The sequence below is a fragment of the Pauljensenia sp. UMB0895 genome, assembly GCF_030218905.1.
GTDB lineage: Bacteria > Actinomycetota > Actinomycetes > Actinomycetales > Actinomycetaceae > Pauljensenia > Pauljensenia turicensis_A.
This window is the reverse complement of the sequence record NZ_JASOQR010000004.1, coordinates 57,672-168,324: the sequence shown is the minus strand read 5'-3', so window position 1 is coordinate 168,324 and position 110,653 is coordinate 57,672. Positions and strand designations below refer to the sequence as shown.

Genomic DNA, 110,653 nt, shown 5'->3' with positions numbered 1-110,653 from the left:
GTCGCGGATCGCGACGCACCCCAAAGTGAGTGAATGATCAGGAAATACGCGTGACGCGGTAGCGCCAGTTTTCCGGGCCCGCTTCGATGGTCTCGACACGGTAGTGAGACTCGGAGCCCTGCAGGTGAGCAAACAGCGGGTCAGGCTGATGCGGAGCGCAGATCTGGATGTTTTCGCCTACCGGCAGAGAATCCATTGCCGCGAACAAGGCTGCGCGACGAACGACCTTCGGGATCGAGTGAAGAACGAGTTCTTCAACGCCCGCACCATGGCCACAGTGTCCGTGACCGTGATGGCCGTGTCCATGACCTCCGCGGCCATGTCCCTTACCACCGCAACCACAACCGCCTTCCGGCTTTGCCTCTTCAGCCTTATGACCGTGTCCACCACAGCCACAACCGGACGCGGTTTCTTCAACGGGGACCTCGTGGCCACGACCCTTGCCACCGCATCCTCCACCGTTTCCGTGGCCGCCACAGCCACAGCCGCCTTCGGACTTCACGTCTTCGGTGCCGGTTCGCGCGTCAACGAGCTTGAATGTCTGATGGTTCTGCGAGGGCGCTACCTCGGGTAGGGCGTCGGCCATTTTTCCTCCAAAAGCTTGAGTCATTAACTCGAAATATACCCTATGGGGGTACCCGCTCAATATAGGATTTCCGCGCCATTTCAGCGCGAGCAGATCAGTCTTCGCGGAGCGCGAATTCTGCTTCGACCTCGACGGATACGTTCAACGGCAGGGCCGCAACACCGAATGCAGAACGCGCGTGTGCGGTGCCGAAGATTTCAGCGAATAGTTCAGACGCACCATTGATGACGCCGGCCTGGCCGTAGAAGTCAGGACGCGACGACACGAAGCCAACAACCTTGACGACACCTGCGAGGTTGTCGACGCCACCCGCCAACGTCGCGGCTGCCGCGATCGCATTGAGCGCGCAGACGCGTGCGGCATCCTTGGCATCTTCGGGGTCAGTTGCATCCTCACCGACTGCACCGATGCAAACGGGTTCACCGTCAACAACAGGGAGCTGACCCGAGGTGCGGATAACACCGCGGTCAAGGACGGCTGGCACGTATGCGGCAACAGGAGTTGCGACGGGCGGAAGTTCCAGGCCAAGTTCGGCAAGTTTTTCAGATGGCAGGCTCATGACTGTCCTTTCAGTTTTCGCTGATCATATTCGTCGCAGGCGTCTGCCCGCTCCTTAGTGTCGAGCAACGCCGATTCCCTTCCAGGTTAGGCGCCTTTGCCATCGTCCGCGACCGCGCGAGGACGATCGTCACTGCGAGGACACCAATGTTCACTCCAAGGAATGTGGCGACAAGGTCGGCACGCTGTGGAGAACATAGGGTTCACATAGGCATTAGGGCCAATTGATGTGATGTGGCACCACTCATCATTTTACGACACTTCGGTTGCACGTTTTTATGTCGCCCGTCACTAACAATCTCACCTTTCGACACGTATAAACAGCGCTATTACGCGACTTTTTCAGGGCTCACACAAATTGTTGACAATCAACCTACGGTCGAAGACATGGTTGAAGTGAGAATCCACGGTCGAGGAGGACAGGGAGTCGTCACGGCATCCGACCTGTTAGCAATGGCTGCTTTTACAGACGGACACCACACGCAAGCTTTCCCGTCCTTCGGTTCAGAACGTACCGGCGCACCCGTTGTATCCTTCTGCAGGATCACCGACAAGGAGATCCGTACGCGCGAGCCGGTGCTCGAGCCTGACGTCATCGTCGTTCAGGATCCGACGCTGTTGTCGGTGATGGACGTGTTCGCCGGCTTGAAGCCTGAAGGCTACGTGCTTTTAAACTCGACAAAATCATTTGAAGAGCTCGGTCTGATGGACCTCGTGAATTCTTTGCCCAAGGGGCATGCGATCACGATCCCCGCATTCGACATTGCCCGCGAACACGTGGGCAGGCCACTTCCGAACGCGGTCATGCTCGGCGGAGTCGCGGCACTGACCGGCTTGATTGCCCTGGATTCCGTCACCGACGCAATCCGCAAGCGATTCCCCGGCAAGGTTGGCGAAGCAAACGTTAACGCCGCGACCGCCGCATACGACCAGGTGAACGCTGAGCGCGCAAACATGAAGGAGGGCGCTGATGCGTGAACAAATCGAAGGATCGCAGGCAATCGCAAAGGCTGTCGCAGCTTGCTCGCCCGAAGTGATCGCTGCCTACCCGATCAGTCCACAAACGCACATCGTCGAGGCCCTCTCCGCGCTGGTGAAGAAGGGCAACCTGACGGGATGCGAGTACCTGAACGTTGAGTCCGAGTTCGGCGCAATGAGCGCCTGCATCGGTGCTTCCGCCGTTGGCGCACGCACCTACACGGCAACCGCATCGCAGGGCCTGCTGTTCATGGTCGAAGCGGTGTACAACGCTGCCGGCCTTGGCCTGCCAATCGTCATGACCGTCGCAAACCGCGCAATCGGCGCTCCGATCAACATTTGGAACGACCACACGGACGCGATGAGCCAACGCGATTCCGGTTGGCTACAGCTCTATGCCGAGACGAACCAAGAGGCTGCTGACCTGCACATTCAGGCGTTCCGTATCGCCGAAGAGCTCTCCATCCCGGTCATGGTCTGCATGGATGGCTTCATCTTGACCCACGCGATGGAGATCGTGGACGTTCCCGAAGCAGAGCAGGTCAAGAGGTTCCTGCCCGACTATGAACCGCGTCAGGTCCTCGATCCGGCACATCCGGTATCGATCGGTGCAATGGTCGGTCCCGAGGCCTACACCGAGGTGCGCTACCTCGCTCACCATCGCCAGATGCAGGCGCTGGAACTCATCCCGCAGGTCCAAAAGGAATTCGCCGAAATCTTCGGACGTGATTCGGGCGGTCTGGTTCGCCCCTACCGTTTGGATGAGGCCGAGACGATCATCGTGTCAATGGGCTCCGTGCTGGGCACCATCAAGGATGTCGTCGATGAACGCCGCGAGCGCGGCGAAAAGATCGGCGTTCTGGGCATCACGAGTTTCCGCCCATTCCCGATCGACGCGGTGCGCGAGGCCCTGAAGAACGCCAAGCGTTTCGTGAACATCGAGAAAGCCTTCTCCGTTGGTATCGGTGGCATAGTGTCGTCGCACTGCCGTTCAGCCGTGCGCGGGATGGGCATCGACAACTACGAGGTCATCGCTGGCCTGGGTGGTCGCCCGATCACGAAGGCATCACTCCACTCGATGCTGAACGACTTGGAAGCGGGCACGCTACCCGCGCAGACGTTCTTGGATCTGGATCACGAGCTGGTGGACGCCGAGCTCGCACGCGAAAACGCCACGCGCCGAAGCGGCCCGACCGCAGAGAACATCATGCGTGATTCGAAGGCCCGCACCGACGCGGCTCTAGGGAATTGAGAGGGATAACTGATGGCTGTTGAACTTGGTATTCCCGGTGTTGGCGCGACGCAGATCCCTGCTCGCGAGCACGTGAAGTTTTATCAGGTTGGCTCCTACGCGGTGGGCAACCGACTTGCTGATGAGGACTACCGTTCGGTTCAGTCCGATCCGAACCGTCTCAATACGCTGACGTCTGGCCACCGCGCCTGTCAGGGGTGTGGCGAGGCACTGGGTGCTCGCTACGCGCTTGATACGGCGGCGGTTGCAGCTCACGGTGACCTTGTCACGGTGAACGCAACCGGGTGCCTCGAGGTTTTCTCAACCCCCTACCCCGAGTCGGCCTGGACCCTGCCGTGGCTGCACTCCCTGTTCGGTAATGCTCCTGCCGTTGCGGCAGGCGCTGCCGCTGGCCTGCGAGCCAAGGGCAAGCAGACTCGAGTCATCGCTCAGGGCGGTGACGGTGGCACGGTCGATATCGGCATGGGTTGCCTGTCGGGCATGTTCGAACGTAACGACGACGTCCTCTACATCTGCTACGACAACGAGGCGTACATGAACACGGGCGTTCAGCGTTCCGGCGCGACCCCGCCGACCGCCCGCACGGCCACGACCCAGCCGGTCGGCAAGCACCCCGGCAACCGTTTCGGTCAGGGCAAAGACATGGCTCGCATCGCCATGGCACACGAGATTCCCTACGTTGCCACGGCCACGGTCGCTGACCTTCGCGACCTGGAATACAAAGTCAACAAGGCGATGAGCTACCACGGTGCCCGCTACATTCATGTCCTCGTCCCCTGCCCACTCGGCTGGGGCGCGGCCTCGAATATCACCGTGAAACTCGCACGACTGGCAACGCAAACGGGACTCTTCCCCGTCTTCGAAGCAGAGGGTGGCGAAATCACGTCGGTGACAAAAATCCGCCGTCCCGCTCCCGTCGAAGAGTACCTGCGCCCGCAACGTCGCTTCGCCCACCTGTTCAAGGGCGGGGGCGATCCTGAAACTCTTGCACGCCTGCAGGCGATTGCTGACCGAAATATCCGTCGCTACGGCTTGATCGACGCAGATCAACTGGACGAAGACGTTCTCGACCGCGTCCTGCGCGCACCCGAAGATCCCGAGGGTCGCTTCGCAGACGACGAGACCGCCGAGTAAGGAAGAGGACCACACAATGACGATGGAAACTCAGCCCTTCGCGATCACACTGAATGTGGGGTCGTCGCTGGCAAACGAAACCGGTTCATGGCGCACTGAACGCCCCGTGTACGTTAACCTTCTTCCTCCGTGTAACGTCGCATGCCCCGCTGGCGAGAACATTCAGCAGTGGCTCTACCACGCTGAAGAAGGCGACTACGAGGGCGCATGGCGTGAAATCATGGTCAACAACCCGCTACCGGCAACGATGGGTCGCGTCTGCTACCACCCGTGCCAGACCGCATGCAACCGTGTGCAGATTGACGAGGCCGTTGGTATTAACGCGATCGAGCGCTTCCTTGGCGACAAGGCAATCGCTGAAGGGTGGACGGTTCCGGTGACCGCTCCCGATTCGGGGAAGTCCGTGCTGATCGTTGGTGCCGGCCCCTCCGGTTTGTCGGCTGCCTACCATCTGCGCATGGCTGGCCACCGCGTGCATATCAAGGAAGCGGGCCCGATGGCCGGTGGCATGATGCGTTTCGGGATCCCGTCCTACCGGTTGCCTCGTCACATCCTCGAAGCAGAAATCAAGCGCATCGAAGACATGGGCGTCACTTTCGAGTTCAATGCGAAGGTGGAGAACATTGACGACGAGGTCGGCAATTGGGACGCGATCTTCTTGGCTGTCGGCGCTCACATCGGTAAGCGCGCCTACATTCCCGCCGGTGAATCGGCGAAGATCATGGATGCCGTCTCGGTTCTTGAAGACGTCGAAACCGGTGAGAAGCCGATGCTCGGCCGTCGAGTCGTCGTCTACGGTGGCGGCAACACGGCTGTCGACGTTGCCCGCACGGCGAAGCGCCTGGGTGCCAGCGAGGCAATCATCGTCTACCGCCGTACCCGCGACCGCATGCCCGCTCACGACATGGAAGTTGCCGAGGCCGAGGAAGAGGGCATCATGATGCGCTGGCTCTCGACCGTGAAGCATGTTGACGGCGAGAAGCTGACGATCGAGAAGATGGAGCTGGACGAAAGTGGCTTCCCGAAGCCGACCGGCGAGTTCGAGGAACTCGGCGCCGATTCGCTGATCATGGCTCTGGGCCAGGAGGCGGATCTGTCGCTGATTGAAAATGTGGCCGACATCGAAATCAAAGATGGTGTCGTCACCGTTAACGATCAGATGATGACCGGCATCCAGGGCGTTTTCGCTGGTGGCGACATGGTTCCTTCCGAACGCACGGTCACGGTCGCGATCGGCCACGGCAAGAAGGCATCGCGCTACATTGACGCCTATCTACGAGGCGCCACATACACGCCGACCAAAAAGCCCGGCGATGCATCGTTGAGCCGCATGACCACTTGGTATTACTCGGACGCACCACACCAGGTGCGCGAAAAGCTTGAAGGGCCTCGTCGCGCCTCCACGTTCGACGAGGTCGTTCAGGGTCTGGATGAAGAATCAGCTGTCTTCGAGGCACGTCGTTGCATGTCGTGTGGCAACTGCTTCGGATGCGACAACTGCTTCGGCGTCTGCCCGGACAATGCGATCACGAAAATCAAGCCCGGCACGTACGAGTTCAAGTACGACTACTGCAAGGGTTGCGGTGTGTGTGCTGAAGAATGCCCATGTGGCGCGATCTCAATGGTGCCTGAGCAGGTATAACACTGCGATCCATACCGTTTGGTCACCGCTTGTCATCGGCTAACAGTCATTGTTTTCCACTCCCCTTCCAATAGTTGCCACTTCTTTCCAAGAGGAGAATTCAAGGGGGGAAAATGCCTGACACAACACTGGGGGCGCGCCTATGGCGCGCCCCCAGTGCATGGAGAACAACCACTCATGAAAGGAGCCTTCAATGACGCCACCCGTTTCCCGTGGGCGATCTACCTCTTGAAAGGAGCGATTGAGAAGATACCCCCCCCATCGCCCTAAAAACGGATGAAACCATTTTCGAGATCGGCGATGATCACCGATATAAAAATTCTGAACCCAACCATGTAGAAACCAAATTGCAATCACCCCCTAGCCATGAAACCGGGCGAAAACAACGCGTGGCTACCCCATTCTTTCCCGGAAGTATGCGCAGGTCAGCTGATTTAGCGTGTTCATTCATGCAAGATAGGGATATGACTTCAAGCGCTCATCACGGGAAGAACGCTCATCTTTCCGAAGCTGAACTCCGCACGCTGGTTGAGAACACGCCAGCATCCGGTAAACCGCGCAAAATCGCGCTACTGGCGACAATCGCCACTTTTGGATCCCTACTCTTCGGCTACGACACCGGCGTCATCGCCGGCGCCTTGCCCTACATGTATATGCCCACCGACGCGGGTGGCCTTACAATCAACGAGTTCGAAGAAGGCCTAGTCGGCGCATTCCTTGCAATCGGTGCAGCCTTCGGCGCAATCATCGGCGGTCGTCTCTCTGACCGCTACGGACGCCGCCACAACATTCTGATCCTCGCCGCCATCTTCGTGATCGGCACACTCGGTTGCACTCTGTCACCGAACGTTTGGATACTGTATTTCTTCCGCTTCATCCTCGGCTGGGCGGTCGGCGGGGCCTCGGCAACCGTCCCGATTTACCTGTCCGAATCTGCGCCCACGCGCGTACGGGGTCAGCTGGTCGCGCTTGACCAGTTCATGATCGTCTTTGGTCAACTGCTCGCCTACTCGATGAACGCAATGCTCTCGCGCGCCCACGGTGGCCCGCAGGTGCAGGTCGCGTCGGATGCAACAGGCACGCTCAATGCCGGCTCCTGGTACTCGTGGGATCAGGCATCTCAGGTCGCGAACCTCGCCGTTTCGGACGGCAACGGTTCAGCCTGGCGGTGGATGCTTGTCCTGGCTACGATCCCGGCGATCGCCCTCTGGATCGGTATGCGCATGATGCCCGAATCTGGACGCTGGTACGCCGCGAACCTCCACTACGCCGAAGCCATCGGCTCACTGAAGCGCATCCGTAACCCCGAACACGATGACGTCGCCTCTGAAGTTCGCCAGATGATCGATCTTCACCAAAAAATCGATGAAGAAGGTCACTGGTCATTGCATCGCACCTTCAAGGTGAAGTGGACACGTCGCTTGGTGTTCATCGGTATCGGGCTGGCGTGTTTCGACCAGCTGACCGGCATCAACACGGCAATGTACTACCTGCCGAAGATCCTGCATGCCGCCGGTTTCTCGTCCGCCGATGCCATCACGATCAACGTCATTACGGGCGCGGTCGCCACGATCGGCGCCGCTTTTGGCCTCTGGCTGGTCGCACGCCTGAAGCGTCGTACCGTCGGTATTTACCAGGAGAGCGGCGTGACGTTCTTCCTGTTCTCTCTGGCTATCGTATTCGCCGTCGGCATCACCCCGTACACGCGCCTTGATGGCACCATCGATTCGACGATCCCTGTCTTCCTGCCCTGGCTGGTCGTCATTCTGGTGTCCCTGTTCGTGTTTGCGAAGCAGTCGGGCACGGTCAACTGGGTTCTCGTATCCGAGATCTTCCCCGCCCGCATCCGTGGCGTCGCCCAAGGCTTCGCGGTCGGGTGTGGCTGGCTGATGAACGCGGTTGTTACCTGGGTATTCCCGGTGATGATCGCCCATTTGGGAGCTGCGAAAACCTACGCGGTCTTCGGTGCCATCAACGTGATTTCCCTGCTCTTCTACATTTACATCGTGCCCGAAACAAAGGGCGTTTCATTGGAAGACTTCGAGGAAGAATTCGCGCTCGAACACGGCTACTGAGCTCCCACCAGTACTTTCAACCTCGTCACTCGGGCCAGATCCGAGGTGAAAGATGGCAGAAGATCCCGGCCTCGTACCTATTCACGAGGCCGGGATCTCTACTTAGTCGTACTCCTTACGAAGCCCGAATTACTCAGCGTTCAACGCACTCGCAACCGCGGCGCGCAGGTTCTTTTGACCGTTCTTCAGTGCTTCTTCGAGCGACTCAGCCGGATCGCCGACCTTCACGATCTTGGAAACGCCGTGCTCAAGAAGGATTTCAGCACCTTCTTTAATTCGGCCAGCGAAGACCATGACGGGGACACCGGCGGCGCGCGCGATGGCTGTGACGCCAGCGGGGGTCTTGCCGTTGATCGTCTGAGAGTCGACCGAGCCTTCGCCTGTGAACACCCAGTCGGCTCCCTGCACTGCATCGGCTAATCCGACCGCGTCGGCGACAAGGTCAATTCCAGGCGTCAACTCCGCATGGAGGAAGGCACGTAGCGCAAACCCAAGGCCACCCGCAGCGCCCGAGCCCGGCAGAAGCGCGTCGTCTCCGTGACCACTGGCGGTGGCGAAATGCAGATGGAGGGAGTCGAAGAATTCGACCTGTTCGGGCTGGACTCCCTTTTGCGGGCCAAAGACTGCAGTGGCGCCTTCAGGCCCGTTCAGCGGGTTGGTCACGTCGCAAGCGACCTTGACGCTCACTCCGTCCAGCAACGCACCCAAGGCAGACGTGTCAACGCTCGCTACTTGGGCGAGGTTTTCTAGCTTCGGGGCAAGCTCTGCACCATTCGCATCGAGAAGACGAGCACCGAGCTCAACAAGCATTCCAATGCCAGCGTCATTTGTGGCGGACCCACCGATTCCGATCAACAGTTCGTGTGCGCCACGCGATAGGGCGTCGCGAATGATCATGCCGAGGCCAGCAGTATTGGATTCGACGACATTACGTTCGTGGGGAGCGACCAGTTCAATTCCCGCACACGACGCAACATCAAGGACGGCCCGACCGTCCGCGAGCGCGTATTCGGATTGAATCGGTCTGCCCAGGGCATCCACGCTGTCGGCCGTGATTCGGCGAGCTCCCCACGCGGTTGCAACGGCTTCAATGAAGCCTTCACCGCCGTCGGACATGGGGACGCGCACGCAATCGGCATCGGGGTACACGTCATGGATTCCCTTTTCCATTGCCGTTACTGCTTCCAATGCAGTCATGTTCTCTTTGAAAGAGTCGGGTGCGAGGATAAATTTCACGGCGTTTCCTTGGGTGAGCAGGTGCCAGCACTGGGGTAGTACGGACAAACAGCATCATTACTGTTAACAACTAACAATAACGCGTATTGCCTGTTTTGAGAGCGGAATTGACTAGGCTAAGAACAGGAACTGCCCTAAAGAAAACTGACAAAGGAGTCCAGATGAGCGTTTCGATCGGCACCGGTAAGGTTCGCGCAACTATCCAAATTCAGGGCGCGATGACGACCGCACTTTTCGAGGCAGGAACGGATAAAGAGTTCACTCCCTCATACGTTGCCACGTGGGAAGGTTTCCCCGAGGCCCCAATTTTGGACAAGCTTCGTGGCGACTTCCTCTGCGTCCCTTTCGGCGCCGCACCCGAAACTGCCGAAGAACTGCCCGAGGGATGGCGTAACGGTCACAACGGTGCCAGCCCCTGGATTCACGGCCCCTCCGCAAACCTGCGTTGGAATGTCGAGGCGCTGGAAGCCGACTCTGCCCTACTCAGCCTGAACTACGCCGACGACGACCCGGTAAAGCGCGTGGAACGTCGCGTGACCTGCGTTGAAGGTGCTGTTGAATTCGAAGACTCAATCATCATGCGCACCGATGCTCGTCTGCCACTTGGTCTACATCCCATCTTCCGTCTTCCTAAGAACACCGGAGATGCTCACATCGAGCTCGGCGAAGCCGATGGGTTCTGGGCTTTCCCAGCCGACTCGGGAACGACGGTTCTTGAACGTGGTGCGCGTTTCAGCGACCTTGCCAAGGCACCTCGAGCCGACGGTGGCACGATCGATCTGACTCGCCTTCCCCTCACCGAAGAGGTTGACGAAATCGTTCTGACCGCGGGTCCCAAGGACGGGCGAGTCACCTTGGTCAACGATGCTGAAGGATACAAGGCCACCCTTGAATGGGATCGCACCCTGTTGAATAACGTCATGTTCTGGATCTCCAACCATGGTCGTAAGGGTGCTCCGTGGGGAGGAACCAACCTCTGTCTAGGCGTCGAACCGATTACCTCGGCATTCGACTTCGGTGAAGGCGTTTCAGCAGCGACCAGCCCTCTGACGGAAGCCGGATATGCCACCGCGATCGATTTAAAGGCAGGTCAGACCTACACGATTACTCACCGCATCAGTGCCGAGCGCATCTGAGGCCTAGTAATACGTTTGAGAAACAGCGCAAAGGCTGACAGACGCACGTGACCCCGAAGGAATTCCTTCGGGGTCACGTTATTCAAGCCAGGTGTTTAAACCACCCTCTGCGATTAAGGCATATCAAGCACGCGCTTGTTCAACCTCAGTTCTTCTTCGAGGAGATCAGGTCAACAGCGACTGCGAGAATCACAACGAGACCCTTGATGGACTGCTGCCATGCGGAGTCGACTGCCAGAATCGACAGGCCCATGTTCAGAACGCCCATGATGAGTGCACCGATGATGGCACCGGAGATCTTACCGATACCACCGGAGACCGCAGTACCACCGATGAAGGCTGCTGCGATAGCGTCGAGTTCGTAGTTGTTACCTGCGGTTGCGACTGCAGCACCTGCGCGAGAGGTCGTGATGATGCCGGCGAGTGCGGCAAGGAAGCCCATGTTCACGAAGACCAGGAAGTCAGTGCGCTTGGTGTTGATACCGGACAGCTGGGCTGCGCGGAGGTTGCCACCAACGGCGTAGATGTGACGACCGAACTTCGTCTTCGCCATGACGAACGAGTAGATGACCGCCAGGACGCCGATGATGATGAGAACGATCGGGGTCCCACCGGAGGACAGGGAGAGCAGGTAGGTCACGAAGGCGATTGCCAGGGCTATCAGGACCTGACCGGTGACGAACAATCCGAACGGGATGACCGCTGCACCTGCCTTGATATCCTTTGCGCGACGGCGGAAAGAGGAGAAGAGCGCGACTGCGATCGTTGCGATACCGATAACCAGAGTGACGACGTCAAGCATGCCCGCGTAGCCGAGGAACGGGGGCAGGGATCCGGCTGCGATGGCCACGAAGCCCGACGGCAGACCGGAAACGGTTGCTTCTACGAGGACGATCGCGAGGCCACGGAAGATGAGCATGCCACCCAGGGTGACGATGAACGCGGGGATGCCAACGTAGGCAACCCAGAAGCCCTGCCAGCAGCCAATCAAGATACCGAGAAGCAGACCGATGACCACTGCAAGTGGCCACGCAACGTGCATCTGGTACATGAGCAGTGCGACCACGCCACCGACGAAGGCGACGACAGAGCCGACAGCGAGGTCGATGTGGCGGGCGATGATGACCATGGTCATGCCGATGGTCAGGACCATCACGTACGCGTTCTGCTGAATCAGCGAGGCGATATTGTTCGGGGCCAAAAGGCGGCCACCGGTAAGAATGTTGAACAGGATGACAATGACGACGAGCGCACCGAGAATCCCGTACTGCTGGAGGCTGCCCTGCAGCCGTTTGGTCGACTCTTTCATCGTGCTTCCTTCACTCGTTCCTTGGTCATGAGCTTCATGAGAGATTCCTGTGTTGCTTCGGCCGCGGGAACGACACCCGTGATCATGCCTTGGCTCATTGTGTAGATGCGATCGCAGATGCCCAGAAGCTCGGGCAACTCCGACGAGATGACGAGGACAGCGTGACCCTCATCGGCTAGTTGCTGAATGATTTGGTAGATCTCGTACTTGGCACCGACGTCGATGCCTCGTGTCGGCTCGTCAAGGATGAGGATCTCGGGATCGGTGTTGATCCACTTGGCTAGGACAACCTTCTGCTGGTTGCCACCGGACAGGGACGACGCGAGTGCGTCGATCGACGAGGTCTTGATGCGAAGCTTCTGTCGGAAGTCTTCGACCAGCGCATCCTCGTCATGGGACTGGATGACGTGCCCCTTGATGATCTTGTCGATGGCTGCAATGGTGACGTTCTTGCGAATGTCTTGGATCAGGTTCAGCCCCATCGTCTTGCGGTCTTCGGGGACATATGCCAGGCGGTGGCTGATCGCCTTGGTCACGGTGGAGGTGTCGATGACCTCGCCGTTCTTGCGAACTTCACCGCTGATCGAGGTGCCGTACTGGTGACCGAAGATGCTCATGGCAAGCTCGGTACGTCCCGCACCCATCAGACCGGCCAGGCCGGTGATCTCTCCACGGCGCAGTTCGAAGCTCGCGTCGTCGACGACCTTTCGGCCAGTGTCGATCGGGTGGTGAACGGTCCAGTTGGAAACTTCGAGGATTGTGTCGCCGATGGTCGGCGTGTGCTCCGGGAAGCGGTTGGACAGTTCGCGACCGACCATCTTGGCGATGATTTCGTCTTCGGTTACGCCTTCGGGGCGGTGCATGTCGATGTAGCCGACGGTCTTGCCGTCACGGATGATCGACGTGGAGTCGGCGATCTCGCGGATTTCTCCCAGCTTGTGGGAGATGATGATCATGGTGATGCCCTCTTCGCGGAGCTGACGCATCAGCTCAAGCAGGTGCTCAGAGTCATCGTCGTTGAGTGCTGCGGTCGGCTCGTCCAGGATCAGGAGCTTGACGTCCTTGGACAATGCCTTTGCGATTTCAACGAGCTGTTGCTGGCCAACGCCCAGGTCGACGACGCGCGCGTCAGGGTTGACGTCCAAACCGACCTTGTCGAGCAGTTCCTTCGCCAGAATCTTGGTTTCGTGCCAATCAACGAATCCGGCGCGTCCCCGTTCGTTGCCAAGGAAAATGTTTTCCGCAACGGACAGGAACGGGGACAGCGCCAGTTCCTGGTGAATGATGACGATGCCGACGTCCTCTGATTCACGGATGGACTTGAAGCGACATTCGTTACCAACGTATTCGATGCTGCCTTCGTAGGAACCGTAGGGGTAGACACCCGACAGGACCTTCATGAGGGTCGACTTGCCGGCACCGTTCTCACCGCAGATTGCGTGGACTTCCCCTCGGCGGACCTCCATCGTCACGTCATCGAGGGCTCTGACTCCAGAGAATTCCTTGACGATATGTGACATTCGCAGGACCAGTTCATCGGTCTGCATCATTCACCTCAGTTTCTAGGAGAGTTACTTACGTCCGAGGATCAGAGACCGAGGTCTGCTGCCGTGTAGAAGCCCGAGTCAACGAGCTTCTCTTGGACGTTGTCCTTCGTGATGACGACCGGATCAAGCAGGAACGAAGGAACAACCTTCTTGCCGTTGTCGTAGGACTCGGTGTCGTTGACCTCGACCTCAATGCCCTTGACGATCTGGTCGACCATCTTGGCGACGCGATCACCGAGAGCGCGGGTGTCCTTCCAGACGGTCATGGATTGCTTGCCAGCGATGATGTTCTGGACGTTTGCCTGGTCGGCGTCCTGACCGGTCAGGACCGGCCACGCATCGGCGGTGTAGCCGTCCGAGTCGAGCGCCTGGGAGATGCCGAGTGCTAGGGAGTCGTTCGGGGAGAGGATGGCTTCAACCTTCTTGTCGGAATAGAAGGAATTGAGGCGGGTTTCCATTTCTGACTGTGCGGTGGTGGACATCCATGCCTGGATGCCGATGGACTGCCAATCGTCAACGGATGACGGTGCCTTGCCGGACGGAACGGTCAGCATGCCGGATTCAACGTAGGGCGAGAGGACGTCCCATGCGCCGGAGAAAAAGAACTTGGCGTTGTTGTCATCGGGGGAGCCGGAGAAGGGTTCGAAGTTGAACGGGCCCTTGCCGTCCTTGAGGCCGAGGGATTCTTCGATGTACTGGCCCTGCAGCTGGCCGACCTTGTAGTTGTCGAAGGTCGCGTAGTAGTCGACTGCTTCGGTGTCGCGGATCAGGCGGTCGTATGCGATGACCGGGATGCCTGCGGACTTGGCCTGTTCTAGAACGGGAGCCAGTGCGGAGCCGTCAATGGAGGCGACAACGAGGACCTTGGGGCCTGCGTTGATCATGTTCTGGATCTGGGTGATCTGCTGTTCAACCTTGTTGTCTGCGTACTGCAGGGAGACGTCGTAGCCTTCGTCCTTCAGCAGTTCTTCGAGGTGCGAACCGTCACGGTTCCAGCGCTCGAGGGACTTACTCGGCATTGAAACACCGATGAGGCCACCTTCACCGCCAGCTGCTGCGCCAGATTCGGACGAGCCACCGCGTTCTGCGGAGCAAGCGGCCATGCCAAAGGCCATGGATGACGCTGCAAGTGCAACGAGCGTCTTCTTTGCAATTCCTCGCATTGTTTGGCTCCTTCGCCATCGTGCGGTGTCGCTTCAGCACGACCCGCGGGTCTGTGATTCAAAATGGGATGTTCGCGAATCTGGGGAGTATGCGTTGCTCCCCTTCACGCAGGGGGTACGAGGCCACCTGCGCATTCGGTCTTCAATTCTGGAGAACCGTGGAGGCTGGGGTGGTTTCTTCCTATAGCCACCGCTAGCCGGCTAGTAGGGAGGGTAAACCCCGATTCCCTTTTGTTCCCAAACAAAACATAAACGGTGGCACACGTCTCGTCAAGACAAAAACAAACTGTCGCCCGTTTTCACACGGTTTTCGGGGAACATTTACCCCTATCTTGGACTTTTACGGACTCTGAAAAACTAGCCCTGAACTGCGATTTTTCCTGATTTAAGCACCGAAGTCGCTATTTTCGATTGTTATGCAACAATTTCATAACAACACCTGCGTTTCACACTCTACAACTCAGTCGACAAGGCCCAAGAAGTCTTTCACCCACAACACCTGACGGTGCCACTGATACAGGCCACCACCCTCATGCTCGTTGAATGCGTGGGCATCAATCTGGGCACTCGGTCGCTGTCCGCCAGCCTCAACCACCTTTTCACCCCACCAGTTTTTCGCTGCATACACCGTCGACGGCGGGCAACAGATATCCATGAGCCCGGTCGAGAACAACGCGGGAATCGTCGCGCGCTTCCCCAGCGACACAATGTCAAAGTAGGCGAGGGTCTCAAACACCATCTCGTCACGGCCACGGAACACGGACAGGTAGCGGACGACTTCCTGATAGGGCGTGTGTTCGCTTAATCCGACCGCACGGCGGAAGTCGGCCATCCACGCAACGTCGGGCATCGTAGCCAAAACGCGCGGGTTCAGAACGCCGGCCACAACGGACAGCGTGCCACCCTGACTTTGCCCGGTGACAATGATCCGCTTCTCGTCGCAGTGCGGAAGGTGCGCAGTAGCCTCAACCGCGTGGTGCGCGTCGATATAGATCCGACGGAAGTAGTAGTCGTGAGGGTCTTCGATTCCACGTGTCATGAGTCCGAACTGACCAACGCCCAGGGGATGCGGATCGATGGTGTCCGCCCCTGTCCCCCAGTTTCCGCCTTGGCCACGGTTGTCCATAACCAGGTGCGCAAAGCCCGCACCCGCCCAGCCGAGGTGCTCGTACGGGAGGCCTCGTCCACCGCCGTATCCGCGGAACTCGACAATGGTGGGCAATTCTTCGCCGGGCTGAGCCGTTGCAGGAATTGTCAGCCACGCCTTGATCGGATCGCCCGCGTACCCGCCGAAGGTCACGTCGAAGACTCGGTGAGTCTTCACCACCAGATCGGTGACCTCTTCGATCTGCACAGACCTCGGGTCGAAAGGATTCTCTTCAAGAGTCGTCGCCCAAAATTCATCGAAGTCTGCGGGCTCGAAACTATCGGGGCGATAAGTTTCCAGTTGGTCCCGATCAAGGTCGAAGAAGGTCGACATGCGTACTCCTGCGTGTGCAATCCCCCCGTAGCGTGCCATCTTTGGCAAACGCCGGCAATGGGGTAAAACGATTCCTCATACCTGTTTAGCAGATATCCGACCTGCATTTGATCCAACACAAGCAAAAGCGCGAGGCTTCAAGCAACCACTTGAAGCCTCGCACTATATAGACAATCGAGGGAGTTACACCTCGCGCTCTGTCAGCCCTTGGTTGCACCACCCGCAAGACCCGCAACGATGTAGCGTTGCAACAGAATGAACAGAATCAGAACAGGTAAAGCAATGATTGTGGCTACTGCCATCAAATCATTCCAGTTCGTACCATATTGACCAATGATTCGATTCAACGCAACCGTTAACGGCTGAATCTCCTGCTTCGTCGAGAGTGTCAAGGCAAATGTGAATTCACCCCACGCCATAAGGAAAGCAAAAGACGAAATCATGATGATGCCCGGTCGAATCGTAGGAATGATAATCCGGACGATCGTCTGGATAGTGCTCAGACCATCAAGCTTGGCTGCCTCCTCAACCTCATACGGGAACTGCTTAAAGTAAGGGCGCAACAAGATCACTGCAAACGGTAGCGTCACAGAAATATCAGCAAGCACAATCGAGTAAAACGTGTTATTCAGTTCAACCTGACGGAACATCACGAACATCGGAATCGAGATTGCAATAGCAGGAAGCAACTGAACCACCGTCAGCATGACCATCATCGAGGTTGTAATCACACCGCGCATTCGAGCCACTGCGTAAGAAAGAGGAACTGCAATCAGCAACGTCAGAGCCAACACAGACACTGAAATTATCAGTGAGTTAACAAACGCTGTTCCGATGCCGTACTGACCAGAAAACACGGACTGAAACGAACCAAGATACAGATTGTGGGGATACATCGTCGGCGGATTCTGGAACATCTCTTGTCCAGTCTTCAATGCTGTATTGATCATCCAATACACCGGGAAAAGATAGACAATTGCAATCAGCCAACCGCATACTGACTTCAAGACTTGGGCGCGACGAAACCTCTTATTCACAAAACTCACTTGAGATCCTCCTCATTCAAGCTCTTCACATAGAACCAGGACAGAGCCAGTGGAAGAAGCAACGTCAACGCAGAAGCAGCCGCACCGTTTCCGAATTCAAAGATCTTAAATGTCTCGAGGTAAGAGTAGATCGGCAACGTCGTCGTTGAATCAACAGGACCGCCCTTTGTCATGGTGTAGATAAGGTCAAAGACCTTGTATGTGTTAATCACACCAAGCAACAAAACAGAGATTGAAACTGGTTGCATCAAGGGGAAGGTAATTGAAACAAACTGACGCCACTTGCTGGCACCATCCACCGCAGCAGCTTCGTACAGACCATCGTCAATCGTATGCAATCCCGAAAGAAGCAGAAGCATATTGAACGGGATGCCGATCCATAGGTTGGCAACAACGACAGCGAACATCGCAGTTGACCCGACAGTCAACCATTTCACTGGTTCATCGATGATCCCCATGGATAATAAGAAGTAGTTGAGAACACCGTAATCCGAGTCAAAGATCCACTTGAAAATGGTGCCTGTAACAACAGGGGGCAGAATCCATCCCACAAGCAGAAGAGCACGGATAATTCCATTGCCCGGGAACGGACGGCGGAAGAACAACGCCAAAGCGAAACCGATCGTGTACTGGAAGAAGAGACACGACACCGTGAAGATGACGGACAGTTTCAGCGCATTCCAAAAAGCCGGGTCATTGATAACGGCAGAGTAATTCTCAAAACTGTTAAATGAGAACGTCTGAGAAATCAGGTTCGCCCCGTTGGCGTCCGTAACACTCAAAAACAAGTTATAGAGCAGTGGAAACGCGAGGAAAACCAGTACATAAACGATTGCAGGAGCAGCCAAGAGAAGACCGAGACGGCGAGTGCGAATCTCGTTCTGAGAACGCTTGCGTCGCCTCGGCTTCTCATGCCGCTCAGCATCAGTGCTGAGCGTTGTTGTCATGATTTCACTCAGTCGGCAACAGTGGCTGGATCGTAGTGAATGCATCCTTTGCCGCAGCATCCGGGGTCTTAGCGCCCGTCAAAGCTTCCTGAATGGACAGCTGGATTGCCTCAGAGATTTTTGCATACTCAGCACCGTAGGCACGCGCGTGGGTGATCTCCATCTGCTTCTCGAAGACCTGCATCTTCGGATCGGATGAAAGCTTGAGCTTTCCAGCAAGGTCGGGGCGCGGAGAAAGCTGACCCGAAACGTCACAGAAGGTCTGAACACCATCATGAGAAGCCATGAACTCGACGAACTTCAGACCAGCTTCAGCGTTCTTTGCTTCTTGGAATAGGACGATGTTTTCACCGCCCATACCGGTTGCTGCTTCCTTACCAACCGGCAGAGGAGCAACACCCCACTCGAAGTCAACATCAGCAAGGTTGGATATTTCCCACGGACCATTCACCATCATTGCAGTTTGGCTGGTAGTGAATTGGGTACGTGCATCTTCCTGCGTGTAGTTAGCAACAGCCGAGCTCACTGCACCAGAGTCAATGAGACCCTTCAGATAAGTCAACGCCTCGGCACCAGCAACGTCATAGTTCTCAACGTCGCCACCGGTCTGCCAAACGAATGGAAGAACTTGGAAGGTTCCTTGTTCGTTCTTCACAGCAGAAAGTGCAAGGCCAGCCTTGCCGTCGGTAGCCAGAGCCTTAGCCGTGGTCGCCAGTTCATCCCAGGTGGTCGGAGCAGCAGTGATTCCTGCAGCTTCAAACATCGTCTTGTTGTAGAAGAGAGCAAGGTTATTCGAATTCATCGGCAGACCATAAGTCTTGCCATCAAGCTGAGTAGAGTTCCAAGGACCTTCAAAGAATTCGTCCTTCATATCTGCAGTGGCATCAGTGATGTCCGCAAGCAGACCAAGGGAAGCAAAATTCTGATTGTCAACGGTATCGATAATCGCGACATCTGGGACCTCGCCACCAACGCCACCTTGGACAATTGACTTTGACAGGTCACCAAATGCGAACGAGGTGCGATTGACCTTAATGCCCGGATTTGCTGCTTCGAATGCTGCAACTGCAGCGTTCATTGCGTCATTGGATACGCCCTGACCTTCGTAGTCCCAGACTTCAATCGTAACCTGGTCACCGCTAGCATCGCTCGAACCACTTGTGGCAGAATCTCCCGAACCTGTTGAACATGCTGCGAGTGCTCCCGCCAGAGTCAGCGCGCTGACGACGGCTACATTCTTTCGCATGTGACGTGACATCGACATGTCGTCTCTCCTTTGAAATCTCATCTCTCTGTGTTGTGGTTTCTGATCAATTCACTTCGTCGCGATAAACGAATAGGTGAACTCAACAGCGTTCGCATCGGCGATGATGCGTTCTCCCGACGCAAGGTCAGGGAAAAGCATGGGTTCCTGAGAGCCGGTTGCGATCTCAATGTTCTTGAGTGGCGCAACTACCTGAACGGACCAAGGAAAAGCGGAATCAGAAGTAATAGTGACCTTCGATTCTGTAACAGTGACGTTGAACGTAACATCGCTCTCTGACGATGGAACAGTTACCGTTTGTTCGCCTGGAACCAGCCCGAACAAATACAGACATACGTTGTCTGCCCAGTTGTAGACGGTCTGTTCTGAGTGCTCACCCAGCGGAAGCACCGTCCCGTCGGGAATCATGATCGGAAGCGAATCCAAGGCGTGTGTTTCTGAGTACCATCCGGCACGCTCACGACGTGAACCGTCGAGAAGGTTCGTCCAACCATCCGTCGGCAGATAGTATTCAACCTCGTCTGATTCAGAGAAAACGGGCGCAACAATCATCTTGGATCCGAAATAGTATTGGGTATCAACATGGGCTGATGTGCGATCCTTCGGATGTTCGAGAATCATGTGCCTCATGACAGGAATTCCGTCAGAAGTAACTTCACGAGCAACCTGAAGCACATAAGGCATCAAGCGATTCTTTAGAGCAACGAAACGTTGCGCCGTTCTAACTGCTTCATCGCCGTAGATCCACGGTGTCCGGTACGAATCTGAACCGTGCAATCGTGAATGCGAAGAGAACATTCCAAACGGGAACCATCGGATGAAGACTTTCGGATTCGGCTTGCCTTCGAAACCGCCCATATCGTGACTCCAGTATCCGAAACCAGACATCCCGAGAGACAAGCCACCTCTCAGAGTTTCACCCATCGACACAAATGTCGGCTCGGAATCGCCACCCCAATGAACTGGGAATGACTGCGATCCCGCGGTTCCACTCCGGGCAAAAACGATTGCCTCTTCTTCGCCACGTTCTTCAGCAATTGCTTCATACACTGCCTGGTTGTATAGGTACGTGTAGTAATTGTGCATCCGTTGCGGATCGGAGCCGTCAAACCAGATGACGTCAGTAGGTACCCGTTCACCGAAATCCGTCTTAAAGCAATCAACGCCCTGACGCAGTAGCTTCTTCAGCTCATTCTTGTACCACATGGTCGCTTCAGGGTTTGTAAAGTCAACCCATCCCATTCCAGATTGCCAGTGGTCCCACTGTCTTACAGAACCATCAAGTGCATGAAGAAGATAGCCTTGTTCTTTCCCCTCTTCAAAGAGGTGAGACTGCTGTGCGATGTATGGGTTGATCCAAACGCAAATTTTGATACCACGGTTGTGGTAACGCGCAAGCATCTCTTCAGGATGAGTGAAAAGTTCAGGATCCCAGACGAAATCACACCAATGACTGGGGCGCATCCAGTAGCAGTCAAAGTGAAGAACGCTCATTGGTATTCCACGTTCTTCCATCTGATCCAGTAAACCGTTAACTGTTTCTTCCGAATAGTCTGTCTTGAAGGACGTCGAAAGCCAAAGTCCGTAGCTCCATGCAGGGACCTGTGGAGCACGTCCCGTCATCAATGTGTATCGTCGAAGAACATCCTTCGGCGTCGGTCCAGCAATAACAAAGTACTCAAGCACGTTACCTGGGACAGAAAACTGAACACGCGTGTTAACTTCGGATCCAATTTCGTAAGAGACCTTTTCGGGGTGGTTAACAAAAACACCATAGCCACGATCGGAAAAATAGAAAGGTACATTCTTATAGGCCTGTTCAGAAGCGGTTCCACCGTCCGCATTCCACATATCAATAACCTGCCCATTTTTTACGACAGGCCCAAAATGTTCACCAAGACCAAAAATTGATTCGCCTGGTTGGATGACTAACTGTTCATGAATGAACTTCTCACCCTCAGGGGATATAGCAATTCCCATCGATTTCAGTATCGATGACGTAATCTCACGATCTCCATCATAGAAACGGAGCTCGAAATGGTCTTCACCGCCAATTTCTGCCCGCAGTAAGCCAGACGAAACAACAGCACTCTTCTTCGCTGAATCAATGGCAACGGTTCCGTTACCTTCGAGAGGAGCAAGGACAAAATTGGGAGCCAACTCACAATAACCACGGAAGTGCTCTAAACGGACGCGAAGAATTCCCTCACCCGCTGGCTCAAGAGTAATTGTCAACTGACTTCCGTCTAGTTCCGCACCTTTAAATGCAATATGACGCGTCGGCGCGAAGACACGAATTCCATTACCGACAGGGACGATGCTTTGGATCTCACGAGGATGCTGAACGTTCCATCCATCCTTCTTCAGCCAGTATCCGTTGGTGAACTTCACTGTCTCCCCCGTTCTCAATTCCACGTTGCTTCACGTCAGATCGCGAATCGTCGCTTCTTTGCGACCTTGGGCTAGCGCATTTCGTGATCAAGGATCACAAAGCAGTTATTTTGTTACAAAAGAAAACATACTTGGATAAAGAGACATTCGCAACACCCTGCAAACATTTTCAAGCTACAACTTGATAACAAAAAACTGCGCCATCAGGAAAAATGGTTTTTGACCAATCCTTTACTTATGTAAAATTAGGTCTAATATCCCACTCTTGAAGCACTTGACAGTTTGTAAGTAATCAATAATGAAAGCTGGCACAGTCCGCCATCGCACTGCATCCCAGCTCTTCCCAATTGACGAGGCCGGCCACACTTCAAAGCCCCCAGCCTACTGAAAGGCCAGGGGCAAAGAAGTACCAGCTGATATCAGGCGCGGGAAGCCAGAACCTTCGCAGCCTGCTTCGCTGCACCGAGAGCAACGTATTCGCCGGGCTCGGGTAGTTCCACAACGGCATCTAGCATGTCTGCTGCCAGGGCCTGGACGGCTGTCGACTTCACGCCACCACCGACAATGAGCACCTTGTTCAACGGGACACCAAGCGCGCGCATGGCATCGAGCGCGTAGCGCATGAGGTTGAGCAGACCTTCAACCGTGGCGCGAGCAACGTGCGCACGGTCGGAGTTAGCCAACGTCATGCCGCGGAGCTCCGCCGTCGCATCGGGCAGGTTCGGGGTGCGTTCGCCTTCGAAGTAGGGGATCAGCTCGAGGCCTCCGGCATCCGGGACAGACAGGGCGTATTCGTCGAACTCTTTATAGTTCAGGCCGGTCACCTTCATCATCGCGTCGATAATGCGCGACGCATTGAGGGTGCACGCCAACGGTAGCCAGTTGCCCGACGCATCGGAGAATCCCGTCACCAGACCGGACGGATCAGCAACGGATGTTGCCGACACTGCTGCGACCACACCAGAGGTTCCGAGAGACAGCAGGGCACTGCCCGGCTCCAGGTCGACGCCCAGCGCAGAAGCAGCGTTATCGCCAGCGCCAGGGCCAAGGACAATGTCTCCCCAGCCACGCTCAGGGTCACCGTGACCGACCACGTCCCACGGACCAGCAATGGTCGGAAGAATGATAGAGGCAGCCGTGGCCTCGTCGATACGAAGCGCAGAGGCGAGAATATCGCGACGGTACGTCGGGATCTCGCGTGCCATGTAGCCGGTGCCCGACGCGTCGGAGCGGTCGGTTGCCAGCTGGTCCAACGCGGGCTTGCCCATGATGCGCCAGGTCAGATAATCGTGCGGAAGGCAGATTGCGGCGATCTTGGCGACATTCTCGGGCTCGTTATCGGCGAGCCAACGCAACTTGGTGACGGTCAACGATGCGACGGGAACGGAACCCGTGGCCTCGGCCCACCAGCTCGCGCCCTCAGAGCTGGCATCGTCGCGGTCATCGGTGCCACGTTCGCGAATAAGGTCGCGCGCAGCACCAGCCGAACGCGTGTCGTTCCACAGCAGGGCGGGACGGATGACGTTGCCGTCCTTATCCAGGCAGACCATGCCGTGCTGCTGACCGCCGACGGACAGGGCAGCCACATCGTCCAAACCGCCGGCACGTTCAAGGGCCTCCTCGAAGGCATCCCACCATTTTTCGGGATCAACTTCGGTGCCATCCGGGTGCGAGGCCTTGCCCTGGCGGACGATGGTGGACGTAGCGGGGTCGTAGATGACGACCTTGCAGGACTGGGTCGACGTATCAACACCGGCAACGTAGGGGCGAAGAGTGCTCATATATGCTCCAAAAGTAAGGGCTTTTCGAAGTGGCACCGATGCCACTTTTCCAAGCGAAGGAAGCGAAAGTACCCAAACGGGCGGTCACCAAAAGCTGGCGACCGCCCGTAAGGATAGTGTCGATCAGGCGCGGCCCAAAGTATCGACGATGTAGTTGTTAATCGTAGCCTTCACAGACTCGAGATGGTCCGACTTTGTGGCTGCAACCAGGTCAGCCTGCGGAATGTCGAGTGAGTGTGCTTCCAGCGAGGCGAGGGAGGCTGTGCCATCTTCGACCGTCGCACCGATGCCCGAATCGAAGGACGAGTAGCGCTCGGAGACGAGGTCTTCGATAAGTCCTTCTTCGTGCATGCGGGCTGCGACCAACAGGCCGGCTGCGTAGGAGTCCATGCCAACAACGTGGGCGCGGAACAGGTCCTCAGCGGTGAACGAGGTACGGCGCGGCTTGGCGTCAAAGTTCAGGCCACCGTGCGGGCCGATCTGGCCTTCTGCGAGGACCTCCCACATGACTGCGGTGGTCTCGTAGAGGTCTGACGGGAATTCGTCGATGTCCCAACCGATGAGCTTGTCGCCCTGGTTGGCATCGAGAGAACCGAGCATGCCAGCTTCGCGTGCCACGCGGATTTCGTGCTGGTAGGTGTGTCCAGCAAGGTTGGCGTGGTTGCCTTCGAGGTTCAGCTTGAAGTGATCTTGCAGGCCGTAGGTCTGGAGGAAGGCGATGGTGGTTGCTGCGTCGAAATCGTACTGGTGGCTCGTCGGCTCCTTCGGCTTCGGCTCGAGCATGAACTGAGCGTCGAGACCGATTTCCTTGGCGTAGTCAACGCACATCTGGAACATTGCTGCGATGTGGTCCTGCTCGCGCTTGAGGTCAGTGTTCCACAGGTTCTCGTACCCTTCGCGACCGCCCCAGAACACGTAGTTCTCTGCGCCCAGGCGCTTGGCGATTTCCAGGGAATGCTTCAGCTGTGCGCCGGCGTAGGAGTAGATCTCGGCGAACGGCGAGGTTGCTGCGCCGGAAACGAAGCGGCGGTTGGTGAACAGCGAAGAGGTGTTCCACAGGAGCTTGACGCCGGTTTCCTTCTGCTTTGCTTCGATCGCGTCGACAACCTTGTCGAGGTTTGCGTTGGTTTCGCGCAGGGTGTCGCCTTCGGGAGCGATGTCGCGGTCATGGAAGCAGAAGTAGTCAACGCCCAGCGCCTTGTAGAAGTCAAAGGCGTAGTCGACCTTGGCGAGTGCCAGATCGAGTGGCTTGGAGTACTTGCCATCGAAGGGGCGCTGCGCTGTGCCCTCACCGAAGGGATCGACGAGTTCGGCCTGGAAGGAGTGCCAGTAGGCAACACCGAAGCGCAGCCATTCGCGCATGGTCTTGCCGGCGACCACTCGCTCGGCGTCATAGTAGCGGAAACCAAGACCCTGACGGAGCGACGATGTTCCGACGAAGGGGATCTTGTCGATGTTCCAGAGATTCTCAGACATGGTTGCCTCTCAGAGATTCAGAGATCGATACGATCGCTTTTGTTACATAACAAAACATACTGTGTGAAATGTACTAGAGTCAAGAGCATGGCAGCAGCAATTCGTCGACACACGTCGGTTTCCCAGCGAGCACCCCAGCGCCCATCGGAGCGCGCAATGGCGGGCGTGAAGGCTGAAAGCCTGCGTGCAATGAACCTCTCCCTCGCCCTGCGACACATCCTTGCCGCACCCGGAGAGATCTCCCGATCAGGCATTTCTCAAGCAACAGGCATTACGCGAGCTACCATCTCGCGCCTCGTCGATGAACTCATCAACGCGGGCCTCGTTCTCGAACTTGAACCATCCATCGGCGGACGAGGCCGCCCAGCCAATCGACTCACACCAGCCCCAGGAAGGGCGGTCGCGCTGGGGCTCGAAGTCAATATTTCCGCCCTTGACGCTGTCATCATCGATCTCGGAGGCAACGAAATTGCACGAAATCGCATCGAAGGCGACTTTGCGAACTCCGATCACGTCGAAGTGATGACCTCACTGGCCGACATGGCACACGCTCTCGTCGAGGAACATCTTCCCGATGGAGCAATTTTCCTCGGCAGTGGATTGGCTCTTCCAGGCCTCGTATCCCCCGACCGACTGGCACTCGCACCCAACTTGGGATGGCGCGACATTCCCCTAGAGAAGCTGCTCGCTCCCCTATCGGACCTCTACCCCGCGATCGTTGCCAACGAAGCCGACCTGGCCGCCTTCGCTGTCGCACACCCACTTCCCGGCGTTCCCTCGGGGCCCGCGTCATTCGTCTACATATCGGGCGAAGTTGGCATCGGCGCCGGCATCATTGTCGACCATCGTCCGTTCAGCGGAGCACACGGGTGGTCCGGCGAAATCGGCCACATCTGCGCAGACCCTTCCGGTCCCCTCTGCTCGTGCGGGACTACCGGTTGCCTCGAGGCATACCTCGGTCTGCGCGCCCTCGCTGAGCGCTCCGGACTTGATCGCCACGCAACCGTTGAAGACATTCGCAAGGCGGCAGAAAACGGTTCGAAGCAAGCACGTGAAGCCCTCGAAGAAGGCGGAGCAGCCCTTGGTCGAGCGCTTTCAGCCGTCATCAACTCTGCGGACATCCCGCTGGTTCTGCTCGGCGGAATTGTCGCTGAACTGAGCGAATGGCTTGTGCCCGCAGCTGAAAAGGAAATCGAAACCCGCGTTCTTCAATACGCCTGGTCTCAGCCGAAACTCGAAGTAATCCGAGATTCCCAAGGTCTTGACTCGCGCGGAGCGGCATATCGAATTCTGCAGCGCTTGGTCGATGACCCCATGGCATGGACAGCATGACAAACTCCGCAGAACATCACGGTTTTCTTTCAGGGTGTCGCAATTTCACTCAATGTGCGGGTTAATCTGTATCCATGATCGGAGATGAGAAACCCCGCCCACGCCTTGTTGACGTCGCTCAAGTGGCAGGCGTTTCAGTTTCCACAGCTTCACGCGCTCTAGGACGAGGTTCCGAGCTCATCGGTGCGCAAACGCGCGACCACGTTCGAGAGGTCGCACGCAAACTAGGCTACCGAGTGAACCCCGTCGCCAGATCTCTTCGCCTAGCCAAAACGAAGCAGATCGGCATGCTCGTCCCTTCGATCTCCAACCCGTTCTACACGGACCTCATTGTTCAAGTCGAGCACCACTTATCCCAGCGCGGCCTTTCCCTGCTCATTTCCGATGCGGAAATGTCTGTCACTACGGAAGACTTGAAGCTTCGCTCATTCGAAGGGGGTTCAGTAGACGGTCTGATCATCGTGCCCTGTCACGAATCTTTCTCAACGCCCTCCCTAGAGCGCGCGGCAGCCTTGGTGCCAACCGTCCAGCTCGACAGAGCCGTCTCTTTGCCTCACATCCCATTCGTTGGTGTTGACGACGCGCACGGCGTTCGCGAGGTTCTAGGACACCTGAAGGAACGCGGAGCACGTCGCATCGCGATGCTGTCGAATACGGGCTCTGATCTATCATCCGTTAAGCGTGTGACCGAAGCGCGCCGGGCTGCTCCCGAGTTCGGGATGGAACTTGCGGACAGCGATGTCCTTGAATGCAACCATTCCGTCGAATCGGCACGTAGCGCAGTTTCAACATTAATCAACGGGGGAAATCACTGGGACGCGATCGTGTGTCTGAACGATCTTCTTGCCATCGGCGCAATTACAGAGCTTCGTCATCGTGGCTTCGGTATTCCCGAGGACATCATGGTCACCGGCTTTGACGATATTCAGTTCGCCGAACTGATGCGCCCATCAGTGACTACGCTACGCCAACCTCTTCCGGAAATTGCACGCCAGGGTGTAGAGCTTCTCCTTGACGAGTCGGACTCTGAGTTGCCCAAGCGTATCTTGGTTAAAGGTGAGCTGGTCATCCGACAGTCGACGATCCCAGAATTTTAAACGGTCCGCAGCTGTACACAATCCCGAGGTTGAACAGGCCCAAGGGTTAAAAAGCCCAGAGTTTTAGAACACCACTTTCTGAGCACAGTCGTCCGCGACCTTATCGGCATACTCGTACCGGCCTCGCGGCACCGTAGCACCTTGACCTATACAGCAATCGGCGGGCCCACCACTGTCATGATGGACCCGCCGATTTCAGTTCAGACGATGTTCAAACCGTCAGGATCTACGTATCTGAGGCTCAGTACGCAAGACCCTTCGGTTCGTCTGCCAGCACTGCCGACTGCGGGTTAACAACCTCGAAACCGTTTGCCTTATAGGCCTCGTAGTCGAAGTTCTCGCACTCGTCAAAGCCAATGCGGTGGTAGGCGTAGAAGCCTTCCCAATCTTCGTAACCGCTGCCAAGCTCCGACTCGAGGAATGCATCCGCCATGGCCATACCCTTACGTTCAGCGATGTAGAAAGCGCCCATGGCCAGCAGGTTTGCGCTGTTTGCGGCAGCTGCGCGACGAGCTGACGCAACGGATTCGCAGACGGCTGCGTGAACGTGAGGAACCTTTGAGGCTGCGATGTGGATACCCATGCCGGTGCCACAGAATGCCAGTGCTCGCTCGAATTCACCTTCGGCGATCTTCGCACCCAGAGCAAAACCGACTCTGTGATACATGGGAGTCTTATCAAGGTCCGGCGTAATGTCGGTGACGGTCCACCCACGATCCTGAAGGTGCTTCTTCACGGCCTCCTTCAGAGGGAAACCAGCGAAGTCGGCGCCGACGACAACGTGCTTGCTTCGTACGGTCTTCATTACTTCTTCCTTCCCGCAAGGAGGCCCTTGAAGGGGTTCTTGCCGTTGAATTCATTCATGCTGATAACGAACAGCAGGACGCCGCCCCAGATGAGGGGTCGGTAGAAATTGGAGATATTCGGGAACATGTTGAGGCCCGAAGACAGGACCTGCAGCACGAGGATCGCCATGACGACGCCGGCAATTCGACCACGGCCACCGTTGGGGTTCACGCCACCGAGGACGACGATCAGAACGGTCAGCAGTGTGTAGCTTGCGCCGTAGTCGGCCTTCGCGGAGTTGTAGTTCGCCAGCATGACAATGCCTGCGACGGCTGCCATGATGCCCGACAGGATGTAGGTGCGCATCAGCAAGCTGGTGATCTTCAGACCGGCAAAACGTGCCGCGGTTTCGTTCGTGCCGATCATCAGGATCTTGGTGCCAAAGCCGGTCAGGGTAAGGATCAGGCCGACGATGACGCAGCAGATGATGAAGATGACAAGCGGCATGGGGACAAGACCGCCCAGATGGGCTGCGAATACCGAACCGAATGCGTCGGGCACGCCTGAAACGGGCTTACCTTCAGTCAGGATGATGGCGACACCACCGAAGAGTTCGAGTGTGCCCAGTGTTGCGAGGATTGGTGGAATCTTCAGCATGGAGACGAGCATGCCGTTGATGGCACCGCAAATTGTGCCAACAAGCAGTGCGATAACCAGTGCGATCACGACGGCGAGACCTGCTTGGCCACCACCATCGCCGGTGAGCATTGCTCGCAGGACAAGGGCTGCGCTAATCGATGTCACGTTTGCGATTGCCACGACCGAGAGGTCGATGCCTGCGGTGAACATGGTCAGCATGACGCCCAGAGCCATCAGACCGAATTCAGGGAACTGGATTGCCATCGACTGCCAGGTACGCAGGGCGAAGAAGGGGCCCGGGCGAATCACGGCGAAGAAGATGAGGAGCAGAGCGAAGACGATGACGAGCCTCGTCATGTAGGCATCCTTCGTCATGAAGGACGGGAGTGCGAAAGAACGCTTCTTTACGGATTCAGTAGTCATTTCGCGCTCTCCTTTCACAGAATCGAGGCTCGTTGCTTGCGGCTACGAGCAACCTGGATTGCTGAAACGCCGGTACCAACGATGATCAGCAGGCCGAGCGCGAAGCCCTGCCAGAAGGTGGGAATACCGGTCAGAATCATGGAGTTCTGAACGATGACGATCAGCAGGGTGCCAAGCACGACACCGGTCAGGGAGCCGGTACCACCGGTAATGGCGGTTCCACCAAGGACGACGGCCGCGATGACCATCATTTCCATACCAAGCAGGTTGGTCGGGTGCATCTGACCCATGGAGGTCGTACGAACCATGCCCGCGAGTGCGGCGATGACACCAACGATGACGTAGAGCCAGAACTTGGTGCGACGGACCTTGAAGCCTGCTCGTTCTGCTGCGGATTCATCGCCACCGATGGCGAAGATGCCACGACCGAACATCGTGTATCGGGTGATGAAGTAGGCAATGGCCAGGACAACCACGAAGATGAGGAAGCTGGTCGGCATCGCGGACTGGAGTCCGGATTGCGTGTTCGTCACCGTAAACAGTGAGCTAGCGCCGAAGGTCTTCATGGATTCGGGAATGTTCGGGATCTGCACCGAGTTCAGTGCGCCCTGCATGACACCGGAGAAGACGTTCGAGGTGCCGAGCGTGATGATCAGCGTGGGAACGGTCAGCCACGAGGTGAAGATACCGTTGAAGGCACCAAGCAGTGCACCAAGGAGCATTGCCATCAGGAAGGGGACGATGACCGGTCCGTTGAATCCCTGATCGACAAGGAAACGCGTAGTTGCGTAAACGGCAAGCGATGCGAGGGCCGGGAAGGACACGTCGATGCCACCAGAAACCAGAACAAGGTGGGCGGCGACGGCGAAGAGTCCGGGGACGACCATTGCGTTTGCCAGGTCAACAAGGTTGTTTGCCGTGAAGAACTGACCGCTTCGTGCCTGGATGACGAGTGCGAGGGCAACGATAACCAGGAAAACCCAGAATTCGTTGGCTCGCAGGATCTTTGTTTTAAGAGACGTCATGTTCATCACGCTCCTTGAGTAGCAACGTCACGCGACATCAGTTCGCCGAGTTCGGCTTCGGATGTCTGGGCGGGGTCGATCGATTCACGGATTCGGCCAGCACGCATGATGAGGACCTTCGAGCAGTTCGTCAGAACTTCCGCGATGTCGTCAGAGATGATGACGATGGCCATACCTTCGCGTGCGAGGCGCTGAAGGATGGAGTGAATCGTGTACTTGGAACCGATATCAACGCCGACCGTCGGACCGTTGAGGATCAGGACATCCGGTTTCGTTGCAAGCCACTTGGCAAGAACGACCTTCTGCTGATTACCACCGGAGAGAGTGGAGACCGCGTTGTCAGGATCGGGGGTCGCGACCTCGAGGTCTTTGACCCAACGCTTCTCTTCTTCGGCGATGCGCTTCTTATCGAGAACACCGAGTGCGCCAGCGAATTCGTCCATTTCTGAGATGACAATGTTTTCGCCGATGGAGCGTGACAGGAAGAGACCTTCTGTCAGTCGGTCTTCGGGGACCAGTGCGATACCGGCATCAATCGCGTCTTGGATGGACTTCAGGGTGACGGTCTTGCCGTTGATGGCGATCGATCCGGCATTCGTGGGCAGGGCTCCGAACAGCGCAAGAGCGAGTTCGGTACGGCCAGAGCCGAGCAGACCCGTAATACCCAGGATTTCGCCACCATGGAGCGAGAAGTTCACGCCTTCGAAAGCCCCTTCTGAGCCCAGATCCTTGACCTCAAGGACGGGGTTTTCGGTCAAGGTTGATGCTTCGAAGCGAGTTTCGTCGAATTCCTTGCCCGTCATGTACTTAGCGAACTTGTGACGGTCAAGTTCGGATGAGTCGCAGGTGATGACCTTTTCGCCGGAGCGCAGGATCGTGAAACGTTCGGAGATTTCGAAAACTTCTTCGAGCTTGTGCGAAACGAAGAGGATCGCAATACCGCGTGCTTTCAGATCGGAGATGATCTTGAAGAGGGCGTTGACCTCGTTCTTCGTCAGTGCCGTTGTGGGCTCGTCCATGATGATGAGCTTGGCGTCTGACATGAGTGCACGGCAGATCGCGACCAGCTGCTTGTCAGCAACCGAAAGGTCGCCGACGCGCGCATCAAGGTCGACATTGAAACCGATCTTGGCAACTGCTTCTTCAGCGATCTTCCTCAATCGCTTCCAATTAACGAGCTTTCGTCCGGCTGCGACCTCCGTCGTCATAGCAAGGTTTTCCATAACCGACAGGTTCGGGAAGACGGAGAAGTCCTGATAGATAACCTGGACGCCCGCGTCGATCGCTTCGAGCGGCGTCATCTTGGTCCAAGATTTTCCGTTAATTTCGATGGTTCCCGAGTCGGGCTCGTGGACACCAGAAATCACTTTAATAAGCGTTGATTTTCCGCAGCCATTCTCGCCGGCAAGACAGTGGATTTCACCGGGAGCGATGTCAAGATTGATGTCGTGAAGAGCGTGCACACCAGCAAAAGACTTGTTGATGTTCTTCACTGAAATAAGCGGCGTTGTCATAAATCGATTCCTTCCAGCCCGCATTTAGCGCATAGAGATACGCGATCGCGATTTCAGTGCTTCAACAGCATCGGTGCTGAGCAAAGAAGCTCAGCACCGATGCCGAGGAGCTATCAGAAGCCGAAGCTATCGACGTTGTCCTTGGTGATCTGGATCCAGCCGTTGCCTTCCAGAACCTTGTCGGAACCCTCGGAGAAGTGCATCTCTTCATAGCCCTTGACGCCTAGGTTGACACCGTCAGTGATCTTTTCACCGTTCAGGATCTTGGTGGCGAGTGCTGCCATTGCGTAGCCAGCATCTGCCGGATCCCACAGGGTCAGTGCTGCAACGAGGCCCTTATCGAGGATTTCCTTGTTGGCTGCCGGCATGCCGGTACCTGCGGTGAAGACCTTGTCCTTCAGGCCAAGTTCGTCAATTGCACGTGCAACGCCGGGAGCGTCGAACGAGGAGGTGCCCAGGATGCCCTTAATCTCGGGGTACTTCTTGAGAACTTCCTTGGCGACCTGGTAGGCGGTTTCGCCGTTGTCTTGAGACTCAACACGAGGTTCTGCCTCGAGCAGGGTCATGTTCGGGTAGGCCTCCTTCTGACGTGCAACTGCACCGTCAGCCCATTCGTTGTGGGAAGCGTTCGTCACGTGGCCGACCATCGTGGTGTAGGTGCCTTCTTCGCCCATGGCTTGCGCAAGGTTGTCCATGATGAATGCGCCGTACTTGGCGTTGTTGAAGGCTTCGATGTCATACATCGTGTTTTCCTGCGACGCACCTTCGTGTGTCACAACAACGATGCCTGCATCCCTTGCTTCCTTGAGGGCGGGCTCAATTGCGCCCGGATCAACCGGAACGACGCCGATTGCGTCAACGCCCTGCGCAATGAGGTCCTGGATGACCTGCGCCTGCATGGTGGCGTCAGTTTCCGATGGGCCCTTCTGGAACACGTTCATGCCTGTGTCGGCTGCGTACTTCTGAACGCCGGTCTCCATACGGACGAACCACGGGTTGGTGGCGTCCTTAGGAACGATGGCGATCGTGTAGTCGCCGTCACCCGATCCGCTTGCTGCGCCGGAGGCTGCAGTATCACCCGCACCACCGGAGCACGCTGCAAGTGCAAGTGCTGAAGTGAGAACGATTGCACTAGCGGCTACAATACGAGACTTCATGTTGACTCCTTGAGATTCACATCCACATTGATGAGGATCGTTGCACACGAGGTGCGTGGATCATTTCGTTGCATCACACCGCCATCATTAGCGGTATGTCATGCGCGAATGATCGACCAAATAGACAGCTATCCATCTGATCGTTCGTACGAACATGCTCGATGGTATATTGCACAGCACACACGAAGCAACCTTCTTCGCATGATGTTGTGCAATCGTTATCAAAGCCCAAATACCCGCGATGTTGCTAGGTTAGATCCGACCTCGGAAAGCCAGGCAGAGAACTCTTGCGCATCACGGTAGGATTTCTGAGTACCGCGACCCGTCACCGACAGTGCCGCGTATGCGTTTGCCAGTTCCAGAGCTTCGGCTTCGTTGAGCCCCTCAGACAAACAGTGCGAGAAACACCCAATGAAGGCATCGCCCGCGCCGGTTGTGTCAATCGCCTTCGCCGGGAATTGCTCCAAGCGAACGTCTCCCCCGTCAGCGGAGAGCCACCAGACTCCTCGAGACCCGAGCGTGACGATGACGTTTGTGCATCCGGCATCCAAAAGGACTTGCGCTGCAACACGAACCTCATCGTCGGTGGACGTCGGCAGTCCGGTCAGTAGCTCGAGCTCTGTCTCGTTGGGCATGACGTACTGGCACTTCGCCGCGAGCGCCAAGTCGAGTTCCTTCGTTGCGGGCGCGGGGTTAAGAAGAACCGGAATACCAAGACGGTTACCCAGAGCGATTGCAGCCTTCACGGTTTCGAACGCGATTTCCAGCTGAAGAACAATCAGTGAGCATTCACTGATCGCGTCGGCGGCCTCTTCAAGGTCCTCCGGGGTCAGACCTTTGTTCGCACCCTTGACGATGATGATGGAGTTATGTGATTCCTGGTCAACGAAGATCGGGGCAACGCCGGATGTTCCGTGAACCTGCTTCACAAACGAGGTGTCGATGTCGTTGTTTCGGTAGTTCTGCAGGTAGGTCTCACCGAACGCATCGTCACCAACGCAGGTCACCATCGTGACTTTGGTGCCGAGTTTTGCGGCTGCGATTGCTTGGTTTGATCCTTTTCCGCCGAACCCGATCTCGAAGTCGAGGGCTTCGATGGTTTCGCCTTCGACGGGCATGCGGGTGATGTACGTGATCAGATCAGTGTTGTTCGAACCGATGACTGCGATGCTCATGGAACCACCTTGGTAAAGAGGTTGAGGGGTTAAGAGCGTATTTATGGGCGACGATGCCCACGTTTAACGCTGGATGAAATGATCCTAGCGCAAACGTTTGCGTTCTGTCATCCACTTGTCGTGTTGTTCTTCGTCGGAATCATTTCGTTATGAAATCCGCTTCGTCGTGCTCACCTTCAGCAGAAAAGAAGAACGAGGCTGCCCGCGCCTGCTGAAGCTGTGCGCCTCATTGGTGGACGCGGCCTCGTACCCCTCATCCTTGATGATTACCCTTGGTACTCGTGGCGCTTAGCTTCTAAGCGACGCTTCACTCCCCCGTTTGTCCATAACCGCCCGCCCTATTCACTATGGGCACTCAATAGTGGCAGACTAAGAACCAGTGTTGCCTCGGTCACGACCATACAACGCTGGCTCACCGCATCCACGCGATGAGCAACCAAACCAAGAGAAGGAAGGTCCAGTGAGCACGCAAGCGCAGAATCCGGACAGCAATCAGCAGGGAAACCGACTCGACCCGTGGTTTAACGCCTACGCAGAGCGAGCTCACAACCTGCGAGCTTCCGAGATTCGCGCACTGTTCTCCGTCGTCTCACGACCCGAAGTTGTCTCCCTTGCCGGTGGCATGCCGAACCTGAAGGACCTCCCCCTCGACCAGCTCGCTGAATCAGCGAAGCGCCTGATCTCAGCGCACGGTGCCCAGGCCATGCAGTACGGCTCGGGTCAAGGCTGGGAAGTTCTGCGCGAGCGCATCACCGAAGTCATGAGCTACGACGGAATCGTCGGCGCTGATCCCGACGACGTTGTCATCACCACCGGGTCGCAACAGGCTCTCGACCTGATGACTGAACTCTTCATCGATCCGGGCGACGTCATTCTGTGTGAAGCACCATCGTACGTTGGTGCACTTGGCGTGTTCCGTGCCCGTCAGGCCGATATCGCGCACGTCCCCATGGACGACAAGGGCATCATCCCGACCGAACTAGAACGCGTCATCCGCGAGGTCCGCGCATCAGGTCGCACCATCAAGATGCTCTACACCATCCCGAACTTCCACAACCCGATGGGTGTCACCCTGTCGCTGGAACGTCGCCCGCAAATCACCGAGATCTGCATGCGCGAAGGCGTCCTCATCATGGAAGACAACCCCTACGGTCTGCTCGGCTTCCACTCCGACCCCATGCCGGCACTGAAGAGCTTCTCCCCCGAAGGCGTCGTCTACCTCGGCTCCTTCTCGAAGATGTTCGCCCCGGGCTTCCGCATCGGCTGGGCCTACGCACCACACGCCATCCGCGACAAGCTGGTTCTCGCATCCGAATCCGCGATCCTCTCCCCCTCGATGATCGGCCAGATGGCTATCGCCGACTACCTGTCCAGCTACGACTGGTATTCACAGGTCAAGACGTTCCGCGCCATGTACGCCGAACGTTGCCAGGCCATGATGGACGCCCTCGAGGAATTCATGCCAGACTGCGAGTGGACCCATCCCGACGGCGGCTTCTACACATGGGTCACACTCCCCGAGGGCCTCGACGCTAAGTCCATGCTCCCTCGCGCAGTTCGCGCCCAGGTTGCCTACGTGTCCGGCACCGCGTTCTACTACAACGGCGAAGGCGCCGACCACATGCGCCTCTCCTTCTGCTACCCGACTCCCGAGCGTATTCGCGAGGGCGTCAGGCGACTTGCCACCGTCGTGAACGCAGAGAAGGAACTGGTCGACATGTTCGGTGCCGGCTTCCACCGTCGGAACATCGATGACGTTGGCCCAGGTGTAGCACCCGCACCAAACACACTCTGACCTGCATAAATACTTCGGCGCATCGTCGCGCATCCACACATCGGCATACCACTATTACTAAGGAGTAATCCCGTGGCATTAAAGGTCCTCATCATTGCTGGCGGCCTCACACATGAGCGCGACGTCTCGGTTCGCTCTGGACGCCGAGTCGCAAACATCCTTACCCAGGCCGGCTATACCGTGCACGTTGCCGACGTTGATCACCAGCTGACCAGCGTCATTGACGAGTTCGCACCCGACGTCATCTGGCCCGTCGTCCACGGCTCCATCGGCGAAGACGGTTCTTTACAGACTTTGCTCGAGGCAATCGGCATCCCCTTCGTCGGCTCCTCATCCGTGCAGGCGATGCTCGCGTCGAATAAGCCGACAGCTAAGTCCTTGCTCGGTTCGGCTGGCTTGGTAACACCCGGCTGGGTTTCACTTCCCCAGATCCTCTTCCGCCAAATCGGCACCTCCCAGGTTCTCGATGCTATCGAGTCACAGACTCAGTTCCCCGTCATCATCAAGCCGACCGACGGCGGTTCTGCTCTTGGCCTCTCCGCAGTTCATGACCCTGGCGAACTCCGTAGCGCGATGGTCGATGCCTTCGCCTACGGTGAGCACATCATGGTCGAGGAACTCATCAAGGGCCGTGACATCGCAGTTTCCGTTGTCGATCTGGAAAACGGTCCGGTGGCTCTCCCTCCGGTTGAGATTTCGACCGATGGTGGTCGCTACGACTACGCAGCGCGTTACACAACGGACGAAACCGAGTACTTTGTGCCCGCCCGCTTCACCGAGGAACAGCTCGATGTTCTACGCCAAGCAGCCGTCGAGGCACACACGATCCTCGGTCTACGCGACCTGTCACGTATCGACTTCGTTGTCGATGATGAAGGCACCTGCTGGTTCATCGATGCTAATGTCACGCCGGGTATGACGGATACGTCGCTACTCCCCCAGGCCGCCAACGCTGACGGTTCCTTCGCTGAACTGTGCACGCGCATCGTTGAGTTCGTTGCCACTGGCCGTCATGTTCGGATCATCGAAGACAAGGTCGACCCTTCCGCTTCCTATGACGACGAGGCCGGCCAGACCGAATAGGGTTTCACTTAAAACAGTGGCCGGATTGCGCATCGCAATGTGCGGTCCGGTCACTGGAGTATGTGATGATGTTTCACGTGAAACAATGACGTGCTCATCAACAGAAATGCTCGTGAAGAATTGGGAAAAGTTCGATTCAACCGACGCTAAGCATTGGAATTTCGCAACAAATTGAAGATTACTTCAGCATCCCCAGAGCATGAAGATCCGCACGCGCCTGGGATGCATTTTCCCAGAGCAGGCCCTTCATTCCCAGAAGCTCCGCGGCACGAACGTTCTTCTTGCGGTCGTCGATGAAAACAGCATCTTCAGCGTCCACGTCAAAACGTTCGATAGCTTCACGGTAGATCGAGCGATGAGGCTTCGCGGAACCAACCTCGCAAGAGAATACGAAGTCATCAAAGTGCTGTGCCCATGCAGTGACGCGGATTTCTTCAGCAATAGCGAAAGGCGCGTTTGAAAGAATGCCTAGGACGATGCCGTTTTCTTCCAGTTCACGAATAATCTGAACGGCCGGTTCGACGGCGTCGTGCATTCGAATCGAATCGTACGCAACCAACTGAGCAATCTGATCATCGGTGATCCGTGGTGCACCGCAGTCGCCTGCTACGCGATCCCAGAATTCACGATCCGAACACCCCTCGTCATAGCTGGCACGGTGTGCCCACATTGCTTGGTCAACAAGGGAAACGAAAGCATCGTCGGTCTGTCCGAGGATCTCGGCCACACGCTGAGGCTCGGGATGAGATTCAACCAGTACTCCACCAACGTCAAATAGGGCGACATGTGGTGTCTGCTGTTGCGACATGCGACCCCCTAGTGCTCGTGATGGTGTCTCTATTGTTTCCGATTGACTTCCGATTAACCACTTTCGTGTCGAAAGACACGCCACATAGTGAACACCCGTCAGAAACCGCGCAATTGAACCGAAAGCACGGCTCATTACAGGGTTTGAGAGGAGGCGATTATGCATACTTTACGGAATGGTGTGCACTACCGATCCAGGCAACGACGACCCGAAGAGAGCGTATTCCAAGCAGGACAACGCCAGAAACGTTACCGCTTCTGTTCCGCGATCAGGTCCGCGATACGTTGGAGATCTTCTTCTCCAGCAAACTCAATCACGATCTTGCCTTTACGAGCGCCTTCCGTGATCGTTACCCGAGTCTCATAGACATCTGACAAAGAGCTAATCACCGCCTGCCCAAGAGCAGACACAATCTTTTCGCGCCTGCGTGTAGGACCCGTCTGAGCTTTTACCCGTCCCAAGCGAATCAATTCTTCAGTTGTGCGCACCGAAAGGCCCTCAGCAATAATACGTTGAGCAAGAGATTCCATCTCTTCAGGGCTATTCAATGCGAGCAATGCACGCGCATGACCAGCAGAAATAGTCTGCGCGGCAACCTTGCTTTGAACCGATGGGGGTAGTTTCAACAGTCGCATTGTGTTCGCAATTTGCGGGCGAGACCGTGCGATTCTCTTCGAAAGCTCTTCCTGAGTTGTGCCGAAGTCGGCCATCAGCTGCTGGTATGCAGATGCTTCTTCCAGCGGGTTCAACTGCGCACGATGAAGGTTTTCCAAGAGCGCATCGCGCAGAAGATCGGAGTCTTCCGTCTGGCGAATAATTGCCGGAACTGCCTCAAGACCAGCTAGCTCGGACGCACGAAGACGCCTTTCACCCATGATGAGTTCGAAACGAGCATTCGGCTTCTCTGCAAGAAACTCCTGCATTCGCTCAGTCATCGGAGCGTCAAAGTTAATCGGACGCACAACGATCGGCTGAAGAACACCGACCTCACGAATCGAGTCGCGAAGTTCGGCAAGATCATCTTCATCGAAAACTTCACGAGGTTGCCTGGTATTCGGAACGATTAGATCGTGCGGAATTTCGGCGAATGTTGCACCTGGAACCGGAACGAGGTTATCCAATGTTTCACGTGAAACATTCGCTTCATCAGACGACAAATCATGCTGATCCAGCTGCTGATTCGATTCCTGAGCACTGTGTTTATCGAAAGCATCGGCAATGGGGGACAGTCTACGCGGCTCCGATTTCGACTGAGTTGAACGCGCTTTCGTGGCACTCGAACGCGTTTTTACGTTTTCCTCAAGGCTTTCTGCTGGCGAAACAGACGTGGACGCCTCAACCTTTTTAATCCGTGAAGACGCTTTTTTCGTCGTCTTTGAAGCGGACTTTGTTGTCTTCGGATTCAGAAGAGACGCTGCTGAACCTCCGCGTTTACGTGACGCTGAAGGAGCTTGACCAGCCGGACGGGCGGGGAAGAACACATCGAGAGGATTTGATGGAACACTGGGGGATGACGACTCGGTCGATTGAGTATCAATCTGATTTGGAATCAAAGCACCGAGCCCCTTACCCAATGCTGAGTGACGGCCACCTGTGGTCGACTTCTTATCTGCCATCATTAACCTCCGTGACGAGTTTATGTTTCATTGTTTCACGTGAAACATCGATGCGCATATCTCGCAGCACGGGGTTGTGGAAAGCTTCAGTGAGTATTTGTTAGCTATGAATAGCGTTCTTCGTACACGCAGAGAACAGGTAATCATCGTCAATGTTTCACGTGAAACATTGGAAGCAGAGGCATCCAGAAGTGCACAACGATGCACATTGCAACGTGATTGTTTCGCGTGAAACAACCTCTAAGGCCAACATCCGGCACACATAGAACAACTATTATTATCGCAGGTCAAAGGCTATTTGACCACGTCGAAATGGGGCAGGTAAACAAAAAACTACCCCAAAAACCCCCGGTTAGCTCTGCTGAGCAAGACGCAAACTGAGCTCCAAAGCGGCCTTGCGATACGCAAGTGCACCGGTGTTACGCGGGTCGTAGGTAACGACGGTCTGACCGTATGAAGGAGCCTCGGAAATACGAACGGAGCGGGGGATAACCGTCTGCAACGTCAAAGCGGGGAAGTGGGTACGAACCTCAGCTTCAACCTCTTCGCTGAGTCGCGTTCGCTTATCCATCATTGTCAGAAGCATCGTGGAAACGTGGAGCTTCGGATTCAGGTCAGAGGCAATGCGGTCGATGGTGGTCCAGAGTTGTGAGAGTCCTTCAAGAGCGTAATACTCGGTCTGAATCGGAATCATGACCTCGTGGGCGGCAACCATGACATTCAGGGTGACAAGACCGAGCGACGGGGGACAGTCGATCAAGACGACATCAACATCGCGCGACGTTGCAAGGAAATGCTTAACCGCGTCGGCTAGGCGAAATTCGCGGGACGGTAAATCAACCAGTTCGATCTCTGCACCTGACAAATCAATCGTCGCCGGGCACACTAAAAGCCCTTCAATATCAGGGCACGGCTGAAGGACCTCGGCCAGGGGAGTGCCACCAATCAGAACGTCGTACGTAGACGGTGTTCCTGCGGGGTGTTCAATGCCGAGCGCACTTGATGCATTGCCCTGAGCATCGGCATCGATGACGACAACCGACAGGCCACCCAATGCAAGACTGGCAGCAATGTTAACGGCAGATGTTGTCTTTCCAACGCCACCCTTTTGATTAGCGACAGCGATGACGCGAGTCTTCGAGGGGCGACCGAAGGTAGCAGCATCCAGGATCTTACGATCGTGCATATTCTGTTCGATCTGAGAAAGCAGGGGAGTATCACTCCGCTTACCTGAACTCATCTGAGATCCTCTCTTGAAACTGCTATCAACGGATGCGTGCCCTAGAACGAGTTCTAGGCGAACACCCTATGAAAGTCTACGGGCGACCATAGGTAAATTGAACGACAGACGCTAGGCGCCACAGCCCACGTGTCGAGAGCCAAAGCCTCACAGCGTTAACGACGGTGCCACACCCAGAGCCTACTTCTGACGCTTGCAGACAACCACGTATGTAGATTCTTCTTCCATGATGGAAGGAACCTCGTGGATTTGAGCGCGCAGATGATGGCTCTTCAATTCCTTGGCTGCCTCATCAATTTCGATGGGTGCACGGCGCCCCTTCAAAGCGACCAGTGATCCACCCGGAGCAATGAGCTTCGTTGTCATGCGGATCAGTTTCGACATATTGGCGACCGCGCGTGCGGTGATCACGTCAGCCTGGCCTTTGCCACGCAGTTCTTCGGCACGCACCTGGTGCAGAGTGACATTGTCCAATGCTAGGTGGTCAATGACATCGCTCAACCACTCGCAACGACGTTGCATGGGTTCAGCAAGGTGGACATCCAATTCAGGACGGCAGATCGCGATGATGATACCGGGAAGTCCCGCGCCCGAACCGATGTCGAGAATCTGCCCCGAGCGGGGAAGGAAGTCGAGAACAGCTGCTGCATTGACAGCGTGGCGCGACCAGAGTCGAGGCATCTCACGCGGACCGACAAGTCCTCGAATTTCGCCTTCTTCTTCGAGCATGTGGACGTATTCTTCGACGTCAGAAAAAGCCGGTCCGAAGAATTCGCGTACCTCATCGGTGGGCTGTTCCGGGATAAATGGATCGCCAACCTTGCGCTTCAGCGGGTCATGAAACTCGCCCTGATCAGCTGAAATGTCGAGTTCGCTCACTCGGCGTCGCTCTCTTCAATCTGGTCGGATTCATCGGCGGGAAGGATGACAACACAACGGTGGGGTTCGGAACCCTCGGACTCGGAACGCAGGCCCTCGGTGGCGACAACGTCGTGGCAGACCTTGCGCTCGAAGGGGTTCATCGGGTCAAGCTTCTGAGCGACGCCGGTGGCGCGCAGACGTGCGATTGCTTCCATCGCGATATCCTGCAGTTCGGCCTTGCGGTCGGCGCGGAAGCCAGCAATGTCGAGCATCAGGCGCGAACGTTCACCGGTTTCGGTCTGAACTGCCAGACGGGTCAGTTCCTGAAGTGCGTCGAGGACCTCGCCGTCTTCACCAACCAGGCGTTCGAGTGTAGCGGACTCTTCGGAGATGATCTCGACGCTTGCGCGATCATTCTCAACGTCGATCTCAATGTCGCCATCAAGGTCAGCGATATCCAGCAGCTCTTCCAGGTAGTCGGCTGCGAGTTCGCCCTCTTCTTCGAGGCGCTCAATCGTAGACTTGGTCTTCTCACTCATGTGGTTCTCCCTTAATTTTTCAGCTTGGGTGCGATGCGCTATTCACGAGGTCGGCCACCCGGACAAAACTGGGTATCTGTAAACGGGCCGGGCCTCGTATCCCTTAGCGCTTCTTCTTATTGGACTGGCGGCGGGCCTTGCGACGCTCTTGACGACGGCGCTCGAGCTCATCGGCTGACAGGCCGGAAGTGTCGGAGACAGCGGCTTTGCGCTCTTCGCGAGCACGATTGCGTTCAGACTGTGCCTTGCGCTGTTCGCGGGACATCTTCTTAGCCTGCTCGCGCTTTTCCTGCTGGGCGCGACGTTCATTGGCCTTAGAGGCTGCATCCTTGACACTACGCATCCACATTTCGTCGGGGAGCGTGGTCCATTCCTGCATGGACAGGTTGCGCAGGACAGAGACCTTTTCGCCGGCGCTCATGGTTTCGGGGAAGTCGGTGGCGACCTTCTGAGCCTTGGCCTTCGAAGCTGCTTCAGCGAAGGTCTTCTCATTCAGAGCGATAACCTCGGCGTTGTCAGCTGTTGCGGGCAGGGCAGAGCGTGCTTCGTCGTAGGAAGCGAAGAAGGGCTTTGCCCATTCGGCGTAGCGTGCTTCGCGGTGTGCGACGAGCTCCTTGTAGGCCGGTGAGCCGGGGGTCGGCATGACCTTGATCGTCCAGAAGGACTGACCGAGTGCCCAGAAGGAACCGGTCAGCATGTAGACCAGAACGCCCATTTGGAAGAAGGCGCCAGAGAACACGAACATCAGTGGCATGACGTAGAGCATGGACTTCTGCGACTGAACCATCGGGTTGTTCGGATCCATTGCCGGCGGCATGTTGCGAACCATGGACATGCGCATGGAGTAGAACTGCAGGCCAACCATCACGATGATCGCGATGACGAAGACGGCGACGGCAACAGTGCCATCACCGGAAGTAATGGTGTGCGACAGCGGGACACCGAAAACGGTCGATCCGTTGATGTCGGATGCGACTGCCTGGGTGATCGGACCGAGGTGGTCGGTTTCGATGTTGGCGTACTTGTAGGTGCCGGCTGCTAGGTCCTTGACCGCGTAGATGGCGCGGTACATGGCGAACAGGATCGGCATCTGGACCAGCAGTGGCAGACAGGAAGCAAAGGGGCTGACCTTGTACTTCTTGTAGAGAGCCTGGGTTTCTTCGGCCTGCTTCTGACGTGACAGCTGGTCGGTCTTGCCCTTGTACTTGGCTTGGATGCGCTGCATTTCAGGCTGGACAGCCTGCATGGCGCGCGAGCTCTTAATCTGCTTGAGGAACAGCGGCACGATCAGGATACGAACGATCAGGGTCAGCAGGACGATTGAAATCACCCAGGCTGCACCCGAACCGGATGAGAATCCGATCAGCTCAAGGAAATCGTGGATCTTCACCCATACCCACGCCACCGCTATGGCGAAGGGGTGAAGGATCTTGTCAAACATGCGCGCTCCTTCAAGAAGTGCGGACGCTGAAAGCGTCCTTCGGTCGTCCGGCGGATGCCGGGAAATTCTGGGGGGTGGTGAACGAAGCGTATTCGTCGCTCATACCCATGGGGGCGGGTCGCACGATGTCGGTTGCGTTACCGGCCCAATCTTCTGGTGGTACCCATGGCTCTGGTTTCCAGCGTCCAACTTCGGGGACGTAGTCGACTCCGCCGTGGCTCCAAGGGTTGCATCGAAGGAGTCGCCAGGTGCCAAGGATGATGCCTTTGACAACTCCGTGGATTTCGATGGCTTGGAGCGCATATGCCGAGCAGGTGGGTGTATATCGGCATCGTGGTGCGATTCTGAGCGAAATATACCGCTGGTAGAAACGAATCGGGTAGGTGAAGATTCGCCTTACTAGTTCACGAGGCCGCGCACTCATCGAGCGTCCCACTTCTTCCAGGCGCGGTGAAGAGCCGAGTCTAAGTGTGTAGCGAGCTCGTCTGATGTACAGCCGAGGGCCTGGGAGCTTGCTCGAACGACGATGCGTGAACCGTCGGGCAGAGTGTCGAGCCGATCGCGCATGAGGTGCCGGAGCTGTCGTTTCACACGGTTGCGTCCCGTGGCCAGTTTGATTTCCTTTTTGGGTACGACGAAACCGACGAGGGAGTTCAACTGACCCTCGTCGGTTCGAGCGTGGACAATCAGGACTCGATCTCCGGCCCGTTTACCCTGTCGAAAGGTTGAGCGGAAATCGCCTGGATCGACCATCCGGTGTGCGCGAGGCAACACCAGTGCAGTCTCAGGCAGACAGCTTTGCGCGACCCTTGCGGCGACGCGATGCCAGAATGGCGCGGCCGGCGCGGGTGCTCATGCGCAGACGGAAACCGTGCGTCTTGGCACGACGGCGGTTATTGGGCTGGAAAGTCCGCTTGGTGGTCACAGCTGTTCTCCTTGGCGGCGAGCACCAGCACCGCTGGCACTCAACTTGTCGGTTGTATTGGTTCAGGTTCCACCGCACTCGTTGTGCGCAGGAACCTCTTGCGCGCCCTTTTGCGTGGGCACAGACAGATATCCAGGTTAGAAGTTCAGGTTTTATCAGTCAATGTGATAGCGCCGTCTGTGACGAAGTCCCCGTATCCACAACTGTGGAATACCTTGGGGATAACTTTTCCACAAATGAAAATCACATGAATTTCTTTTCGTTAGCGTGAACGTCGATTCTTTGGCGGAACTACGCGCTGACACTTTTGTAACTACAAATATGTGATTTAAAGATTCTTATCCACAACTTCATCCACAGGCTGTGAATTATTCACAAGACAAGTAGAGTAGCGACGTCACCACTGCTCAATGAGGGGCATAATTCGGTGATAGACCTCACGCAACTTCGCACTATTTAAAGGATCGATTGTGGAAACTCCATCGTTGAATGCTGCTTGGACACAAGCATTGGAGTTACTTGCTCAGACAGGTCTTGGTCCCGCAGGCATGGGATTTCTTCAATCCACACGTCCTTTGGGCAATATCGAAGGCACAATTCTTCTGTCCGTTCCCAATGACTTCACGAAGAACTGGATTGAACGCTCATCGTCAAGCGTGACGGATGCTCTGTCCCAGACCTTTGGAAAACGCACCAGGATCGCCATTACCGTTGACCCGGACATGGAACTGCCAGAAACCGCCGACGAAAAAGAGCATCAGGCGAAGAACGTAGAGGTGGCCTCGTCAACCGAAGATAATCAACCAACTACCAATGAGGTACCCAGCGCGGGGCACCACCAGACCGGCGATACACCCACCTATGCACAGAGCTTTTCGTACCCGTCGGCAGAAGAACGACTTCGACAGCTCGACGGCGTTGAAGCCATCAATGACTTCCCAGATTCTTCGTTTGAAGAGCACGATCCCAAGCGATTCTCATACGTTGCGCCTCAATCAACCGATCGCGCACTCGATACCTCGTCAACCAGGCTGAATCCAAAACACACATTCGATACCTTCGTTATTGGTCCGTCGAACCGCTTCGCTCACGCGGCAGCTGTCGCCGTTTCGGAATCTCCGGGAACTGACTTCAACCCGCTGTTTATCTACGGCGAATCCGGACTGGGCAAAACACACCTTCTGCAAGCAATCGGCCACTACACGCTGTCGCTCTACCCAAACCAGAAGGTCCGCTACGTATCATCCGAGGAATTCACCAACGAATTCATCAATGCAATTCGTGTCAACAACCCCAATAACTCGGCCGTTGAAGAATTCCACCGTCGATACCGTGAACTCGACCTGCTATTAATCGACGACATTCAGTTCCTTTCTAAGAAGGAGCAGACGATGGAAGGTTTCTTCCATACGTTTAATGCTCTCTATCAGGCCAATAAGCAGATCGTCATTACCTCGGACGTTCAGCCCAAGCACCTCGAAGGCATTGAGGAACGTTTGAGGTCACGCTTCGGATCGGGTCTGCTGGTTGATGTTCAGCCACCAGATCTGGAAACGCGTATTGCGATCTTGCAGAAGAAGACCGCAGACGAAAATCTGGATATTGACCCTGAAATCTTCACGTATATTGCTGAACGTATTTCGTCGAATATTCGTGAGCTCGAAGGTGCCATCCTTCGCGTAGTCGCGTATGCGAACCTTTACCACGAGAAGATTGACCTGGCGTTGGCAGAGATGACCTTGAAGGACTACATCTCTGACCCCGACGACACTGAAATTACTATTCCGCTGATCATGGGTCAGTGTGCAAAGTATTTCAACGTCACTATCGACCAGCTGTGTTCAACTGATCGCAGTCGCGCGATTGTCGAGGCACGTCAGATCGCTATGTATCTCTGTCGCGAGCTCACCGAATTGTCTTTGCCAAAGATCGGTCAATCATTCGACCGTGACCATTCGACGGTCATGCATGCAAATAAGAAGATCCTGGAACAAATGAAACAGCGTCGCGAGGTCTATAACGACGTCACTGAATTGACGAACCGTATTAAGAAGGTAGCGCGAGGCGGAAACTGACGACTCGACCTATCGCGGTCACCCTATTCGAAGTCTGTATCCCTTCAAGGATGTCGAAGGGCGGAGCTATACCTGCCTGCCGTCACTGCACATCACATATCAGAGCTTTCCTCGGTGTGAATGACACAGTGGAAAACGTGTCATTTGCTGATGATGGAGTGGGCTTACGTGTGAATGACAAAAACCAGTCATTTTTCATCCACAACTGCTCCTGTGTCATTCACACGATCGTACTCAGCTCTATCCACGATCAGTGTGGCTATATTCCAACGAAAAACATAGTTCTCCACTGTGTACACAACACTGATGATGAAGGTTCCTTTTAAAAAACGCGTAGCGAAAAAATCAACCGAACAGATGTGAGCGTGCCACCTTGTGGATTCACGTTGAACGAGTCAATTGGAATCTATTGCGTTGAACGCGGTGAATTATGGGTAATCAAACAACGATAAAAAGTGTCAGACGATAGTTATTCACAACAAAATATTTTCTAGGTGAATAGTTGTAGTGCATACAGGTAGAATGGCGAGGCATGTGTCGTACGTACGTTGACCGAGTTTTTAATTGGAGGCCGGCATGAAGTTCACCGTCGCAAGAGACGTTCTTTCTGAGGCAGTGTCTTGGACTGCTCGCGCCCTGCCTGTTCGCCCAGCTAGCCCCATCCTTGCCGGTGTGCGTATTCATGCAGACAATGAGGAACTGACCCTTTCATCATTCGATTACGAAGTCTCCGCTAATTCGCGTATTCCGGCCAATGTGGAAGAAAAAGGCGAAGTTCTGGTTTCAGGTCGCCTGCTGGCAGACATTTCCAAATCGTTGCCGAATAAGCCAGTCACCATTGAACTTGATGGTCAGAAGGTGAATATGCGATGTGGTTCTTCGCACTTCACGCTTGCTGTCATGCCTTTGGATGAATATCCGTTGCTTCCACTTCAGCCACCGCTTGCGGGAACCGTTGACTCCGAGGTTCTGACACAGGCTATTTCCCAGGTTTCTATTGCCGCATCGCGCGATGACACTCTGCCGATTCTGACCGGTGTTCGAATGGAAATCGACGGCGAACACATGACCTTGCTTGCCACTGATCGTTATCGTTTGGCAATGCGTGAACTTGATTGGGAGCCTGCCGATACTTCGATCGAACAGGTTGCCCTCGTGAAGGCTCGCATTCTTCAGGATGTTTCGAAGTCAATGACGTCGGGTGCCAAGGTCGAAATTGGTCTGTCTAATGAAATGGTTGCGGGCGGAGCCTCATTGATTGGCTTCGCATCGTCGAACCGTCGGACCACGTCGACCATGATGGACGGCGATTACCCGCCGGTTCGCGGCCTGTTCCCTGAATCTACGCCGATCACCGCAGTGTGCGACCGCCACGAACTGCTTGAAGCTGTGAAGCGTATGTCGCTGGTTGCAGAGCGCAAGACCTCGGTTCGCCTGTCTTTCTCGGATGGTCAGCTGGTTCTCGAAGCCGGTCAGGGAGATAACGCTCAGGCATCCGAAGCAATTGAAGCTCACCTGAATGGTGAAGATATTGCGACCGCGTTCAATCCGCAGTTCCTGCTTGATGGCCTGGGCGTTCTCGACACGGATTTTGTTCGTTTCGGTTTCACTCACCCGACCAAGCCCGCCGTGATGACCGGCCAGTCGAAGGTGGATGAAGGCGAAGTGACGCAGTTCCGCTACCTGTTGATGCCGATTCGCTTCGGTGCCTGATCTTCATGCGCGTCTCGCACGTCGCGCTTGATGATTTTCGATCATGGTGCCACGTCGTCATTGAATTACCGGCTGGTCCCACGGTCTTTCTTGGCGCCAACGGTCAGGGGAAAACAAACCTCATTGAGGCTATCGCTTACCTGTCGACATTTTCTTCGCACAGGGTGTCTGCGGAGTCCTCGCTGGTTCGTATTCCGTTAGATGTCGAGGAGCGCCCGCCGGCTGGAGCGTTTGTCCGCGTGAAGACAGCCTTGGAAGACGATCGCTCCCAGGTTCTTGAGCTTGAGATCGTGCGTGGCAAGGCAAATCGGGCGCGAATTAATCGCACGAACGTGAAGCCGAAAGACATTCTGGGTCTCGTTCGTACGGTTGTCTTTGCACCCGAGGACTTGCAGATTGTTCGTGGAGATCCCAGCGTACGCAGGGCATTTCTTGATGATATTGCGGTTCAGATTCACCCCCTGTATTCGCAGACGAAGTCTGATTTTGACAGAGTGGCGCGCCAGCGGGCTGCGTTGATGAAGCAGGCGCAGGTGGCATTGCGACGGGGTCGCATCCCAGATATTTCAACGCTGTCTGTGTGGGATGAGCGGTTCGCTGAATTGTCCAGCCAGGTCACGGCAATGCGAGCATCTCTTGTTCGTCGATTGTCTGATCCCGTGGCAACGGCATATGACGATGTTGCCGATTCTCCTCGCCACTTGGTTTTGGCGATGGATGCGTCAATCGACCGAAAAATCGGGACGAATCCGGACGATCCGACAAGCGCCGACTTGGAGAATGTTGAGGCGCAGACTCAGCGTCTGTTGGCCGCCTTAGAACGTATTCAGGATCAAGAGATGGAGCGGGGAGTGAACCTTGTGGGTGCTCACCGTGATGATCTGTCATTGTGTCTTGGACATATGCCTGTGAAGGGCTTTGCGTCCCACGGCGAATCCTGGTCGGTGGGGTTGGCTCTGCGTCTTGGAGCTTTTGATCTTCTGGCTGATGACGGTGAAACCCCGATTCTGATCCTCGACGATGTGTTCGCCGAACTTGATACGAAACGGCGAGCTGGACTCACCACGCGTATGGATAAAGCGGATCAGGTGCTAATCACCGCTGCTGTTGAGGGCGATATTCCTCCCGAATTGGATGCACACGTTGTGAAAGTGGCGTGGTCGGTCGACAACGGCTCGGAAGTCCAAGAATGAACGAGCCCGAAGAAGACTTCCTGGCAGCGGCCTTGGCGCGTGCTCAGATGGATGCGCGCGCACGAGGTTTCACGCGTTCACCCGTGCCCACGTTCGTCATGCAAGGAGTGAAAGGTCCGACTCCGGGGGCACTTGTTGGCGCGAATGAAGATTGCGCGGTGGATATGTCTCGTGGTCAGGCAGATCTATCAGCCGAATCTGATTTCAGCGACAAGATGGCTGAAGCCGGCGACTTGAGTGGCATTGTTCAGGCTCAGCGCCATCGCCCAGAGGTGTGGGTAAAGACACCGGGCATGGCGGCCATGCATCGCTCGTATCATCGGTCTGGGCGTATTGATTCGATCCTGAGTTCGTTTGTGAAGGATAACAGCTGGTCGAATCAGATCCAGATTGCGTCGGTGTCGAATCGCTGGCCCGAGATTGTTGGTCCGAATATTGCCGAGCACACGCACATTGAAAGCTTCGAAGGCAAGAAGATTGTTGTGCGCTGTACGTCAACGGCGTGGGCGAAACAGCTGCAGTTATTGCTCCCCAGAATTCTGCGTCGCATCAGCGAGGTTGTCGGTAGTGGCGTGGTGGAACAGGTTGTGGTTTTGGGGCCGGTGGCGCCTTCGTGGAAGAAAGGTCCGCTGTCGGTACGAGGCCGGGGTCCGCGCGATACATACGGCTGATTGGGGCCGGATCAGGTGACGATGATGCGACCGGAAAATACACGTGTTTTTTATGGTGTGCGCGTCGATGGTTGTCTGTTTCTTATCACGGTGAGGGTGTGACTGGTCACATACCTATATTCGCAGGTCAGAAGATATTTCATTGCCTTTGTCACGGCGTGAGTTTCCCCGGTTTTATGGTCATTTTTGGTAGAATTAATGCGTTAAATCGTTGGGTTTTTCAGGCCCAGCTTGTATGAGGGGAGCCGCGTGGCTGACAACGAAAAGACGACAGGCGGGGCTGAAGGCTACGGTGCTTCAGACATCACCGTTCTGGAGGGGCTTGAGGCGGTTCGTAAGCGTCCAGGTATGTATATCGGTTCAACCGGTGAGCGCGGTCTGCACCACCTGGTCTACGAGGTCGTCGATAATTCTGTTGACGAAGCTCTAGCTGGATATGCGGATCACATCGAAGTAACAATTCTTGCCGATGGTGGTCTTCGCGTCGAAGATAACGGTCGAGGTATTCCCGTTGATATTCACCCGACCGAAGGTAAGCCCACGGTTGAGGTTGTCATGACCATCCTGCACGCCGGTGGCAAATTCGGCGGTGGCGGATACGCGGTGTCCGGTGGTCTTCACGGCGTCGGTATTTCGGTTGTGAACGCGCTGTCGACCCGCGTCGACACGATTGTCCGTCGTCAGGGGTATGCATGGCGGATGTCCTTTGCCAACGGCGGTACGCCGATCACGAAGCTTGAACGTGGCGAAGAAACCACCGAGACGGGCACAACACAGACGTTCTACCCGGATCCAAATATCTTTGAAACCACCGAGTTCTCCTTCGAGACCCTGCGTCAGCGCTTCCAGCAGATGGCCTTCTTGAACAAGGGTCTGCGTATTTCGCTGACCGATGAGCGCCCCACCGCTGTTGATGAGGGCGACGAGATCACCGGCGATGAAATGGGTCCCGCAGACGATCCGGTTCCCGGTCACCGTCAGGTCACCTACATGTACGAACACGGTCTACGTGACTACGTCGAATACCTGGATTCGGCGAAGAAGATCGAAACGATCAACAATGACATCATCGACTTCGAATCGGAAAACGATGAAGGCACGATGAGTGTCGAGATTGCGATGCAGTGGACCACAGCCTACTCGTCCAGCGTCCACACTTTCGCGAATACGATTAACACGACCGAAGGCGGTATGCACGAAGAAGGCTTCCGCACGGCGCTGACGACCATTGTGAACCGCTACGGTCGCGATAAGGGAATCATCAAAGAGAAGGATGACAATCTGACCGGCGATGACGTCCGCGAAGGACTGACAGCCGTCATTTCGATCAAGCTGACCGAACCGCAGTTCGAAGGCCAGACGAAGACGAAGCTCGGCAACACCGAGGCACGTACCTTCGTTCAGCAGCAGGTATATTCCCAGCTCACCGACTGGTTCGATGCTCACCCCGCAGACGCGAAGGCGATCATTAACAAGGGTCAGCAGGCGCAGCAGGCACGCGTCGCAGCCCGCAAGGCTCGCGAAGCTACCCGCCGTAAGGGTGTCCTTGAATCAGCGTCCATGCCGGGCAAGCTTCGTGACTGCTCCTCGCGCAAGGCTGAAGAGTGCGAAATCTTCATCGTCGAGGGCGACTCCGCAGGTGGTTCCGCCGTTGGTGGTCGCGACCCCGAACACCAGGCGATCCTGCCGATCCGAGGCAAGATCTTGAACGTTGAAAAGGCTCGCCTCGATCGCGCGCTGTCCTCTGACACGATCCGCTCACTCATCACAGCGTTCGGTACCGGTATCGGTGAAGACTTTGATCTTGAAAAGCTCCGCTACGGCAAGATCGTTATCATGGCCGACGCCGACGTCGACGGTCAGCACATCGCAACCCTGCTTCTCACTCTGCTGTTCCGCTACATGCGACCGCTGATCGAACAGGGCCACACCTATATCGCAATGCCTCCGCTCTACCGCATCAAGTGGACGAACGCCGAGCACGAATTCGCTTACTCAGATAAGGAACGTGACAAGCTCCTCGCAGCGGGTCAGGCAGCTAATCACCGCCTGCCCAAGGAAGGTGGTATCCAGCGTTACAAGGGTCTGGGCGAAATGAACGACCACGAGCTCTGGGAAACCACCATGGACCCGGCTCACCGTATCCTCAAGAAGGTCACCCTCGATGAGGCCGCCGACGCCGATGAGATCTTCACGATCCTCATGGGCGACGACGTCGATCTTCGTCGTTCCTTCATCCAGCGCAACGCCTCTGACGTGCGCTTCCTCGATATCTGATCTAACAGTCACGCACCGGCCGCAGGCCGGCCTCGTCAATAAAACTTAAGGAAAAACGTGAGCGACGAGCTAAACAACACAACCGACGCGGCTGTCGACTACGACCGTGTCCTGCCGGTTGACCTGCAGGTAGAAATGCAGCGCTCCTACCTCGACTACGCGATGAGCGTTATCGTCGGTCGAGCCCTCCCCGACGTGCGTGACGGCCTCAAGCCTGTTCACCGTCGCGTGCTCTACGCGATGTACGACGGCGGATACCGACCCACTTCCTCCTTCTCCAAGTCGTCCCGCGTCGTCGGCGACGTCATGGGTAACTACCACCCGCACGGCGATGCCGCGATCTACGATGCGCTGGCACGTCTGGTGCAGTGGTGGTCGTTGCGCTATCCGCTGGTTGCCGGTCAGGGTAACTTCGGTACGCCGGGTAACCTTGGCCCCGCAGCACCCCGTTACACCGAATGTAAGATGGCGCCTTTGGCGATGGAAATGGTCTGCGATATCGATGAAGAATCCGTCGATTTTCAGGACAACTACGATGGCAAGAACCAAGAGCCGACCATTCTGCCGTCCCGCTTCCCGAATTTGTTGGTCAACGGCTCCGAAGGTATCGCGGTCGGTATGGCGACCCGCATCCCGCCGCACAACCTGCGAGAAGTTGCCGACGGTATCCAGTGGGCGCTCGAGAACACTGAAGCATCCCGCGAGGAACTGCTTGAGGCTCTGATTCAGCGCATCCCCGGCCCGGACTTCCCGACCGGCGCTACGATCCTCGGACGCAAGGGCATCGAAGACGCTTACCGAACTGGTCGCGGTTCCATCACCCAGCGTGCAGTCGTCAACGTTGAGGAAATTCAGGGACGCCAGTGCCTGGTTGTCACCGAGCTTCCCTACCAGGTGAACCCCGACAATCTTGCCGACAAGATCGCTCAGCTGGTTCGTGACGGCCAGATCCAGGGTATTGCGGATATCCGTGACGAAACCTCGGGTCGTACCGGCCAGCGCCTCGTCATCGTCTTGAAGCGTGACGCGGTCGCCAAGGTCGTTCTCAACAACCTGTACAAGCGCACTCCGTTGCAGGAAAACTTCAGCGCCAACATGCTGGCGATCGTCGACGGTGTCCCGCGTACGCTCAGCCTGGACGGCTTCGTTCGTCACTGGATCACGCACCAGATTTCCGTCATCGTGCGTCGCACCCAGTTCCGTCTGCGCAAGGCTCAGGAACGCCTCCATATCTTGGAGGGCTACCTCAAGGCACTCGACGCTCTCGACGAGGTCATCGCGCTCATCCGTCGTTCGCCGACTGTCGACGAAGCACGTAAGGGCCTCATGGACTTGCTCGGTGTGGACGAGGTTCAGGCAGACGCGATCCTCGCCCTGCAGCTGCGTCGTCTGGCTGCTCTGGAACGCCAGAAGATTATGGACGAGCATGCCGAACTGACCGCGCGCGTCACCGATCTGCAGGACATCCTCGATACGCCGGCGCGTCAGCGTTCCATCATCTCGAGTGAACTGCAGAAAATTGTCGACAAGTACGGCGATGATCGTCGCACGCGCATCGTAGCCTTCGACGGAGAAATGTCGATGGAAGACCTCATTCCCGAAGAAGACGTGGTCGTCACCATCACCCGCGAAGGTTTTGCTAAGCGTACGCGCACCGACAACTACCGTTCGCAAAAGCGCGGTGGCAAGGGTGTTCGTGGCACGCAATTGCGCGGAGATGATGTTGTTGAGCACTTCTTCGTCACGACCACGCACCACTGGCTGCTGTTCTTTACGAACCTCGGCCGCGTGTACCGTGCGAAGGCATACGAGATCCCCGAAGGCGGTCGCGATGCCAAGGGCCAGCACGTTGCAAACCTGCTGGCATTCCAGCCGGAGGAACACATCGCGCAGGTCCTCGCCATCCGCGACTACGAGGTCGCCGACTACCTTGTCTTGGCAACCAAGTCCGGTTTGGTGAAGAAGACTCCGCTGAAGCTCTACGAGTCCTCACGTACCGGTGGCATCATCGGCATCAACTTGCGTGAAGATGAGGCCGGTAACCCGGATGAGCTCGTGTCCGCACAGGTCATTAACGCTGATCAGGACCTGATCCTGGTCTCGCGTGATGGCCAGGCAGTCCGCTTCGCCGCCACCGACGAGCAGCTCCGCCCGATGGGTCGCTCCACGGCGGGCGTTCGTGGCATGAGATTCCGCGGTGACGACGAACTGCTGTCCATGGAGGTTCCGCGCGAGGGCGCTGATCTGCTGATCGTCACTGACTCCGGTTATGCGAAGCGCACTCCGGTTGAGGAATACCCAACGAAGTCCCGTGGCACGTTGGGTGTCCGCGTTGGCAAGCTCGTTGATGAACGCGGTGGCCTTGTTGGTGCACTTGTGGTCAATCCGGATGAAGACGTCATGGTCATCACCGAATCCGGCAAGCTGGTCCAAGTGAACGCCTCGGACGTTCGCCCAACGGCACGCAACACGATGGGCGTTATTTTCGCTCGCCCGGACGAGGACGACCGCATCATCGCGATCACTCCGAACCCGGAGCGCGATATTGATAATGAAGATGGCGAATCTGAATCTCAGGACTCCGATAGCTTGGGTGATGAAACGCCGACAAACTCTTCGAATGCTGACGAAAGCGCTGATAACACTGTAGCGTCAGAGCAAGAGTCCACCCAGGAAGGTAATGACGAATGAGCGACGCGCACGGCATGTATTCCATCAATGACACGCCTCGTCGAGTTGATATCGCTATCGCGCGAGTCGATGCGTGGACGGTAATGAAGGTGAGCTTCCTTCTTTCCGTCGCATTCGGCATTGCCATGGTGATTGCAACCGCTGTCTTGTGGTTCATGGTTGACGGTATGCATGTCTTTTCCACCATCGAAGACTTCATGAAGACCATCGGTGGTGAAAAGTTCATCCCGTTCCTTGACTATCTGCGTCTTCCCAAGGTTCTGTCCTACGCCACCATTGCCGGTGTCGCGAATGTTGTTCTGTTGACCGCCATCTCAACCCTTGGCGCCATGCTGTACAACCTCATCGCGTCCCTGGTGGGTGGCGTGAAGATCTCCTTGATGGACGAATAATCGTGTGGTGCGCTACATCACGCCATTCAATTTGAAGTTGGACGGTGGGTGTGCGTAACATAATCGAGTGCTCTTCGGGGTACAAGGTTGGGCCTATAGCTCAGTAGGTTAGAGCGCAGTCCTGATAAGACTGAGGTCGATGGTTCGAGCCCATCTAGGCCCACGTTCCGCAATCGCAAGAAAGGCGGAGATCCAATGAAGAAATGGATCACAGCACTCAGTGCGGTGGCTACGGCTGTTGCAGCGGGTATTGTTGTGCGACAGATTCTCGAAGATCTCTCCGACAATGTAGAGTTGTGGAAATCCGTGACGGACAATCCTTTCCAGGATTGATGTCATTGGGGCTATGGCGCAATTGGTAGCGCACCTGCTTTGCAAGCAGGGGGTTACGGGTTCGAGTCCCGTTAGCTCCACACATACCCCGGTACATTTCGGTGCCGGGGTTTTTCGTTTGTTGCCGCTGATTTGGGCGCGCACGGGCGTGGCACATACATGTTTGACTAAGCGGACTGGTCAGAGTTTCCGCGCAGTTCAATGGTCGTACTTGTGGCCGACAGAGCCTGAATCAGCAGGTAAAGGAACACTGCGACAGCAAGAAAGAACGCGCCGATAATGACATAGCCATGAGCGCAGATACGGTAGGTGTCAGCTGCGGCGACCTCGGTTGAAAATGTTGTTGCAATCAGGATGACGACCCAGCCTGAGAAGAACGCGACAAGCCACCGTAACACCAGAGACATCGGTGTCTCCTTTCATCCGGGATAGTCCCAGTATGGCCGTGACATGGTTCACTGTCTAGCGTGTGTGGACGCTGTGGCGGCTCAATAAAAGACCTCCCAAGATCAGCGCGGTACCTGATCCCATCAGCGCTCCACCAATGATGTCTGTTGTCCAGTGCGCGGCCAGGTAAATGCGTGTTGTGGCCACAAGCGCCACTAATGAGATCGCGAGCGCCCAGATCAGGCAGGCGTAGCCTCGTCGATTCCATGAAAGGCGGGAGTCTGCGATACCGACATTGATCAGGGATAGTCCCCATGCATGTAACGCAAGCAGAGCAGCACTGATAGCGAGGGCGGAGGCGGCGGTGGTGTGACCGGATGGGAAAGAATGGGAGAGTTCGACGACGAGGCGCTCTGGGATCGGTGGGCGGACTCGTTCGATACCAAGCTTGACCAGCGACGTTGCAACCGCTGACACCGCCATCACTAGAGGAATAAACAGCCCGAAGCGCCACGACTTTGAGACTGCCCAGATCAATAGTCCGATGACGACCGCTTCGATCACGGAAACGGTCGGGGAGAAAAGGTGGGTCACCGCTTTCATGAACGCGGTCAACGCATCGATGCGGATCGTGAGCACCCAGTTCAGAACCGCCTGATCAAAGTTCGCAACAGATTTCAGGTGAATGAACAGGCCCAGGATGATTGCGCCGAGAATCGCCCAGTTGCCGACAATAATCCGCGTCCAGCCGATCAAGCCAACTGAGTGGACAAGGTCGCGGAGCTCGGGGTGGATGTGGTCGGTGTGGGTGTGGTGAAAGTTCACATTATCGTCCCGTCGACATAGACCCACCGGCCACCGCGCTTGGTGAAGGTGGAGCGTTCGTGCAGGCGGTTGTGGCCTCGTGCGTGGGTGAAGTCGGCGATGAACTCGACGATGCCGTCCTGGTCATTTTCGGTTCCCGTGACGGTGTCGACGATGGTGAGCCCGTTCCATGTTATTTGCGGGTCAATGTATGGGGGAGTGGGGCGTGTGCGCGGATGCCACGAGCGGAAAAGATGGTTTTCGTTGCCCAGCACGAAGGCGGAGTAGCGCGAACGCATGAGCGCTTCGGCGGTGGGTGCCGGCTCGCCGTCAAGGATCGGGGAGCAACACGCGCGAAATGCGATGGAAGAACCGCAGGTGCACGGGTCAGTGGGTGCGAGGCCCTGCGCGGATGCTACGCCTTTACGTGGCACGTCAGAAAACGTCATACGAATCAGCCTACCCGGGCAGATTTTACGAGGAGCGAACAGGACAGGGGTGTGCCCGTCGCTGTTTTCACCACTATACGAGGGCGACCACACTGGTCTCACCCCACGCCAGCAAGAGGGCGGTAGCGGAGGCCCTCTGTTGACGGTAAGCGAAGAATCAGTGCGCCAGCATCACGCCGATGAAGCCAGTCAGAGCAACAATGACAGTCGTCGAGGTAGCAAGAATGAACGGCTTCGGGCCAACGGACGCAAAATCACGCAGCTTCACGGACGTGCCCAGTGCGAACATCGCCGAGGCGAGTAGCGCCGTCTGAATAATCTTCAGAACCGCAAGCCACGACGCGGGCACAATCCCGGTCCACCGCACGAAGACCATGACGATGAATCCGAAGACAAACAGTGGCATCAGAGGCGGAAGTTTGCCACCCTCGGAACCCATACCGGGGATCTGAGCTCCCGACGCCATCTTCTGACGCCTCCAGATGCTGATCGTCGCCATAACGGGAGCGAGCATCAGCACGCGAGCAAGCTTCACAACAACCGCACCAGACAGTGCCTCGCCACCTCCCAACGCACCGCCAATCGCGACAACCTGGGCAACCTCGTGTGTGGCTGCGCCACCCCACAAGCCAGTGGTTAGCGGATCCAAACCGAACAGCGTGCCGAGAATCGGGATCAACGGAATCAGCAGCGTGCCAAAAATGACGACCTGCGCAATAGCGGTGACAACCTCTTCGCGATCCTGAGCTTCAATAACGCCATCAACCGCGGCAACAGCGGCCGCACCGCAGATCGAGAAACCGCACGCGATCAGCAGTGTCTGCGTGATCGATAGGTGCAGAGCTCGCCCCACAAGAAGCGTCGACACAATACCCAAGACGATAACCGCAACAACAACACCGATCATCCCAGCGCCCAGTGCCACGATATCGGCTACCACCAGCTGTAGGCCCAATAGCACAACGCCAGCACGCAACAGACGCTTGGAAGTGAAAACCAGACCGGGATCCAGGACCGCGGGTAGCTGTGCGATATTCCGCAGAAAAACACCCAGAATGATCGCCACCAGCATTACCGACAGCGCCGGCACAAAATGGTTGATGAGCAATGCCAGTCCGACCGCAACGAAAGACAGTGCGATGCCGGGCAACATACGCATCAACGAGGCGGACCGGCCAGACTGAGTCGCCGTGGCTGGCGCAGGGGTCGGAGCAGATGATGATGAAACTGAAGCTGGGCTCATACAGATAACTGTATGAGCCCAGCCGAGCAGATTAGGAGATGAATGCCCGTTTTTACCTTGATGTGCGCTGTTGCACGCGCTCACACATCACGGATAGATGATCAGTCGCTCTTCGATGCCAACCAACGCTCGGCATCAAGGGCCGCGCGGCAACCGGAACCGGCAGCCGTAATCGCCTGACGGTAGGTGTGATCGACGGCGTCGCCACAGGCGAAGACACCTGTTGCAGAGGTGCGCGTTGATGGTTCGTCGACCACGATGTAGCCGGCGTCGTCCAGTGCGACGTCCGTAGCGAGGAACGACGTGCGTGGCAGGTGACCAATCGCCACGAACACACCATTGACATCAAGGTCGGACAGCGTGCCATCAACGGTGCTCTTCAAACGCAGGCCCGTGACCTCGTCGGTACCCAGGACCTCGTCGACGGTCGAATTCCACACGAACTCAATCTTCGGGTTTGACTTCGCACGGTCAGCCATCGCCTTCGAAGCGCGAAGCTCATCGCGACGGTGCACGACGTACACCTTGGAGGCGAAGTTCGTCAGGAAGGTTGCTTCTTCCATTGCCGAGTCGCCACCACCGATAACGGCCAGCACACGATCCTTGAAGAAGAAGCCGTCGCAGGTCGCGCAGTAGGAAACACCGCGACCCGACAGCGAATCCTCGCCCGGAACATTCATGTGACGGTACTCAGACCCGGTCGCCAGAATAACAGCCTTCGCGTACAACAGTTCGTCGTCGACGGCCACAACCTTCACATCACCCGACAGGTTCACCGCGGTGACATCCTCGTAGCGAACGTCCGCGCCGAACTTTTCTGCTTGCTCACGCATGTTATCCATGAGCTCGGGCCCCTGAATACCTTCGGGGAAACCGGGGAAGTTCTCAACCTCAGTCGTCGTCATCAGAGCGCCACCGGCAGCGAGAGCTCCAGCGATCACGATTGGCTTCAGGCCGGCGCGAGCCGTGTAAATCGCAGCCGTGTAACCGGCAGGACCAGAACCAACGACGATGACATCGTGAATGGTCGCATCTGCGGGAACCTCACCAGACGGGCGGGTTGACGGTGTGGTCGAAACGGTCTCGACCTCGGCATCAACCGTGTTCACGGCCAGCAGGTCAGACGTCACTGTAAATTCCATCATTACCTTTCGAAAAGATCGCCAAAAGTGTCAGGCTTCAGGCACCTATTGACCCTCATCAGCCAATAGTGTGCTTTGCGGAAATCGCTACTGAACGCTGAGTTCGCTCACCCATGCCCAGTTGTCACCGTCGACCGAAGTCGGCATGGTCGCGAAGGACAGAGCAATCTGCGACGTGGTGACGGGTTCAGGAAGGGTGATCTCCGTTGTAGGACTCAACGCCCCGCGAGCCAATTCTGTTCCTCTCCGAGGAGCATCGGCATCCGTGACGTTGCGCACGACCAGTTCACCACCGGACGTGGACGGATCCATGTTCAGCGTGATCTGAGAAACCGTTGCTTCTGCAGAGAGCTTGATAATGATGGTGACAGTGTTGTCGTCAGTGAAAGAATTCGTGTCGTAGTAGCGAGAGTGCCACGTGGTTGCTGGGTCGCCGTCAATCATGTTGACCGCAGTATCCGGGTGATCGCCGTCATCGTTTGACCAAGACAGAACGGATACGGAAGAAACAAGCGGAGAAGTCGTTCCCTGCATTGCCGATTGGTCGTCGGATTGGATGTGGTTTGCCGATTGTGCGTCTGCGAGCGACTGCGCCAAGTCAGGCGAGCCAACGGGTTTCAGCAGACCCACCGTGCCGAAGATCGCAGCGAGAATAGTCAAAACAGCCGCGAAAACAAGAGTCGGCTTCGTCGGATCAATCAGCCCTCGCTCACGCTGAGGCTGGTCCTCTTCACCCGCGGAGGCCACAAGAGCCAGATGGTCTGTGGGACGCTCAACAATCGGGCCGGGGAAGGAAGTCGTCACATCGGCCTCGGGTGCCAGTGGCATGTCAACGGGTGCCACCAGCGGGGGAATGCCCGTGGAGTGCTTCGATGTGACAGTCTTGTCAGCCTTTTCGGCTTCGTTGTTTTCCTCATTGACGAGGCTGCCTTCATCGTCGTTCCCCCGATCTTCTTCAGGGGCGGAAGGCATGGATGAATTATCTTCATCGGATTCGTCCTGAGCGCCTTGGTCGAGGTCGCCGTCTTCGCCAGACTCAACAACGTCATCTGTCGCTTCAGGTGTTTTCGAAGCGGACAACTTTGCTTTGATCGTGGCGATCAGGCCAGCAAAACCCGTGAGCGCCACGCCGCTTTCAGTATCAGATTCTTCATTTTCTGATTCGTCAGAACTATCGTCGCTCGACTCACGGTCTTCTACGTCAGTGTCGTCTTCAGCGTCCTTATCCTGTTCGGATTCAGCATCGTCGGCGCCATCAGAGACATCATCGATTTCTTCGACGCGCTCCTCATCCTGATCAATGCTTTCCGGTTGCTCGCCTAGGAGAGGTTCTTCAGGCTCATCGATAACGACCACATCATCAAACTCGGGTGAATCCGCATCGTCATCGTGGCTTTCATCAAGCTGGGTGTCTGAAGAGTCGACCACGGCCTCGTCCCCATCTTCCACTTCAGAATCATCAGACTCAGGGTCTGCCAGAATCTCGTCGAACGAGGGGAGAGCGGCGGCCAGCGCAATAGCAATCTCACGTTCGGCTTCGCTCAACTCAGGGTTGGGCGACGCAAGAGTGGGTGAGTTTTCAGACGACGTACCGTCCGACAATTCATCGTGATCGGGCTTGCCGTCCGTGCTCATGGGGATCCTCCGTTGAAAAAGTACGAAACTCAATCCATTATCGTTGAAGAAGTCGATTTCGGCTGTATTGGCGTGGCAAGGATGCGCCGCAAAACCAGTGGAACTCGCAACCTTTGAAGTAGCGGAGTGATTGTGCGCGCGCTTGTCGACGGCGAAATCAGCTTCAGAACAACCATGTACACAATCGACGCGACCAGTGAAACCATGATCAGCTTCAACGAAGCGCCACCAAAACGAAGCAGGGTCGATGAAGTCTGGGTCTGCGCTCCCACCAGCTTTAATGCGCCGAATGAAGACAGCGCCGCCAGCACGGCAGAAACCACAAACGCGCTGTAGGAACGCAAAAGCAAGGCACGATCCACGTAGGAATTACGACGCGACACCCACGCCACCGCAATCACGCCCTGGACAATGCGACACGACGTTTCACCAAGAGCAGCGGCAACAACCCACCACTTGGCACCCGTCATCGCATACATTCCCCACCCGACGATGACCTGAAGAATGGTCGGACCAATACCCATCAAGAACACTGGTTTAACGTCTTCATAAGCGAAGAAAACACGTTGACTCATCAAGACCATGCCCGTTGAGGCCACACCCGGCATTAAAGCAACAAGGACCCAGGCATACGCGGTGATCACTTCCTGGTTCGTCTTTGAGTACAGAACCATCTGCATCATTGGCACCGAACCAGCCATCAGGATCGCAGCCGCCAGCAGAGTCAGGGACGTAATCGTTTGGACGCCCAGGTGGTAGCTCGCTGCCACGGAACGATCATCATCATCGGCGACCGCCCGCGCCATTTGAGTGAAGATCGCTGTTGTCAGCGACACCGTGATCAGCGACTGCGGAACCATGAAAATCATGAAAGCGGTTGCGTAGGCGTTAATACCGACGAGCACACCGTCATGCGTCTTCGCGTACGCATCGGCCAAAGCGGCCAAGTTATTCGTCGACAGGACACCAATCTGGCTGACCCCCAGCGTCGCAAACGTCCATCCGGCCACCTTCGACGTGGAGCCAAATGACGTGCCTCGGAAATGGAAGTCAGGCTTGAAATGAACGCCCGATCGTTTCATCGGGATGAACAAGACAAGCGCCTGAGCAATCACGCCCAGCGTCGCCGACCCACCCAGTAGCCAGAATTGTGTCGCGGAAAGATCCTCGACATTGATGCGCCCTTCGGTGCCACCCCACAAAAAGAGGAATGCACCCAAACCGGCGATACCAACAACGTTATTCACCACCGGCGCCCACATGTAGGGGCCGAATACGCCACGCGCATTCAGTAGCTCACCCAGCAGGTTGTACAGGCCGTAGAAGAACAGCTGCGGTAAACAGAGCAAAGCGAAAAGAATCGCCAACGTGCGAGTTTGAGCATCGTAGCCGGCCGCCGTGATCACGACCAACAGCGGAGCGGCAATCATCGCCACGATCGTCACGATAAACAGAAGCGTCCCAGCAAGAGTGAGCAGACGATTCACATAGGTTTGACCATCATGCTTCCGCTTCAGTGCTCCAACGATCTGTGGAACAAGAACCGCATCAAAAACGCCGGACGCCAAAAGATTAAAGACTGTATTCGGCAAAGTATTCGCCGTTTGGAAGGCTGCAGATACGCCACCGCCGGCTGCTCCAATCGCAGCAAGAAGCATTGCCGAACGAACAAACCCAAGGATTCGCGACACCATCGTGCCCGACGCCATGATCGCGCTGGCCCTCAGGATGGATCGGCTCCGAGGCTCCTGAGGCGCTTCAACCGAAGAGTTCGACTCGGTCATTTGTTCTCCTCTTCTTCGCGCCCAGCACGGCGCTTGCGTACCGACCTGACTAGGCCGATCACAAACAGAAGACCAAAAGCAATCGCAACCGTAATAGTAAAAGCATCTTCCCAGCCGGCACGCATACGAACAAGAACATTATCCGAAATGGTAAGAAGCGTGCCGTCGGCAGTATTGATTTGGTAGGTGACTTCAATATCGCCCGAACCGATGGCATTCACGGGAACGTTGACCGCGGTGACCGTTTGCGCAGGAATGGTTGTGATCGCGGACTGGCGAACCTTCAGCCTGGGATCGGATGGGTTGATCGTGACCGTCACATTCACATCCCACGCCAAATCATTACGAACACGGATCGGAAAATCCGCGGACTTGTTAATCAGATTCACCGTGTCTGAAGGCACCAGTGACACCAGAGAGCGGAGGTGCGACACCTTCGCGCTGAACTGGGATGCGCGCGTCACCTGCTCATCGGCGCTGATCGACGCACTCACCGTCGGCAAAATATCGTCGTGGAGAGTCGCGTTGACCGCCTTCGGGTCAGACGTTGAATCCGCAAAAGACTTCAGTTGTGCCAGTGCATCGCCAAGCGTTGTTAACGCTGCGCTTGTTTCAGCCGACAGCTGACCGGGTCCAACAACGAAACGCTCAACGTCAGTCACCTGCGACGACGCGATCTGGCTAAACGACGTGGGCTCAACCCACCGCTGTTGGAGCAAAGAATTCAGACGCTGAACAAGCGAAGCAGACGGGGTCAATGTGCGCGACGCCGTCACCTCAACCGTTCGAGACACACTGGGACGCTCACGCGTAATAATCGCAGACACGCCAGCAAGTGCCTGGTCAACATCAAGAGCGTCCGAGCTGGTCGACACTTCCCAACCCAGCAGATCGTTCAACGTCTTATTCGTTGAAAGAACAGTCGCCGTCGAATCCGTCGCCCCCTGCGTGGACGTTTCACCCGTCGAATAATTCACTTCAACGGGAGCAAGGGACGTAAACGACACCTCGGGGTCCGGATCCAACGCACCGCCCGGAGCGATCGTCACCTTATCGGAAGCCAAGGCCAGCCCGGTCGTACTGAACGTTTCAGCTTTCGGCCACTCCACATTCTTCACAATCGTTGCATTCGCGTGGGTTTTTGACGCCTTCTGCGCAGCACTTTCGTTCGAGGACTGAGAATGTGAACCGTTTGGCTTACTGTGCGACGCCAAATCATCCCGGGTTTGGGTAGCCCCCGACTGGTCAGAGCTCTGCGATGTCGCGCTCTGCGGGTTGGATTCGGCTAAGTCGGTAGACGCGGCCTCGTACCCCTTAATCGCGACGCCGGTTGCGCTCCACCCAGCTGCTTCCACCGACGTCGGGAAGGATTTGATCGACGCGGACATCAGCGCAGACAGCTGATCGTTTGCCGCCAACGCAACCACGCCGGGATCGGCATCCCCCGTGGGAAGCGCGATGATTTCACGTTCAGCCACCAATAGCTTCGATGCGAACAATCCGTCAGCATCCGCCTTCGAAGTCGACGTGTCACGAGTTGGACGAGGAATCACCGTCGAATCAAGAGCCAGCGTCGTACCCGGGATCTGAGCAATCTCAGTTATCGCCGAACGCTCTTTCACGGTATTGCTTGAATTCGACGCGGTCCACGGAACAACAGCGTTCACCCGTGTGGGCTGGACTTCCTGGCCGGAATCCCAAATAAAAATCGTACGATCCGCGCCACTGCGATCCCCCGACAGCACGTCGACGCCGAGGGCTCGCGGACCCCACTCATAGGACGAATACAGGTCGAGGCGATCAACTGGAATATGAACCTCGAAGGGGATGGTCTGCCCGCCGGGAATGTCCGTGCTGGTTTCTTCGTAGCTGATCAGACGCCCAGGACGCGTCGACGCATCCAAAGAATCAGCGAGTTCACGAATACTATCGGCCGGATCAAAGGCCATCGAGACCATCAGCAAAGGGGCGGAAAGCGCTTCATCACCGGTGTTCGTGATTGTGCCCGAAACAACCAGCTCGCTTTCGTTCGTCAGAATCTTCGGGCTGAGCTGGTCGATCGACACGGTCAAGCCGTTCGATGATTGCGATTTGGCAAACAGGTCCGGGACAGTTGCCTGCGTTCCACCTGCCGTTTCATCGCCGAACGAGGCCGGTGCGACCACACTGCTTTCAACCATGGCAAGGCCGGCAAGGGTGGCGGTTGCTAGGGCGACGCTTCGGATACTCGTGGCGAAGAGCCGACGGGCGAAAAGTCCGTGCCTCATCTATTGCCCCTGATAGAGAAGATCAAGGGCCAGAGAAACGATGCGACGCTCATTCGGGTAAGCGAGCTGGTGAGGAAGATCTTTCAAACGAACCCATGCGGCAGCTTCCGCTTCATGATCAGGGTCATTTTCAACCGTGATTTCGCCCGAAACGTACTGCATCAGGTAGTGGTGAACGACCTTATGAACCCGGCGTTCATTGCCTGAGAACCAGTAGTCGATGCTGGTCAGGTGAGTCAGAATCTGGCCGTGGATACCGGTCTCTTCCGCTACTTCACGAAGAGCTGCCTGCTCGGCCGTTTCCCCGGGTTCAATGTGCCCCTTCGGAAGACACCATTCGATGCGACCCGAACGATTCCTTCTGGCAATCAACGCGGCGTAGGGAATTCCATCCACAACGTCAATGACGATGCCACCGGCCGACGTTTCGGATGAAACGGGAAGATGCGATGTTGACGAATGAAGCTGGCGCGTATGACGAATCGGGGGTCGTGGGACCCCCTGTCTGTGATTCGTCGGACGCATAGGCATACGTCCACTTTAGTTGTCCGATGGCAACGTTTTGTGACAGACCGCCCTTGTGTGCAGACTCGTCACCAGATTCACGCGCTTCTTAATGGCAGTTTCCCGCCAAAACGTGGCACGCTTAGGGGTGATGAGTGAAAAGACGACACTTTCGAATCAGCCTAACTCGCGCCCTCACGCACGTGTATATGCGGATATCTCTGCTCGCGATATTCCATCGCTGATGGTGAATGCTCGAAATGCCTTCGCCAATTTGCCATCGGAGATTCTTGAGCTTGGACGCGTTTTTGAAGATGCAGGAGAAGAGATCGCCCTAGTCGGCGGTCCGGTTCGCGATGCCTTTCTGGGTGTGGACCCGCATGATTTTGACCTGACAACGTCTGCGCGCCCAGATAAGACCGAAGAACTTCTGGCCATGTGGGGCGACGGCGTATGGGATATCGGCAAGGAATTCGGAACGATCGGTGGACGCCGTAAGAATGTGGTCGTCGAGGTCACCACGTATCGTACGGATTCGTACGAGGTCGGTTCACGCAAACCAGAAGTTGCCTTTGGGGACACTCTGGAAGGCGACCTGACCCGTCGTGACTTCACCGTGAATGCGATGGCGATGCGTCTGCCGTCCATGACGCTTGTTGACCCGCACAACGGTTTGGAAGACCTCGCGGCCTCGCGCCTGCGTACGCCGGTGACAGCTGAGCAGTCCTTTGATGATGACCCGCTCCGCATCATGCGCGCTGCGCGTTTCAGCGCTCAACTAGGTATCGACGTTGACATGGATGTCATGGATGCGATGGAAATAATGGCGTCCCGTCTTGAAATCGTGTCAGCAGAACGAATTTGCGCCGAACTGCAACGTCTGATCATTTCTCACTGGCCTAGGCGTGGCCTCGAATTGATGGTTCACACGGGAGTTGCCAAGATTGTCCTGCCGGAACTCGCCGCGCTGGTGGAAACTGTGGATGAGCACAACCGCCACAAGGACGTCTACGAGCACACTCTGACCGTCCTCGACCAGGCGATCGCGTTGGAGACCGGCCCGGATGGTCCAGTGCCCGGCCCCGACTTCATCCTCCGATTCGCGGCGTTGATGCACGATGTGGGCAAGCCCGATACGCGCGTTTTCGAGAAGAACGGGACCGTCTCGTTCCACCATCACGAAATCGTGGGTGCGAAGATGACGCGTAAGCGTATGCGCGCTCTGAAGTTCGACAAGGCGACAACCCAGGCGGTTGAAAAGCTCGTGTCTCTTCACCTGCGTTTCCACGGGTACGGGGAAGTAGCCTGGAGCGATTCGGCAGTTCGTCGCTATGTTACTGACGCGGGTGACCAGCTTGAACGTCTTCATCGTCTGACTCGCGCTGACTGCACAACGCGTAATCGTCGTAAGGCAATGATGCTGTCAAGCGCCTACGACGATCTGGAAAACCGTATCGTTGCTCTGCGCGAGCAGGAAGAGTTGGACGCGATCCGCCCGGACTTGGATGGTGACCAGATTATGGAAATCCTGGGATTGCGTCCGTCACGTGCGGTCAAGCTCGCGCGCGACTATCTGATGGAGTTGCGTCTGGAGAACGGCCCGATGGGTGAAGAGGCGGCAAAGGCAGCTTTGCTCGACTGGTGGTCTTCGGAAGAAATCCGCGAGATTGCAGCGGAATATCAGGCTCAGCAGGCGCACTGGGAGTCGCTTGTTGCGCAAAAGCGAGCAAAGAAAGCTGCTGCGAAAGCGAAGCGACAATCTGAGTTGGCAGATGAGACAGTGCCAACATCAGCGGATTAAGTTTCGCCCTAGTTGCTGTTTGAGTGTGCGAACTACGAGGTCTTAACTGCATCTCTTCACTGTGCAACCTCGGCCCAAAAGCTCAGGGATTCCATCTTCCATGTGACGGGGGCAATCACCTTTCTTGTTGGGCGCGAATTATCTCGCGTGAGACTCAAGATGATTCGGTTGTCCCCGTCACTCTTCACGCAGATTCTCAGGTTTTCTGCCTAGGCTGGTGGTAGAACTGTCCGACGAAAGGCTCAACCGTGGCACAATCCACCGGTCATAACCCGGGCTCACCTCTGCCGAAGCGCGCTGATTATGCGCGTCAGCGTCGCGCCGCGCAGGAAGTGGCCGACCGTGAAGCGGTAGCGAAGGCCCGTAAGCGTCAGTCGCAGCCACCCAAGCAGGCGCCTCAACCGCCTCAGCGTCGTTCGGTGGGCGCGCAGGCGAGCCAGGGGTATTTTGCTCCGGTCACTTCTGCCACCGCCCGCCCGGCTTCTGCGTCTTCGGCTTCCGCTCAGTCACGAGGCCAGTCAACCAAATCAAAACCCGTGGCGAAGAAGAAGTCCGGGTGGGGTCGACGCATTGGCCTGACCATTGTTTTCGCGTTCTTGCTGTCGGTGATTGCTGGCGCGAGCCTGTTCCTTTACATGTATTCACGTGCGACGATTCCTGCCGCATCTGACTTGGCGCTCGCTCAAAAGACGAGCATCTACTATTCGGATGGCACGACCAAGCTCGGTGATCTTGGTGAAGTGAACCGCGAGATCATTGATACGACCACGCTTCCTGACTATGTCGGCAAGGCAATTGTCGCGTCGGAAGACCGGACCTTCTACACCAATTCGGGCGTTGATTTGAAGGGTATTGCTCGCGCCCTGTTCAACAACGTCACAACGGGTTCACGTCAGGGTGGTTCAACGCTGACTCAGCAGTACGTTGAGCGCTACTACACGGGCGAAACCACCTCGTACAAAGGTAAAGCAAAAGAAGCGGTCCTGGCGATCAAGATCAATCGTGAACAGTCCAAGGACGAAATCCTGGCAAACTACATGAATACGATCTACTTTGGTCGTGGCGCATACGGTATTGAAGCGGCAGCAAAGGCTTACTACGGTCATTCGGCTGCTGAAATGACGTTAAGTGAAGCAGCAATGATTGCGGGCATTATCCCAGCGCCTTCCGCGTGGGATCCTGCAGTTGATGCAGACCAGGCGAAGACTCGCTGGGAGCGCGTGCTCAACCTCATGGTCGAAGATGGCTGGATTTCGCAGGCGGAAGCTGATGAGGCAACCTTCCCTGAAACCATCGACCCCGCAACTTTGGAGACTGAATCAATGAGTGGTCCCAACGGCTATCTGATTCAGCAGGTGAAGGAAGAACTGCTCGCCACGGGCGCTTTCACGGAGGAAAGCCTCGACGAGGGTGGCTTGAAGATTACCTCCACCATCGATCAGACGAAGCAGGATCAGGCGGTTGCAGCCGCTCAGACGATGTCGTCGGTCAGTGGTTGGGATCCGGCGACAATGCACGTTGCCCTGTCGTCCATTGACCCTGCAACGGGTGAGATTGTTGCTGAATTTGGTGGCGATGACTACTTGGCTCGTCAGCAGAACGCTGTGACGCAGGATATCGCGATGGCCGGCTCCAGCTTCAAACCGTTTGCGCTCATCGCAAATGCGCGAGCCGGCGGATCTGTCTACGACACATACAGCGGTTCTTCTCCGCAGTCGTTCCCCGGGCTGCCCGAACCTGTTCAAAATAATGCGAACGTGTCTTACGGCAAGATCAATCTGATCACTGCAACCGAGTATTCGGTGAACACCTCGTTCGTCGCCTTGAACAAGGATATTGGTCCGGCTTCCACGATGCAGGCAGCCATTGATGCTGGTATTCCCGAATCTACGCTCGGCTTGGAATCGAGCCTGCTGAACGTGCTTGGCTTCGCATCACCCCACAATATTGATCTAGCAAGTGCGTACGCGACGATCGCCAATGGCGGACAGCGCATGACCCCGCACATCGTTCGTTCCGTGGCTGACTCAGCGGATAACACGATATTTACGACGACCGTTGAAGCTCGCCAGGCATTCTCGTCAACCGATGTGTCGGCAATTATGCCGGCTCTTCAGGCCGTGACCGCTTCGGGTGGTACGGCTGAAACGGTGTCGTCCACTCTGCCAGGTTTTACGACTGCAGGTAAGACGGGCACGTCCAATGACCAGCTTTCAGCCCAGTTCATTGGTTTCGTTCCAGAATTGGTGACCGCTGTTTCGATGTATCAGTCGGACGAAGAAGGCAACGCTGTGTCGCTGGCGAATATCGGTGGCTTGGACCAGTTCCACGGCGGTGACTGGCCTGTGACCGTGTGGAACACATACATGTCGGCGATTTCGTCGACGCTCAGCCAACAGACCTTCTCTTGGTACGTTGCACCGAAACGCAAGTCGAATCAACAGAACATGAGCCAGAGTGGTGCGCAAGCTCCTCAGACTGAAACTTCGGAGCACTCGACCACTGAGTCGAATGACACCCAGGGGCAGACCACGGAGCAGACTCCTGCCCCTGCAACTCCGAGAACCGATCAGCAGAACCAGAACGGGACTGACAATTCCGGACAGAACCAGGGTGGCGGTCAGAACGGTCACAATGGGCAGAATTCTGAGCAGCCTGCGGATAATCCGTAGTCCAAGCATCTAGCCGGTAAAACAGCGGTGGGGCCCTACCAACTGGTAGGGCCCCACCGCTATGTGCTGGCTGTTTACTTCACTCACTCAACGGTCAAGTAAACAACCGGCGGATGCCAATCACTCAGCGACAACGCGGACCTTGAGGTTCGCGGAAACTTCCTGGTGGAGGTTCACTGAGACGGTGTACTGACCAACGGACTTGATCGGGGCTGCGATGATGACACGACGACGATCGATGGTCTTACCGAGCTGTTCCTTGACGGCGTCAGCAATCGAAGCTGCCGAGACTGCACCGAATAGGCGACCGGACTGGCCGACCTTGCCGGAAACGGTGATGGGCTCTGCTGCCTGAAGGACGTCGCGGAGTTCGCGAGCATCGTCGACAGTTGCGATCTCGTGGCGACGACGTGCAGCTGCGATCTGATCGATCTGCGACTGTGCGCCCTTCGTCCACTTGGTCGCGTAACCGCGGGGAACAAGGTAGTTGCGTGCGAAGCCAGCCTTGACCTCGACGACCTCGCCTGCGTTGCCAAGGTTGGCAACATCGTGGGTGAGGATGAGCTTAGTGGTAGCCATAATAAGTATCCTTCCCCGAATCAGCGGCCGGTCGACGAGTAGGGCAGAAGCGCCATTTCGCGGGCGTTCTTCACTGCGCGGGCAATGCGACGCTGCTCCTGGACGGAAACGCCAGTGACGCGACGTGCACGGATCTTGCCACGGTCAGAGATGAACTTACGCAGAAGCGCAGTGTCCTTGTAGTCGATCGATTCGATCTTGGCCGACTTCAGCGGGTTGGCCTTTTTCTTGATGGGCTTATTGCGAAGTTGAGGCTTCGCCATGATGGTCTCCTTGGATCCGGACGGAATGTTCCGCCCAATTCATGTGATGTCTATGTGTCTGATGTGGGCCCGTGGGCCACCAATCAGAACGGGGGTTCGCCGAACGAGTCACCCTGGGAAGTGCCCCACGGATCATCGTTCGCGCCACCCTGAGGTGCGCTGTAGCTGGCTTGGTTCGATACGTATCCGCCACCGGACTGACCGGCGTTACGGTTTCCACCCTGGTATCCGCCACGTCCTTGGCCGGAGCCGGAACGTTCCTGACGAGTCACCTCGGCGCGGGCCCAACGCAAGGATGGGCCAACTTCTTCGACGCGGAGTTCAACGACGGTGCGCTGAGCACCCGTACGGTCTTCGAAGTTGCGCTGAACCAGGTTGCCCTGGACGATGACGCGCATGCCCTTACGGAGCGATTCGGAGATGTTCTCTGCGAACTCGTTCCATGCGGAGCAACGCATGAACAGGGTGTTGCCATCGCGCCACTGACCAGACTTTGAGTCGTACTGGGAGGGCGTTGAAGCAACGGTGAAGTCGACAACGGCTTGGCCGCTGTTAGTGAAACGAAGTTCGGGGTCAGCGGTGAGGTTACCGACGATCGTGATCTGGGTATCTCGTGCCATGTCAACTCCTAATGACGGTGGTGGAAAATCGAACTGAACTCAGTGAGCGTCGGGGCGCTGGAGCTTGGTGCGCAGGATTGTCTCGTCGAGACCCATGCGGCGGTTGAGCTCGAGCGCGACATCGGGAGTCGTGGTCATGTTAATGACAACGTAGATCCCTTCGGAGCGCTTGAGGATGTCGTATGCAAGACGACGCTTGCCCCAGACGTCAATGTTCTCGATCGAGCCACCGTTTGCGGTGACGGGTGCGAGGTACTTTTCCATCGTGGGGGCGACGGTGCGCTCATCGATCGAAGGATCGAGGATCACCATCAGTTCGTAGTTACGCACTGTTAATCCCACCTCCTGTGGTCTTTGCGGTCACGGACGGTCCGTGACAGGAGGGTAATGCGTGTGCATTTGCGGGTTGCAAACGCGTGGAAAGTCGCTACTGGTGCAACGACAATCCAAGACTCAAGATTACCGTCAAAATGAGTCCGCGCGCTAGTGGAGTCAGGTAGTGCTGTGTCACTCACTTCCTGCGATGTGAGTGCTTTACCGGGCCTCGTCAATCACCTATGAGGTAGCTGACATTGAACGCAAGAGCCCGCCTTCGGAAAACCAGGTGCGCCAGATGTTCGCCGCGAATCGCGCACCCAGGTAGACGAGGGCGTAGGCCAGCCAGACTCCCACGACGATGGTCGACGAGGCAGCGCCCGCCTGCCTGAGGTATTCGACAACTCCAAGCGCGGGCAGAAGAATGGCCAGCTGGAGGGGACCCGCAATCGCGAAAAACATGTTGTCACCAGCGCCGAGCAGGACGCCGTCAAGCATGAACACCACACCGCAGAATGGGAAACCAAGCACGGACGCGGCCAGTCCCCACTTTGCGAGCTCATGCATCACCGGGTCCGAACCGAATGTCAGGGGAAGCCAAGGGGACAAGAACGCGATGAGCACGGTCAGGATGAAGCCCACTCCAAGACCCCAGATGGTCAGTACTTTAAGGAGCTCACGGAGTTCGGACGAGGACCCCTTGCCGACCGCGAACCCAACGAGGGACTGCGAAGCGATTGCTAACGAATCAAGGATGAAAGATGCGAGAGTCCAGATTGTCAGGACCACCTGGTAGGACGCGACTTCGCTGGCACCAAGATGGGACACCGGCCAGATCGTTGCGAGTCCAGCGACGCGCAGAGCAACACCGCGGACGATCAGTGGGGCGCCTTCAATCGCTGCGTGCGCGATGCCTGAGGCGTCGGGGCGAAGGGTGATCTTTTCGGCTCGAGCATGCGAATAGAGGATCGCAACATACGCGCTCGCCATGCCGATCAATGAAACCGAGGTGCCGATACCGGAGCCTGCGACACCCAACTTGAAGCCGTACATCAGCGTCGCGTTCAAGGCGATGTTGACGAGTGTGCCGACAGCGGTGACGATCAGCGGTGTGCGCGTGTCCTGAAGGCCACGCAACATTCCGACTACGGCGAATCCGACCAGGGTGCCGATCAGGCTGGGAGCTGACGCGATCAGGTACATGGTCGCCTGATGGGAGACCTCGGGATCTTGGGTCAACAGACCCACAAGGGGCTTCGCGCTGGCAATGAGAGCGACGGTGGAGAGGATGCCTAGCCCCAGCGCCAAAATCGTGGCGTTCATGCCTTGTGCAAAAGCGTGCGCTCTATCCCCCGAACCGAGCGCCCGAGCTGTTAATGAAGTTGTGGAATACGCCAGAAAAACGAATAAAACAATGACTGTTTGCAGGATCTGGGAGGCTACGGAAAGCCCTGCGAGCTGCTGTGTTCCCAGGTTTCCCACCATTGCAGAGTCGATGAAAGTAAATAGGGGTTCGGCGATGAGAGAACCGAGAGCGGGGATTGCTAAAGTGAAGATTTTCCGCGTAATACTGCGGTATTTATGGGGTTGGATCCTGCCGTTTTTGAAGGGGGTTTCGGCTTTTTGGTCGGATGGTGTGGAGGGTGAAGACAGTGCCGCCGAAGCCTCAAGTTGGGGTTGAGAGTTCGATGAACCTTTGGGCGTGTCGTCCACTATTTTTCCTTCACTTTGTTTTCCACAATCTGTGCACATATCTGTGGACAACGTATACCATTGCTTTCGGTAAATCGCGCCGAAAAGACTTGTGTAGCATTCTTCAACAAGTAAAACTATCCACATACTGTCCACACCATGCTGTGGATAACACGCTGTATTGTCCACACCTTTTCCGCACGTTATCCCCATTCAAGTTCACCTTGAGAGTGGGCAGAACGTCCATGCGGGGTTATGCTCGCGAGACACCGAAGTATCACGATACTGGCGTAAGGAGAAGCAGTGGCAGAAGAGTTTGATCGCGTCCAACCGCATGATAACGAAGCTGAAGTTGCTGTCCTTGGCTCCATGCTCCTGACCGTTGACGCGATCGTTGATGTCACCGAAGAGATTCGTGGATCTGACTTCTACTCGATGAAACACGAGATTGTCTTCGATGCGATCGTTGAACTCTTCGGACAAAACCAGGTTGCCGATCCCATCACGGTGTCTGACAAGCTCCAGCACGATGGCACTCTGACAAAAATTGGTGGCAGGCCCTACCTGCACACATTGATGGCATCGGTTCCTACTGCCGCCAACGCCGGCTACTACGCGCGCATCGTTCGCGAAAAATCCATTATGCGACGCTTGGTCAGTGCCGGAACGCGAGTCGTTCAATTGGGATACTCCGAAGAAGGCGCGGAAATTGATGAGCTTGTCGATCAGGCTCAACAGGAAATCTTCGCCGTCGCTACCGACCGTGCATCCACCGACTACGTGTCGATGAACACGATGGTGAATTCGCTGGTTGAACACCTTGAAGCCATTCAAAAGAACGACGATCTATTCGGTGTGCCCACCGGCTTTACCGACCTGGATGACCTGACGCAGGGCCTCAAGGGTGGTCAGATGATCATCGTTGCAGCCCGACCGGCAATGGGTAAGTCCACATTCGCACTGGACTTCTGTCGCTCGGCGTCAATCAAGCACGACATCACGTCACTGATCTTCTCGCTCGAAATGAGCCAGCAAGAAATCGCCATGCGTATGGTGTCCGCAGAATCCGGCGTACCACTGACAAAGATGCAGAAAGGCACCATGAACGATGACGATTGGCGCAAGGTCGCCAACACCATCGGCAAGGTCGCACAATCTCCCCTCTACGTTGACGACTCCGCCAACATCACGATGACGGAAATTCGTTCAAAGTGCCGTCAACTCAAGCAGGAACAGAACCTTGGATTGGTCGTCGTTGACTACCTCCAGCTGATGACAACTGGTGGCAAAGCCGAATCGCGTCAGCAGGAAGTCTCGCAAATCTCGCGAAGCCTCAAGCTTCTGGCGAAGGAAGTCGACGTTCCCGTCGTCGCAGTCGCCCAGTTGAACCGTAAGTCCGAAGAACGAACCGACAAGCGCCCCATGATGTCTGACCTGCGTGAATCCGGATCACTGGAACAGGACGCAGACATCATCATGCTGCTTCACCGCCCCGACTACTACAACGAAGACGATCGTCCGGGCGAAGCAGAAATCCATGTCGTCAAACACCGTGCGGGCGCAACGAAGACGATCACTGCGCTCTTCCAAGGACACCTGGCGCGCTTCGCCAACTACACGCGTCGCGAAGAAGACTAATCGGCATCGGCCCCACCCGTCGCGCGCCACCAACGGTGAATCGAGATGTGTGGGCGAGCGTGGCCTCGTCAATCGGCGTCAGGCGTACCGGCAATCTGCTCGCGCACCTTGCGCATCTGCTTACGCGAGCGACGCGACGTGAATGGGGAAGCCGGGCGCCGGGGAAGCAACGTGTGTCAGGGAAGTTGAAGAGTGGTTCTAGAGAAGCGGAATGCGGACGAGCCGGAAGAAGGCAAACAAAAAGCGCGACGAACTGGCGTCGCGCGACTATGCGGGGGCGCGCCTCTTTGCGCGCCCCGAATTACCTATCAGAGAGTTTCGTTCTGCTGCTGCGAGATTGCGTAGGTTGCGGGAACGAACAGGATTGCAGTCAGGCCGACCAGCGCTGCGATTGCAACGGAGAGGGGGGAAGATGCGGCGAGGGCGCCTGCAATACCGAGGGTTGCGAGGATGACGACTGCGACGACCAGAGCGGTGACATCAGCGGTGGTCTGCCAAGAGGCGCGGGAGATTTCAGACTTGACGATGTGAGCCATGGTGGTTTCCTTTGTTCAGCGCTATGCGAAGCACTGAACATGCCCCGCACGGCAATGTGTCAGTTTCGCTGCCGAGGAACTAACCTCGTCCAGCACCATTTAATTTAGCAAAGTGTCGGAAACGTTTCCACTGTTGAGCCTGACATCACATCTTTGACGCAAAGCTACGGCCTGCCAAGCATGTGTGAGGCCAAAGTGCATACAACAATCCCCGAGCTGTAAAGCTCGGGGATCCTCTGTCCTGTTTCGGCTATCTGTGCGCGAGCATGCGATCACGATGATCGCTACCGATCACGCCAGTATGCGCCGAGCAGTGAAGTGAAAACGTAGAGTTTCAGCCGAGACGCTGGATGTTCTCAGCCTGCGGGCCCTTCGGACCTGCGGTGACGTCAAACTCAACCTTTTCGCCTTCGATCAAGGTGCGACGGCCAGACGCCTGAACGATGTTTGAGAAGTGAGCGAAAGCGTCTGCGGAGCCATCATCGGGAGTGATGAAGCCGAAGCCCTTGTCGTCGTTGAACCATTTCACAACACCAGTGGTCATGGGTGTTTCCAATCTGTGTGCGCCCCAAGCAATAAGGAAAGAACTAGGAGCAGTCGTACCGTGCCGAGTTCGGCGACGGCATAGTGACCCAACCTCCTGCACACACAACGAAAAACACTTGGAAAAACGTGGGGTACTGCAATGAAACTGTGTAACTACGCGTTTAACGCTACCCCACCCCCATCAATAAAGTGCTATCGCGGGCACTTTCATGGGGCATCTCATGTAATTGGTTTCGCGCCCACTTTTAGTGGTAGGGGTACGCCGGTGTGCGTGGCCACGTGAATGATTGATGAGACCGCCGACGTCTGCGAACTCCATCTGCGTCCGCAGGGAAGCCTCGGGTGCAACGAAAAAGAAGGGAAGAAAAGAGGATGTACTTCACCCAAGGGTGAATATAAGGGGTGCCGGCAAATCTGCCGAAGATAGCTTTTCAGCTAAGAAACACGTGGTGCGCGAGGGGGGAGTTGAACCCCCACCCCATTTCTGGGACACGGACCTGAACCGTGCGCGTCTGCCTATTCCGCCACTCGCGCGTGCGTTGAAAAGATTACGGGCAAAAGTGTGCGCACGTCAAATGGAAGATATTTTCCGTCCAATTATGTTGGAATATCAGGGCGTGCACGCGCGCATCACACCAGCAGGTGCGCTGCGACAATTCCCGTAATGTCGGCTACGACGATGAGGATGACGACGAGGTCTGGCCAGTTCAGTTGACTGCCTTTTCCGCGGGTGAACAGGGTGCCACCGCGAAGACTCATTGCGCGTCCCGTGTCGACGGCGCTTCGCGATGCCGCCGACAGGCACGCCGTGATGATGTCGATCCCGGCTTTCACTAGCGTCGTAAACGATGCTCGCATGAGATCGTTGCCCATCCTGAGGCGCGCAGTGTCTACGACGGCGGATGCTTGATCGCCCAATATGGGAAGCGACTTGAGGGCGAGTGCCATCATCGCAGCCCACTCATCAACGGGAGCACCAATCCACTTCAGTGGATAGATCAGGTGCGACAACGCAGTTGCGAGGCGCGCGGTAGAGAATGTCCACGCCAGCAGGTACGTTCCCCACAACACGAGCAGAGCAAGCACGCAGAGTCGCAGGAAAACCCAGAAACCTCCGCCGATCGACGCGCCAATGAATCCGCCGATCACGCCCGACCAGAACCAGAGCGGGGGAATGCGAACGGCCTTCGGTGGAACGCGTGAGATCACGGTTGCCAGGATTAGGGGGATAGCGACCAGTCCAAGCGTCGGCCACTTCGGCCATACGAGCAGGAACGATGTGAGTACCGTCCAGCAGACGATCATGACTTCCGGGCTGGTACGCGTCAGAGGCGACGTCCATGGAAGCGGGCGGGGCAGAGTGAATCCGCTGGGGCGATATGTCTTACGTGAACGCACGCGCGTCATCGGATCACTCCCTGGGCAAGATGCAGGTGATTATCGACCAGATCGATCAGCTCATCCGTATCGTGCGAAATGATGATCAGCCCAAGCCCGTCCGCTCTCCGCTTTCTCAACACGTCACTGAGTAAGCGTCGCGATTCGACATCAAGCCCAGCGAAAGGTTCATCTAGCACCAACACTTTCGGGTGTGACGCTAACACTCCCGCCAGGGCGACGCGACGCATCTGACCGCCGGAAAGATCATCAACGTTGCGCGATGCAAGGTCGCCGGGCAGTCCCACTTCGGCCAAGGCTTTAGCGACAAGCTGGTCAGAATCAACCAGAGTCGACGAGGCGCCTCGGTGGCGGCGAGCCGAATCGGACGAGCCGACAGCTGCACCCACTTTCGCGGCCGCCAAAATATCCTTTGCGACCGTTGGACGTTGTAGTTGTAGGCGCGCGAACTGTCGCGCTAACCCGACGTCACCCACTCGAAGAGAAACAGGGGAGCCACCAAGCGTGCACTCGCCCCACGTTGGTCGCATCAACCCGGTTAGAATCCGCGCCAAGGTGGACTTGCCTGACCCGTTCTCGCCGGTGATCAGTAGTGCTTGACCGGGCGAAACAATAAATGAGACGTCACTGAGAACCGTGTTTTCCCACGGGGATCCAACATCGTAGGCGTGCCCGACATTCTTCACCCACAGGTGGTCAATTGACCCGCCCTGATAGGGCTGAGGAACTGCAATGCTCCGCTCAATAACAGGTGTGACCTGCGAGTACGTATCTTCAAGAGGGTCGGGTGCATCAGAAGTATCGATGTGCCCATCGCGCAGACGAATCAGCGTGTCAGCACTACTTGCTTCGGTTGCATCGTGCGTAATATGAATGACGGACGTTCCTAAAGCGGGCAGACCATGCAGAACCTCAAGAAGCTCGCGCCGGCCAGGCGAATCAATCATCGCCGTGGATTCATCGGAAATGAGCACGCGAGGCTTACGCGCAAGAGCACCAGCCAAAGATAGGCGCTGTAACTGACCGCCGGACAAACGTCGGGGAGAAGCATCTTCAAGACCCTCCAAACCGACAGTGTGAAGAAGCTCGGGAAGGTCCAGCGAAGCACGCTCATCGTCACTCATTCCCCATGCAATATCCTCGGCCACCGTGTCACCGAGGAACTGCAACTCAGAACGTTGAGCGACAACAGCAGTTCCGGCCTCGTCCCCCAAACCGACACCACCAGGTCGAATCACCTGCCCGCTTGTCGGTTGCGCGCCAGCGAGGACAAGGGAGAGGGTGGACTTGCCGGATCCGTTCGGGCCCGCGATCACCGTGAAGCCATCACTGATATCGAGGGTGATCCCTCGCAAAGCCGGAGTATCAGACCCCGGGTAGGTGAAGGTGACATCACGCAATGAAATAGGGAACGGGTCGGGGGTAGTCGGGGTGTCAGTGCGCTCGCGGTTTGCCGTGTCCACCAACGGATCCCACGGCGCAGTAATCGTGATACGACGTAGAACCTTCATCGTCAGCCAGTGAGCAACTAGCGTCAACACAAAAATGCCAAGAGCTCCAAGGGGTGGAATCCAGTAGTACCAGTGCTCAATCCAGGTGTTGATGATTGCCTGAACGGCGTCCGTTTGTGGTGCCAGCGCGGGAATCTTCCCGATCAGGGCAATGTACCCGTTGGTCGTTGTGCGCAGTGATTCAAGGACGAGGTTCCGCGATTCAGAAAGTACAAGAAGCAGGAGCCATGTGAGGGCCCCGCCTGCGATGCCAAGCAACAGTGCCACGCCGTAAACGAAAGCGCGGTGGGCTTCTTTGCGCGCGAGGTAGCCGACAACAAGGCCGACGGCGACAGCCTGAGCGACGGTCTGCGCGCTTTGGATACCGCCGACTGCCAGTGACATCAAGATCGTGATGAGAGCGGTGCCAAGGCTGGCGCGCGGGCGCATATGGGCGGTGATCATCGCAATCGGGATTGTTGACCCGATTGTGAAGAAGATGGAGAGCACGGGTATGACCGTTCCTGCGAGTCCGAGTGCAATCGACAGTCCCGCCAGAATGCCGCCGGTTGCGACTTCTGCGGGGGCTAGGGGAGTGCGCCGTTTACTCATGGTTTAAGTGTGCCTTGAACGGGGCATTTGTGCGCAGTGGGCTAAGCACGCCCGCGGATATCGGTTATTTGTTAACAATTTCAGCGTTGTTGTTCGACCAGCAGATTTTCTGTGACGGGCAACATAAAATCGGCATGACGGTCGGCATTTTCAAAGACAACGAGGTCTTCATCCCATGAGTCGCTCTCATCACCTTCATCATTCGCGCCACTCACATGTGGAAGTGAATCCGCGTTCTGCCCAGAACATGACTACGCGCCAAAAACCGAAGAAAGAAAACGGGATTAGCCCGCTGAAACTCTTCGGACAGATTAGCGCAGCAATCGCTATCATCACCTTCCTATTCGTGCGTCTTCCCGGGCTGGAAGTCGAAGGCTCGCGTATGTTCGGCATCTTTCTTGCCGCGATCCTCCTCTGGGTGACCGAAGCGATTCCGCTGGCAGCGACTGCGACGCTGGTGATTTTTCTCGAAGTTCTTTTCGTGTCCGACCATGCGATTATTCCCGTCGGTGAAGAAGCACCCAAATACACCGTCTTCTTCGGAGCGCTCGCCAACCCTGTGATCATCCTGTTCTTGGGTGGTTTCATGGTGGCCGATGGCGCGGCGAAATATAAAGTGGACCGCGCGCTTTCAGCTGTCCTGTTGAAGCCATTCCTGGGCAAACCACGCTTGACGGTCATGGGCGTCATGCTCATTACCGCTCTGATGAGTATGTTCATGTCGAATACGGCAACGACCGCCACGATGTTCGCGGTCATGATGCCGGTCATCATGGCGTTGCCCGAAGGTAAGGCAAGAACAGGCATTGCACTGTCGATCCCCGTCGCCGCCAACGTGGGCGGTATGGGAACGCCGGTCGGTACGCCCCCGAATGCAATCGCCCTGGGCGCACTGCAGACTGCGGGTATTTCCGTGACGTTCCTTGACTGGATGATCGCCGCTGTTCCGTTGATGCTGATTGTTTTGGCGGTCTCGTGGTTGTTTATTTCGTGGCGCTACATTCCCAAGGATGCGCAGTTCGACATTGATATGACGGCCACGTTCGATATGTCGCGAAACGCGAAGATCTTCTATGTCGTTTCGCTTCTGACGATCCTGCTCTGGATGACTGAATCGCTCCACGGTGTGTCGGCGAATATCGTTGGTTTCTTCCCTGTCGTTGCACTGATGGTCTTTAAGGTTATGAGCGGTGACGACCTTCGAGCCCTCGACTGGCCTGTGTTGTGGCTGGTCGCAGGTGGTATCGCTCTTGGGTCCGGCGTTGGTAACACGGGCTTGGATAAGTGGATGCTTGGCTCTATCCAGTGGGGATCGATCCCGACGATCATGCTCCTCTTGGTGCTTGCCCTGGTTGGTTGGGTGACCTCGAACGTTATTTCGCACTCTGCGTCGGCAAACCTCTTGATTCCGATGGGTATGGGCTTGGCTACGACGATTTCAACGCCGGCTACCGAAATCGCTATCGTCTTGGCACTCGGTTGCTCGTTGGGTATGTGCCTTCCGATTTCGACTCCGCCGAACGCGATCGCCTACTCGACGGGGACAACGCCGACTCGCGAAATGGCGATCGTTGGCATCGTTGTTGGTGTCTTGGGCGTCGTCCTGCTCTCTTTCGTTGCACCGCTAACGTGGGGCGCACTCGGAGTGATCTGAGATGGTCACCGTGGGTTCTGATTCAGTTCCGCCCGGGGGCGAGGCCCCGCGAGGTCTGCATAATTGTGTGCTGAACAAGCAAGATCCGTGGGAGCGCTCGAATGTCCGCGAAAGAGGGCACAAGCAGGATGCGCACGTCCACATCCTTGTCATCGGTGATGACTCGAGGGGTCTTGCTCGCCAACTGACAACGGATATGGGGATCGCATTCCCGAATCTTTGTCTGGATCGCATCGATTCTGGCGCTGACCTGAATATTTACGATGCCTCCCTGGGCCCGGCTGACCACGTGGTCTTAGGTCTGGTGACGTCCGAAGTCACTCAGATCGATGATCTGCTGGATCAAATGGACGGTCGTCCAATTCTGGAGCCCACCCGCTGGCTGGTGGTGACGGATCAGGACGAGCACACCGACTTGGCACGAGCGACCACGTCCGACCGTTTGGCGTCCGTGATTTCGGTTCCCTGGACTGTTCCGCTTCTTCTGGGCCAGTCATATTCGACGATGGTGGGCCACCTTGAAGCAGACGGTCGAACTGATGACGAGATCCATCTTCTTCTCGGTGATCCACCAGCGAACGCCGTACGCGGTCCGTTGCTGACAGGCCTTGATCACAGCGAGCATGATGTTGTTCGCGAGCTTCTTATTGGCGTTGAAAAGGTTCTGGGTCCCAGACCGCGCCTCGTTATTGAACCAGGAACGGAACTTGCCGTTCAGGGCCAGCCGGTTGGCGCTGTCCACCTTGTGCTCGACGGCGATGTTTCACTGCACCGTGATTCCAATGGCGGGGAAGTCCTTGCGCACCTTGCATCATCCGGCCCTCTCATTGGTCTCGTCTCCCTTGCTCGACGAGAAAACGCATTCTTCACGGCGACTGCAACGTCGACGGCCCGAGTTGTCCGGCTGACCCACGAACAGCTGTCGATTGCGTTGCTTGAAGAACCGTCTCTCGCGACCCCTCTGGCCGCGCTTGCGATTCAGTCGCTGACTCGCAGACTGATGCGCGCCGAAGACCTCCACTTGGAAAACGCGATGCTTGCCGCCGACCTTGAGAGGCAGAAGCAGGAATTGGCGCGCACACTTGAAGACCTTCGAAGCACCAGGGCGGAATTGGTCAATAAGGCGAGGTTCGCGATGCTCGGCGAACTGTCGGCAGGCATAGCGCACGAACTGAATAATCCGATCACTGCGCTGGCGCGCGCGGCAGAACACTTAAATGAAGACATCGACCGTGTTTTGTCTACGTCGCCATCGCTTGAGCCAGCGCGCACGTCCATGCGCTCTGCGTTGGAAGCTCCTCCTCGCTCAACGGCCACGGAACGCGAAATTGTGAAGTCGCTCTTGTCTTCGGCGGGCGGAGACCGGCGCTTGGCGCGTCGCCTCATGCTTGCCGGCGTGACGGAGGCTGCGACGGCCAAAGCTTTGGCGCGCGGGGGAGATGAGGCGCTTAATGTCGTCGAATCCGGTTCAAGGATCGGTTCATCGCTCCGTTCTATTCGCGCAGCCTCTGACCGCGTCATCGATCTGACGAAGTCGCTCAAGGGGTACGCGCGTCCCGACGCGGTAGAACTGCACCCCATCGATGTGCGTGAAGGAGTCGATGACGTTATTCGGTTGACCGGATACAGGATGCGTGACATCGTCGTTACCCGCGACGAGGAAGATGTTCCACCGATCATGGGGATTCCCTCGAGGCTTCAGCAGGTGTGGACCAACATTCTGGTCAACGCTGCCGAAGCGATTGACGATGAGCGCGACGCTATCAAAGATCGGCGAGCGAAAGGTGAAGAATGTGCGCCTGCCCGCGGTGAAGCCCCCGCGCAGATCGACATCACCACCCGGGTTGAGGATGGTCACGTCTGCGTCGTCATCGGCGATAACGGGCCTGGCATTTCGCCGGAACTGGTGGATAAGATTTTTGAACCACACTTCACCACGAAGGCGGGCATGGTTCGATTCGGCTTAGGCATGGGAATGTCCATTGTTCGGTCGATCATTGCCGACCACGGTGGCGAGCTCACTGTTGAATCTCGCCCAGGGCGTACGGTGATGACAGCCCGATTCCCGATGATTGGTGATTCTGCTACTGAGAGTGTCACTGGTACCCATTCTTCTCAGACCGGCGCAGATTCCCCCGCCGACCATTCAACCCACGAAGCGTCCACACCAATGGAGGTAGAACGATGACACTGGCAATTCTGGTTCTCGAAGACGAAGCAGACGTGCGCGACGCGATCGAGCGTGACCTTGAAGAATTCTGGTCGAAGATCAGGCTTGAGGTCGCCGAAGATGCGGACGATGCGTGGGCTGCGGTGGAAGATATCGAGGCGGACGACGATCAGTTGGCGTTGGTCTTGTCGGACCATCGGCTGCCCGGTCGTTCCGGCGTTGACTTCCTCATTGAGCTGACGAAGGACTATCGCTTCGAGCTGGCTCGCACGGTCTTGGTTACCGGTCAGGCTGATCAAGATGACACGATCCGTGCACTGAACGAAGCAGGCTTGGACCACTACATTTCCAAGCCGTGGGATGCAGATGCTCTACGCGCCGTTGTGCGTGATCAGTTGACAAGTTTTGTCCTTGAGGCTGAGGTTGATCCGCTACCGTACATGCCACTTCTCGATGGTGTGCGAATCATGGAGGCTATCCGCTAGTTTCTGTATTCACGAGGCCGGGGCCGGGGGCGTTGCACCCCGGCCCCGGCCTCGTTTCAGCTAAGACTGTATTCGTTGCCGTTGCGACGAGTTGTGCAGGTGTCTTCTGGCTGATGAGCCCCGTGGAGCTCGGTGTGGTGGGTGCATCCATATGAAACTCGGGGGCGGGTTGCCGTAGCAACCCGCCCCCGAGGACAGTCGTATTGAGTTCAGGTGAGCGACTCAGCGAGCGCCCGGAGTAACCGACAGGTCGAAGGTGATGGTTTCACCCTCGGGGGAGGTCAGTGTTGCGGTCGTGTCGCCTTCAGCCAGAGGCTTGATCATCGGGGCATCGGAATCGGTGCCGGCAACAAACTCTGCGATCGACGCGTCTTCAACGGTGCCGGTCCAGTGTGCGGCAGCTACCTGATCAACCTTGAGAATCAGGACGCGCTTGATCGGAAGAGTCACCAGCGCACCGGAAATGGTTGCGGGATCCTTTTCGATGGTCAGCATCTGGGTCGACGCGGAAGCGGACTGAGACGTTGCAGCGGAACCCGAAGAATCGGCGGTCTCGGTTGAAGCTGACGAGCAACCTGCAAGAAGAGCGGTTGCGAGAGCAATTGTGCACAGAGAAATAGAGGTTTTCTTCATCATCTTTCAATCATACGGGTGCATTATTCTTGAAAATCCGCAGAGGTCACGTTTGAGTCCCATTTAAAACGTGACCTTTCATTCATCATTGCCAAGACCTAAAGATTAAGGAAAGACCAGTAAAATCAGGCGGAAAGTATCGGAATAGATTTGACCTGCATCGTGCGTGTATCACCCGATCATCGTCGAAAGCGTAGATGCTTTGCAAGAGCCTCGAAGAACATGGAGAAGGACATGGTTGATCTGAATACCCGCCCATCAGCACCCATCGAAAACGACACGATTGCCACTCAGCTTGGGCACCGGACAATCCGAGCTTTCACTGACAGGGCGCTTACCGAAGAAGAACTGACAACACTGTTTGAGGTTGCACGTCAGACTGCCTCTTCTTCATTCCTTCAGCAGTGCACCATCCTGCGGATCACGGATCCTGAGGTTCGTGAGAAGCTCCATCAGGCTTCCGGACAGCCATATGTTGGTGGCACGAAAGGCGAGCTTCTGGTTTTTGTCGCTGATCAGTACCGCAATGCGCGAATTCGCGAAGAAGCGGGGATCGAAGACACCCCACTTCACACGGTCAACTTGTTTCTCACCGCCCTTCACGATGCTCTGCTCAGCGCGCAAAACGTTGTTGTCGCTGCTGAATCGATGGGCTTGGGAACGTGCTACCTCGGCTCAATTCACGCGAATCCGGAACTGGTTATCGAGGCCCTTAACCTGCCGAAGCTAACCTTCCCTGTCCTCGGCTTGCTCATTGGCCACCCCGACCAGTCGCCTCAGTACAAGCCTCGCCTGCCCCTGTCGGTCACGGTCGCCGATAACACGTATCCGTGCTTGGACTCGTATGAAGAAGCTTTGGCTGAATACGACCAGAGGATCACCGAGTACTACGACCTGCGTGATACGTCCAAGCGCGTCGAGTCATTTTCTACTCTCGTACGTACCAAAGTTGGTATCGGCGGTGCACAGGTTTCAGACATTCTGAGAGTTATCCACAAGCAGGGGTTTGACCTCTAAACAAAAACCATTGTTTCGAGTACATTCAATCTCAACAGATTTGATGTAAGCGCCACGCAACACCTGAAGCAATTCGGGGGCGTTTCATTCAATGACATCGAATGAGATAAACAACGGTAGTTTCTCGCACAACAATGCGGGTGACACAACGACCTTGAGGATGTGCGACATGGAAGGCTTCGCCTACGGATTCTCGACCTACGTTTTTATCGAGCGAAACTCAGCCAACTCGGCAGTACTTCATCCCTATCCGGAAACCAAGATTGAAGCAGTCCGAGATGCGTTGGATGATGCTGGCTACGATATGGAGATTCTCGGCAAGGGAGATATCAACACTGGGCGCGAGCGCGCTGGTGAGGGCATCTACTTCACCGAACAGCCTTTCCCTGACGAGGTCCTCGGTGACTTGGCAGACGCTCTGATTGTTCGTGGTTTCGGTGCCTTTGCGTACTCGTTGATTGAATCCTCCTTCGATTCGGGCGCAAAGATCTCGCTCTTTACCCGCATGGGGAAGAACATTGTCGAGGCCGGCAATCGTGTGATTATGACCCACATGTATATCGGCGAGATCGAAGGTAGGAAGGAAGCGCGTACCTGGTTTTTCGGTTCCCCGACCGATTTGGCTGAAGCTGAAATGCTGTTGCTGTCTCGTTTTTCCACTCAGCCGGTACATGACGTTCACGGCATGGCGGCAATTGAGATCGTGCACGCGGACTACTCACAGGGCTTCCTGTCCCACACCGAATTGATGAGCGCGATGCTGAATGTGCTTGGCAAGTCCGGGTATAACGGACCCGCGTTCGTCACCGATTCGTCCATTATCTAGCGGGGGTTATGGGCTCTCGCCCAACACATGTCCTGAACATGGATGTGGGGCTCCGCGCCTTGGCGCGGAGCCCCACATCCATGTTTTATTCCTGCACGTACCTGACAGCGTTAGTGCAGGATTCGTGACAGGAAGTCTCGAGTCGCGTCTTCCTGAGGATTGTCGATCACCTGCGAGGGTGTTCCCTGCTCGACGATGCGACCGTGCTCAAGGAAGACAACGCGGTCTGCAACGTTGCGCGCGAAGCCAATTTCGTGCGTGGCCATGAGAATCGTTGATCCTTGCGCTTTGATTTCGCGGACGAGGTCCAGAACTTCGCCGACCAAGACGGGGTCAAGTGCGGATGTGATCTCGTCCAGCAGAAGTAGTTCGGGGTTGGTGGCAAGCGCGCGGACGATAGCGACGCGCTGTTGTTGGCCACCGGACAGACGATCGGGGAATTCCTTCGCCTTGCTTTCCAAACCAATTCGGCTGAGAAGTTCCATGCCACGCTGGTCAGCCTTTTCGCGATCCCATCCGTGGACCTTGCGTGCCGCCAGAGTGACGTTGGCAAGAACGGACATGTGGGGGAACAAGTTGTAGTGCTGGAAGACAACACCGATACGTGACCGAACCTTGTCGACGTTCACTGACGGATCAGTGATGTCTTCGCCAGCAAGGAAAATCTGGCCGTCGTCAACGCGCTCAAGCAGGTTGGCGCAGCGCAGAAGTGTGGACTTACCGGATCCGGATGCGCCGAGCAAGACGACGACTTCGTGTGAATTGACTGCAAGGTTCAGCCCGCGAAGCACGACGTTGTCGCCGAATCGTTTGACGACGCGCTTGGCTTCAAGGACGGGCGTGCTTGCGGTGTTCAAAAAAACGTGGGCTGTGGGGGTGCTCATCAGACGGTGCCTTCCATTTGTTCGCGCTGGCGCAGGCGTGCCGTGTACCAGTCAGACAAGCGGATGAAGGGGAATGACATGACGATAAACAGTAGGCCAGCAACGACGTACGAGGTGAAGTTGTACGTCATTGCCTGGTAGATCTGCGCTCCGCGGATCGCGTCGACAGCGCCGAGGACCGAGATCAGGCCGACGTCTTTCTGCATTGAAATGAAGTCATTCATCAATGCCGGCGTGACCTTACGGATTGCCTGCGGGACGATGATGTGGCGCAAAGTCTGGCCGTGCGTCAAGCCAAGCGAACGCGCAGCGTAACGCTGGGACGGGTGAACCGATTCCAGACCTGCGCGCAGGACCTCGGCAACATATGACGTGTAGGTGAGGATCAGCGCGACCGTGCCTAAGAACGCGACTGGGATGCGCGTTGTCGGGTTGAGTGCCGGAATACCAAAGCCAATCAGGTAAAGAACCACCAGGAACGGGACACCGCGGAAAATATCCGTGTACGCAGCCGCTAAGAATCGGATGGGGAAGAAGATCGGGCCACCCAAAGTGCGTGCCGCAGCCAGCAACGTTGCGAAGAAGGCAACGCCGATGACGGACACCAGCAGAATCCGGATGTTCAGCCACAAGCCTTTGGCAACCTGCGGGAGCGCTTTGATGAAGTGCTCGCCTGAGAAGAAGGTTTCCTGCGTGCGTTCCCACCCGGGAGAGCGGGTGATAACGAACCACATGACCAGTGCGAAGACCAGTGTCGAGGCCATGGAGATCAGAATCGATTGTGTTGCACGCTTACGCCGATACGCGCGACGGCCGAGCTCCACGTCAGAAACGGGGAGCCCGGCCATCACGTCGGTAGCATCAGTGTTTACTGCTGGGGACACGTATTGTCCTTCGTTATCAGTGCCGGCTATCGTCCGAGCCGGCAGTCAAACTGCGGTTGACGAAACGTCACTTGATCAGCGGGACCGCGACAGTGTTAGAGAGCCACTTGGACTGGAGTTCAGAAAGGGTGCCCTTGTCACGCAGGGAATCAACGGCTGCGGTGACGGCTGCGGTCAGCTTCGATCCCTTCGGCAGAACAATGCCATAGTCGTCGCCATCGGAGGTGGCCTCGAACTGGCCGACAATGACGCCATTATCGATCTGAGCGCTGGTCATGTAGAACGCGGTCGGAAGGTCGACGACGATCGCGTCAACCTGGCCGTTCTGCAGGGCAGCAAGAGTGTCGTCGGAGTTGTTGTAGATCGAAGCCTGCTTGGACAGCTGATCGCCAAGCGTGTTCGTGATGAACTGCTGCGAGGTGGTGCCGGCCTGAACGCCGAACTGAACATCCTTCAGTTTTGCGATGCTCTGAGCGGAGGCAGCAGCGGAGCCTTCAATGGCAACAACAGCCTGAGAGGTCGTGTAGTACGGGCTGGAGAAATCAACGGCCTGCTTACGCTCGTCCGTGATGGAGAACTGCTGAAGGTTAATGTCCCAGTCCTTTGCGCCCGGAGCGATCGACGAATCGAAGGTTGCGCGGGTCCACTGGACGTTTTCCTTGCTGTAGCCGAGTTCTTCGGCGACAGCGTATGCGACGGCCGCTTCGAAGCCTTCACCGGATTCGGGAGCGTTATCGATAACCCACGGGGAGTAGGCTGGTTCGCCGGTGGCGATGGTCAGCTTGCCGGGGGTGACGGTTTCAAGCGCACCAGACTGAGTGGCGACCGATGTGGCAGATTCCGACGAGGTGTCAGCAGAACCCGAGCATGCGCTCAGGAACAGTGCAGCAGACGTTGCCAGCGCGAGAGCGGAGAATGAACGGACAGAACGGCGCATCAAATGCCTCCAGTTAGCCTGATGGGAAACTCAGTCGCAGTTTTCCGCGACCTCTTCAGCCTACGGGGCGACCATGTACAGATTCGTCTGCAATCTTGCTTCACGGACGTTTGTGACAAGAAAATCACACGTTTTCTGCGAGTCTCCAGTCTTCGTAGGTGAATTCGGGTGAGACAACACACGTTGCCAATGCGACGCTATCGCGTGCGAACGTTCGCTGCCATGTTCCTGCTTTCACCAGGACCTGAACAGGGTTCGCCGCGTCGGTGGGCACCTGCGGTGTTCCGGCCTGATCAGGTGAAGGCGATGCGGACTGGGTTCCGGCCTCGTTCCCTGTCGAAACCTGGGGTGCACCCAAGATGATGGTTTCGGGTTGGTTGCATGGCGCGTCCCCGGTTCCGCCGAACTGGATTTCGAGCGCGCCCGGCCCATGCCAGAGCCACAACTCATCGAAGCGGACGACGTGCCAGCGGGCTTCCATGTCCTGGTCGAGCAGGAACAGGATCGCGGACGCGGTCGCTCGTCGCCCACCCTCCGTTTCCACGACCGCGGGCGCTGTCCATGTTCTGCGGAACCAGCCACCCTCGGGGTGTGGCTCAAGGCAAAGAGAATTCACGAGGCCGATCGCCTCGGTGGAAACGTCTAGCTGATCGGTCATCGGAGGCTTCCGTCGCGCGAGAACCTGACCTGACCTGCGATCACTGTTTCAACTTGGCGACCCGCGCCGTAGCGAACAACGTCTTCGATTGAGCCCGTGATGTCGGAAACAGGGACATCGATGACGCACAGGTCTGCCACCGCGCCCGCTTGAAGCTGACCGACGCGATCCGGTCCCGTCGCGAGTCCCATGGCCCACGCACCCCCTAGTGTTGCGGCGTTGAGTAACCTACGTGCCAGGTCGGACGCGCGATACCCCTGGTTGCGTGCGATATCGAACAGGACGGCAACATCTTCCATTACGTCCAGCGAGGGCGACGATGACAGCGAGTCGGTGCCGACAGCAATCATATTGCCCTCATTGAGGTAGGCGGCCACGGGTGGCGCATCCAAACCAATGACACGGTTCGAACGCGGGCAAAGCGCCACGGCAGTTGAACGAGAACGCAGACGGCGACGATCATCTGCCGTCATGTACACGCCGTGCGCAACGTGGCAGTCGGGGCCGAGAACTCCCAGCTGGTCAACGAACTGCGTCGCTGAGAAACCGCCACCGCGAGCGCGCATCGCCGTGAACGACGACGAGTCACCGGTGCGCCAGAGGTCTGAGAGTTCGCCCGTGCGGCCTTCAGCCCATTCGGCTTCCGAGTGTGATTCACCGAGGTGAATGTGCAGTCGAACTCCGCGTCTGCGCGCCAAGTCGGGCAGATCGAGTAGCGGGTCAGCTTCGAGTGAGTAGGGGGCGTGTGGCGAAATGCCGACGGCAGGAGGGGTGGGCATTGCGTCGAGAGCCTTCTCGACGGTTGCGGGCCCGCGCTCTTTCCAGTCGTCGTTCGTCCAGTCCATGACCTCCCAGTAGGCGATGCCGTGTAAGCCAGCGTTGTGAAGTGCGGACGCGGCTTCGGGATCGGTCACTACGTCGGCGGCGCTGGTCGTGCCCGCTTCGAGGAGCATGTGCGCGCCGGTCGACGCATCCTTACCCCAATCCAAACCGCCTGCGTCGTAGACGGCGTTGAACCCGCTGATCCAGTCGGGCATCCCTCTGTATTGCTTGACACCAACTTCGGCCATTCCCGTGTACTGCAGGTGCGTGTGCGCATTCACGAGGCCGGGAAGCAGAACCCCATCAAAGTGGCGCTCCGAATATGACAGTCCGCGCTCGGCCAGCGTTTCCAGAACCCAGTCGCGCGCCCCAACGTGCTCGATGCGACCATCTTTCACTGCGACAGCGCCATCCATGACGGACGGAGCGGTAATCGGGATAACCAGTCCGGCAGACCAGACTTGAACGTTAGACATGAGTTTCCTTCGCGAAAGAAATCGGTTGGGGTTCGGTCGTCCACTGCAGGTCGAGCGCGCGCCGTGCGACCAGATTATCTGCATCCTCGGGCAGGGAGTGCACGCCCGGTGATAACGGATCGTGTGTGGGGTTCTCGTGCGTGAGCAGTTCGCGCAGTGAAGACACCTGGACGGCGAAGCTCATATCCATGATTTCGATAGCGTTGCCTTCGCCGGCTGTGCAGTTAATGCACCCGCCCTTGTCGAGGATCGTGATGTGGCGGTGGGTGGCCTCGTTCCCCTGCGCACTACCTGGGAGAGCAGGATCTGTAGCCGTCGCGGGAACGTAGAGCAGACCGACTGCGCGATCATTGCTATCTGCCCAAGTCCAACCGGCTTTGAGAGCCTCTGAAAGGGCAACTTCGTCGGTTACGCCACCGGATACTGTCACCACGCACGCGTCGGGCATTGCAGTGAGGGCTTCGAGGGTGATCGTGTCATGTTCGCCGGTTGCGCTCATCACCCAATCGGCGTTCGCGCAGGCATCGAGAAGCGAGGCTGTCTGGAACCCGTCCATGCGAGCGCGCAGTTCGCGCACCGGATCGAGCTCCACCACCGTCACCAGAGCGCCACACGCGCGGGCAAAGCGAGCACCGCCCATGCCAACATCGCCGTAGCCCACAACCACGAAACGCTGATTCCAGAGCGGAACCCCCTGTAACTGCGGATCAACGAGGTCCAGAGAAGTCAGCAAACAGGACTGGCCCGTCGCATACGCGTTATCGAAAAGAGTCTTCGAGCGCGCATCATTCGATGCCATCACCGGGATGCGTAACGGAAAGCCCCGAAGCGGACGAATCCCCGACGTCGTCTCTTCCGCGGCACCCTTCAAGGTAGTCAGAGCGTTAGGAGCGCGCGTCTCGTCATGCGCCATGCGGATCAGATGCGATCCATCATCGAGCAGGAACTCGATCCCACTGGTCAGAAACTGGCGAGCAAGCTCTTCTTCACGCTCCGGTGTCGCGCTCGACTCCGCAAAGACGGCAAGCCCTGCCGCACGAAGCTGATCCGCCACATCGTCCCGAGTTTCATCTGCGTGCCCAAACACGCTGACCATCGCGCCCGCTTCCTTCAGCAGGAGAGCGAGCACCGCCGTCTTCGGCTCCAATACCAACGCGAGCCCGACATGACGACCCTTAAGAGCGCCCGTTGCTACAAGATCACTGACCGTCGCGCGCGTCACCGGCATGAATGATCGCGCCCACGCCAGACGACGCTGCGCATAACTCGCATCATTCTTAGGATCATAGGGATCCCGAAGAAGCTTCCCGTCCGAATCAAGAACCTGAACGTGGGGAGGAATCTGGCGAACATCAGGCTCCTCATCCACATTCACATACATGCCAACCTGCGACGGATTCACACGCACAACGGGCGCCTCATTCACGCCCACCACCACACTAATGTGCCCTAACGATTGCTCGTCAGCCTCTTCGGGACGTACAACCACCGCGTCAGCGGTGGCCTCGTCAACCGAATTCACAAACCTGACATGCGCGCCAAACCCTGAGAGCAACGACCCCAGTGCCTCGTACACCTCGCACCACCATGGCGAGGACGCGCTCGCGGACGTCAGAATCGCAAACGAGCGACCAGCAACCAGCAGATTCGTCGTTGCCGCGAAACGACGCACCACAACCTGCGCGATGGCACGCGAATCAGAAGAGGTCGAAGCAAAAGGACGAACGTATTTCATACCAACGACGCTAGCAAGACGTAGTCTCACGCACAGTCAGAGCACAAGAATTCGAACACAATCGCATAAACGTCGACAATCTCACGCATGAAATGAGACCAGGAACAGCTTTCGTGTCGGATACGTCCCCAACAATCGGGGACAATCGAAGCATGACACTGCTTGAACCCACCGACCTGTCATCCCTCGCTACCGACTGCGACCTGCGTCTTGTCGCTGTCGACATGGACGGCACCCTGCTCGATGACGACAAAAACTTCCCCGAGAGACTCCCTGAACTCCTCGACATCATGGATGAGCGTGGGATCGTGTTCGCCCCATCATCAGGACGCCAAGCATGGACGTTGCTCGACATGTTCCCCGGACGCCCCGGAATGACAGTCATCGCTGAAAACGGTGCGATTGTCATGAAAGACGGCAAGGAAGTTTCATCCAGCCCCATCGACCACGAAACTCTCCACCGTGCCATCGACATGGTGCGCGACGCCGTCGCAACCGGAATCAATGGTGGCCTAGTCATGTGTGGCAAGCAATTCGCCTACGTTGAACGCACGGACGACCTATTTGTTGACGGCGTCCTGCCCTACTACCACCGCACCAAACGAATCGCCGATCAGCACGAGATCATCGACATGATCGATTCCGGTGAAATCGACGACGACATCGTGAAGCTCGCCGTCATGTGTCTTGACCCGGTGGGCCCGCTGGCTGAAGCAACACTTGCGAACTTCGCGGACACTCACCAGTATGCGGTTTCCGGAGATAACTGGGCTGACCTGCAGATTCGTGGCGTCGACAAGGGTGATGCTGTGCTCGCACTGCAGGACGCTCTTGGCGTGACGCCCGCGCAGACCGCAGCATTCGGCGACTTCCACAACGACATCTCCATGTTCAAGTACGCCGACTGGTCGTTCGCCATGGCGAACGCTCACGCTGACGTTGTTGCGGAAGCCCGATATATTGCGCCGTCCAACAATGAGGATGGTGTCGGCCAGGTTGTTCGCACCCTGATAGGAGATGACTGATTTTCGCGAAGTGACCCCGACTGCGCTTGATGCGACACTTTTGTCCTGAAATGTGTGGTTGTGTCGCGTGGGGTGTAGTTGGTGACGCGCGACGAGAGAAACGCGCGAGCAAAGCTGGTGACCCACAAACGCACAACTGATGCTTCTCAAACACAAAACTGGTGGTCACGCGACATCAATCGCATGACCACCAGCTTTAACGTGTGATGGCGAGGGGTGTGAGGCTCAGTTGCGCTCTTCCGAGGGGTTCACTTTCCCGTGAATTCCACTTCGCTGTCATCTTGTTGCGCCGGAGGCTCACTTCTGAGTGAACTCACTTCGCCGAGAGCTCACTCTTCGGTTGCGGTGTCAATCTGCTCGACGCCTTCGACCTTTTCAGGTTCGGTGGTGGGAAGGTCGACAGTCGTTTCCAGGTCGGCCCAGTATTCTTCGGCCCAGGGATCTTCGATCGGCTGGCTACGCTTCCAGAGCACGTAGCCGGCGCCGGCGACGGTTGTTGCAAGGGCGGTCCATCCGATGGCGCGGAGGAAGCGGTGTTTCTTCACGATGACCTTCTTTGTCGGGGTGGTGAGAGCTGCCTGCGATGCTTCGCTGGCGTGACGTGCGCGTTCAAGCAACGGCGTTCCCTCTGCGGCGAGCGCTGCGCCACCTTCGTGGACGGCTCGCTGGATGCGCGGAATGTAGTCTTCGACGACCTCTTCGCGTGCCTTTTCGAATGCGGGGCGTGCGCGGTCTGCTGCGTCAACGGCGCGAGCGGTGACGTCTTCGACGACCGGTGTTGCGCGGTCGATTGCTTCGTTCAGTGCTGCTTGGGCGCGAGGTGCTGCCCAGTCGATGCCCTGTTCAGCGAGTTCGGTGGCTTTCACTGCCACCCGTCCGGCGTGCACGGCGACCGCGTCGCGCAGTTGGAGTGCTTCGTTGCGAAGTTTCTCCGTGTCGAAGTTCGGTGTGTTGGCCATAGTCCGAATCCTTCCAATAGTTGCTGCGGTTTGTACCGCGTCTTCCCATTGTGCACCGAAGTTTTGTGATCTGCACCCCTAGCGACAAAATCGGGTGGCTCCAGATCATGCCTTTTGGCGCCTTTTCTGGGACGATGAAGACATGGAAGCAACACTGCACACCTCTATGGGTGATATCAACATTGAACTGTTCCCGAACCACGCACCGAACACGGTGAATAACTTTGTCACGCTGGCTCGTGGCGAGCGCGAGTGGGTTGACCCGATGACCGGCCAGAAGACGTCGCGTCCGCTTTACGACGGCACGATTTTCCACCGCGTTATTTCGGGCTTCATGATTCAGGGTGGTGACCCGCTGGGCACCGGTACTGGTGGCCCGGGCTACCAGTTCAACGATGAGATCCACCCGGAACTCAACTTCAACAGCCCCTACCTGCTGGCCATGGCGAATGCTGGCAAGCGTATGGGCAAGGGCACGAATGGTTCGCAGTTCTTCATCACGGTTGCGCCGACCCCGTGGTTGCTGGGCAACCACACCATTTTCGGTGAGGTCAAAGACGAAGAGTCGAAGAAGGTTGTCGACGCGATTGCAACGACTGCGACGGGCGCGAATGATCGTCCAGTGAATGACGTTGTGATCGAGTCGGTTTCGATCGTCGACTGAGTGTGAGGTTGGCGTGTCTCGTGTTCGGCGTGGTTTCCCGCTTGGGTAATTGTTGCTGATTGGCGAGGCCGCCTCCACTTGATCGATCACGTTTTCTTCATTGTGGGGCGGATGGGGGAGCGGATCCCGTGTGGATTCGTGCGTCTGTCCGCCCTAGGTGTATTCAGACGGTAAGAGCGATTTTGGTTGCTCGTGAGCGTCGGGAGCGGGATGGTGTGTCTGGTTTCTGGCGGTGTGTGGAGGATATAGAGCATGTCGACGCCTTTGTATGGACAGCGTTCGAACCCGTATGCGGCTCCTGAGTGCCCGCGTCACCCGGGTGTGCGTTCGGTGGATTATTGCAAGAAGTGCAATCGTCCGATGTGTGTTGATTGCACGGTGCGGACCGAGGTTCGTTCAGTGTGCGTGGAGTGCGCGAACGTTCGCAGGCCACGTGTTCCCAGTGGTCAGCCGGTTGTGACGTACACGCTGATTGGTATCAACGTTGCGTTGTTCATCTTGTCCTTCGTGTTGCCGTTGGTGGGGAATTGGCTGTTCTTTAACCCTGCGGTGGGTTACCGCCAGGTGTGGCGGTTCTTGACGACTGCGTTCCTTCACAGCGGGTTCATGCATATTGCGTTCAATATGTTGGCTTTATACTCGGTGGGTATTGAGCTTGAGCAGGTGTTGGGGCGTACCCGGTATTTGTCTGTTTATCTGCTGAGTGCGATTGGTGCGTCGCTGTTTGTTTTGGCGTGGGTCTTGATTCAACCGTCGTCGCTTGGGACGGTGACCGTGGGCGCGTCCGGCGCTGTGTTCGGTTTGTTCGGTGCGATGTTCGTTTTGCAGAAGCAGTCGGGTATGGATACGAGGGCCGTTGTGGGCCTCTTACTTGTGAACTTGCTGATCGGTTTTATTGTCCCGAATGTGTCGTGGCAGGGGCACGTGGGTGGCCTTGCCACGGGCGCGTTGGCGACGTGGATTTATTGGCGTCAGGGGCGTGCAAAGCCTGGAATTACTGCGAAAAAGCAGGAACGTCAGGCCTTGTGGATAACTGTGGGTATGTATGTTGCTGCGATCGCCTTGATTGGCTTGACCTACGAAGTGATTTTCGAGGTTCTCGGATAAATTCGTTGAAATCTCGAGGTTTATGCGAGTTATCCACAATCTGTGTGATTGTCTAAGTTACACGGATGTAATTTATCCCCAGGTGTGGAAACACCTGGGGATAACTCTTGTGATTGTTGAAATCTAGCGGGAAACCTTTATCAACAGGTCATCGCCAGCGGAGCGTCATCAAGAAACCCACCATCATGATGCCCAGGCCGATCACCATGTTCCACCAGTCGATGCCGGGAATCGGGTAAACGCCCGAAGAAATGTAGTAGACCATCAGCCACACAAGGCCGATGAGAAGAAGGGCAACGAAAGCCGGTGCCCACCAGCTGGGGCTCAGCGGAATACCTGCGGTCCAGGCGTTGAGATCCTGATCTTCGGGAACCTGGTGCTTCGTATTCTTGCGCTTTTTGTTCTCAGCCACGTTTCTCCTCAATTGAACTTTGGTGCCCTTGCCGACTACTTCTCGGAAAGGCATCGCAGAACGCTAACCCCTTTAGCGTAGTCTTCCAAGTAACGACAAACCAAAGTGCAACGCGGGAAGGAGGCATTGATGGCACACAATCAGGACGATTCGCCCCATTTGACTCCACCCGAGGCATCACAAAAATCCGATTCCTCGAGCCCACCCGCCTTTGAACCGAGGTCGCGTTCGAAAAAGAAGGCGGCCTCGTCGATGAAACCCAAGCCCCACATTTCGCACTTCGACGGCCCCTGGCACGTGGCCCTGCGCAAGCTACGGAAGTTTGCGCCACTGTCTCCACGCGCGGCCACATCCGTTTTTATTGTCACCGCGGCTTGCGGCTTGCTGTTCATCGTTTCAGCGCAGGCGAAGAATGACGCCGACAACCTCGGGCGAGATACCAACCTGATTTCGCTGGTACGAGCCTCGCAGGATGAAGTCGAAACGCTTGATTTTGAGGTGAACGCACTGCGCGACATCGTCTCTCAATACGCCAACTCGTCCGGCCAAACGCAGACCGAGGATACGTCCATTACCTCACTGGCAGCACAGCCCGTGACCGGCCCAGGTGTGACTATTACGCTCACGGACGCACCCCAGCAGGCGATTCCCGACGGTGCTACACCGAACGACCTAGTCATTCACCAGCAGGACATTGAAGACGTGATGAACGCGCTCTGGAATGGTGGCGCGGAAGCCATGACTGTCCAAGGAGTACGCGTGACCGGACAAACAGTGATCCGATGCATTGGCAACGTGATTCTTGTTGACGGACAGCCTTTTTCTCCGCCATACGTGGTGGAAGCCATTGGTGATCCGAACGCGCTCACAGAGAAGGTCAACGCAAATCCCCGTATTGTTAATTACAAGGCCTACGTTGCTTTGTATGGCCTTGGCTGGGATCTGGAGACGAACAAATCCCTTCATCTTCCCGCGGCTAGCGTGAAGACATTTAACTCATACGCACAGGTGGTGGACTAAAACATGACAAGGCGTTCCATGGCAGGCGCACATATTGCACCCCAAAAGAAGGCCTCGCCGCTCAGCGTCGCTCTTGGAGTGATTGGTGAACTCTTCATTACCGTCGCCATCGTTTTGATTGGTTTCGCACTCTGGCAGCTCTACTGGACGTCTTTCAAAGTTGAAGGACCTCGCCAGCAAGCGATCGAAACATACGCCCAAGCGCACGCGCCCGCTACCACAAACGTTGGTGAGGAACGCACGGATGACCCGCCGTCAATGACCACCAGCGTTGACCCGAACCAGATCTACGGCCTTATTCATGTCCCAAAGTGGAACTGGATGAAGATTCCGTTGGCGGAAACCACGTCGACATTCGTCCTAGACCAGGGTTTCGCAGGCCACTATGAGGACACCGCTCAGCCCGGCGACATCGGCAACTTCTCTGTTGCCGGCCACCGTCGCACCTACGGTAATAACTTCCGCTGGATCGACCGCCTGTCCGTCGGCGACCCCGTTGTTGTCGAACTCGACAACCACTACGTCACGTACACTATGGAAACCAGCGAAATTGTTGAGGCCAATGACCCGGACAACTACCGCGTCGTCGCCCCCGTGATTGATGATGTCACGTGGAGCCAGGTGCCCACGGAACGTTGGATGACCATGACTACTTGCCACCCCGAATACGGGAACTCGCAACGTTTCATTGTTCACCTGAAGTTCAAGTCATGGACTCCTAAGGACACTGGCGTGCCCAGTGCGCTGGCGGACGAACCCGCAGCCTGATCCCATTTTCTCCGCTTGAACATCGCTTGAAAAGGACATTTGATCCACATGTACGCTTGGATTTTTCGTCATCTTCCCGGACCGACATGGTTGAAGGTGATTGAGTCGTTGGTTCTGATTGGCCTTGTTGCCTACGCTCTTCTTGAGTGGGGTTACCCGTGGGCCCAGGAATACTTAGAGTTGGGCGAAGCGTCCGTCTGACCTGTTCACCCGTTGACGCTTTCGCCGTTTCAGGTGGCGTTCGGCTGATACTTTTCCGCATACGCGCGGATGGTTCGTGCCGGTTCGTTTGATCTTGGTGTCGTTGTGACGCGTTGCCAACGTGTTCTGGCGCGTGGAATCGGCGTGATTCTATCAGGGTGGCTTAAGGGGGACGAGGCCACGCCTGGACGGGCGCGGAGCTTGAAGCCTGTTGTAGCTGAGCGGAAATACGCCACTATGAGTGAGGGCGCATAGTTAAGGTTTGCATCTGTTGATGTTGCGGTGAAAGTTCCAACAACCTTCAGCGTAACCTGGCGGGGATCATATGATCCCCGCCAGGCCTCGTCAATCAAATCCACCCACGGTGAATCGGATAACTACCCACTAGCTACCCGAGTTCGCCTGACCGGAATTGTTCGGATTAGCCGGAGGAGTCTGCGGACCCTTCGACACCGTAAGGTTCACGGTCGAACCCTGGGCGACAACAGAACCCTCAGTCGGATTCACCGCCAGAACACCGCCAGCTTCCAGATTGTTCGAGTACTGCTCCGTCACCGATGTGCGCAAGCCAAGCTCCTGCAAAGTCTGAACAACATGCGCCTGGTCGTAACCAACCAAACCTGAAGGAATCGTGATCTTGCCAGAAGACACAGTCAACGTGACCGCCGTGTCCTTATTAACCGACGTGCCAGCAGCCGGGTTAGTGGAAATCACTAGACCTTCCTTCTGGCTCGGGTCATCCGACACCTGAACGGAACCAACCGTCAAGCCCTTCGCAGCCAGAGCCTCGCGCGCCTGATCCTGCGTCATACCCGTAACATCCGGAACCTCAACGCTCTTCGGGCCCGACGACAGACTGACCTTCACGGTCGATCCCTTCTTGACCTTCGAACCAACCGACGGGTTCACCTGAGCAACCTTGCCTTCTTCCACATCCGCAGAAGCAACAGGGTCAGCGGTCTGTTCATACACAAGCCCCAGAGCCTCAATTGCCTGCTTCGCGGCATCCGGGCTCATACCCACTAGATTGTCAGGAATAACAACGGATTCAGCGCCACTCGACAACTTGGCTGTCACGGTCGAACCAACCTCAACCTGATCGCCCGACGGCGGATCAGTCTCGGCGACCTTGCCTTCTTCAATCTCGTCAGAGGCAACCGTCTCATTCGAAATCGCGAACACCAAGCCAACAGACTCAACTGCGGACTTCGCCTCCGCCTGCGTCATTCCGATCAGATTGTCGGGGACAGCGACCATCTCTTTATCCGAAGAAGCATGCGACAGTGCGTACCAAATACCGCCCATCAGTAGCAGAGCCACAATGACAAGCGCGACAATAATGCCCTTCTTCGACTTCTTTTTCGGTTCTTCCTCAAACTCCTGCGTCGCAACGGGCGCAAAGGTCGTTGTCGCATTTGACGGGGAAGCAACTGCCGGAGGCAACGTTTGAGTCGGCTGCGAATTAGCTACGTTTGCCGCAGCCATCGGAACCGTGTCCGCCCACACCGCAACGGCTGGAGCATTCACGTGGCCACCGTGCGACGCTCGCATCAAATCAGCCAGCATAGAGGCAGCTGACGTGTAGCGGTCTGTGCGATCCTTTGCCAGAGCCTTCATGACGACGCGATCAAGTGCCTCGGGAACATCCGGGGTGATCGACGACGGTGTGGGAGGCAACTGCTGAACATGCTGGTAGGCAACGGCAACAGCCGAATCGCCGGTAAACGGCGGACGACCGGTCAGCAACTCAAACAGGACAACGCCGGTGGAGTACAAGTCGGAACGCGCGTCCACCTGCTCACCGCGAGCCTGCTCGGGCGACAGGTACTGGGCAGTGCCAACGACAGCGTTCGTCTGCGTCATCGTCGCCTGCGAATCGGTGATCGCACGCGCGATACCGAAGTCCATGACCTTCACCTTGCCGTCATTCGTCAACATGATGTTGCCCGGCTTGATATCCCGGTGCACCAAATGCTGCGAATGGGAGTATTCAAGCGCGCCCAACACGCCGGATACGATGGCAACGGCCTCGTTGATCGGCACCGGAGTACCGTCAGCGAGCAGTTCCTTGACCGTGTGCCCCTCAACGTACTCCATCACGATGTACGGCACGGAGATAGCACGACCGTCAGGGCCGGTCAGCATTTCCTCGCCCGTGTCGTACACGGCCACAATATTCGCGTGGTTCAAAGAAGCAGCCGACTGCGCTTCACGCCTGAAACGCGCCTGGAACACGGAGTCTCGTGCTAGGTCAGAGCGCAGCATCTTGATTGCGACAACGCGTGATAGGCGCGTATCGAAGCCCAGGTGGACTTCCGCCATACCGCCACGCCCGATCAGTGAGCGAACCTCGTACCTGCCGGCTAGACGGCGGCCCATGGAGTCTGCCATGTCTGAACCTCCTTCGTGGTGGGGAGCCCGTCACTGAGAAGCGACGTGAGTGACCCGAACATGTGCTGAAGAATGAAATATGCGCCCGCGAGAATCGCGATGATTATCAGGGCAATGATGATTGCTTGGATGATGCGTCGACCCTTTGAAACAGGTGGCGCAACCACCGACCTGTTGTACTGAGTCGGAGTCGGGGGCACGGTGCTCACCGGTGGCGCATTCCGCTTCGACACGGAGTACCAGACCTGCCTGCTCGCCTGGCTCGACGGCTTCGGTCTGACCCGCTTGGGTGGTGGCGACGACAGTTTCTGCTGGCGCGTCTTCGTCTGGGGGGACGAGGTCACGGCCTGCGTTCCTGAGCGCTTGGCTGAATCGATGGCCGAACGTTTGTCGGTGAGAGCCGGTGGTGGTGGAAGTGTCGGCGACACCGAAGCGTGAGCCGTGTCAGCCTCTTCGCGGACGCGAGCACGTTCCTTCAGTCGTTCACTGAGCTGACGACGACGCACCGCGGTTGGATCTAAGTCCACATCCCCCTTGTTCGATGGCATGGCATCTCCTGAGAGCGACTGTGAGTGTTCTGTCTGGGAGTTTACGTTTTGAGGATCCTGCGAATCTGACTGTTGCGTAAGGTTCTGCGGATCCGTTGGAGTATCAAGGCCCGCTGGGCGTTCCAGCAGTTCCTCGGGAAGACTGCGACGCTTCGTGTGATGAACCGGCGCTGCCACGGGAGACGGGTGAACCTGCGTCGGCTCCATCTTCGCCTCTGGGAATGGGTCGGGAAGCGGATGAGTTGCTACAGAAATACCCATCTGCTTTGCCGCCTTCGACAGCTCGCGGACCAACGCCACACCAGAGTCGGGGCGCTTCTCCGGCTTCTTTTCCAAGAGGTGACAAATGATGTCAGCAAGCGGACGCGGCACGTCAGAAGGCAGGGGAGGAACAGGATCATTCACGTGCGAGAACGCAATATCAACTTGCGTCTTGCCAGTAAAGGGTCGCTGCCCGGCAGCAGCCTCGTACGCAATCACACCCAAGGCGTACAAATCACCCAACGATGTCGCGATTTCCCCCATTGCCTGCTCGGGCGGAAGGTACTGAGCCGTGCCCATCACCATTCCCGCGGCGGTCAGAGCCGCCTGATTATTCGAGCGCGAAATACCAAAATCGGTCAGCTTCACGATGCCGTCGGGGCGCACCAGAATATTCGCGGGCTTAATATCACGGTGGACAACCCCGGCTTCCGACGCTGCGCCGAGCGCCATCGCGACCTGCATCAGCACGGGGACGAGGTCCTGCGTGGCAATGCGATGACCGTCTTTCAAGTAGTGATTGAGGGGCTTGCCTTCAACCAGCTCCATGACGATCCAGCCGCGACCATCCTGCTCGCCAGAATCCTGCACGTTCGCAATATTCGGGTGCTGGATACGCATCGCATTATTCGCTTCGATACGCAGACGCGACAGGGACAACTCTTCGCCAGAGAACTCCGGGCGCAATACCTTTGCGGCCACCATGCGACCGGTCACCTGATCGCGGGCCTTCCAGACCTCGCCCATGCCACCTTGAGCAATCGGCGTGAGTAGCGTGTAACGACCGCCCAGCTTCTTGCCCGCTGAATACTTTGTGGAAGAACTCATTGGATACCTGCCTCTAGAAGCGCGCGAGCAATTGGGCCGGCAACGGTTCCACCGTGAGGAGCTGGATCCGTATCGTCACCCTCGACAAGGACAGCGAAGGCAATCTGCGGATCATCAGCGGGAGCAAAACCCACCGCCCACGCGTTCGCGTGTCCGTTAGTGCCCGTTTCCGCCGTGCCGGTCTTCGCCGCCACGGAAATGCCGTCGATCGCCATGGATGTGCCCGTGCCATACGGCTGATTGACAACACCCTTCATCATCTCGGTCAGTTGCGTCGCAATATCGGCACTAATCGGGGTGCGCAACACAGTCGGGTTGGTCTCGGACTGGACAGCCAAATCAGCATCCACAACCTGCGACACCAAGTAGGGCGTCATCATCTGACCACCGTTAGCGATCGTCTGAGCAATCTCAGCCATTTCAAGTGGCGTCACCTGAACTGAATACTGGCCGATAGCGCTCATCGCCAACTGGGCCGCATCCGTCGTTTCAGGGAAAACCGAAGGAGTCACAGCAAGCGGAATCGACTGGGACGCGCCGAAACCGAAACGCGACGCCACATCGGCAAGCTGATTGTGAGAAAGAGACTGCGCGGCAAGAATGAACGACGTGTTGCACGATCGTGCAAACGCTTCAGCCAACGTCGGATTCCCATCGCCACACGTCGAAGACTCAATGTTCGACACCGTCGTCTGAGTTCCGGGAAGCACTGTTGAAACGGGGGATTCCACATTCGTGGATGGTGAAGCGACACCATTTTCGATCAGAGCGATTGACGTCAAAATCTTGAACGTCGAACCTGGCTCATAGCGATTACCCGCGATCGCACGGTTCGATAGGGGCTCGTTCGGATCTTCCGTCAGAGCCTTATACGCGTCACTCACCGCCTCGGAATCGAAGGCGGCCAGAGAATTCGGGTCATAGCTGGGAGATGAATACATCGCCAAAATCGCGCCGGTCTTTGCATTCAACGCCACGACGGCGCCCTTGCGGTTACCCAACTGATCAGCGGCAATCTGCTGGAGGGTCGGATCCAACGTCAGCACCAAGCCACCGCCCTGGCGAGAAGCGCCCGTAAACAGGTTGTGAAGACGCTGACCAAGAAGAGCCTGAGACTGTCCGTCCAATGTTGATTCAGCGGCCGACTCAAGCCCGGTTGCCTGCGAAAATGCGGACGAGAAATACCCGGTCACCGAAGCATAAAGCGGACCCTGAGAATAGGAACGCTGGAAACGATGAGAGCCCTCAATCTTCGTTGACGACGCAATCGCCGAACCCGCAACAATGATCGGACCGCGATCCGTTTCCGCCGCGTGCAAAATAGTGCGTTCATTACGCCCATCGGCGTTTAAAGACGGAGCCTGAAGGAACTGATTGTTCGTTGCAGCCAAACCAAGCAGAGCAAACATTGCGAAGATGACGATGGACAAGCGACGAATCTGATGGTTCATGCGTTCACCTCACGTGCAACTGACGGTTGGATACCTGAGTTCCACGGAGCAGGTGTGGCGGCGGGACGACGAGCCGCATCGGACACGCGAATCAACAGCGCGACAGTCAACCACGACGACACCATTGACGAGCCGCCGGCTGCCAAGAACGGCGCCGTCAGACCCGTTAGCGGGATCAGGCGAGTAATACCGCCCAACACAACGAACAGCTGAATTGCCAGCGAGAAACTCAAACCCGTTGCCAGCAGCTTCCCGAAACCGTCACGAACGGAAATGGCGGCACGTAAACCGCGTTCAATCAGCACCAGATACAGCACCAGAATTGCGGCCAAACCGGTCAAACCCAATTCTTCGGCAAGCGACGAAAGAATGAAGTCAGAATTGGCAAGAGGAACCAACTGTGGGTAGCCACGACCCCAACCTGTCCCCATCAAACCGCCCGATGCCTGACCGAACAGCGACTGCACCAGCTGGAACGACCCGCCCGTCTGCTCATAAACCTCGGGATCCAACGCGTTCAACCACACCGAGAAACGATTCGCGACGTGCGGGAATGCCTTGACTGTCAGCGCAACAGCGGGCACGAACATGACGAAACCGATGACCAGCCACGACACTCGATTCGTTGCCACGTACAGCATTGCCACGAACAGGCTGAAGAACAGGAGCGAGGTACCAAGATCGCGCTGCAAAACAAGAATCGCAATACCGATCAACCAGACAAGCAGAATCGGACCCAAGTCGCGGGCGCGAGGCAATCGCATTCCAAGGAACTGACGTCCACCAATCGCAAGATTGTCACGATTCGTCACCAAGTAGCCGGCAAAGAACAGTGCCAGCGTGATCTTCACCAGCTCGCCGGGCTGGAACGACATCGAACCAATGCGGATCCAGACTCGTGCCCCGAACGTTTCGACACCGAGCCCCGGAATCATCGGGAGCAGTAGCAGGATCAAGGACAGGACACCGAACGTGTACGTGTAACGACGCAACGAACGATGGTCCTTCAACACGATCAGAATCAACGCGGCGACAGCAATTGCGATGCCCACAAACATCAGCTGACGCATGTCGACAGTCGCCTGACCAAGCGCATCGTAGGACATATCCAAGCGATAAATCATCGCCAAACCCAGGCCGGTGAGCGCTACCGCAATCGGCAGAATCACGGGGTCAGCGAAGGGTGCCAGGAAATGCATCCCCACCTCGGCGACAATCGCAATCGCCAGCAAAATACCGGCGTGCATCGCAAGATTGCCGGGCAACTCACCCGTGCGATTAATGTTGGTCAGAACATATCCGCCAATACCGACTGTCAAAGCAACCAGCAAAAGAATAATTTCAAGACCGCGACGAGGCTTCGCGGGAGCAACGGTCACAAGAGCCATCAGTGACCACTCGCCAAACTGTTATTCGTCGAACCTGATTGAGCTCCCGACTGTCCTGAGGACGCGGATTGAGCGCTATCGTCAGACTGAGAGTTATCAGCGTTCAGTGCAGACTTAAAGCTCTTCTTGTTCAGACGCAACTGATCAATGTACTGATCGATCTTCTCGCGCGACGAACGCAGAACAGGATCCTTCAGGCGTTGACGGTCCGCATCGGTCAACTCAGCCAACGAAAGATCCGTGACTTCGACGGCGTGCGAGAACTTCCACGGTCCCAACGACTGCGGAATGCCCTGGTAGATAACGACGTAGCCATCCTGGCCGATCACGTAATACTGGCTCTGCGTCCACGACCAACCAAGCCATCCGCCAACACCGAGCAGAACAGCGACAACAAGGCCCAAAAGCGGGGCGAACCAAGCGCGACGCTTCGTCTGATCCTCGCCGTCATCTTCGTCAATCGCCAAACGGCGTTGCTTCCGCAAAGCCGCCGCGCGCCCAGCCGCACCCTCGCCACCGCGAGAAGCAGCATGACGATCAATCGCCGCCGCGCCCACAATCTGGGGAGGCCCAACCGGATACGACCCGGGCTTGACAATGTCAGCAACAACGCACGTGATGTTGTCAGGACCGCCCGCGCGAAGCGCAAGGCGAATCAACTCTTCAGCGCACTCACCGGGATCATCAATTTCGGCAAGAACAGCCCCCAACGTCTCGGGAGACACAACACCCGACAGACCATCGGAGCAAAGCAACCAACGATCGCCGACAACCGCTTCGCGGATCGTCTCATCCGGAGTCACATCCGCCTGAGAATCGCCCAAAACACGCAAAACAACATTCTTATTCGGATGGTGTTCTGCCTCTTCAGGCGTGATTTGACCGGACTCCACCAGATACTGAACGAACGAATGGTCCGTTGTTACCTGCGTGAGAGCCTCTCCACGCAAAACATAGGCGCGCGAATCGCCGATATGAACCATCGCCAACTTATTGCCCGAACGCATCACAGCAATACACGTCGTCCCCAGACCCTCAAGATCCTTGTCTCGACGAGAACGATCCGACAGTTCATCGTGCGCATCCATCAACGCTTCGCGAAGCAACGGCAGCATCTTGTCCGCAGGATACGAATCCGAATCCAGAGGAACAAGGTGCGCAATCGCAACGCTTGACGCAATATCGCCACCGGCAGGACCACCCATGCCATCGGCTAAAACAAGCAGGTTCGGACCCGCATAACCAGAATCCTGGTTATTGCTTCGAACCAACCCAACGTCAGAACGGGCCGCGCAACGGAATTCAATCGGGGCAGCTGCCATCAGCTCACCAATTCAAACGTGGTCTGCCCAATACGCACAACATCGCCCGAATGAAGCAGACGAGGCTCGCTCAGACGCTCATCATCAACGAAGGTGCCATTACGGCTACTCAAATCCTCGATCCACCAGCCTTGCTCAGAAGGCTGAAGGCGAGCATGACGCCCCGACGCGTACTCATCCTCAAGCACAAGCGTCGACGCGGGCGAACGCCCAATCACAATCGGTGTCGTTCCCAACGGAAGAACAGTTCCCACAAGCGGGCCACCCGTCAGCAACACGTTCCGTGGCACATCGGGCTCTAAGTTCCGAGCCTGGTGGCGGTTTCGTCGATTCTCTTTACGACGCTGATCAGCGGCCTTTCTGCCCTTACCACGCGGGGTAACAACCGTGCCAAACACGTCGCGACGCAACGTATTCACGGCACCCAACACGAGCAACCACAGCAGGACCAGGTACCCGATCCTAAAAACCGTAAACGCGAGATCCGAGGTCATTCATCACCCCCCGTTTCCGGGTGAGTCCAAAAGTCGATGACAGTACGACCAATCGTCAGCTGGTTACCATCCAGCAGGGTCGCAGCATCAATCTTGTGGCCCTCAACAAACGTGCCATTCGTGGAACCAAGATCAGTAGCAATCACACCGGTCGGCGTGATTCGCAGTTCAAGGTGACGGCGCGAAACGCCGGTGTCGGCGACGATAATATCGGCTTCGGTACCGCGACCAATCACCGTCACGGGTTCTGTCAGTAGCCAACGCTCGCCATTCACCTCAATGATCGGGTGCTCAGGCGAAGGAGACGAGGCAGTCGCTGGCGCGACACTCCCACGCTTATTCGAAGCCTCGACGCGCAACTTGCCTGCCTGCTCCTTGTCATCCTCGCGGAACTCAACGCTTACCGGGCCAAGCAGGGCGTACCCGTTGTCCGCAGCATGCTCGGTCGCCTGCGTTGCGAATTCGTCCGCAAGAACATTCAAGTCAGCTTCCAACGAATCCAAATCAGCCGGCGTAGCAAACACCGTGAAATGATTCGCCGCGATCGTGCGCTCCGTTGACAGCTCCTGCGCCGAATCGTCCATCGCGCGACGAATAGCCGAGTTCACATCAACCGCTTTAATGCCGGAACGAAAAACCTTCGAAAAGGCATCGTTGACACCACGCTCAACTGCGTTCTCAAAGCGATCAAAGATGCTCATGCTCGGTACTCCTAGGGACAGGCGGTATTGGACGCTTTTCTGGCGGTTGATCGCCGAAATATCGACTCTCTTCCAACGGAAAAACGCTTCGCGTGAGCGTAAATGCACACACGTAACAAAAACAGTTTAACCGTCAACGCGAAAGTGAGGGTTTTTTGCGGACGCTTCTCCACGATTTCTAGGATAAATCCAGGGGTGAAACGAAAGAGCCCCGACAACCGTGCTGGTTGCCAGGGCCCTTGTCAGTTGTCTTGAAGGAGGGGCCTTAGAAGTCCCAGTCCTCGTCCTCGGTGTCGACGATCTCGCCGATGACGTAGGAGGAACCGGAGCCCGAGAAGAAATCGTGGTTCTCGTCGGCGTTCGGCGACAGAGCCGCCAGAATTGCCGGGTTCACGTTCGTCTCGTCGGCCGGGAACAGGGCCTCGTAGCCGAGGTTCATCAGCGCCTTGTTCGCGTTGTAGCGCAGGAACTTCTTCACGTCCTCGGTGAGGCCGAGCGGATCGTAGAGATCCTCCGTGTACTGCTCCTCGTTCTCGTAGAGCTCGTAGAGGAGGGAGTAGGTGTAATCCTTGAGCTCGTCGCGGCGCTCGGGAGAGGACTCGGCGACGGCGAGCTGGTACTTGTAGCCGATGTAGTAGCCGTGAACGGCCTCGTCGCGGATGATCAGGCGGATCAGGTCAGCGGTGTTCGTCAGCTTCGCGTGCGCCGACCAGTACATCGGAGCGTAGAAGCCCGAGTAGAAGAGGAAGGACTCGAGCATCGTCGAGGCGACCTTGCGCTTGGCCGGATCGTCGCCCTCGTAGTAGGACTTCACGATCTCGGCCTTCTTCTGGAGGGGCTCGTTCTCTTCCGACCAGCGGAAGGACTCGTTGATCTCCTCGGTGGACAGGAGGGTCGAGAAGATCGAGGAGTACGACTTCGCGTGCACGGACTCCATGAACGCGATGTTCGTGTAGACGGCCTCCTCGTGCGGGGTGCGCGCGTCGGGGATAAGGGAGATTGCGCCGACGGTGCCCTGCAGGGTGTCCAGCAGAGTCAGGCCGGTAAACACGCGGTTCGTCATCAGCTGCTCGTCCGGGTGCAGGGTTTTCCAGGACTGAATGTCGTTCGACAACGGCACTTTTTCAGGCAACCAGAAGTTGCCGGTGAGGCGATCCCAGACCTCGAGGTCCTTCTCGTCCTCAATGCGGTTCCAGTTGATCGCTTCAAAAACAGGCTGAGTGCTCACTGGTCTTCTTTCAATCCGGGGTGTGCTTCGTATCCAAGCGCGGGCGTTTGGGGGTATGGACATAGCCTACCCGCGATGTGGGTGGGTAGGTGAGGTGGGCGGGCGGCCGATCTTGTGAGATCGGCCAGTTGCGCACACATCGAGTGTGCACCAATCGACGAGGCCGCCTGCCGATCTTGGCTCTGCTCTTATCGCAGGCGGAGCCAGGGAGTCGGTGCTCAGTCGCGTACCAACTCGAAAAGGTGGTCGATAACGTTCGTTCCGGACGCGCGCAGACCGTCGTGCTGGTACTCGTTCGTGATCCACGTGCGTGCGCCACGGATTGTCGCCGCGGTATCGAGGGACAGTTCACGAGGCACAAACATGTCGTCGTAGTAGACGGCTGCTGCGACCGGGACGGTGTTGTGAGTCAGAACCTCGGGAATGTAGACGGCCGGCCAATCCGTGCGTGTCGCCAGAATGTCGCAGGCTTTGGCGAACGGGCGGAGGAACGGATCCTCGTCGAAGAAACGGCGCATCATGTGC

Annotated in this window: 97 protein-coding genes and 3 tRNA genes (1 of these 100 running past the window's edge); 34 read left to right on the top strand and 66 right to left on the bottom strand. The window is 56.7% G+C overall.

Features of this window, described 5'->3' with window-relative positions:
* Nucleotides 1-37: 37 nt before the first annotated feature.
* Nucleotides 38-610: a DUF2249 domain-containing protein gene (locus tag QP503_RS03905; RefSeq protein ID WP_502929449.1), complete on the bottom strand. Its 573-nt coding sequence runs from the start codon at nucleotides 608-610 to the stop codon at nucleotides 38-40.
* A gap of 70 nt (nucleotides 611-680) precedes the next feature.
* Nucleotides 681-1,145 (bottom strand): RidA family protein, encoded by a 465-nt coding sequence (locus QP503_RS03900; RefSeq protein ID WP_103632898.1) that lies wholly within the window; start codon nucleotides 1,143-1,145, stop codon nucleotides 681-683.
* A gap of 386 nt (nucleotides 1,146-1,531) precedes the next feature.
* Between QP503_RS03900 and QP503_RS03895 the strand changes: the two genes are divergently transcribed.
* From QP503_RS03895 to QP503_RS03875, 5 genes are all read left to right on the top strand, one after another.
* Complete coding sequence (locus tag QP503_RS03895; protein ID WP_103632897.1) at nucleotides 1,532-2,122, top strand: 2-oxoacid:acceptor oxidoreductase family protein; 591 nt, start codon at nucleotides 1,532-1,534, stop codon at nucleotides 2,120-2,122.
* Nucleotides 2,115-3,374 carry a pyruvate ferredoxin oxidoreductase gene (porA, locus tag QP503_RS03890; protein ID WP_103632896.1) on the top strand — a complete coding sequence of 420 codons (1,260 nt, stop codon included), beginning with the start codon at nucleotides 2,115-2,117 and terminating at the stop codon, nucleotides 3,372-3,374. The genes QP503_RS03895 and porA overlap by 8 nt, the downstream gene beginning before the upstream one ends.
* A 12-nt stretch (nucleotides 3,375-3,386) precedes the next feature.
* Nucleotides 3,387-4,508 carry a thiamine pyrophosphate-dependent enzyme gene (locus tag QP503_RS03885; protein WP_103632895.1) on the top strand — a complete coding sequence of 374 codons (1,122 nt, stop codon included), beginning with the start codon at nucleotides 3,387-3,389 and terminating at the stop codon, nucleotides 4,506-4,508.
* On the top strand, nucleotides 4,468-6,150 hold the full coding sequence (locus tag QP503_RS03880) for an NAD(P)-binding protein (protein WP_285101265.1): 1,683 nt from the start codon (nucleotides 4,468-4,470) through the stop codon (nucleotides 6,148-6,150). Before QP503_RS03885 ends, QP503_RS03880 begins: the two co-directional genes overlap by 41 nt.
* 464 nt (nucleotides 6,151-6,614) lie before the next feature.
* Nucleotides 6,615-8,225: an MFS transporter gene (locus tag QP503_RS03875; protein WP_285101261.1), complete on the top strand. Its 1,611-nt coding sequence runs from the start codon at nucleotides 6,615-6,617 to the stop codon at nucleotides 8,223-8,225.
* A gap of 129 nt (nucleotides 8,226-8,354) precedes the next feature.
* On the opposite strand, the gene QP503_RS03870 is transcribed toward QP503_RS03875, so the two are convergent.
* Entirely contained in the window at nucleotides 8,355-9,461 is a 1,107-nt protein-coding gene (locus QP503_RS03870) for a glycerate kinase (RefSeq protein ID WP_285101259.1), read from the bottom strand.
* A gap of 161 nt (nucleotides 9,462-9,622) precedes the next feature.
* Between QP503_RS03870 and QP503_RS03865 the strand changes: the two genes are divergently transcribed.
* Nucleotides 9,623-10,597, top strand: coding sequence for an aldose epimerase family protein (locus QP503_RS03865; RefSeq protein WP_179370069.1), 975 nt, complete (start codon nucleotides 9,623-9,625; stop codon nucleotides 10,595-10,597).
* 145 nt (nucleotides 10,598-10,742) lie between these two features.
* On the opposite strand, the gene mmsB is transcribed toward QP503_RS03865, so the two are convergent.
* The 10 genes from mmsB to xylA form a co-directional block, all read right to left on the bottom strand.
* On the bottom strand, nucleotides 10,743-11,906 hold the full coding sequence (gene mmsB / locus QP503_RS03860; protein WP_285101257.1) for a multiple monosaccharide ABC transporter permease: 1,164 nt from the start codon (nucleotides 11,904-11,906) through the stop codon (nucleotides 10,743-10,745).
* The gene (locus tag QP503_RS03855; protein ID WP_285101263.1) at nucleotides 11,903-13,453 is read right to left on the bottom strand and encodes an ATP-binding cassette domain-containing protein; all 1,551 of its coding nucleotides are present in this window, start codon (nucleotides 13,451-13,453) and stop codon (nucleotides 11,903-11,905) included. Before QP503_RS03855 ends, mmsB begins: the two co-directional genes overlap by 4 nt.
* 41 nt (nucleotides 13,454-13,494) lie before the next feature.
* Complete coding sequence (gene chvE, locus QP503_RS03850) at nucleotides 13,495-14,616, bottom strand: multiple monosaccharide ABC transporter substrate-binding protein (protein ID WP_103632888.1); 1,122 nt, start codon at nucleotides 14,614-14,616, stop codon at nucleotides 13,495-13,497.
* 460 nt (nucleotides 14,617-15,076) lie between these two features.
* The gene (locus tag QP503_RS03845; RefSeq protein WP_103632887.1) at nucleotides 15,077-16,096 is read right to left on the bottom strand and encodes an acetylxylan esterase; all 1,020 of its coding nucleotides are present in this window, start codon (nucleotides 16,094-16,096) and stop codon (nucleotides 15,077-15,079) included.
* 200 nt (nucleotides 16,097-16,296) lie between these two features.
* Nucleotides 16,297-17,133 (bottom strand): carbohydrate ABC transporter permease, encoded by an 837-nt coding sequence (locus tag QP503_RS03840; RefSeq protein WP_285069539.1) that lies wholly within the window; start codon nucleotides 17,131-17,133, stop codon nucleotides 16,297-16,299.
* Between the two features lie 5 nt (nucleotides 17,134-17,138).
* Complete coding sequence (locus QP503_RS03835; RefSeq protein WP_103632886.1) at nucleotides 17,139-18,089, bottom strand: carbohydrate ABC transporter permease; 951 nt, start codon at nucleotides 18,087-18,089, stop codon at nucleotides 17,139-17,141.
* Between the two features lie 4 nt (nucleotides 18,090-18,093).
* Entirely contained in the window at nucleotides 18,094-19,353 is a 1,260-nt protein-coding gene (locus QP503_RS03830) for a sugar ABC transporter substrate-binding protein (RefSeq protein WP_103632885.1), read from the bottom strand.
* A gap of 51 nt (nucleotides 19,354-19,404) precedes the next feature.
* Entirely contained in the window at nucleotides 19,405-21,744 is a 2,340-nt protein-coding gene (gene yicI, locus QP503_RS03825) for an alpha-xylosidase (RefSeq protein WP_103633010.1), read from the bottom strand.
* A 419-nt stretch (nucleotides 21,745-22,163) separates the two neighbouring features.
* On the bottom strand, nucleotides 22,164-23,525 hold the full coding sequence (locus tag QP503_RS03820) for a xylulokinase (protein ID WP_285101256.1): 1,362 nt from the start codon (nucleotides 23,523-23,525) through the stop codon (nucleotides 22,164-22,166).
* Nucleotides 23,526-23,648: 123 nt separating this feature from the next.
* A complete protein-coding gene (xylA, locus tag QP503_RS03815) occupies nucleotides 23,649-25,001 on the bottom strand; it encodes a xylose isomerase (RefSeq protein WP_006680573.1) in 1,353 nt (450 codons plus the stop codon).
* An 87-nt stretch (nucleotides 25,002-25,088) separates the two neighbouring features.
* Here xylA and QP503_RS03810 point away from each other — a divergent pair, with 87 nt between their 5' ends.
* Together QP503_RS03810 and QP503_RS03805 are read left to right on the top strand one after the other, a co-directional pair.
* On the top strand, nucleotides 25,089-26,333 hold the full coding sequence (locus QP503_RS03810; protein ID WP_179370079.1) for an ROK family transcriptional regulator: 1,245 nt from the start codon (nucleotides 25,089-25,091) through the stop codon (nucleotides 26,331-26,333).
* A gap of 74 nt (nucleotides 26,334-26,407) precedes the next feature.
* Nucleotides 26,408-27,430 carry a LacI family DNA-binding transcriptional regulator gene (locus QP503_RS03805; RefSeq protein ID WP_285084410.1) on the top strand — a complete coding sequence of 341 codons (1,023 nt, stop codon included), beginning with the start codon at nucleotides 26,408-26,410 and terminating at the stop codon, nucleotides 27,428-27,430.
* Nucleotides 27,431-27,671: 241 nt separating this feature from the next.
* Here the strand turns inward: QP503_RS03805 and QP503_RS03800 are convergent, their stop codons facing one another.
* The 6 genes from QP503_RS03800 to rbsK form a co-directional block, all read right to left on the bottom strand.
* On the bottom strand, nucleotides 27,672-28,235 hold the full coding sequence (locus QP503_RS03800; RefSeq protein WP_006680577.1) for an RpiB/LacA/LacB family sugar-phosphate isomerase: 564 nt from the start codon (nucleotides 28,233-28,235) through the stop codon (nucleotides 27,672-27,674).
* The gene (locus tag QP503_RS03795) at nucleotides 28,235-29,278 is read right to left on the bottom strand and encodes an ABC transporter permease (RefSeq protein WP_006680578.1); all 1,044 of its coding nucleotides are present in this window, start codon (nucleotides 29,276-29,278) and stop codon (nucleotides 28,235-28,237) included. Before QP503_RS03795 ends, QP503_RS03800 begins: the two co-directional genes overlap by 1 nt.
* A gap of 14 nt (nucleotides 29,279-29,292) precedes the next feature.
* Nucleotides 29,293-30,303 carry an ABC transporter permease gene (locus QP503_RS03790; RefSeq protein WP_006680579.1) on the bottom strand — a complete coding sequence of 337 codons (1,011 nt, stop codon included), beginning with the start codon at nucleotides 30,301-30,303 and terminating at the stop codon, nucleotides 29,293-29,295.
* A gap of 5 nt (nucleotides 30,304-30,308) precedes the next feature.
* Entirely contained in the window at nucleotides 30,309-31,817 is a 1,509-nt protein-coding gene (locus QP503_RS03785; protein WP_006680580.1) for a sugar ABC transporter ATP-binding protein, read from the bottom strand.
* A 113-nt stretch (nucleotides 31,818-31,930) separates the two neighbouring features.
* Nucleotides 31,931-32,974: an autoinducer 2 ABC transporter substrate-binding protein gene (locus tag QP503_RS03780; RefSeq protein WP_179370082.1), complete on the bottom strand. Its 1,044-nt coding sequence runs from the start codon at nucleotides 32,972-32,974 to the stop codon at nucleotides 31,931-31,933.
* A 221-nt stretch (nucleotides 32,975-33,195) separates the two neighbouring features.
* A complete protein-coding gene (gene rbsK / locus QP503_RS03775) occupies nucleotides 33,196-34,149 on the bottom strand; it encodes a ribokinase (RefSeq protein WP_006680582.1) in 954 nt (317 codons plus the stop codon).
* Nucleotides 34,150-34,609: 460 nt separating this feature from the next.
* Between rbsK and QP503_RS03770 the strand changes: the two genes are divergently transcribed.
* Both QP503_RS03770 and QP503_RS03765 read left to right on the top strand, forming a co-directional pair.
* The gene (locus QP503_RS03770) at nucleotides 34,610-35,944 is read left to right on the top strand and encodes an aminotransferase-like domain-containing protein (protein ID WP_285101255.1); all 1,335 of its coding nucleotides are present in this window, start codon (nucleotides 34,610-34,612) and stop codon (nucleotides 35,942-35,944) included.
* A gap of 72 nt (nucleotides 35,945-36,016) precedes the next feature.
* Complete coding sequence (locus QP503_RS03765) at nucleotides 36,017-37,027, top strand: D-alanine--D-alanine ligase family protein (RefSeq protein ID WP_285101253.1); 1,011 nt, start codon at nucleotides 36,017-36,019, stop codon at nucleotides 37,025-37,027.
* Nucleotides 37,028-37,205: 178 nt separating this feature from the next.
* Here QP503_RS03765 and QP503_RS03760 read toward each other — a convergent pair whose 3' ends face one another.
* The 9 genes from QP503_RS03760 to rpmH form a co-directional block, all read right to left on the bottom strand.
* Nucleotides 37,206-37,835, bottom strand: coding sequence for an HAD family hydrolase (locus QP503_RS03760; RefSeq protein WP_006680585.1), 630 nt, complete (start codon nucleotides 37,833-37,835; stop codon nucleotides 37,206-37,208).
* 248 nt (nucleotides 37,836-38,083) lie between these two features.
* Complete coding sequence (locus tag QP503_RS03755) at nucleotides 38,084-39,451, bottom strand: ParB/RepB/Spo0J family partition protein (protein WP_103633009.1); 1,368 nt, start codon at nucleotides 39,449-39,451, stop codon at nucleotides 38,084-38,086.
* 352 nt (nucleotides 39,452-39,803) lie between these two features.
* On the bottom strand, nucleotides 39,804-40,691 hold the full coding sequence (locus QP503_RS03750) for a ParA family protein (protein WP_006680587.1): 888 nt from the start codon (nucleotides 40,689-40,691) through the stop codon (nucleotides 39,804-39,806).
* A 180-nt stretch (nucleotides 40,692-40,871) separates the two neighbouring features.
* Nucleotides 40,872-41,570 (bottom strand): 16S rRNA (guanine(527)-N(7))-methyltransferase RsmG, encoded by a 699-nt coding sequence (gene rsmG / locus QP503_RS03745; RefSeq protein ID WP_006680588.1) that lies wholly within the window; start codon nucleotides 41,568-41,570, stop codon nucleotides 40,872-40,874.
* The gene (locus QP503_RS03740; protein ID WP_103632873.1) at nucleotides 41,567-42,091 is read right to left on the bottom strand and encodes a Jag family protein; all 525 of its coding nucleotides are present in this window, start codon (nucleotides 42,089-42,091) and stop codon (nucleotides 41,567-41,569) included. Before QP503_RS03740 ends, rsmG begins: the two co-directional genes overlap by 4 nt.
* Nucleotides 42,092-42,194: 103 nt before the next feature.
* Nucleotides 42,195-43,532: a membrane protein insertase YidC gene (gene yidC / locus QP503_RS03735; protein WP_006680590.1), complete on the bottom strand. Its 1,338-nt coding sequence runs from the start codon at nucleotides 43,530-43,532 to the stop codon at nucleotides 42,195-42,197.
* 10 nt (nucleotides 43,533-43,542) lie between these two features.
* Entirely contained in the window at nucleotides 43,543-43,956 is a 414-nt protein-coding gene (gene yidD / locus QP503_RS03730) for a membrane protein insertion efficiency factor YidD (protein WP_285069536.1), read from the bottom strand.
* Nucleotides 43,953-44,285 carry a ribonuclease P protein component gene (gene rnpA, locus QP503_RS03725; RefSeq protein WP_218840465.1) on the bottom strand — a complete coding sequence of 111 codons (333 nt, stop codon included), beginning with the start codon at nucleotides 44,283-44,285 and terminating at the stop codon, nucleotides 43,953-43,955. Before rnpA ends, yidD begins: the two co-directional genes overlap by 4 nt.
* 31 nt (nucleotides 44,286-44,316) lie before the next feature.
* Nucleotides 44,317-44,457 carry a 50S ribosomal protein L34 gene (gene rpmH / locus QP503_RS03720; RefSeq protein ID WP_101628105.1) on the bottom strand — a complete coding sequence of 47 codons (141 nt, stop codon included), beginning with the start codon at nucleotides 44,455-44,457 and terminating at the stop codon, nucleotides 44,317-44,319.
* 509 nt (nucleotides 44,458-44,966) lie between these two features.
* Between rpmH and dnaA the strand changes: the two genes are divergently transcribed.
* The 10 genes from dnaA (at nucleotide 44,967) to QP503_RS03670 (ending at nucleotide 55,882) form a co-directional block, all read left to right on the top strand.
* Nucleotides 44,967-46,532 (top strand): chromosomal replication initiator protein DnaA, encoded by a 1,566-nt coding sequence (dnaA, locus tag QP503_RS03715; RefSeq protein ID WP_424133815.1) that lies wholly within the window; start codon nucleotides 44,967-44,969, stop codon nucleotides 46,530-46,532.
* A 576-nt stretch (nucleotides 46,533-47,108) separates the two neighbouring features.
* A complete protein-coding gene (gene dnaN / locus QP503_RS03710) occupies nucleotides 47,109-48,245 on the top strand; it encodes a DNA polymerase III subunit beta (protein ID WP_006680595.1) in 1,137 nt (378 codons plus the stop codon).
* A 5-nt stretch (nucleotides 48,246-48,250) separates the two neighbouring features.
* Entirely contained in the window at nucleotides 48,251-49,438 is a 1,188-nt protein-coding gene (gene recF / locus QP503_RS03705; protein WP_006680596.1) for a DNA replication/repair protein RecF, read from the top strand.
* The gene (locus tag QP503_RS03700) at nucleotides 49,435-50,109 is read left to right on the top strand and encodes a DciA family protein (RefSeq protein ID WP_006680597.1); all 675 of its coding nucleotides are present in this window, start codon (nucleotides 49,435-49,437) and stop codon (nucleotides 50,107-50,109) included. The genes recF and QP503_RS03700 overlap by 4 nt, the downstream gene beginning before the upstream one ends.
* A 249-nt stretch (nucleotides 50,110-50,358) precedes the next feature.
* Entirely contained in the window at nucleotides 50,359-52,386 is a 2,028-nt protein-coding gene (gene gyrB / locus QP503_RS03695) for a DNA topoisomerase (ATP-hydrolyzing) subunit B (RefSeq protein ID WP_006680598.1), read from the top strand.
* 57 nt (nucleotides 52,387-52,443) lie between these two features.
* Complete coding sequence (gene gyrA, locus QP503_RS03690) at nucleotides 52,444-55,077, top strand: DNA gyrase subunit A (protein WP_006680599.1); 2,634 nt, start codon at nucleotides 52,444-52,446, stop codon at nucleotides 55,075-55,077.
* Entirely contained in the window at nucleotides 55,074-55,469 is a 396-nt protein-coding gene (locus QP503_RS03685; RefSeq protein WP_006680600.1) for a DUF3566 domain-containing protein, read from the top strand. Before gyrA ends, QP503_RS03685 begins: the two co-directional genes overlap by 4 nt.
* An 89-nt stretch (nucleotides 55,470-55,558) precedes the next feature.
* Nucleotides 55,559-55,632: transfer RNA gene (locus QP503_RS03680), tRNA-Ile, on the top strand.
* Nucleotides 55,633-55,664: 32 nt separating this feature from the next.
* Nucleotides 55,665-55,802 carry a DLW-39 family protein gene (locus QP503_RS03675; RefSeq protein WP_006680601.1) on the top strand — a complete coding sequence of 46 codons (138 nt, stop codon included), beginning with the start codon at nucleotides 55,665-55,667 and terminating at the stop codon, nucleotides 55,800-55,802.
* A 7-nt stretch (nucleotides 55,803-55,809) separates the two neighbouring features.
* Nucleotides 55,810-55,882, top strand: a tRNA-Ala gene (locus QP503_RS03670).
* Nucleotides 55,883-55,969: 87 nt separating this feature from the next.
* Here the strand turns inward: QP503_RS03670 and QP503_RS03665 are convergent.
* The 9 genes from QP503_RS03665 to QP503_RS03625 all read right to left on the bottom strand — a co-directional run bounded on the left by QP503_RS03665 (nucleotide 55,970) and on the right by QP503_RS03625 (nucleotide 66,038).
* Nucleotides 55,970-56,209: a hypothetical protein gene (locus tag QP503_RS03665; RefSeq protein ID WP_006680602.1), complete on the bottom strand. Its 240-nt coding sequence runs from the start codon at nucleotides 56,207-56,209 to the stop codon at nucleotides 55,970-55,972.
* 55 nt (nucleotides 56,210-56,264) lie between these two features.
* Nucleotides 56,265-57,014 carry a phosphatase PAP2 family protein gene (locus tag QP503_RS03660; RefSeq protein ID WP_006680603.1) on the bottom strand — a complete coding sequence of 250 codons (750 nt, stop codon included), beginning with the start codon at nucleotides 57,012-57,014 and terminating at the stop codon, nucleotides 56,265-56,267.
* The gene (locus QP503_RS03655; protein WP_006680604.1) at nucleotides 57,011-57,442 is read right to left on the bottom strand and encodes a YchJ family protein; all 432 of its coding nucleotides are present in this window, start codon (nucleotides 57,440-57,442) and stop codon (nucleotides 57,011-57,013) included. The genes QP503_RS03660 and QP503_RS03655 overlap by 4 nt, the downstream gene beginning before the upstream one ends.
* Nucleotides 57,443-57,599: 157 nt before the next feature.
* Nucleotides 57,600-58,685, bottom strand: coding sequence for a YeiH family protein (locus QP503_RS03650; RefSeq protein ID WP_040318349.1), 1,086 nt, complete (start codon nucleotides 58,683-58,685; stop codon nucleotides 57,600-57,602).
* A 101-nt stretch (nucleotides 58,686-58,786) separates the two neighbouring features.
* Entirely contained in the window at nucleotides 58,787-59,827 is a 1,041-nt protein-coding gene (trxB, locus tag QP503_RS03645; protein ID WP_006680606.1) for a thioredoxin-disulfide reductase, read from the bottom strand.
* Nucleotides 59,828-59,914: 87 nt separating this feature from the next.
* On the bottom strand, nucleotides 59,915-61,462 hold the full coding sequence (locus QP503_RS03640) for a midas domain-containing protein (protein ID WP_006680607.1): 1,548 nt from the start codon (nucleotides 61,460-61,462) through the stop codon (nucleotides 59,915-59,917).
* 29 nt (nucleotides 61,463-61,491) lie between these two features.
* Complete coding sequence (gene murJ / locus QP503_RS03635; RefSeq protein ID WP_006680608.1) at nucleotides 61,492-63,246, bottom strand: murein biosynthesis integral membrane protein MurJ; 1,755 nt, start codon at nucleotides 63,244-63,246, stop codon at nucleotides 61,492-61,494.
* On the bottom strand, nucleotides 63,243-65,513 hold the full coding sequence (locus tag QP503_RS03630; protein ID WP_006680609.1) for a DUF6049 family protein: 2,271 nt from the start codon (nucleotides 65,511-65,513) through the stop codon (nucleotides 63,243-63,245). The genes murJ and QP503_RS03630 overlap by 4 nt, the downstream gene beginning before the upstream one ends.
* Nucleotides 65,514-66,038 carry an NUDIX hydrolase gene (locus QP503_RS03625; protein WP_006680610.1) on the bottom strand — a complete coding sequence of 175 codons (525 nt, stop codon included), beginning with the start codon at nucleotides 66,036-66,038 and terminating at the stop codon, nucleotides 65,514-65,516.
* A 223-nt stretch (nucleotides 66,039-66,261) separates the two neighbouring features.
* Here QP503_RS03625 and QP503_RS03620 point away from each other — a divergent pair, with 223 nt between their 5' ends.
* Both QP503_RS03620 and QP503_RS03615 read left to right on the top strand, forming a co-directional pair.
* On the top strand, nucleotides 66,262-67,818 hold the full coding sequence (locus QP503_RS03620) for a CCA tRNA nucleotidyltransferase (protein WP_050998782.1): 1,557 nt from the start codon (nucleotides 66,262-66,264) through the stop codon (nucleotides 67,816-67,818).
* A gap of 248 nt (nucleotides 67,819-68,066) precedes the next feature.
* Entirely contained in the window at nucleotides 68,067-70,490 is a 2,424-nt protein-coding gene (locus QP503_RS03615; RefSeq protein ID WP_006680612.1) for a transglycosylase domain-containing protein, read from the top strand.
* A gap of 120 nt (nucleotides 70,491-70,610) precedes the next feature.
* On the opposite strand, the gene rplI is transcribed toward QP503_RS03615, so the two are convergent.
* The 5 genes from rplI to QP503_RS03590 all read right to left on the bottom strand — a co-directional run bounded on the left by rplI (nucleotide 70,611) and on the right by QP503_RS03590 (nucleotide 74,019).
* A complete protein-coding gene (gene rplI, locus QP503_RS03610; protein WP_006680613.1) occupies nucleotides 70,611-71,069 on the bottom strand; it encodes a 50S ribosomal protein L9 in 459 nt (152 codons plus the stop codon).
* A 20-nt stretch (nucleotides 71,070-71,089) separates the two neighbouring features.
* Nucleotides 71,090-71,332, bottom strand: a complete 243-nt coding sequence (gene rpsR / locus QP503_RS03605; RefSeq protein WP_006680614.1) for a 30S ribosomal protein S18 — start codon at nucleotides 71,330-71,332, stop codon at nucleotides 71,090-71,092.
* 83 nt (nucleotides 71,333-71,415) lie between these two features.
* The gene (locus tag QP503_RS03600) at nucleotides 71,416-71,952 is read right to left on the bottom strand and encodes a single-stranded DNA-binding protein (RefSeq protein ID WP_103632861.1); all 537 of its coding nucleotides are present in this window, start codon (nucleotides 71,950-71,952) and stop codon (nucleotides 71,416-71,418) included.
* A 39-nt stretch (nucleotides 71,953-71,991) separates the two neighbouring features.
* On the bottom strand, nucleotides 71,992-72,282 hold the full coding sequence (gene rpsF / locus QP503_RS03595) for a 30S ribosomal protein S6 (protein ID WP_006680616.1): 291 nt from the start codon (nucleotides 72,280-72,282) through the stop codon (nucleotides 71,992-71,994).
* A gap of 225 nt (nucleotides 72,283-72,507) precedes the next feature.
* Nucleotides 72,508-74,019, bottom strand: coding sequence for an MATE family efflux transporter (locus tag QP503_RS03590; RefSeq protein ID WP_218840470.1), 1,512 nt, complete (start codon nucleotides 74,017-74,019; stop codon nucleotides 72,508-72,510).
* A gap of 243 nt (nucleotides 74,020-74,262) precedes the next feature.
* Between QP503_RS03590 and dnaB the strand changes: the two genes are divergently transcribed.
* Complete coding sequence (gene dnaB, locus QP503_RS03585; RefSeq protein ID WP_006680618.1) at nucleotides 74,263-75,597, top strand: replicative DNA helicase; 1,335 nt, start codon at nucleotides 74,263-74,265, stop codon at nucleotides 75,595-75,597.
* 308 nt (nucleotides 75,598-75,905) lie between these two features.
* Here dnaB and QP503_RS03580 read toward each other — a convergent pair whose 3' ends face one another.
* The 6 genes from QP503_RS03580 to QP503_RS03555 all read right to left on the bottom strand — a co-directional run bounded on the left by QP503_RS03580 (nucleotide 75,906) and on the right by QP503_RS03555 (nucleotide 80,394).
* The gene (locus tag QP503_RS03580; RefSeq protein ID WP_006680619.1) at nucleotides 75,906-76,133 is read right to left on the bottom strand and encodes a hypothetical protein; all 228 of its coding nucleotides are present in this window, start codon (nucleotides 76,131-76,133) and stop codon (nucleotides 75,906-75,908) included.
* Between the two features lie 334 nt (nucleotides 76,134-76,467).
* Nucleotides 76,468-76,677, bottom strand: coding sequence for a cold-shock protein (locus QP503_RS03575; protein ID WP_006680620.1), 210 nt, complete (start codon nucleotides 76,675-76,677; stop codon nucleotides 76,468-76,470).
* A 449-nt stretch (nucleotides 76,678-77,126) separates the two neighbouring features.
* Nucleotides 77,127-77,213: transfer RNA gene (locus QP503_RS03570), tRNA-Leu, on the bottom strand.
* 96 nt (nucleotides 77,214-77,309) lie between these two features.
* Nucleotides 77,310-78,086 carry a CbiQ family ECF transporter T component gene (locus QP503_RS03565; protein ID WP_103632859.1) on the bottom strand — a complete coding sequence of 259 codons (777 nt, stop codon included), beginning with the start codon at nucleotides 78,084-78,086 and terminating at the stop codon, nucleotides 77,310-77,312.
* Nucleotides 78,083-80,179, bottom strand: coding sequence for an ABC transporter ATP-binding protein (locus QP503_RS03560; RefSeq protein ID WP_179370096.1), 2,097 nt, complete (start codon nucleotides 80,177-80,179; stop codon nucleotides 78,083-78,085). The genes QP503_RS03565 and QP503_RS03560 overlap by 4 nt, the downstream gene beginning before the upstream one ends.
* Before the next feature lie 80 nt (nucleotides 80,180-80,259).
* The gene (locus QP503_RS03555) at nucleotides 80,260-80,394 is read right to left on the bottom strand and encodes a hypothetical protein (protein WP_257878460.1); all 135 of its coding nucleotides are present in this window, start codon (nucleotides 80,392-80,394) and stop codon (nucleotides 80,260-80,262) included.
* A 32-nt stretch (nucleotides 80,395-80,426) separates the two neighbouring features.
* On the opposite strand from QP503_RS03555, the gene QP503_RS03550 reads away from it, so the two are divergent.
* From QP503_RS03550 to QP503_RS03540, 3 genes are read left to right on the top strand one after another with little or no spacing between them, the layout of a single operon-like run.
* The gene (locus QP503_RS03550) at nucleotides 80,427-81,833 is read left to right on the top strand and encodes an SLC13 family permease (RefSeq protein ID WP_179370314.1); all 1,407 of its coding nucleotides are present in this window, start codon (nucleotides 80,427-80,429) and stop codon (nucleotides 81,831-81,833) included.
* A gap of 1 nt (nucleotide 81,834) precedes the next feature.
* A complete protein-coding gene (locus QP503_RS03545) occupies nucleotides 81,835-84,021 on the top strand; it encodes a sensor histidine kinase (RefSeq protein ID WP_219585570.1) in 2,187 nt (728 codons plus the stop codon).
* Entirely contained in the window at nucleotides 84,018-84,488 is a 471-nt protein-coding gene (locus tag QP503_RS03540; RefSeq protein ID WP_006680625.1) for a response regulator, read from the top strand. The genes QP503_RS03545 and QP503_RS03540 overlap by 4 nt, the downstream gene beginning before the upstream one ends.
* 222 nt (nucleotides 84,489-84,710) lie before the next feature.
* Here the strand turns inward: QP503_RS03540 and QP503_RS03535 are convergent, their stop codons facing one another.
* Nucleotides 84,711-85,124 carry a hypothetical protein gene (locus QP503_RS03535; RefSeq protein WP_006680626.1) on the bottom strand — a complete coding sequence of 138 codons (414 nt, stop codon included), beginning with the start codon at nucleotides 85,122-85,124 and terminating at the stop codon, nucleotides 84,711-84,713.
* Between the two features lie 231 nt (nucleotides 85,125-85,355).
* Between QP503_RS03535 and QP503_RS03530 the strand changes: the two genes are divergently transcribed.
* Together QP503_RS03530 and QP503_RS03525 are read left to right on the top strand one after the other, a co-directional pair.
* Nucleotides 85,356-86,138 (top strand): NADPH-dependent oxidoreductase, encoded by a 783-nt coding sequence (locus QP503_RS03530; RefSeq protein ID WP_257878461.1) that lies wholly within the window; start codon nucleotides 85,356-85,358, stop codon nucleotides 86,136-86,138.
* Between the two features lie 91 nt (nucleotides 86,139-86,229).
* Complete coding sequence (locus tag QP503_RS03525; protein WP_243440753.1) at nucleotides 86,230-86,964, top strand: hypothetical protein; 735 nt, start codon at nucleotides 86,230-86,232, stop codon at nucleotides 86,962-86,964.
* Between the two features lie 110 nt (nucleotides 86,965-87,074).
* Here the strand turns inward: QP503_RS03525 and QP503_RS03520 are convergent, their stop codons facing one another.
* The 6 genes from QP503_RS03520 to QP503_RS03495 form a co-directional block, all read right to left on the bottom strand.
* Entirely contained in the window at nucleotides 87,075-87,848 is a 774-nt protein-coding gene (locus QP503_RS03520) for an amino acid ABC transporter ATP-binding protein (RefSeq protein WP_257878462.1), read from the bottom strand.
* A complete protein-coding gene (locus tag QP503_RS03515) occupies nucleotides 87,848-88,696 on the bottom strand; it encodes an amino acid ABC transporter permease (RefSeq protein ID WP_219585844.1) in 849 nt (282 codons plus the stop codon). The genes QP503_RS03520 and QP503_RS03515 overlap by 1 nt, the downstream gene beginning before the upstream one ends.
* Before the next feature lie 103 nt (nucleotides 88,697-88,799).
* Nucleotides 88,800-89,669: an ABC transporter substrate-binding protein gene (locus tag QP503_RS03510; protein ID WP_219585571.1), complete on the bottom strand. Its 870-nt coding sequence runs from the start codon at nucleotides 89,667-89,669 to the stop codon at nucleotides 88,800-88,802.
* A gap of 124 nt (nucleotides 89,670-89,793) precedes the next feature.
* Entirely contained in the window at nucleotides 89,794-90,327 is a 534-nt protein-coding gene (locus tag QP503_RS03505; protein ID WP_285101251.1) for a cupin domain-containing protein, read from the bottom strand.
* Nucleotides 90,324-91,625 (bottom strand): amidohydrolase family protein, encoded by a 1,302-nt coding sequence (locus QP503_RS03500; protein WP_103632851.1) that lies wholly within the window; start codon nucleotides 91,623-91,625, stop codon nucleotides 90,324-90,326. The genes QP503_RS03505 and QP503_RS03500 overlap by 4 nt, the downstream gene beginning before the upstream one ends.
* Entirely contained in the window at nucleotides 91,618-93,360 is a 1,743-nt protein-coding gene (locus QP503_RS03495; RefSeq protein ID WP_285069534.1) for an adenosylhomocysteinase, read from the bottom strand. Before QP503_RS03495 ends, QP503_RS03500 begins: the two co-directional genes overlap by 8 nt.
* Before the next feature lie 152 nt (nucleotides 93,361-93,512).
* On the opposite strand from QP503_RS03495, the gene QP503_RS03490 reads away from it, so the two are divergent.
* Nucleotides 93,513-94,385: a Cof-type HAD-IIB family hydrolase gene (locus tag QP503_RS03490; protein ID WP_179370097.1), complete on the top strand. Its 873-nt coding sequence runs from the start codon at nucleotides 93,513-93,515 to the stop codon at nucleotides 94,383-94,385.
* 329 nt (nucleotides 94,386-94,714) lie between these two features.
* Here the strand turns inward: QP503_RS03490 and QP503_RS03485 are convergent, their stop codons facing one another.
* Entirely contained in the window at nucleotides 94,715-95,344 is a 630-nt protein-coding gene (locus QP503_RS03485; protein ID WP_103632850.1) for a hypothetical protein, read from the bottom strand.
* Between the two features lie 142 nt (nucleotides 95,345-95,486).
* Between QP503_RS03485 and QP503_RS03480 the strand changes: the two genes are divergently transcribed.
* Together QP503_RS03480 and QP503_RS03475 are read left to right on the top strand one after the other, a co-directional pair.
* Nucleotides 95,487-96,008 carry a peptidylprolyl isomerase gene (locus QP503_RS03480; RefSeq protein WP_006680637.1) on the top strand — a complete coding sequence of 174 codons (522 nt, stop codon included), beginning with the start codon at nucleotides 95,487-95,489 and terminating at the stop codon, nucleotides 96,006-96,008.
* A 252-nt stretch (nucleotides 96,009-96,260) separates the two neighbouring features.
* Nucleotides 96,261-97,115 (top strand): rhomboid family intramembrane serine protease, encoded by an 855-nt coding sequence (locus QP503_RS03475; protein WP_103632849.1) that lies wholly within the window; start codon nucleotides 96,261-96,263, stop codon nucleotides 97,113-97,115.
* A 148-nt stretch (nucleotides 97,116-97,263) separates the two neighbouring features.
* Here QP503_RS03475 and QP503_RS03470 read toward each other — a convergent pair whose 3' ends face one another.
* Complete coding sequence (locus QP503_RS03470; RefSeq protein WP_103632848.1) at nucleotides 97,264-97,527, bottom strand: cell division protein CrgA; 264 nt, start codon at nucleotides 97,525-97,527, stop codon at nucleotides 97,264-97,266.
* Nucleotides 97,528-97,779: 252 nt separating this feature from the next.
* On the opposite strand from QP503_RS03470, the gene QP503_RS03465 reads away from it, so the two are divergent.
* The 3 genes from QP503_RS03465 to QP503_RS03455 are packed head-to-tail and all read left to right on the top strand — an operon-like array spanning nucleotide 97,780 to nucleotide 99,516.
* Nucleotides 97,780-98,547 carry a DUF881 domain-containing protein gene (locus QP503_RS03465; protein WP_285069533.1) on the top strand — a complete coding sequence of 256 codons (768 nt, stop codon included), beginning with the start codon at nucleotides 97,780-97,782 and terminating at the stop codon, nucleotides 98,545-98,547.
* Nucleotides 98,548-98,565: 18 nt separating this feature from the next.
* Complete coding sequence (locus QP503_RS03460) at nucleotides 98,566-99,315, top strand: class E sortase (protein ID WP_103632846.1); 750 nt, start codon at nucleotides 98,566-98,568, stop codon at nucleotides 99,313-99,315.
* A gap of 48 nt (nucleotides 99,316-99,363) precedes the next feature.
* On the top strand, nucleotides 99,364-99,516 hold the full coding sequence (locus QP503_RS03455) for a hypothetical protein (RefSeq protein ID WP_006680642.1): 153 nt from the start codon (nucleotides 99,364-99,366) through the stop codon (nucleotides 99,514-99,516).
* 384 nt (nucleotides 99,517-99,900) lie between these two features.
* Here QP503_RS03455 and pknB read toward each other — a convergent pair whose 3' ends face one another.
* The 9 genes from pknB to QP503_RS03410 form a co-directional block, all read right to left on the bottom strand.
* Complete coding sequence (gene pknB / locus QP503_RS03450) at nucleotides 99,901-101,907, bottom strand: Stk1 family PASTA domain-containing Ser/Thr kinase (RefSeq protein WP_103632845.1); 2,007 nt, start codon at nucleotides 101,905-101,907, stop codon at nucleotides 99,901-99,903.
* The gene (locus QP503_RS03445; RefSeq protein WP_179370098.1) at nucleotides 101,880-103,544 is read right to left on the bottom strand and encodes a serine/threonine-protein kinase; all 1,665 of its coding nucleotides are present in this window, start codon (nucleotides 103,542-103,544) and stop codon (nucleotides 101,880-101,882) included. The genes pknB and QP503_RS03445 overlap by 28 nt, the downstream gene beginning before the upstream one ends.
* Nucleotides 103,541-104,995 (bottom strand): peptidoglycan D,D-transpeptidase FtsI family protein, encoded by a 1,455-nt coding sequence (locus tag QP503_RS03440; protein WP_285069532.1) that lies wholly within the window; start codon nucleotides 104,993-104,995, stop codon nucleotides 103,541-103,543. Before QP503_RS03440 ends, QP503_RS03445 begins: the two co-directional genes overlap by 4 nt.
* Nucleotides 104,992-106,383 (bottom strand): FtsW/RodA/SpoVE family cell cycle protein, encoded by a 1,392-nt coding sequence (locus QP503_RS03435; protein WP_103632842.1) that lies wholly within the window; start codon nucleotides 106,381-106,383, stop codon nucleotides 104,992-104,994. Before QP503_RS03435 ends, QP503_RS03440 begins: the two co-directional genes overlap by 4 nt.
* Entirely contained in the window at nucleotides 106,383-107,705 is a 1,323-nt protein-coding gene (locus QP503_RS03430) for a PP2C family protein-serine/threonine phosphatase (protein WP_103632841.1), read from the bottom strand. Before QP503_RS03430 ends, QP503_RS03435 begins: the two co-directional genes overlap by 1 nt.
* Complete coding sequence (locus tag QP503_RS03425; protein WP_006680648.1) at nucleotides 107,705-108,199, bottom strand: FHA domain-containing protein FhaB/FipA; 495 nt, start codon at nucleotides 108,197-108,199, stop codon at nucleotides 107,705-107,707. The genes QP503_RS03430 and QP503_RS03425 overlap by 1 nt, the downstream gene beginning before the upstream one ends.
* Nucleotides 108,196-108,900 carry an FHA domain-containing protein gene (locus QP503_RS03420; RefSeq protein ID WP_103632839.1) on the bottom strand — a complete coding sequence of 235 codons (705 nt, stop codon included), beginning with the start codon at nucleotides 108,898-108,900 and terminating at the stop codon, nucleotides 108,196-108,198. The genes QP503_RS03425 and QP503_RS03420 overlap by 4 nt, the downstream gene beginning before the upstream one ends.
* A 265-nt stretch (nucleotides 108,901-109,165) precedes the next feature.
* On the bottom strand, nucleotides 109,166-110,128 hold the full coding sequence (gene nrdF, locus QP503_RS03415; RefSeq protein WP_103632838.1) for a class 1b ribonucleoside-diphosphate reductase subunit beta: 963 nt from the start codon (nucleotides 110,126-110,128) through the stop codon (nucleotides 109,166-109,168).
* Between the two features lie 218 nt (nucleotides 110,129-110,346).
* A protein-coding gene (locus tag QP503_RS03410) for an alpha/beta fold hydrolase (protein WP_103632837.1) crosses the window boundary here: on the bottom strand, nucleotides 110,347-110,653 show its final stretch. It continues 1,052 nt past the right edge of the window; 307 of the gene's 1,359 nt are visible here — the last part of the coding sequence; the start codon falls outside the window, past its right edge — the gene reads right to left on this strand; the stop codon is at nucleotides 110,347-110,349.

Coding starts and splice junctions, on each gene's coding strand:
- QP503_RS03620 (WP_050998782.1), top strand. CDS start 66,262: ATGGTGAATGCTCGAAATGCCTTCGCCAATTTGCCATCGGAGATTCTT.
- QP503_RS03900 (WP_103632898.1), bottom strand. CDS start 1,145: ATGAGCCTGCCATCTGAAAAACTTGCCGAACTTGGCCTGGAACTTCCG.
- rplI (WP_006680613.1), bottom strand. CDS start 71,069: ATGGCTACCACTAAGCTCATCCTCACCCACGATGTTGCCAACCTTGGC.
- QP503_RS03865 (WP_179370069.1), top strand. CDS start 9,623: ATGAGCGTTTCGATCGGCACCGGTAAGGTTCGCGCAACTATCCAAATT.
- QP503_RS03475 (WP_103632849.1), top strand. CDS start 96,261: ATGTCGACGCCTTTGTATGGACAGCGTTCGAACCCGTATGCGGCTCCT.
- QP503_RS03465 (WP_285069533.1), top strand. CDS start 97,780: ATGAAACCCAAGCCCCACATTTCGCACTTCGACGGCCCCTGGCACGTG.
- rbsK (WP_006680582.1), bottom strand. CDS start 34,149: ATGAGCATCGCAGTCATCGGTTCGAACAACACTGATCTGATCACGTAC.
- QP503_RS03520 (WP_257878462.1), bottom strand. CDS start 87,848: ATGAGCACCCCCACAGCCCACGTTTTTTTGAACACCGCAAGCACGCCC.
- QP503_RS03800 (WP_006680577.1), bottom strand. CDS start 28,235: ATGAAGACCGTACGAAGCAAGCACGTTGTCGTCGGCGCCGACTTCGCT.
- QP503_RS03905 (WP_502929449.1), bottom strand. CDS start 610: ATGACTCAAGCTTTTGGAGGAAAAATGGCCGACGCCCTACCCGAGGTA.
- QP503_RS03590 (WP_218840470.1), bottom strand. CDS start 74,019: ATGTGCACAGATTGTGGAAAACAAAGTGAAGGAAAAATAGTGGACGAC.
- QP503_RS03510 (WP_219585571.1), bottom strand. CDS start 89,669: ATGCGCCGTTCTGTCCGTTCATTCTCCGCTCTCGCGCTGGCAACGTCT.
- QP503_RS03650 (WP_040318349.1), bottom strand. CDS start 58,685: ATGAGCCCAGCTTCAGTTTCATCATCATCTGCTCCGACCCCTGCGCCA.
- QP503_RS03455 (WP_006680642.1), top strand. CDS start 99,364: ATGTACGCTTGGATTTTTCGTCATCTTCCCGGACCGACATGGTTGAAG.
- QP503_RS03750 (WP_006680587.1), bottom strand. CDS start 40,691: ATGAGTTCAGGTAAGCGGAGTGATACTCCCCTGCTTTCTCAGATCGAA.
- QP503_RS03445 (WP_179370098.1), bottom strand. CDS start 103,544: ATGAGTTCTTCCACAAAGTATTCAGCGGGCAAGAAGCTGGGCGGTCGT.
- QP503_RS03760 (WP_006680585.1), bottom strand. CDS start 37,835: ATGTCGCAACAGCAGACACCACATGTCGCCCTATTTGACGTTGGTGGA.
- QP503_RS03480 (WP_006680637.1), top strand. CDS start 95,487: ATGGAAGCAACACTGCACACCTCTATGGGTGATATCAACATTGAACTG.
- QP503_RS03495 (WP_285069534.1), bottom strand. CDS start 93,360: ATGAAATACGTTCGTCCTTTTGCTTCGACCTCTTCTGATTCGCGTGCC.
- QP503_RS03420 (WP_103632839.1), bottom strand. CDS start 108,900: ATGAGCATCTTTGATCGCTTTGAGAACGCAGTTGAGCGTGGTGTCAAC.
- QP503_RS03630 (WP_006680609.1), bottom strand. CDS start 65,513: ATGAGGCACGGACTTTTCGCCCGTCGGCTCTTCGCCACGAGTATCCGA.
- QP503_RS03675 (WP_006680601.1), top strand. CDS start 55,665: ATGAAGAAATGGATCACAGCACTCAGTGCGGTGGCTACGGCTGTTGCA.
- QP503_RS03780 (WP_179370082.1), bottom strand. CDS start 32,974: ATGAAGTCTCGTATTGTAGCCGCTAGTGCAATCGTTCTCACTTCAGCA.
- yidD (WP_285069536.1), bottom strand. CDS start 43,956: ATGAGTGCGCGGCCTCGTGAACTAGTAAGGCGAATCTTCACCTACCCG.
- QP503_RS03500 (WP_103632851.1), bottom strand. CDS start 91,625: ATGTCTAACGTTCAAGTCTGGTCTGCCGGACTGGTTATCCCGATTACC.
- mmsB (WP_285101257.1), bottom strand. CDS start 11,906: ATGAAAGAGTCGACCAAACGGCTGCAGGGCAGCCTCCAGCAGTACGGG.
- QP503_RS03820 (WP_285101256.1), bottom strand. CDS start 23,525: ATGAGCACTCTTCGCCCCTACGTTGCCGGTGTTGATACGTCGACCCAG.
- yidC (WP_006680590.1), bottom strand. CDS start 43,532: ATGTTTGACAAGATCCTTCACCCCTTCGCCATAGCGGTGGCGTGGGTA.
- QP503_RS03535 (WP_006680626.1), bottom strand. CDS start 85,124: ATGATGAAGAAAACCTCTATTTCTCTGTGCACAATTGCTCTCGCAACC.
- QP503_RS03885 (WP_103632895.1), top strand. CDS start 3,387: ATGGCTGTTGAACTTGGTATTCCCGGTGTTGGCGCGACGCAGATCCCT.
- chvE (WP_103632888.1), bottom strand. CDS start 14,616: ATGCGAGGAATTGCAAAGAAGACGCTCGTTGCACTTGCAGCGTCATCC.
- QP503_RS03895 (WP_103632897.1), top strand. CDS start 1,532: ATGGTTGAAGTGAGAATCCACGGTCGAGGAGGACAGGGAGTCGTCACG.
- QP503_RS03460 (WP_103632846.1), top strand. CDS start 98,566: ATGGCAGGCGCACATATTGCACCCCAAAAGAAGGCCTCGCCGCTCAGC.
- QP503_RS03425 (WP_006680648.1), bottom strand. CDS start 108,199: ATGACCTCGGATCTCGCGTTTACGGTTTTTAGGATCGGGTACCTGGTC.
- QP503_RS03875 (WP_285101261.1), top strand. CDS start 6,615: ATGACTTCAAGCGCTCATCACGGGAAGAACGCTCATCTTTCCGAAGCT.
- murJ (WP_006680608.1), bottom strand. CDS start 63,246: ATGACCGAGTCGAACTCTTCGGTTGAAGCGCCTCAGGAGCCTCGGAGC.
- QP503_RS03830 (WP_103632885.1), bottom strand. CDS start 19,353: ATGTCGATGTCACGTCACATGCGAAAGAATGTAGCCGTCGTCAGCGCG.
- QP503_RS03700 (WP_006680597.1), top strand. CDS start 49,435: ATGAACGAGCCCGAAGAAGACTTCCTGGCAGCGGCCTTGGCGCGTGCT.
- dnaN (WP_006680595.1), top strand. CDS start 47,109: ATGAAGTTCACCGTCGCAAGAGACGTTCTTTCTGAGGCAGTGTCTTGG.
- QP503_RS03485 (WP_103632850.1), bottom strand. CDS start 95,344: ATGGCCAACACACCGAACTTCGACACGGAGAAACTTCGCAACGAAGCA.
- QP503_RS03545 (WP_219585570.1), top strand. CDS start 81,835: ATGGTCACCGTGGGTTCTGATTCAGTTCCGCCCGGGGGCGAGGCCCCG.
- QP503_RS03805 (WP_285084410.1), top strand. CDS start 26,408: ATGATCGGAGATGAGAAACCCCGCCCACGCCTTGTTGACGTCGCTCAA.
- QP503_RS03440 (WP_285069532.1), bottom strand. CDS start 104,995: ATGAACCATCAGATTCGTCGCTTGTCCATCGTCATCTTCGCAATGTTT.
- QP503_RS03685 (WP_006680600.1), top strand. CDS start 55,074: ATGAGCGACGCGCACGGCATGTATTCCATCAATGACACGCCTCGTCGA.
- QP503_RS03600 (WP_103632861.1), bottom strand. CDS start 71,952: ATGGCACGAGATACCCAGATCACGATCGTCGGTAACCTCACCGCTGAC.
- QP503_RS03540 (WP_006680625.1), top strand. CDS start 84,018: ATGACACTGGCAATTCTGGTTCTCGAAGACGAAGCAGACGTGCGCGAC.
- QP503_RS03525 (WP_243440753.1), top strand. CDS start 86,230: ATGACATCGAATGAGATAAACAACGGTAGTTTCTCGCACAACAATGCG.
- QP503_RS03855 (WP_285101263.1), bottom strand. CDS start 13,453: ATGCAGACCGATGAACTGGTCCTGCGAATGTCACATATCGTCAAGGAA.
- QP503_RS03530 (WP_257878461.1), top strand. CDS start 85,356: ATGGTTGATCTGAATACCCGCCCATCAGCACCCATCGAAAACGACACG.
- QP503_RS03790 (WP_006680579.1), bottom strand. CDS start 30,303: ATGACGTCTCTTAAAACAAAGATCCTGCGAGCCAACGAATTCTGGGTT.
- QP503_RS03845 (WP_103632887.1), bottom strand. CDS start 16,096: ATGTCGACCTTCTTCGACCTTGATCGGGACCAACTGGAAACTTATCGC.
- QP503_RS03810 (WP_179370079.1), top strand. CDS start 25,089: ATGGCAGCAGCAATTCGTCGACACACGTCGGTTTCCCAGCGAGCACCC.
- QP503_RS03580 (WP_006680619.1), bottom strand. CDS start 76,133: ATGGCTCACATCGTCAAGTCTGAAATCTCCCGCGCCTCTTGGCAGACC.
- QP503_RS03835 (WP_103632886.1), bottom strand. CDS start 18,089: ATGACAACAACGCTCAGCACTGATGCTGAGCGGCATGAGAAGCCGAGG.
- QP503_RS03575 (WP_006680620.1), bottom strand. CDS start 76,677: ATGACCACTGGTGTTGTGAAATGGTTCAACGACGACAAGGGCTTCGGC.
- porA (WP_103632896.1), top strand. CDS start 2,115: ATGCGTGAACAAATCGAAGGATCGCAGGCAATCGCAAAGGCTGTCGCA.
- trxB (WP_006680606.1), bottom strand. CDS start 59,827: ATGGAATTTACAGTGACGTCTGACCTGCTGGCCGTGAACACGGTTGAT.
- QP503_RS03505 (WP_285101251.1), bottom strand. CDS start 90,327: ATGACCGATCAGCTAGACGTTTCCACCGAGGCGATCGGCCTCGTGAAT.
- QP503_RS03550 (WP_179370314.1), top strand. CDS start 80,427: ATGACTACGCGCCAAAAACCGAAGAAAGAAAACGGGATTAGCCCGCTG.
- QP503_RS03625 (WP_006680610.1), bottom strand. CDS start 66,038: ATGCGTCCGACGAATCACAGACAGGGGGTCCCACGACCCCCGATTCGT.
- recF (WP_006680596.1), top strand. CDS start 48,251: ATGCGCGTCTCGCACGTCGCGCTTGATGATTTTCGATCATGGTGCCAC.
- QP503_RS03740 (WP_103632873.1), bottom strand. CDS start 42,091: ATGAGTGAGAAGACCAAGTCTACGATTGAGCGCCTCGAAGAAGAGGGC.
- QP503_RS03515 (WP_219585844.1), bottom strand. CDS start 88,696: ATGGCCGGGCTCCCCGTTTCTGACGTGGAGCTCGGCCGTCGCGCGTAT.
- QP503_RS03430 (WP_103632841.1), bottom strand. CDS start 107,705: ATGGCAGCTGCCCCGATTGAATTCCGTTGCGCGGCCCGTTCTGACGTT.
- rnpA (WP_218840465.1), bottom strand. CDS start 44,285: ATGGTCGATCCAGGCGATTTCCGCTCAACCTTTCGACAGGGTAAACGG.
- QP503_RS03640 (WP_006680607.1), bottom strand. CDS start 61,462: ATGAGCACGGACGGCAAGCCCGATCACGATGAATTGTCGGACGGTACG.
- QP503_RS03435 (WP_103632842.1), bottom strand. CDS start 106,383: ATGGCTCTTGTGACCGTTGCTCCCGCGAAGCCTCGTCGCGGTCTTGAA.
- QP503_RS03665 (WP_006680602.1), bottom strand. CDS start 56,209: ATGTCTCTGGTGTTACGGTGGCTTGTCGCGTTCTTCTCAGGCTGGGTC.
- QP503_RS03655 (WP_006680604.1), bottom strand. CDS start 57,442: ATGACGTTTTCTGACGTGCCACGTAAAGGCGTAGCATCCGCGCAGGGC.
- QP503_RS03490 (WP_179370097.1), top strand. CDS start 93,513: ATGACACTGCTTGAACCCACCGACCTGTCATCCCTCGCTACCGACTGC.
- xylA (WP_006680573.1), bottom strand. CDS start 25,001: ATGTCTGAGAATCTCTGGAACATCGACAAGATCCCCTTCGTCGGAACA.
- QP503_RS03560 (WP_179370096.1), bottom strand. CDS start 80,179: ATGAGTAAACGGCGCACTCCCCTAGCCCCCGCAGAAGTCGCAACCGGC.
- QP503_RS03795 (WP_006680578.1), bottom strand. CDS start 29,278: ATGACTACTGAATCCGTAAAGAAGCGTTCTTTCGCACTCCCGTCCTTC.
- pknB (WP_103632845.1), bottom strand. CDS start 101,907: ATGGCAGACTCCATGGGCCGCCGTCTAGCCGGCAGGTACGAGGTTCGC.
- QP503_RS03755 (WP_103633009.1), bottom strand. CDS start 39,451: ATGGCAGATAAGAAGTCGACCACAGGTGGCCGTCACTCAGCATTGGGT.
- QP503_RS03565 (WP_103632859.1), bottom strand. CDS start 78,086: ATGACGCGCGTGCGTTCACGTAAGACATATCGCCCCAGCGGATTCACT.
- QP503_RS03785 (WP_006680580.1), bottom strand. CDS start 31,817: ATGACAACGCCGCTTATTTCAGTGAAGAACATCAACAAGTCTTTTGCT.
- rpsR (WP_006680614.1), bottom strand. CDS start 71,332: ATGGCGAAGCCTCAACTTCGCAATAAGCCCATCAAGAAAAAGGCCAAC.